The following is a 114,143-nucleotide window of genomic DNA, read 5'->3' as shown; positions in this document are numbered from 1 at the left end:
CCCACTCCTCGCGGTCCACGCCCGGCTCACCGACCAGGCCGAGCCATTCGCGAACTCGGTCAGGGGATCCGGCGATCTGCAGGCCGGTCAGCGCGGTGGTTGACGCACCCTCGGTGGACGGGTGGTCCTGACCCTCGGGCCATTCGATGAAGAACGGCACCTGCGGGTCGGCCATCAGGCCGCGTATGCCGATCTGCTTCCAGCAGATCTCCACACCATCGGGACGGTGCCGATTGCCAGGGACTGCGCTACGACCGAGCAGCCGCTCAGCAATCGACATGTCCTCGACCTCGACGACCCAACCGAGCCAGCCGCCACCGGCGGCGGAGCACGCACGAACGGCCTGGCCGAACGGCGCCTTGTCGGATGCCGGGTGGTCGAGCACCTCGACGACCTCGATGAATCGGCGATCGGTCAGCGGGATGATTGAGTTGCGGGTGCCGAAGCGCGGGTGCAACCCGCCGTCGACCGGCTCCACCCCCAGCAGTGCCCCGAGACGCTTGGCGGTCGCGATCATTCCGTCGGGCTCTGCGGCAAAAACCAGATGATCAACTCGCATGAACCGATGGTGCCACTGTGCGCTCGGCCGGTTGACAGCGGGTCCGCGCCGCAGCCGTCGCGCGCGCCATACCAGCCGGTATGACGAAACCCTCCCGACCACCAGTGATGTCAGCGCTGCCGAACGGCTTCGTAGAGAACGATGGCCGCCGACGTCGCGACGTTGAGCGAATTTGCCTTGCCACTCATAGGGATTCGGATGAGCATGTCCGCCGCTGCGAGCGCTTCGTCGGTCAGGCCTTCCTTTTCGGTGCCGACCGCGATCGCCACCGGACCGGTGAGATCCACGTCCGTGTGCAGGCTGGTCGCCGCCGGCGTCGCAGCGACCACCTTGATGCCGCGTTCGTTCGCCCAGGCGAAGGTCTCCGCAGTTGTCGCTGTCGCGACAGGCACCGAGAAGACGGTGCCCTTCGAGCTACGAACGACATTGGGATTGCCCCAATCGGTCACCGGGTTCGACGCGACGACCGCGTCCACGCCGGCTGCGTCCGCCGTCCGCAGCATCGCACCGAGATTGCCCGGCTTCTCGACACCTTCGGCGATCAGCACCAACGGCCGGTCCGGCAATGTCAGCTCCCGCGGCGTCACACCCACCGACGGCACCACGGCAAGGAACCCGTCGGCCCCCTCGCGGTAGGCGACCTTCTCGAATGCCTGGCGGCTCAACCGGATCACTTCGGCTCCCGCACCTCGCGCTTGCCGCACGACCTCGTGCTGCGCGCGCGGGTCGGCCATCAGGTCGTCGCAGATGTAGAGCTCGTCCGGCCGGACACCCGCGTCGAGGGCGAGAGCCAGCTCGTCATACCCCTCCAGCAGCGTGCGGCCGGTTTCCTCACGGCGACGGCGACGACGCAGGCCGACCAGCCCTTTCAGTCGCGGGTTGGCCGCCGAGGTGATCTTCTGCTCGGGCACGTCAGACCAGCTGCCGAAGTATGACGGCAGCGCCCGCCTCGTCGATGGACAGCGTCACCTCGTCGGCGACGGCCTTGACCTCGTCCGGCGCCTGCCCCATCGCGACACCGCGGGCCGCCCAGCGCAGCATCTCCAGGTCGTTGGTGTGGTCACCGATGGCCACGGTGTCGGCCGGCTCGATGTGCAGCTCCCGACGGACCTGTTCCAGCGCAGACGCCTTGGAGACGCCTTCGGGGTTGATGTCGAGCCAGGCGGTGTAACCGACGGCGTAGTTGACGCCGTGCAGGCCGAGCCGATCGACCAGCTCGACGAAGTCCTCGGCGGTGCCGCTGGGCGAGCGGAAGGTGAGCCGCGTGGTGGGCTCGGCGCCGAGCTCCTCCCAGGGCAGGACCTTCGTGGGTCCGACGATCTCGTCCTCGGGGAACGGTGCGCTGACCTTGGTGCCGACACCTGGCTCTTCGACACCCACCACGGCATCCGGCCAGGAATTCTTGAGGACTTGCAGCACGGGGGCCGCGTCGAACGTGACCGTGTCGATGATCTCCCAGCCGGTGCCGTGCAGCCGAGCGGTCACGGCGCCGTTGGAGGTCACCGCGAATCCGTCGGTGAGAGAAAGGGATTCGATCACCGAAACGGCGCCCAGGATGCTGCGGCCGGTCGCGATCACGACGTGGTGACCGGCATCCGCGACCGCGCGCACCGCATCACGCACCTCGTCGTCCAGCCGGCCGTCGTACTGCAACAACGTGCCGTCGATGTCCAGTGCCACCAGTTTCTTTCGCACGGCTTCAGCCTATGGGGCAGGGTTCCGATACGGGCTCGCACCTCGCCCTACCCAACCCGCATGTCGCGACCGTCACCGCGTCGCGGGACGGAGATCGTTTGTAGGCTCGCTCCCATGTCGACCGCCACCGCCATCACTGCAGAGGACGTGGACGGTTATCGGCAGGAGTTGATCGCCTACTGTTACCGCTTCTTCGGCACGTATGCCGATGCGGAGGACGCCGTGCAGGAGACGGTGCTTCGCGCGTGGCAGCACCGCGACCGATTCCGGGCCGAGGCGTCCCTGCGCACCTGGCTCTACTCGATCGCCACCAACGCCTGTCTCGACATGCGCAAGGCGCCGTCGCGCCGGGCGCTGCCGATGGATCTGAGTGCGCCCGGCGAGGTTCCCGGGAGTGGCGCGACCCTGCCGACGCTGCCGGCCGAATCGTGGATCGGCCCGTTGCCGGGGCAGCAGGTGGCGGCACCGGACGATCCGCAGCAGGCTGCGGAGCTGCGCGACTCGTTGCGACTTGCCTTCATCGCCACCCTGCAGACGTTGCCGCCGTTGCAACGTGTCGTCTTCATCCTGCGCGAGACGTTGTCGTGGTCGGCGGCGGAGTGCGCCGAGTTGCTGAACACCACTGTCGCCTCGGTCAATTCGGCACTGACCCGGGCTCGTCGGAGCATCGGCAGCCGCCATTCCGCCGCGCCGGTCCGCACCGAGGGCGATGTGCGGGTGGCGGAGGCCTACGTGTCGGCGTTCGAGCGGTATGACGTCGACGAACTCGTCCAATTGCTTTCTGCCGAGGCCGTTTTCAGCATGCCGCCGTTCGAGCTGTGGCTGCGTGGGCGCCCCGCCATACAGGAGTGGTGGTCGGGTCCCGGTGCGATCTGCCGCGGGTCCCGCGTCATACCGACGACCGCGAACGGGTGTCCTGCCGTCGCGGTCTTCCACCCACGCGACGACGGGACCTTCGGCGCGTTCGCCATACATGTGCTGGAGATCGTGGCGGGCGAAATCGCGGCCATCACGCACTTCATGGGTGCGGAAGTCTTCGCCGACTTCGGACTCCCGGCAGAACTTTCTTCGCACGGACCGCTCAGTTCCTGAGGGCCGCGTCGTCCAACCCTTCGACAACACACCACGAACGCAGGAGCACATCATGAGCCGCAAGGTCACCGCACACCTCTTCCACTCGGTCAACGGCGTGGTCGAGGCGCCCAACCTCTTCCAGTTCGATTCCTTCGGCGCGGAGGAGGGCGAAGCGATGGGCAAGTCGATCGCCCCGGTCACCGACATGGTCCTCGGGCGCGCATTGTGGGAGGAGTGGTCGCAGTACTGGCCGGGCAACGACGATCCGTTCGGCAGCTTCATCAACCCGCTGCGCAAGCACGTCGTGTCATCGACACTGTCGGGTGAGCTGCCCTGGAACAGCACGCTGATCGACGGCGACCCGGTCGACTACGTCAAGTCGTTGCGGGACAACGGCGCCGAGGGCGACATCTCTATCGGTGGCGGCATCAAGACCGTTCGGTCGCTCTTCACCGCCGGTGTCGTCGACGCGCTGACGCTCACCACGCACCCGGTCGTGACGCCGGACGGCGCGCGACTCTTCGACGAGACCGTGCCGCTCACCCGCCTGCAGCTGGTCGACTCACAGATCACGCCGGCGGGGAACGCCATACTGACCTACTCGCTGCGCGACTGATGGTGTGCGGAGCGGGTTTCGATACGCTCCTCCGCTGCGCTCCCCCGCTACTCAACCAGCTTGGGGCGGGCGTATGACGTCCGTGCCGAGGAACGGCTGCAGCGCGGCCGGCACGTGGATCGATCCGTCGGCCTGCTGGTGGTTCTCCAGCAGGGCGACGATCGGCCGGGTGTCGGTCAGCATGGTGCCGTTGAGCGTGGCGACAAATTCGGTCTTGCCGCCCTCACCGCGCTGGCGGATGTTGAGCCGACGGGCCTGGTACGTCGTGCAATTGGACGTCGATGTCAGCTCGCGGTACTTACCCTGCGTCGGCACCCACGCCTCACAGTCGTACTTGCGCGCGGCCGATCCGCCGAGGTCACCGGCGGCCACGTCGATCACCCGGTAGGGCAGCTCGAGGTCGTCCAGCAACCGGCGCTCGATGCGCAGCAGGTTCTGGTGCTCGGCAACCGCCTGCTCCGGGTCACACAGCACGAACATCTCGGTCTTGGTGAACTGGTGCACCCGGAAGATGCCCTTGGTGTCCTTGCCGTAGGACCCGGCCTCGCGGCGGTAACAGGTCGAGGTCGCGGTGTAACGCAGCGGACCGTTCGAGAGGTCGATGATCTCGTCGGTGTGGTAACCGGCGATCGCCACTTCGCTGGTGCCGGTCAGGTAGAGATCGGCCGACTCCAGGTGGTAGACGTCCTCGTGCGCGTCCAGGTAGCCGGTGCCACCCATCGTGGCCGGGCTGACCAGGGTCGGCACGATGAGCGGGGTGAAGCCCTCCTCGGCGGCGATGCTCTGGGCGTAGGCCATCAACGCGTTCGAGAGCCGCGCGCCGGCACCCTTGAGGAAGTAGAAGCGCGAGCCACTGACCTTTGCGCCGCGCTCCATGTCGATCGCGCCGAGTTTCTCGCCGAGTGCCAGGTGGTCCAGCGGCTCGAAATCGAACTCGCGAGGCTTCCCGACCGTCTCCAGGGTCTCGAAGTTGTCCTCCCCACCGGCCGGCACACCGTCGATGACGATGTTGTCCAGCTCGCGCAGGAGTGCGGTGAAGTCCTTGTCCTCCTGGTCCGCGGTCGCCTCGCGTTGCTTGACCTGCGCGGACAGCTCGGTCGCCTGGGCACGGGCGTCGTCGGCTTCCTTCGCGAGTATGTCGACATCCGCCGAACCGGCCTTGCGCGCAGCATTCAGCTTGCCCATCGCGGCACCGACCGACTTGCTGACGGTCTTCTGCTGGGAGCGCAGACTCTCGAACTCGTTGATCGAGGAGCGGCGCTTCTCGTCGGCTGCCAGGACCTGGTCGACCAGGGTCTCGTCGGCGCCGCGGGCACGTTGGCTCGCACGCACGAGGTCGGGGTTGTCGCGCACTAGCTTGATGTCGATCACGACAGGCAGGCTACGCGGCGCACCACCGGCGCGTGCAACCCGATAACGTCTCCCGGAGTTTCCAAGTACCCGGAAGTAACGAAAGGTGGCGTCGGTGCAACGAGCCGCTCTCGTCGTCAACCCGACGAAGGTGAAGAACCTGCGGCGCCTTCGTGGCGAGCTGACCGCCGTTTTCCAGGGCTATGGCTGGGCCGAGCCGCTCTGGTCGGAGACGACCGTCGAGGACCCTGGCGGCGGGCAGGCACGTGACGCGCTGGCGCATGGCGTCGATCTGGTCGTCGCGCTCGGCGGCGACGGGACGGTCCGGTCTGTCGCCTCCGCGCTACTGCGCACCGACACACCGCTGGCCGTGCTGGCCGGCGGCACCGGCAACCTTTTCGCCCGGCAGCTCCGGCTTCCGATCAATCGGTATGCCGACGCCCTGCGCATCGGGCTCTCCGGCGCCGACACCCCGGTCGACGCCATCCGCATCTCGCTGGATTCGCGCGGCACCAGCGAATTCGACTCCGAGCACATCGGTTTGGTGATGGGCGGCATCGGTCGTGACGCCGACATCATGGCGGACACGACCGAGAAGCTGAAGTCACGGATCGGCTGGACGGCATACCTGGTGGCGGGGCTGCGACAGGCGACCCACGAGCTCATCCCGGCGCGCATCAAGGTGCCCGGCCGGCCGGTGCTCGAGCGTGACGTGACCGCCGTGCTGGCGGGTAACTGCGGCATGTTGCAGGGCGGCATGCGGCTGATGCCGGATGCAGTCGTCGACGACGGCCTGCTCGACGTGGTGGTCGTCAAGGGCGGCGGACTGCGCTGGCTGCCGGTCTTCGGCAAGGTCCTCACCCGCTCGCACAAGGACTCCGAGCAGTTCACCCGCGCGCAGGTCAGCGAGCTGACCGTTGACGTCGCAACGCCGCAACGCGTCGAGGTGGACGGGGACGTCATCGGTATGGCGCGCACGGTGCGCTTCGCCGCCGCGCACGGTGCTCTCACGGTGCGCCTGCCGCGGTAATGTCCCGACTCTTCCGCTTCGCCAGCAGTCACGACATCGCCGCGCCCCGGGACGCTGTTTTCGAGGTACTGCGAGACGCCGAGCGCTGGCCGCAGTGGTGGCCGCAGATCCGCTCGGTCACGCCGTATGACGACACGCACGGCCGGGCCGAGATCCGCAGTGTCCTACCGCTCACTCTCCGAGTCGAACTCTCCACGGAGCTCGTTGACGCCGAATCCGGCGTGTTACGAGCGACATTGGCCGGAGATCTGGTCGGCTGGTCGCAGTTCGCGCTGCGCGCCAGCGGACCCGACCGCACGATCCTGGACTACACACAAGAAGTGCGGCTCGGTATGCCGGGCATGATCGGCCGGCTGGCGTCCTCGGCGATCGCCCGCCCGGTGCTCATCGCCAACCACGCGGCGATGATGCGCAGCGGCATGCGTGGCCTGGCGCGAGCGGCGTTGAATCTCTGACACCCGCGATCACTGCTCGGATCGCAGCACTACACCCGCGATCCACGCGATGCCGGTGGCCGTCTCGTCCGGCGTGCCGCTGGGCTGGATGATGTGGCTGAGCACGGTGCGCACGATGACGTCGACACCGACATCGAGCTGCTCCCGATTCAGCGGCAGTTGGAAGCGCAGCATGCCGTCGGTGACCACCTGCTTCGCCTTCTCCAGCAGTTGCCCACCGTCGGTGGTGAGCAACGGCAGCAGCTCGGAGTTCGCACCGTGCGAACCGGCGATCACTGCCCGCAGCAACGGGTTCTCCCGGCCCAGCCGCAGCACCGCAAGGGATGCGTCATGGATCGCGGCCACTGGATCGTCGCCACTGCGCTCGAAGGCGTCGACGACTTGGCCGAGAAAGACTGTCAACTCACCCATGACCAGGGCCTGCGCCAGGGCCGGCTTGTTGCCGAAGACGTTGTAGACAGACTGCCGGGACACACCCGCCTCGTCGGCCAGCCGGGCCATAGTGATCTTCGACCAGCCTTCGGCGATCGTCATCGCTGCAGCCACCCGAAGCAGGCGCGTGCGCAGGTCCTCGCCTGCCGCCGGTGCCGTGGTCACGAGCGCGATTCTAGGCACGCTCCCGGCATACCGGGCGGTGGTCAGCGAAATGGCGCCGAGCCGCTTGCTTTCAGACGGCGACGACGAAGTCGAGCTTCTCCCGCACGCCACAGTCGGGGCAGCACCAGGTGTCCGGGATCTGGTCCCACGGAGTGCCGGCCGGGAAGCCCTCGCGCGGTGCGCCGGTGCGCTCGTCATACTCGTAGCCGCAGCCGGGGCAGCGCCCTCCGTGACCACCGGACTGGTCGTGCACCGACGTGTCCTTGCCAACGATGTCGAGGGGAGCAGCGTCTGGGCGGGCGCCATACCGAGCGAGGATCTTCTCGCGTTTGCGCGGCGAGATGTTCGCCTGCGAGATGTCGCCGTCGAAGTGCGCGAGCACCCGTGGATCCATGACACGGCGCCATACGGCGGGGACGGCGGCCAGCACGATCATCCCGGCGTATCCCGTTGGCAGCACTGGGGATTCCTTGTAGTTGCGCAGCGCCTGGTAGCGGCGGGTCGGGTTCGCGTGATGGTCGCTGTGCCGCTGCAGGTGGTAGAGCAGCACGTTGGTCGCGATGTTGTTGGAGTTCCAGCTGTGGCTCGGGTTGACCCGCTCGTAGCGGACCTTGCCGGGCACGCCGACCTTCTGCCGGAGCATGCCGTAGTGCTCCATATAGTTGACGACCTCGAGCAGCGAGAAGCCGACGATCGCCTGAATCACCAAGTAGAGCAACACTTCCCAACCGAAGAGAGCGGCGATAACTCCCCACAGCACGAGCGACATCAGCCAGGCGTTGAGCACGTCGTTGCCGATCCTGAACGGTTGCTTGTCGTGTCGCGAGTAGCGGCGCTTCTCCAGCCGCCACGCGCTCTTCAGCGAGCCGATCACGGTGCGCGGCCAGAACTGGTAGAAGTTCTCGCCCACCCGGCTGCTCGCGGGATCGTCGGGTGTCGCGACCCGCACGTGGTGCCCGCGATTGTGCTCGATGTAGAAGTGGCCGTAAAAGCTCTGTGCCAGTGCGATTTTCGACAGCCAGCGCTCGTGACTCTCCCGCTTGTGACCCAGCTCGTGCGCGGTGTTGATGCCGATGCCGCCGACACAGCCGATCGAGACCGCGCCGGCGATCTTGCCGATCACGCTGAGGTTCCACGGCTGCACGAAGCGGTGCGGGAAGTGCGCGAGTGCCCAGTCGTAGCCGGCGGTGTGCTGCAGCACCCAGCCGACCGGATTGACGCCACCGATGATCGCCATGATCGCGAAGAGCCCGAGATATTGCAGCGGCAGGTACGCGTAAACGATCCACCGGTAGTACTTGTCCTTCTCCAGCGCGTCGATCACATCGTCCGGCGGGTTGCTGCGGTCCAGCCCGGCCAGCAGGTCGATCGCCGGGACGATGCCGAGGATCAGGATCGGCCCGGTCCACAGGAAGACCGACCAGGAGGTGAGCGAGTAGAGCACGTAGACGAAGACGAACGCCGAAGGTATGACGAGACCGATCAGCCACAGATAGCGCTTCTTGTCCTGCCACACCTGGGTCGAGCCGTCGGGAACCGTTCCGGATGCATCCAGCACCGCCATGTTGTGACTCCCATCACATGCGAAGTTTACAAAATCATGCTGTTTGTAAACCAGGCCTGTCAAGGCCTTCCTTACGCGGAGTTCAGTAGCTCGCTGCGAGCGCACAGCCTCGCCATACATAATCAAGGCGGCGGCCGAGCCGGTCGCGACGTATGACGAGGGGAAGATGCCCGGTGGGAAGACACTCCAGCCGACGCACGAAGGGGACGATCGCGATCGTCGCGGGGGCCGCTGTCGCGATCGCCGGTGGAGTCGTGCTGGTCAATGGCCTCAACCATGACGACAGCACCGACCCGCCCATCAGTGCGATCGGCACGTCGTCGCCCGGGGCCTCCACCTCTAGCCAGCACCCGTCCACCAGCCACAGCTCGAGTAAGGCAACCGGCAAGCACTCGGGCACGTCGAGCGGCAGCTCCGACAAGGCGACCACGGTGGCGAAGCCGACCAGCAACAGCACACCGGCCTCAGTCGCCAATCCGGCTGGCGCAGCGTGCATTCCGAAGAGCCTGACCGTTTCCTCGGTCGGCATCGGCGACGAGCAAGTGGTGCCGATGGGCACCAACTCACAGGGCCAGATCTACCCGCCCGCCCACACGACGATGTGGTACAACCGTTCCGCGCAGCCCGGCCAGAACGGCATCTCGGTCATCGCCGGTCACGTCACGTATGACGGCCCGGACAACTTCTACAACCTGCGCAACGTCCCGATCGGCGCGAAGGTGTCCGTAACCTGCACCAACAACAAGGTGGTCCGGCTGCAGGTGACCCACACGGCGTCCGTGCTGAAGACGAAATTGACCACCGACCAGCGGGTGTGGGGCGGCAGTGCGACCCCGGTCGTGACGCTGGTGACCTGCGACATCGACTCGCCGATGATCGCCGGACACCACCTGAACAACTACGTGGTCTGGACCAGGCCGGCCTGACGCGGGGCGCATCCGTAGGTATCCACTTCAGCGGATGACTTCCGTGTCGAAACGGTCGGGAGTCCCGACGCTTATCTTGTCGGCCGCTCCCGTTTGGTATGCGTCTTCGACGAGCTGCACGGGAAAGTGATCACCGAAGTGGCCCCCGGGCGGCCACACCTCGTGGACTCGCCGTCGGTGAAGAAGTCAGGCAGGGTGCCCCCGCACCGCCTCAGACCCACCGAGCCGCCAACCACGGCGTACGCACCCCTGCCGGCGCCACCACCCGCCGCGCTGAAAACATTCGCGCTGCACGGGAGGCAGCAACGCCGCGACCTTGCCCCCTGGCCATGCTCTTCATAAATTGCAGTGTGGTCGAGCCCTCAGCGATGGACCAGCAATGCGGGATATATCGCTGAGGGGCGCAGATCCTGCAAATACTTCTTCTTCAAACCTTGGCGGACCAGCTCGTTGGCGGTGGCCGACATACACGGTGGGGAGTGCGTCGCTACCCGATCAACGCCGCTCGGGCGCGGCGGGATAGACGCCGAGGATCTTGACGTCGGTGGTGAAGAAGCGCAACTCGTCCAACGCGCGCTTCAGCGCGGGGTCCTCGGGATGCCCGTCGACCTCGCTGAGGAACTGCGTCGCGGCGAATTTGCCTCCCACCATGTAGGACTCGAGCTTGGTCATGTTGATGCCGTTGGTCGCAAAACCGCCGAGTGCCTTGTAGAGCGCCGCGGGGATGTTGCGCACGTTGAAGATGAAACTGGTCACCATCGGGCCTGACCCCTGCGGCGGGACGACGAAGTCCCGGGAGAGCACCACGAAACGGGTGGTGTTGTGGTCTTCGTCCTCGATGTCGTCGCGCAGCACCTCCAGCCCGTAGATCTCCGCCGCGAGCGGCGGACTGATCGCGCCCATCGTCGGGTCGGCCGCCTCGGCGACCTCACGGGCGGCGCCCGCCGTGTCACCGGAGATCACCGGCTCCAGGCCCAGCTCTCGTATGACGTTGCGGCACTGCCCGAGCGCGTGCACGTGACTGTGCACGGTGCGCAGGTCACCTATGGACGCACCGGGGATCGCCATCAGCGAGAAGCGGATCCGGTGGAAGTGCTCCGCCACGATGTGCAGCCTGCTGCGCGGCAGGAAGTGATGTATGTCGGCGACTCGGCCCGCCAGTGAGTTGTCAATCGGGATCATCGCCAGATCGGCACTCGGAGCGCCGCCGTTACCGGGCTCGACCGCCGCAAAGACATCCTCGAACGACGCGCACGGCACGCTCTCCAGATCGGGATATTCGCGCTCGCACACCGAGTGCGAGTTGGAGCCGAGTTCGCCCTGATAGGCGATGCGTCGAGGTGGGATCACGTCCGAAGCTTACGAGCGATGCCGTCCGCGGGCATCGACGCTTCGTCATACGGACGCCGCGCGCCATACACCATCCAGCGTCGGAGTTTGATGGTTTTGTCACGTACGATTTGCCCGGTGTTGCGACGGTGGCTTGTGTGGGTGGTGTGCGTCGCCGTGGTCGCCGTCGGCGGTTCCTATCTGATCTCCTACCTGACCCGGTGGCCGGCGGCCGAAAGGATCAGCCAGCCCGGTCCGCTCATCGTGGTCAGCCAGCCGACGCTTTCCTGGGACCAGGTCAGCGCGACGAAGACCCCGACCCTGTGGAACCTCGCCCACGAGGGTGCCGTCGGGTCGCTGACCACCCGCAGCCTCAGCTCACACAGCTGTGACAACCAGTCATGGCTGACCATCGGAGCAGGCAAGCGCACGACGGAGGGGTTCCGGGTGCCGATGACTTCGCCGGGCAAGAAACCCCTGCCGTGCACCAAACCGAAGCCACCCACACCGATCACCACCGACTCCACGACCGGCAGCGGAGCACCAGCGGTCTATTCGAACTGGGAGGCGGTGCGAACACGCGCCAAGGCCAGGGCGGTGCCCGCCGACCCGTCGAACGTCACCACCCGGATGACCGCGGGCGGTCAGTGCATCACGGCGGCCGGCCCTTACGCGGCGCTCGCGGCCGCGAACGCCCAGGGGCGGATCGAGCATTACGTCGCCGACCCGGCCACCGTCGACGTCACCTCGTGCCCCATCACTTTCATCGGCCTGCAGACGATGGACGACAAGCTGCTCGGCTCGATCCTGGCGAACGCGCCGCCCAACGCCACGATCGTCGTGGGCGGCTTCGCCGACGACACCGGTCCGGAGCTGCTGCACACCGTCGTGATCAAGGGGCCTGGTGTCCCGCACGGCCTGCTCACGTCGGAATCCACCCAACAGCCCGGCGTGGTGCAGCTGACCGACCTGTCCGCGCTGGTCTTCGCCCGCCTGGGTAACAAGGCGCCGCATTTGCCGGAGGGCCGCGTCCCGGCCGTGCAGCCCCGTGTCAAGGGCACCAGCGCGATCGTCGACGCCGGCATGGTCGCGATGCAACTGCAGGTGGAGCACGCCCTGTCGGGTGATTTCCTGACGCGCTTCGTCGTGACGATGGCCGTGCTGCTCGGTGCCGGCTGCGTCTGGTGGTGGCTCCGCCGCCGCTCCGCCGCCCGAGCCGGAGTGCCCACGAAGTCGAGCAAGCCGCTGCGGTGGTGGCTCAGCAGCTGCGCAGCGATCACCGCGTCGATGCCGGTCAGCACCTGGCTCATCGGTCTGGTCCCGTGGTGGGATGCCGCGGATCCCACCTTCGCCCTGGGCTGGGGGGTCGTCGGCTTCTCGGTGCTCATCTCGGCGCTGGCGTTGCTCGGCCCGTGGCGGAAGTATCCGATCGGCGCACCGCTGTTCATCGCCGTCGTGACGTTGTCAGTGCTGCTGCTGGACGTCATACACGGAACGCCGTTGCAGTTCGTGTCGATGATGGGCCTGCAGCCGGTGTATGGCGGCCGGTTCTACGGCATGGGCAACGTCGGTGACGCCATGATCGCGACCGCGTCGCTGGTGATCTGTGCGCTGCTGGCCGGAGTGCTCGTGCGCGGTGGACACCGCAGGCTGGCAGCGGCAACCGTCATCCTCATCGGCCTGGTCACGCTGCTGGTCGACGGGACCCCCATCTGGGGCGCCGACGGCGGCGGGCCGCTGGCGATGTTCCCGGCCTTCGCCTACCTCGCACTCAACGCCGGCGGACTGGCGCTGACCTGGCGGCGGGCCGCCCTCATCGGCGGCGCGGCCGTCGGGATCGTCGGCACCATCGCGGTGCTGGACTACCTGCGTCCACCGCAATACCGCACGCACCTGGGCGATTTCGTCGCTCAGATCCGCTACCACGGAGACTTCTCCGGCATCCAGCGGATCCTGCGAGCCAACTGGGTCATGTTGAGCAGCAACGTACTGACAGCCGTTGTGCCACTGATCCTCATCCTGGCGATCGTGATCCTGCTGACGCCGTCGCGGTGGCCCGGTCGACTGCTGATGCCACTGGTCAACCGGGTCCCGATGCTCGGTGAGGGCATCGCCGCCATCGTCGTCTGCTGGATCCTCGGCTTCGTGTCCAACGACTCCGGGGTGTCGATCCCGCCGACCGGATTATTGCTGCTGGCACCACTGCTGATGTTGCTGGCCGCCGCCCCTCGGTCGGCCTGGAGCGCGAGCGCGTGCGTGGCACGCTCGCGCACCCCAAACGGATCAGTGACGACGCCCCGGTCAGCGAATCGTGATCTGACGCGACACCAGGCCCGCCCGTGCACGTCGCTCGGCATCGGTCAGCGGGTCGCCGCTGCGCACCGACTCCAGCGCCTCGGTGAAGCGAGTGCTCAGCTCCCCCATACCCCCGTCGTATGACGCAGGCTCCGCCGCCGCGTCGACCTCCCAGACGGGGACCAACAGACCGCAAGTGCGGAAGGCACCGAGCAACCGACCTGCTTCAGACACCCCACGAAGTTCTCCTCCGCTTCGCTCCTCCGATACTTCGCGGGGACCCCGCATGAGTGCATCGTTGCCAGCAGCGTGCAGGCGGGCCAGCGCAGCGGTGGCCTCGTCCTCGTCGTGCGGCAAAACCCAACGCACGTAAGTGCGTTCACCGATCCGGCACCAGTAGGCCGACTGCACGGACGGCAGGGGCACGGTCGGTGTGACCGCCGAATTGGCCTGCTCCAGCGACGCGGCAGTCGCCTCGTCGAGCTCGTCCTGCTCGATCCAGAAGTCGAAGCCGTCGTGCAACTCGATCTCGGGTGCGTCGCCGGTGAGCAGGTCCTGCAGGCGAGGTGTCTCCGCGGTCACCGGCGGCGTCTTGACCACCGGCTGTCCCGGCTCCGTGTCGACGGTGGCGATCAGCGCGGCCGCCAGGTCGCGGCTGAGGTCACCCGATCCCGCGCCGGACTGGGTGGCGATGAAGCGCTCGCCGTCGGTGCGGTGCAGGCCGGCCCAGGCCAACGGCAGGACGGTTGCGACTCTGGCGGTGTGCTCGCCGCCGTCATACGAGAAGGTGAGCCGGGCGGTGGCCGCCGGGAGGATCTCGCGCATCGCGACCCAGCCGGTCTCGCCCGGCAAACCTTCGAACGGCCTGGGCGCGAAAGGGACTCGCGCCGCACGTGCGGTCTTCTTGTCGGCGCCCTTGCGGCGCGATGCCTTACCCATGGGGCATCAGCGTAGGGCGCCGCCTCCGGCGGTGGTGCTGCGGATGGCGTCGGTGACCGCGGCGAGCGCGAGTAGGCGTATGACGTCAACGTGCGCATCGACCTCGCCGGTGGCGGCGGCCACCAGCGCGTCGCCGTCGAAGCGCGTGTGCGGCGGAGTGATCGCGCGGGCCAGACCATCGTGCGCGCCCTGCGCGACGATGCGGCAACCGACCTTGTCGAGCGTGGCGTTGGTGACGACCAGCCCGATGGTCGTGTGCGTGCGATCGAACCCGAAGTGCTGCTGCAATGCCTCGACGGACGTCGTGTCGACCGGCGCAGAGCCGTCGTCGATGTCGCCAAAAGCGTTGACCACCACCAGTGCCCAGACCACGACCTCGCCAAGACGACGAGTCGCAGTGCGTATGCCGCCGGGGCGTGCTCCCTCCGGTCCGCGCCAATGGCTGACCATCGCACCGGTCCCCGCGCCGACCTGGCCGGTCGCCGGGTCGTCAGTGGTGGCAGCGGCCGCTGCGGCATACCCTGCTCGGCGCCGGGGCGGACCGACCCGTCACCGACGGCCAGGTCGAAGAGCGCAAGCGCCGGCACGATCGGCACGGCTCCGGCGGGGTCGGCACGCCGGAGCCGAGCTCCTCCATGCGACGCATCACGCCGTCGGCGGCGGCCAGCCCGAAGGCCGATCCGCCGGTGAGCAGCAGCGCGTCGATGCTGGTGACGGACTTGTCCGGCTCCATCAGCAACAGCTCGCGCGAGGCGGGCGCACCGCCACGGCATTCGTATGACGCAACCGTTCCGGGTGGGAATTCGATTGCGGTGCAACCAGTTCGGGCATCCATGTCGGTCCAGTGACCGACCTTCAGTCCGTCGATCGGGATCGTCATACCCACTGCCTCAGATCCGACGCCGCGACGCGCCGCCGAGCGCCGCCCAGACCATCGTGTGACCGTCGTCGTCGTTGACGCCCCACTCGAAGGCCAGCGAGCGCACGATCCGCAGACCTCGCCCGCTCGGCGCCCAGTCCGACTGTGGCTTGGGCTTGGGTTGTTTTTCGGAGCCGCCGTCGGTGACCTCGATCTCGACCCGCGGCGGGCGAGCACGCCAGCGGACCCGCACCGTTCCGTCGGGCAACGGACGACCATGCAGGATCGCGTTGGCGACCAACTCCGCGACGACCGTCTCGGCCTCCTCGACCACCTTGGACGGCAGCTTGCCGTCGCCAAGGTCACCGACGATCTCCTCGCGGACGCGCGGCACGGAGTCGATGGTCCACGGCAGTCGCACCGTCCGCACCCAGGGCTCGGACTTGCGCTTCTCACTCACGTGGTGCCACCTCTCCTCGTCATAACCGGTCGCGCCGCCTGGTTGTGCGCGGGGCATCGAGGAGTCATCATGCCGGATCGGCCCGATTTCTGAGTCACTGCACTGGGTATGCCGCGTCGACCATCTCGCGCACCAGCGCCGGCCGGTTGGTGATGATCGCGTCGACACCGATGCGCAGGCACAGCTCGATGTCGGGCTCCTTGTCGGCGGTCCACACATGCACTTGGTGTCCGTAATGGTGTTGTCGCGCAACGAATTCGGGATTGCGACGGATCATCCCCATGCGGGGGCCGGCGATTGCGACATTCGACGGCAGCCCGTCGCGGAAGAACGGCGACGTGCCGACCTCGATGAGCTGCACCCGCTGAAGGTGCGGGGCGAGCTTGGCGACTCGCTGAATCGCCATGGAGGAGAACGACATCACCCGCACCACCGGCTTGTCGGGCGCTGCCCTCAGCAGGTCGAACTCGCCCAGCAGGTTCACCAGCCGGCGCTCGACCTCCCCGGCATACCGGGTCGGGTGCTTGGTCTCGATGACCAGGTCGGGTTTGCGGTCGCTCGCGAGGACGGATCGGATCAGCTGCCGCAGCGTGAGGATGTTGGCGTGATGCCGGTCCGGGACCTCGTTCTCGTCACCGTGCGCGTCCTTCCAACTCCCCCAGTCGAGGCCCTCCAGCTGCGCCAACTCCAAGGTCGAAACGGTGCCGTGCCCGTTGGAGGTCCGGTTGACGCGTCGGTCGTGGACGCAGACCAGGTGCCGGTCGGCCGTCAGTCGCACGTCGCACTCGAGGCCGTCGGCCCCCTGGGCGATCGCGCGCTCATAGGCGCCGAGAGTGTGTTCGGGGTTGTCGTGACTGGCCCCGCGGTGAGCAATCACCTTGGGCGGGCCGCCACCGAGCGGTGAGCCGACTGTGCGCACAGACCTATCGTTGCAAAGTCGATCCTCATCGCGCCAGCGACCCGCGGACACCGTGCACAACTCTCCCCAGGGGAGAGTCCAGTACGCCGCAAACGCCCACCCGTGGGCTGAGACTCTCGGTCAGCGGGAGGTGAGCAGTTCGGTGACGACCGTCGTGTCGTGGAACGGCACGTCGCCGGTCGCCAGGTGCTGCACCCGCTCGTGACCCTTGCCCGCCACGACGACGACGTCGCCGGATCGTGCCTCACGCAGCGCCTTGTCGATCGCATCCCGCCGGTCGATCACGATCGTGGTGTTGGCGGGGTCGGCGCCGGCCATCACTTCGTTGGCGATGTCCTGCGGGTCCTCGTGATAGGCGTCGTCGGTGGTGATGATCGCGACGTCGGCCAGCTCGGAAGCCACCGCGCCCATCTTCGGCCGCTTGTCGCGGTCGCGCGCACCGGCCGCGCCATACACACACAGCAGGCGGCCTGCGCCGGCGACTTCGCGGGCTACCTCGAGCACGGCGCGCAGCCCGATGTCGGTGTGCGCGTAGTCGACGACGACCTCGAAGCCGCGGTCGACGGCGGCCGGGACGCGCTCGAATCGTCCTGGCACCTGGCGCATTTCGCTGACAGCTCGGGTGAGGATGTCTGGCGACATACCCATTTCGAGGGCGATGCCGGCGGCACCGGCGACGTTGTGCACGTTGTAGTCACCCAGCAATGGGATGCGCAGCTTCAGCCTCCCGTGTCGCGGCGTCACCAGCTCGAAAACGGTGTGCACGCCGTCGCGGCGCTCGTGGTCGATGCGGTAGTCGGCATTCGACGCGGCCCCGAAGGTCAGCGTGCCAGGGATCTCCTGCGCGAGTCGCGCACCCCACTCGTCGTCGGCGTTGGCGAGCTTGGGCCCGTCGGTCCACTCGAAGAGCTTGCGCTTGGTCCGATAGTAAGCCTCCATAGTGCCGTGCAGGTCGAGGTGGTCGCGGGTGAGGTTGGTGAAAAGCGCTGCGGCATACCGGGTTCCGTCTACCCGATGCAGATGTATGCCGTGCGAGCTGGTCTCCAGGACGACGTGCTGCAGTCCGGCGTCACGCATCCGGGCGAGGTTGGCCTGCACCTCGGTGGCTTCGCCGGTGGTGCGAACCGCCATCTCGTGATGTGTGCCGACGATGATCTCGGCGGTGGTCATCAGGCCGGTGGTGGCTTCGCCATACGCAGCGGTGAGGATCGCGTGCAGCACGTAGGAGCTGGTGGTCTTGCCGTTGGTGCCGGTGATGCCGTAGACGGTCAGGTCGTGGGAAGGATGTCCGGCGAGTTCGGTCGCGAGCGCCGCGAGCGCGACGCGGTCGTCGGGCACCACGGCTGTCGGGATGCCGTCAATCGGCTCCTCGGCGATGACCAGTGCGGCACCGCGCTCCATCGCCTGCGGAACGAAGTCCGCCCCGCGGGTGGTGAAGCCGTTGATCGCGACGAACGCGCCTCCGGGCACGACCGCACGGGAGTCATGGGTGACCGCGACGATCGGCCCGGTGAGCGGGGGCACCTCCACTCCGAGCACGCGCGCAACGCTTTTCTGGTCCAACGGCACCGTGGGAGCGTACCCGTCGCGGCGCGCCCCGGGCCTGCGGGCCGGACTCGGCGAGCCGCGGCCCCGATATCACCGTCTAGCACTCTCTAGTGTTCTGCTTAGAACCTCCTACACATCTACATCGAGCGGAAGTCGGCGACGCGAGCAGGCTCCCGCCAAAGGTCACGAACAGATTTCGACCGCGGCGCGCCGTCGGAGGGCGGCGATCGCCGTGTCAGACTCGTTCGGACCGATCGTGAATCGCCTGGCGGGGTTGTCCCGACCCGCCGGTAACCTCCGGTCCCGCACACACCTCTCGCAGACGACTTGAAAGCGCCATGACTGAGCACGAACACGACGTTCCGCCGCGCCCGGCATTCGTCCTGCAAGTGCGAAACGACGCCAATGGCGCCCCGACGGCCTGGTTGGACGACGAACAGATCACCGTGCCGCCGGGTGTCGGCGTCCACCGCGCGCTGATCCGCGCCGCGCGTCGGCGCGCTGACCGCACCGAGCCCGGTCACACCATTCGCGTCGCCGGTATGACGCCGGACGGCGCCACTTTTCACCTGGGCATCGGACCCGACGGCGACGCATGGGAAGTGCCGCCGCCGGAAGCCGACGAGGAACCCGTCGCAGCGGGACCGGCCCCGCCGGACGGCGGACCCGTCCCGGACGACATCTCGCACGTCATCGAGTTGCAGGATCTCGACGGCCGGCTCGTCGGCCTGGTCGACGACGAGGAGGTCACGCTGATCCCCGGCGTGGATCCCTACGACCAGTTGCTGCGCCAAGCACGGCGCCGAGCGGACGAGCACGCTCCCGGAAAGACCGTCCGGGTGCTCGGTCGGACACCCGGCGCACGGGTCTGGCACATCGCTCTCACCCCGGACGGCACTCCACAGGTCGTTGCGCCGGTGCACAGCCAGCCTGCGCCGCGGGTCGAGCGGGTGGAGCCCGCCGCTCCGGTGAACGCCTTCCGCCCGGCGGCTCCCTCGACACCTGCGGAGGAGCCGGGGCCGCAACCGGCATACGCGCCCGAGGACGACGAGACCGAGAGTCGGACCCCGCCGACCGCGGCCCTCACCGACGACCGCGGACGGCCGATCCCGACCACGACAGCCCCGGCGACCGCACCTCATGGATTCGGCACCACTCCCCGGAAGACGAGCGGCACCACGCCTACGAGCCCGACGAGGAGCCGCCCCGGGAAGCACGCGGCGACGGGCCTTCACGGCGCACCCTTCTGCTCGGCGGTGCCGGTGCGGTGGCCTTGGTCGGCGCCGCGACTGCGGGGTTCTTCGCGTTCCGCTCCGATGACAACAGCGCGAACCAACCGACACCCACGATGTCCGGCACGCCGTTGCCGGACAGCATTCGACCGCCCGCGGGCCTGCCGGCCAGCTACCTGTGGTCGGTCGTGAAACTCTCGGACGTCGCGCCGCAGATGGTGGTGACCGCCAAGCAATTGGTCGTGACAGTCGACAACGACACGACCGGTGGCATCCAGCTGGTCTCGCTCGACCCACAGAGCGGCAAATCCCAGTGGAAGGCCGACCTGCCGGTCGACGCGGTCGTTGCCGACGGTCCCGCACTGGTCCCGATAGATGGCTCCGACTCGATCGTGTTGACCACGCAGACGCAGATCCTTGCCTATCCGCTCGGCGGCGGAGACCCCAAAACCTGGCCGCTGGAACAGAATTGGAGCGTCGCCCTGACGACGAGCGGGGTGATCGCCACCAAACCGGACAACACGAAGAGTGCGTTCGTCCTGTATGGCGACAAGCTGACGCAACGCGCACTGCCCAAGGGTGCAAACCCGGTCGCTGTGCTGGCCGACGGCACCTTGGTCGCAACCGACGCCCACGGCAAGGTCTGGTTCAGCAAGGACCCCACCACAGCCCCGAAACCCAAGACCCTCAAGGCTCCCCGCGACACGACCCCCGGCACCTTCGTCGCGGCCACCCGCGATCAGATCATCACGGCGTTCGTGCCCAAGAACGAACCCACGGCGTCGCGACTGTGTGCCTTCTCGTTGCCGGGGTTGCAGCCGCGGATCACCACTGCACCCGTGAATCCCGCTGTCTTTCCTACCAACTTCATGCTTGCACCCGACGAGAGCTGGGCGGTTGCTGGCAACGCCTGGGTCGACATGACCACTGGCAACAGCCACGTCATCACCTCGAAGTGGTCGCCGATCGCGATCTCCCAAAACAACTCGTGGAGCAAGTCCGGCGACAACGTGCTGACCGCGACCAATCAGGGAAAGTCGCTCGGGCCCGCCACGAAGGACAGCGGCCAGGTCGCCATCCCCAAGGGCGGCACCGCCAAGGTCGTCTACTGCGTTGCGTCCATCGGCAGCGACACCACGCTGTATGCCGTGCCACTGAAGGGCTGACCTCGAACCCCTTTCCTGGGCTGGGAGAATGACGCGGTGCTGACCACGGGACTGTTCGTGGTCGCGGTCCTGCTCACCTGGCCGGTCCCGCGACTGCTGCCGAGCCTGACCGACCTGGAGCGGGTGCCAGGGCCGGCTTTGCTGCTGTGGCAAGCGATTTCGCTGTCTGCGATCTTTGCGTCTGTGTGTCTGGCGCCACTGGCGATCCTGCAGCTCGTCCGTGACGGCAGGCAGATCCCGGCACCTGCTGCGAACGTTCCGCTGCTGCTCCTCGGGCTGGTGATCTCCAGCCTGATCGTCGCTCGACTGCTCCTGCAGGGACATCGGATCGGCCGCGACCTGCGCGTGGCACGACGCAAGCACGCCGAGCTCGTCGATCTGCTCGGTGATCCCCCGGAGGGGGCGTCATACGACTCCATCACGGTGCTGGCTCACCCGACACCGACCGCCTATTGCATCCCGGGCAAAAGACGCCGAGTCGTGTTGACCGACAGCACAATTCGCGCGCTCCCTGCCGAACAACTGGGCGGCGTCCTGGCGCACGAACGCGCACACCTGCGGCTGCGTCACGACCTGGTCCTGGAGTTCTTCACCGTGCTGCACACCGCGGTTCCGCGCGTCATACGCAGTGACCGCGGCATACAGGAGGTACGCCTGCTGATCGAGCTGCTGGCCGATCGGGCCGCGTGTCGTTCGGTCGGGCCGGTGGCCGTGGCGCGGGCGCTGGTTCAGCTGTCGGGCGGGGCGCATCCGGACGCCACGCTTGGCGTGACCGGCGCGTCGGCGGTGCGGCGGATGGAGTTGCTGGCCGACAACGGCCCGCACCGGATGCTGTCCGCTTCGGTGCTCGCGGCGGCTGCGTTCGTCGTGCTGGCGACCGGGATCATCGCCTGGGGTGCGCTGCTAATGGGGTGAATTAGAAATAGAGCAGGTACGGATGTGGACAAAGTTGCTGGTCAGGCGCGAAGCGACTGTCAGCCAACTTTGGACGCGCCGCACTCGGAGTCGGTTGAGTCAGCGACCGTGCTTGCGCTCGACCTCAGCGAGTCCGGCGCGCAACACGTCGATGTCGTCGGCCGATGCATTGTCGAGGAAGCTCAGCAGCGCCGCCTTGCGGTCGTCCGGCGCCAGCGGCTCCAGGCTGGACTGCAGCACCTCGGCGGTCAGCTGATCGCGGGTCGCCGCTGCGCGGTAGCGCCAGGCGCGCCCGGCTCGCTCGCGGCCGACCAGGTCCTTCTTGGCCAGCCGGTCGAGCACGGTCATTACGGTCGTGTAGGCCAGGTCGCGGTCGACAAGCCGCTCGTGGACCTCTCGGACCGACAACCAACCGTCCTCGGGGAGCGCCCACAGCTGCTCCATCACGGCGCTCTCCAGGTCGCCGAGCCCGGATCGTCCCTGCCTCATCACGACGCCACCGTATCCTCACCCAACGAAGTTCTCCGCTCGTGCCTCGCTCCGATACTTCGCCGGGGCCCGAGGTCCACGGATCGGTCGATCCCAAAGGGTAGCTGTATGGCGAACTCCCGATCCGGCGCCAGGTCCGCGACGCCCTGGTGGGACACGGCGACGACGGACGCACCGGCCGTCGCGGTGCGCAGGTCGTGCATGACGGCGCGTGCCGTGGGTGAGTCCAGGTGTGCGACCGGTTCGTCGAGGAGCAGCACCGGCCGGGCCGACAGGAGCGCGCGGCCTATCGCCAGCCGGGTGCGCTCCCCACCGCTCACGCTTCGGCCGTCGCCGAGCTCGGAGTCGAGGCCCTGTGGAAGCGCCGCCAGCCACCTGCCGAGTCCCGCGTCGACGAGTGCGCCGGCGATCGCAGGGTCTGTGGCGTCCGGGCGGGCCAGGAGCAGGTTGGCGCGCACCGTGCCGGCGAAGACGTGCGGTTCGTCGTCCACGATCGCCAGCCGTGAGCGCACGTCGATGATCCTGTTGTGTTGGACGTCCACTCCCGCGAATGTGTAATGGCCCGAGGCGATCTCGAGGTGCCGAGCCAGTACTGCGAGCAGGGTGGACTTGCCCGCCCCGTTGGGCCCGGTGACACTGACCCGTTCGCCGGGCGCGAGACGGAAGTCGTCGACGGAGAGGTCGGTAGCGGCGCCGGTCCAGGAGGCACTCACCTGGTGCAGCCGGAGGTGAGCGGCCCCGGTGGGTGTGCTGGTTGCGCGCTCCGGGTCCTGCACCGCCGGTGGCTGCTCGGTCAGGCGGCGCAGCCGATCATGTGCCCAACGTCCGCGAGCGGCTGCGCCGACCGCGTCGGGCACCGTTCCAAGCACGTCGGTCAGGGCGAGCGGCCCCAGCACGAGTAGCGCGGCGATCGGCGCGCTGAGTTGCCCGCTCGCCAAACCGCCCCGCGCGACGATCGCCGTCAGGACGGTCGCCACGCCGGCCAGCACGGTGGTCATGGCGACACCGGCGGCCCGGCCCCGAGCCTGCCCAACAGTGGCGCGAGTGCTCTCGTGTGCGGCATCGTCGAGTTTCCGGACCAGCGGTTGCGCGGCCGAGATCGCCTGCACCGCAGGGAGATTCGTGGCCAGGAGCTGCGCGGCGTCATTGACCGCCGCGCGCGCTCGGAGGGTATGGCGCTGGCCGTCACTCTCCAACCGGTAGTCCCACCAGGCGACCAGCCCAACAGCGACCAGGATCGCCGCGAGGACGAGGCCGCTCGCCGGATGCAGCGCTGTCACGACACCGAGGGTGAGCACGGCCGTCGCTACGCAGCCGATCAGCGGCACCAGCGCCCGGACCTGCACGTCGACCTCGTCGTCCAGGTCGCTCACCGCACCGGTCAGCACGTCCGCCCGGCGCTTGCGTCCCAGCGCTGCCGGCGTGAGCGGGATCAACCGAGTGAAGAGCGAAGCCCGGCGCTCGACCAGGTCTGCGAGCGCTGCGTCGTGCGACCTGATTCGCTCGACGTAACGGAACACCGGTCGGCCGATGCCGAAGGCCCGCACGCAGACGATCGCCACCAGCAAGGTCAGCACCGGCGGCCTGGTGCTCGCCTGCACGATCAGCCACCCCGACGTCGCCATCAGCGCTACGCCGCACACGGAGGCCAGCGCGCCGATCGTCGCCGCGCGCAGCACGCCAGGCGCCGGACGCCATACAGAGCGCCCCGAAAAGCCCCTTGAGGAGCTCGTGAGGAACGAGCGAGCGTCTCGAAAGGCGGCTTCCGGTGGCCGCGCACTACGGCGGGGGCGAGAGACCTCGAGACGCTCCTCGGCCACCTCAACGCCCCGCGCCAATTCGAGCCGTATCACGTTGTCCGCCAACGCCATCAGGCTCTCGCTGTGGGTGGCCACGACGACGGCGCGAGTCCGGGCGAGCGCACGGATCATCGTCTCCACCTGACCGCGCATGGCGGGATCGAGATGGGCGGTCGGCTCATCGAGCAGGACGACCGAGGCAGAGGACAACTGCGCCCGGGTGAGCGCAAGCAGCGCCCGCTGGCCGGCGGACAGGCCGAATCCGTCGTCGCCGATGACCGTGTCGAGACCGTCCGGCAGGCGCCGCAGCGGCTCCGGCAGCCAGTCGGTGCCCGACGGTAACTCCCCTGTCAGCGCTAGGTTTTCGGCAATGCTGCCCGGCACGAGGAACGGGCGCTGGGTCACGTAGTGCACGACCGATGGTGACTCGACAGACCCGGTCGTCGCGGCGCGCAAGCCCGCGAGGAGGTCCAGCACGGTGGTCTTCCCGCAGCCCGACGGTCCGGTCAGCGCGGTCAGCCCGGCACGGACATCCAGGTCCAAGTCACGGATGACGAGTTGCTGCGCGCCTGGATGGCGATAGCCGAGCACCCGCGCATGCAGGGCGCCGGCCCCGCTCGTCGCCGACACGACCGGCGCCGAGTCCTGCGCCAGCAATTCGTCGATGGCCTGTGCACCATCCGCAGCCGCGTGAAACTCCTGCCCGACCCTGCGGATCGGCCAATACGCCTCCGGCGCCAGGAGTATGGCGACCAGACCCACCTCGAGACTCATCCCGCCGCTGACCAGCCGCAGCCCCACTGCGACGGCGACGATCGCCACAGAGATGGTGGCGAGCAACTCCAGCGCAGCAGAGCTGAGGAAGGCCGTACGCAGGGTCCGAACCGTCGCGGCACGCCACCGTTGACCGACGGCGCGCACCAGACCGACCTGATGCTCTGCCCGCTGGTAGTTGACCAACGTCGGCAGCCCACGCATCACATCGAGGAAATGCCCTGTCAACCGGTCGGTTTCACGCCACCGCGCCGCTGTCTCATCTCGAGTGTGCAGCCCGATGAGCGCGGCGAAGAGCGGCAGCAACGGCAGGGTGAGCACCACGATGAGCGCACTGATCCAGTCGGTGCATGCCAGCGCCACCAACGCAAAGACAGGCACGACCGCCGCACTGATCAGGGCCGGCAGGTAACGGGCGACATACGGCTCGATCGCCTCGGCACCCTTGGTGGCACGAGTCAGCATGACCGTTTCACTGGGACGGGTGTCGATCGTGCTGCCCAGCCACCCGTCGACGGCGCGGTGGCGAAGGAGGTTGCCGACATACGAACCCGCCCACGCCGCAACACGTTCCGCAGCGCCGCCAGCGATCGCCCGCAAGCCGAACACAACCAGCACGAGCACCGTGGGGACGACCAGCGACTTCTCGCGAACCACCGCCACGATCAGTGCCGCCACCACCACCGCCTGGGCGATTGCGAGCGCACCTTGCACGACGCCGATCACGCCGAGCGCCGCCAGCGGACGGCGCACCCGTGGCTCGACGCGCAGTAGTCGCGAATCGAGCGGTCGCATCAGTGGCTCCCCACCGTGGCGAGCGGATCAGTTTGCGGCGCAATGTGATCGGTGCTGATGCGCTTCCGGAAGACCCAGTAGTTCCAGGCCGAGTAGAGCAGCATGATCGGGGTGAACACCACCGCGGCGCCCGTCATGATTTGCAGTGTCAGGTGCGAGCTTGCAGCGTTGTGCACTGTGAGGCCAAAGGCCGGGTTGATCGTGCTCGGCATGACGGCGGGGTATGACGCGAGGAAGTAGCACGCCACGGTCGCACCGATCGTGACGAAGGTGCCGGTGAAGGCCAACCCGTCCCGGCCGATCCGGTCCGCTGCGAGCGCCGCCACGAAGGCGATCACCCCGATCGCGGCCACCAGCCAGGACCAGACCGTGCCCGTGTGGAGGTTGACCCAGATGAGCAGCGCGATGGCGAGAAGTGCTGCCACCGGGGCAGATCGGCGTGCGACGGTCCGCGCTTCGTCGCGGATCGAGCCGGAGGTCTTGAGTGCAAGGAAGAACGCGCCGTGCACGAGGGAGACCGCCACCAGGGTGAGCCCGCCGAGCAGACTCATCGGATTCAGCAGGGTGAAGAAGGTGCCGCTGAAGTTGCCGCTGCGATCCACCGGCACGCCGTGAATCAGATTGGTCAGCGCAATGCCGACCAGCAGCGGAGGCAGCACCGATCCGCCGATGATCACGGCATCCCACCCGGCACGCCATCGGTCATTGTCCCGCTTGTAGCGGTATTCAAAGCCCATGTTGCGCAGGATCAGCGCGACCAGGAGCAGCAGCATGGCCAGGTAGAAGCCGCTGAACATCGTTGCGTACCAAGCCGGGAACGCTGCGAACATCGCACCGCCGGCAGTTATCAGCCACACCTCGTTGCCGTCCCAGAAGGGTCCGATCGTGGTGAGCATCAGGCGTCGTTTGTCGTTCGTCTCGGCCTTGGTCTCACCCCGGCCGATGATCGCGAGCAGCATGCCGACGCCGAAATCGAAGCCTTCGAGGATCAGGTAGCCCGCCCAGAGCAGGCCGATGAGGATGAACCAGAACGTTTCCAGAGACATCGCGAAATCCTCAGTAGGAGAACGCCAGCGGCTCGTCGTCCGCCGACTGCTTCGTGGGTGTGTAGGGGTCCGCGCCATGGCGGGTGTAGTCGAGCATCAACTTGACCTCGACGACGGCCAGCCCGGCATACAGGATCGTGAAGACGGTCATCGAGGTGATCACCGACGCGGCGCTCACACTCGGCGAGACCCCCGATGAGGTAGTCATGACGCCATACACCAGCCACGGTTGGCGGCCGGTCTCGGTGAAGATCCAGCCAAAGCTGTTGCCCAGCACGGGAAGTAGCGGCGAGACGATGCCGGCCAGCACCAGCCATCGCGGGACCTCCGAGCGGCCCTTGCGGGTGAGCCAGAGCACGGCCACCGAGATGGCCGACGCGAGCATTCCGATGCCGATCATCAACCGGAAGGACCAGTAGGCGAGCGGGATATTCGGGGTGAAGACGGCGTCGGCGGGCTGGACGTAACGGGCGGGCTCTCCTCGGGCGGCCGCGGCCTTGGCGATCTGCCCGGGCAGCTCACGTTTCAGTTCGTTGACGCCCTGAACCTTGCCGTTGAACGATCCGGTTGCCAGGAAGCTCAGGACGCACGGGACCGTGATCGCATACTTCTCGTGCTCACCGTCCAGCGAGCCGATGGTGAGGAGGAGAACTCCGCACAGCTGTCCCGAGTTTGGTAAAGCGCTTCTGCCGCAGCCATTTTCATCGGCTGCACCTCGGTCATCACCTTGCCCTGCGTGTCGCCGGTGATGGAGACGCCCATGCCGGCGATCAGGGTGACGACGGCACCGACGCGCGCTGCCTTGCGATACATCTTCTTGTCGTGATCGTGCTTACGCATGGACCACAGGCCGACGCCCATCACCATCGCACCGCCGCAGAGGTATGACGCCGCCAGCACGTGCGGGAAGGTAACCAGTTGCACTTTGTTCGTGAGCACGGCGACGAAGTCGGTCAGCTCGGCGCGGCCGGTGACCCTGTTGTACTTGTAGCCGACCGGGTGCTGCATGAAGGAGTTCGCGGCGAGGATGAAGTATGCCGACAGGACCGTTCCGATGTGCACGACCCAGATGCAGGCGACATGGACCTTCTCCGGGATGCGCCCCCACCCGAAGATCCACAGCCCGAGGAACGTCGACTCCATGAAGAACGCGAGCAGTGCCTCGAAGGCCAGCGGCGCCCCGAAGATGTCACCGACGAACTTGCTGTAGTCCGACCAGTTCATCCCGAACTGGAACTCCTGCACGATGCCGGTGACCAGTCCGAGCGCGAAGTTGATCGTGAAGAGTTTGCCGAAAAACTTTGCCAATCGGAGCAGCTCGGGCTGTCGACGGCGTAAGTACCAGGTGTGGAAGCCGGCGACCATGGCCGAGAGGCCGATCGTGATCGGCACGAACAGGAAGTGGTAGACCGTCGTGATGGCGAACTGCCACCGCGCCAGATCGAGGGCGTCCACGCCGTCTCCTCCGTCGACTACTACAAGATGTCGTAGTTAACGTTACTACTGCGCGTAGTAATACGTCCAGCGGCTGCCATCGCCTCGCCGCCCCCTCTCGCCGCGCCCCCTCGCTCGCCGCGCCCCCTCGCCGACAGGCTCACATGAACGCCGAGAGGCTCAGTAACACAGCCTGGATTGCTCAGTTTTACTGAGCCTCTCGAGACTCTTCTGAGCCTCTCGGCGGATGGGGGCCGGGGTGTCGGACCCGTCAGAGGACGTCGTGACCGGGGTGCGGTTCGGCGGGGATCGTGCCGAGCCGGCCGGCCTGGAAGTCCTCGAAGGCCGTCGCCAGTTCTTCGCGGGTGTTCATGACGAACGGACCGTATGCCGCGACGGGCTCCCCGATCGGTCGGCCGCCCATGATGTAGAGCTCCAGGCTCGGGCTACGGGACTCCTGGTTGTCGTCGGCCGCGACCTCGATGACATCGCCGGGACCGAAGACGGCAAGCTGCCCCATTTCGATCGGACGGCGTTCTGCGCCAACGGATCCCCGACCGGAGAGCACATAGACAAGAGCGTTGAAGTCCTTGCGCCACGGCAGCTGCACGCGCGCACCCGGAGCCACCGTCGCGTGTATGACGGAGATCGGTGTGTGCGTGATGCCGGGACCCTCGTGCCCGTCGAGCTCGCCCGCGATCACGCGCAGCAGTGCCCCACCGTCCGGACTGGACAGCAGCGACACCTCCTTGGCCCGAATGTCCTGGTAGCGCGGGTCGGTCATCTTCATCGTGCTCGGCAGGTTGACCCAGAGCTGCAGGCCGTGGAAGAGTCCGCCAGAGACGACGAGCGACTCCGGCGGCTTCTCGATGTGCAGCAGGCCCGACCCGGCGGTCATCCACTGCGTGTCGCCGTCGGTGATACGGCCGCCGCCGCCGGTGCTGTCCTGGTGCTCGAAGATGCCGTCGATGATGTAGGTGACGGTCTCGAACCCGCGGTGCGGGTGCCACGGCGTGCCCTTCGGCTCGCCGGGGGCGTATTCGACCTCGCCCATCTGATCCATGTGGATGAACGGATCGAGATCCGCCATCGAAACCCCGGCGAACGCGCGGCGCACCGGGAAACCTTCACCCTCGAACCCTTGCGGGGCGGTGGTGACCGACCGGACCGACCGAGGCTGCGCGCCCGGCTCAGGCACGGACACTCGCGGGAGGGTCAGGATGTTCGACACTGTGATGGCTGGCATGTCAGGTCCAACTTACTTCAGATTTGAATTATTCCAGGGTTGGTTCGCGCAGGCGCGCTTTCAGTCGGCCGAAGACAGCGTCGAGGGTGACAACGTCTTCTGCACTCAGGTCATCCAGGAAGAGTTCGCGCACCGCCGTCAGGTGTGAGCGACTGGAGCTGTCGAACGCGTCCCGACCGGCATCGGTCAGGCACGCATGTATGACGCGCGCGTCGCCCGCGTCGCGCTCCCGGCATACGAGGCCACGCTTCTCCAGCACGCCGATCTGATAGCTCAGCCGACTACTGGAGAAGACCATCGCGTGGGCGAGGTCACCCATCCGCAACCGGCCATCGGGCGCCTCGCTGAGCAGCAGTAGCAGGTTGTACTCGAATAATGTCAGGTCCGAGGTCGCTCGGAACCTGTCGTCGAGTGCCTGTTGCAGCAGGACGCTCGACTCGAAGTAGGAGCGCCACATGCGCACGCGGGAAGTTGCGGCCACAGCTCCAGCCTAACTTCAAATTTGAGCGGTTATGGTGTCTCGGATGACGACCTTGCAGCGCCTGGAGCCTCGCGAAGTGCCGCTCGGCGGCCTGCGGGCCATGCTGGTCCGGCGCACGATTCCGCACCGCGACCGCACGCTCGTCGGCGCCTGGTGCTTCGCCGACCACTTCGGGCCGTCCACCACGCCGATGGATGTCGCGCCGCACCCGCACTGCGGCCTGCAGACGGTGACCTGGCTCTTCGACGGCGAGGTCGAGCACCGTGACAGCGCGGGCAACGTGCAGTTGGTTCGCCCCGGAGAAGTCAACTTGATGACCGCCGGCAACGGCATCAGCCATTCCGAGGTGTCCCGCTCCGCGGACCTGCGCGGCGTGCAGTTGTGGGTCGCGCAGCCGGAGGCAAACCGCAATGGCACCAACGGTTTCGACCACTTCTCCACACCGATCACGCACTTGCCGGTGATGTCCGGCGAAGCCACCGCCCGAGTCTTCGTGGGTGAGCTGGAAGGCGCCTCGTCACCGGTTCGCACCTACAGCCCGTTGGTTGCCGCGCAGATCGAGCTCGCACCCGGCACCGCTGTCGACATCCGGGTCGACCCGACCTTTGAGCATGCCGTCTTGCTCGACGACGGTGACCTGACGATCGCCCCAGGCGACGCGATGGAGGAGGAAGCGCTCGTCCTGCAGCATGCCGAGCTGGGGCTGGTCGATCAGGGCCGCGAACTCATCCGCTTCATGTCCGGCGACGTGCCGGCGCGCGTCATACTCATCGGCGGTACGCCGCTGGATGAGGACATCGTCATGTGGTGGAATTTCGTCGCCCGCACTCACGAGGAGATCGTCGCCGCACGCGACGAATGGCAAGCGGACTCAGGGCGATTCGGTCACGTCGAGGGGTATGACGGCCCGATCGACCGCATCCCAGCTCCCGAGTTGCCGCCCGTGCGACTGAAGCCCCGCAAACCCCGCCCCTAGAGGCGGCCGAGGAGCGAGGAACGAGCGTCTCGAGGTCCCCGCACGGGAGGATGACCTCGAGACGTTCGCTCGTTCCCCTTCGTGACGCCCGCTCGTTCCTCGCGAGGCTCCTCAGGACGAAGCTCACGAACTCCTCGGCCACCTCTTGCGCCTCACGAACTCCTCGGCCACCTCTTACGCGACCCGGGCCTCGGGCGACTTCGTCAGTGACGGGTCACGCTGCGCCAGGCTGCCCAGCGCGTCGTCGATCTTGGCCAGCACGTCAGCTTCGAGCTTCACACCAGACGCCTTGACGTTCTCGGTGACCTGCTCGGGACGGGAAGCACCGATGAGCGCGCTGGCGACGTTGTCGTTCTGCAGCACCCACGCCACGGCGAGCTGCGCCATCGTCAGCCCGAGGTCCGCCGCGATCGGCGCGAGTTTCTGCACGCCCGTGAGGGTTTCGTCATTCAGGAAGTGCGAGATCATGTCCGCGCCGCCCTTCTCATCGGTGGCGCGACTGCCGGCAGGCGGCTGCTCGCCCGGCTTGTACTTGCCCGTCAGGATGCCTTGCGCCACGGGAGACCAGACGATCTGCGAGATGCCCAGCTCCTTCGAGGCCGGCACGACCTGATCCTCGATGACACGCCACAGCATCGAATACTGCGGCTGGTTCGAAATCAGTTGGAAACCAAGCTCTTTCGCCAAAGCATGACCGGCGCGCAACTGCTCCGCGGTCCACTCGCTGACCCCGACATACAGCACCTTGCCCTGGCGGACGAGGTCCGCGAACGCCTGCATGGTCTCTTCCAAGGGCGTCTCGTAGTCGTAGCGGTGCGCCTGGTAGAGGTCGACGTGGTCAGTGCCGAGTCGCTGCAGCGATCCGTTGATCGACTCGGTGATGTGCTTGCGCGACAGGCCGGTGTCGTTGTGCCCCTGCGGGCCGGTCGGCCAGTAGACCTTGGTGAAGATCTCCAGGCTCTCACGGCGCTGGCCCTTGAGCGCCTCGCCAAGCACGGTCTCAGCGGCGGTGTTGGCATAAACATCAGCGGTGTCGAAGGTGGTGATGCCGGCATCGAGCGCCGCGCGCACGCACGCGATCGCCGCGTCGTTCTCGACCTGCGATCCGTGGGTCAGCCAGTTGCCGTAAGTGATCTCGGAGATCTTCAAACCTGAGTTGCCGAGGTAGCGAAAGTCCATGTCCCCCACCGTACGGCCGGGGTCAGGACGCCGTGCGGACGACCTCCGGCAGCTCGCTGCGGTCACTCACCGTCAGCTTCGCCGGGAGGTTCTCCCAGCCGCGCAGGATGCGCGTCTGGCGGCGTTCGGCTCCCGGGAGCAGTTCGACCACGCCGAAACGGTCGTAGAACGCACGCAATCCGACCTCGCCCTCCATCCGGGCGAGCGCCGAGCCGAGGCAATAATGCCGGCCGGCCGAGAACGACAGATGGTCACGAGCATTCGCCCGCTGTATGTCGAAGCGGTTCGGTTCATCGAACACCTTGGGGTCACGGTTCGCACCCGCGAGGACGGTGATGACCAGCTCCGCCTCCTTGAGGGGGTGTCCGACGATCTCGGTTTCGTGGCTGACCTGTCGTCCGGTCAACAGGACCGGCGGGTCGTAGCGCAGGACCTCCTCGACCGCGTTGGCCCATCCGGCCGGCTCGTCCCGCAACATTTGCAACTGGTCCGGGTGCTCGTGGAGCAGCCGAATCCCGTTGCCCAGCAGGTTGACCGTGGTCTCGAACCCGGCGGCAAGCACCAGACCCGCCGTCGCCTTCAGCTCGCGTTCGGTCAGCTGCTCGCCGTCGTCGCTGGCGCGCACCAGCTGACTGAACAGGTCGTCACCGGGATGTTTGCGCAGGTAGCCGAGATGCTCGCCGAGCCAGGCATCGAACTCGTCGAGCGAGTCCTCGACGTCGCGGAAGTCGCGCCAGCCGAGACCCATGTCCAGGCTGGGCGCCGCGCCGCCGCCTAGCCTGAGGACCAGCCCGCGGTCCTTCTCCGGCACGCCGAGAATCTCCGAGATCACCTCGACCGGCAGCTTCGCGCAGTAGGACTCGACCAGGTCGACCGGACGGTCAGCCGGTATGGCGGCCAGCAGCTCCCCGGCAATCTCCTCGGTGCGCACCCGAAGCTTCTCCACGGCACGCGCGGTGAAGACGCGGGTCACCAGCTTGCGGTAGCGGGTGTGATCGGGCGGCTCGACCGCAAGCAGCGACGGAGCCTCAACCGGGTTGAGGCCGTCACGCTTGGCCCAGCGTCCGACCCGACCGAGCATCGTCCCTTCCTCGAAGACGAAGCCGGCGTGAACGTCGTTGCTGCTCAACGTTTCTCGCACTGCCTCGTGGTCGACCGTGATATGCCCGAGACGCCATTTAGCCATCGTGCCCGCGGCCCGGATCTCTTCGATCAGCGGCAACAGTTCCTGAGTGCTGACCCGTCCGGCCTCGGTCGTCATACGACCTTGGAAGTCGCCCTTGCGCGCGGCCATCCGCATCAGGCCGCCGGGCAGCCCGTGACCGAGGCTCCAGCGTACGCCGCGCTTCAAATGGTCTGCCGTGTTCATCACGCCTCCGCGTTTACAACAGGTGTAGTGATCCACTTCACAGTAGGCGCGAAATTGCTTCGGCGCCACCCGTTGCACACGAAAACTCGGCGGTCTCAGCTCGCAGTCCGCGCCCGACGCCGTCCGTATTCGACCAGGGCCGCGTCGAGGTCGGACTCGTCGAACGCCGGCCACATCTTGTCGCTGAAGACGATCTCCGCGTGCTCGCTCTGCCACGGGAAGAACCCTGAGATTCGCCGCTCTCCACTGGTGCGGATCACTAGATCGATGTCCTTGATCGGGCCGCCGGGCAACCGATCATCAATGGCCGCAACGAGATCGGTGCCCTCAAGCTCTGCACCGGCAACCAGCAGTCCTCGCACGGCGTTCAGGACGTCTCGTTTCGGGTCATAGCCAATCGCAAGCGTCAGATGACTGCGGCGCCCGGCCGTCTCGCGGATCGCGGCAGTCAGGGCAGCGGCGCAGGTCGCGGGCAGCAGGTCGAGGTCTCCCGCGATGTGCAGTTGCCACTCACCCGACTCGCGAACCCTGGTCGGCACCAACGTCTCAAGGAGCTCAAAGAGGTAGCCGACCTCGTCGCTGTCCCGCTTGCGAATGTTGTCCGCCGACAACACATACACGCTCGCGTGTCGTATGGCGCGAGCCTCCAACCAGCGCAACAGATCCGCGAGATGGTCCGCGCCGGCGCGATGCCCGGCGCTGGCACCCACCAGACCCGCCGCCTTCGCCCAGCGACGATTGCCGTCCATGATCACGCCGACATGTGTGGGCAGCGCACTGCTGATGCGAGCACTCGTAGACATCCGATGAAGTCCTTTGCGCGAGGGGAGGTCGCAACCATTGTCGCTCGCACGTGATTGAGAGGCGCACCACCGCATTGACAGGCGTAGCGAATACGTCCGAATCGATACGCCTGTCATGACATGCGTATGCCTCTCAATCTAGGGTGGAACCCATGTCCCACGACGGCGCTCGGGCTCGCGCGCTCGGACTGGCGCCGGGCACCGGCACACCCGGTCCGACCAACACGATCGTCGACGTTCCCGGTGTCCGCGTCGGGCAGGTGACGATCCACGAAGGCACCCGACTGCACACCGGGGTGACCGCGATCGTGCCCGTTGCGGTGGATGTCCCCGGCGGTCGTATGCCGGCTGGCCTCTTCGTCGGCAACGGATACGGAAAGCTGGTTGGGGCAACGCAATTGGTCGAGCTGGGCGAAATCGAAACACCCATCGTGCTGACCGGGACGCTGTCGGCCTTCCGCGCCGCGGACGCCCTGGTCTCCTACGTGCTCGACAAACCGGGCAACGAAGGTGTCGAGTCGCTCAACCCGGTCGTTGGAGAGACGAACGACGGGTATCTGTCCGACATACGCAGTCGGCCCATCACTGAGGCACACGTTTTGCAAGCACTCCGGACCGCGAGCACTGCGCCGGTTGAGCAAGGATGTGTCGGCGCTGGCACCGGCACTGTCGCGTTGGGCTTCAAGGGCGGCATCGGCAGCGCCTCGCGCGTCGTGGACCTCAGCGAGCACGGCTCCTGCACGGTCGGCGTGCTCACACAGACCAACTTCTCCGGCGTACTCACCGTGCGCGGCGTGCCGATCACTCCGGACGAGGCGCTGAGTGACGCAGCGGAAAGCCTGGCTCCCCAGGGAAATTCATGCATGTTGATCGTCGCGGTGGACGCCGGTCTCGACTCGCGGCAATTGACCCGAGTCGCGACCCGTGCGGTCTTCGGTATGGCGCGGGTCGGCTCAGACTTCGCGCAGGGCAGCGGCGACTACGCGATCGCCTTCGACGGCGGCGAGCGCCGCGGCATACCCGACGCGCACCTCAATCCGGTCTTCTTCGCCGTGCAGGAAGCCGTCGCCGAAGCGGTGCTGGATTCACTCTTCCTGGCGACAACCACCGAGGGCTTCAACGGACACACCAAGCACGCCGTCCCCTTGGGCTTCGTGCTCGAGAAGTGTGCCGCTGCAGGCGTTTTCGACCGATAGCTGCCGCTTCGCGGGACCTCGAGACGCTCGTACCTCGCTCCTCGGCCACCGTCTAAGAGGTGGCCGAGGAGCCAGTGAGGGACGAACTGGCGTCTCGAGGTCAGCTCGGTCAGCGTGCCGAGAACTTCAAGCGCAGGTCGTTCCCGAGGTGGCGGTAACCGAGCGCCCGGTAGATCTTGTTGGAGGTCGGATTGACCAGCTCGGTGTAGAGCATGCAGACATTCCCCTGGGCCTGCTGTCGCTGACTGGCCGCCGCCACGATCGCGCTCGCGTAGCCCTGGCCGCGCTCGGCGCGTGGCGTGAACACGCCCGACACGCGCACGACACCACCGAATGGCGCACTCGCCCAACACATCGCGACGGGTCGGCCATCGACCACCCACAGGCTGACGTTGCCGGCGGTGATCTGCCGTCGTGCCGTGGCCTCGGCATCGATCGTAGGGTTGCCGATCTCGTACATGAATGCTTTGACCCAAGAAGACACCAGCGACAAGTGCGACTCGTCCGCAGTGCGGTGTTCACCGGCCACTGGCCAGGGCAAGGCGGCCGGGACCGGCAGGTCGTAGACACCCATGCCTTCGCGGCCAGTGATCTGCTTGCCCGCCGCAGCCAAGTAGTGGTCCGCGAACTTCAGCGCGGCCTCCTCAGGCCCGTTGACACCGGTCAGGTCCACGCCGGCCGCGACGAGGTGTTCGGCGAGCGCGGCCACCGCACCCGGTACCGACGTCGGCACGTGCAACGGGTGTGGCGGAGTCTGCATCGCCACAAGCACGGGAGGACCGTCACCCTCAGAGATGACGAACCAAAGGGGTTCGACATACCTGCTCGGCTCGCGGATCAGCGAGTCGGTAACCGTCGAAAAGACCGAATAGGCAACGGGATTCGCAGCGATCAAGTCGCTCGCCGCTTGTTGCGCGTCGGCCGGCGCCGTCACCTTCCGTACCCGCCACTGCCCGTCATCCGTCATGACGTCGATGGTGGCAGACTGCGGGCAATCGTGGGTCCTCCTCAGGCCCGGGCTGTGGCGCGCTACTTCACGACAAAGTTTGCAGACACGAATTGCGCCAGCGAGCCGTCGTGCTCGCTCCAGGCTGACGGCAGTTGGTCGAGCGACTCCAGTCCGCCGATCAAACTCTTGGAAGTCTGGTCCTCGACCAAGAAGCCTTCGGTGTATGGCGCGAGCGTAGGTGCACCCTCTGGTACGACGGGCGACGGAGCCGTGAGCGGCCAGCCCATGTCCTCACTGTAGTCACCCAGGAAGAGGACAACCCTCTGGTTCACCGGCAGCGCGCGGTCCGCGGCCTCGATGGTTTGGTACTTGGACCGCGGGAGTTCGACGTATACAAAACCGTCGCGAACCAACGATGCATCTCCCGCCAGTACGCGGTCGACATGGACGGCGTAGGTCAAGTTCAGATTGACGGGCTCATCATCGCGCGTCGCGCCATGACCGAAGACACGGCCGTCGCCGACGGAGCGAATCGTGCCCAGAACGGTGAGGTCCGCTTCAGTGCTGAGCTCCGTGGGAGACTGGTGAATTTGGTATTGGTTTCCTTCGCCAATTGAACGGAGGAAAGGAACGAAGGAAGCAGGTTGGGCTACAGTCGGCTCAGAGCTGGCCACGGACCGCGATTCATTTTTGGCTCCGCACGCGGATAACACTCCCGCAGCCGCGATCCCCACGATCCCAGCCGCGACCGAACGTCGACTCGCTTTAAAACCACGCATTGATGTGCCCCTTGTGGTGGGTCGAATAACGCTGGTACCGAATGTCTGTGCTGGGCGAGGACCCGTAGGCATTCGCCATGCAGTCGTCGGTGGTTCCGTTGCCACCGCCCGAGCCATGTGTGAGGCCAACCGTATGCCCCAATTCGTGACAAGCGGTGAAGGTAGTGTCGATCTCATCGTTTGAACCGACGTTAATCTCGGCCTCGTCGAGCGTTACGTACGCCTGATCGCATTGTGGAGGGTTGTCGATATCGTTGCAGTAGGTCCGACCGCGCACCCCAACAGACAAGTTTCCAGAGAACCACACAACGTCAGTCTCGTACGAGCCGGAGTAGACACATGACGGCTTGTACTCGACGATGGCATCAGTCGGACCACCGAGCGAGTAATTCATTGCATTGGTTGCGTTATCTCGTGAGGCCGTTGAGAATCCTGATCCCCAACACCAATTATGAGTCGATCCGCGGATGTGGGCCGGTGCTAGTTGCATTGGTGCCCCATGCGTCGGCGTGGGCCATTGGAGCTTCTGCTCCAATCATGAAAGCCGCAGCAGCCAAACCGGCGAGCACCTTTGAACCGCCAAGCATAATTCCCCTCCATACAGTCGTGTGACGGTCAACTGCCATATCAGTGTGGGCTCGCGGACTCGGATGGTCAACGGGTTCTCGTAACGTTTCTGCGCCAGACCGCGTCGCCATGTTCGCCGCCGGAGTGCGTGAAGGTCCCGCTGACCGCCGAGGCGACTCAGGACCGACGGCTGAGCTGGAGGCTGCGGGTCGCAACGTCCCCCGAGCCACTGGTGGTGGAGTCGTAGAGCGTCACCGTCACCATTCGATCAGCGGCTTCGACGGCCGCCGAGTTACCGCACGGCTTCGATGAATTCGGCCCCCGTCGAATCGTTGCGACGCCGTCACGGGACAAGCAAGCTGATCCCGTTGCAAGCCGCCGGAGGGGAACGACGGGACGAGGCGCACGCTGTCCGCAGGGGGACAGCGTGCGCCTTTCGTTCGAGATCTCCGGCCCCGCGCCATACGTCTTGGCACCTCTGCGACGTTCCCACTTCGACACTGCCAGACTGGGAGATCATCGAGGAAGGCGAGAACCCAGTGTCGATCGAAGACGGCGAACGGCGGATCGAAGAGGGCGTGCGGACCGATTTCCGGTCGCGGATGGACTACGGCGGTTACCTCGACCTGGACAAGCTGCTCGACTCGCAGCACCCGGTCAGCACGCCGGTCCACCCTGACGAATTGCTCTTCATCATCCAGCATCAGACCACCGAGCTGTGGTTCAAACTTGTGCTGCACGAGCTGGAGTCGGTGCGCACCTACTTGCAGGCTGACGACGTGAGTCGGGGTCGCAAGGCACTGGCGCGGGTCAAGCACATCTTCCGCACCCTGGCCGAGCAATGGTCGGTCCTGGCGACCCTGACCCCGAGCGAATACGCAGAGTTTCGAGGCTTTCTCGGCTCCGCATCCGGTTTTCAGTCCTACCAGTACCGCGCGGTGGAGTTCATCCTCGGCAACAAGAACGCCGGCATGCTCCCGGTCTTCGCGGCCAAGCCCGAGCAGCAGGAGCGGCTGCGTGGGGTGCTCGACTCACCCACTGTGTATGACGCCTTCCTCCGCTTCCTCGTCGCGCACGGCCATGACGTCCCGCAGCAGATCTTGGACCGGGATGTGACGCATGCATGGGTCGAGCAGCCCGGACTGATCCCGGTCTTCCAGCGCATCTATGACGACCCAACTGCGCACTGGGCCGAATACGCCATGTGCGAGGACCTGGTCGACCTCGAGGACGCGTTCCAGTTCTGGCGGTTCCGGCACCTGCGCACCGTGCAACGCACGATCGGCTACAAGACCGGCACCGGAGGCAGCTCCGGTGTCGACTTCCTCAAACGGGCCCTCGACCTGACGTTCTTCCCGGAGCTCTACTCGGTGCGTACCGAGATCGGCAACTGAGATGCCTGACGCCATACTCACGCACCTGCCCGAGCACGTGGTCGCCGAAGCCAGGGCACTGGATGCGGCCGATCCCCTTGCGGCATACCGGGATCAGTTTGTTTTGCCCGAAGGCGTTGTCGCCTATCTGGATGGCAACTCGCTCGGTCGGCCGCTCAAGGTGACCCGGCGCCGGCTCGCGGAATTCGTCGATGACGAGTGGGGCGAGCGACTGATCCGCGCGTGGGACGAGTCGTGGATGGAACAGCCGCTACAGCTCGGTGACCAGATCGGCCGCATCGCGTTGGGTGCGGCCGCCGGACAGACCGCCGTCGCCGACTCCACGACGGTGTTGCTCTACAAGCTGGTGCGTGCCGCGGTCGGCGCTCGACCCGGCCGGAGCCGGATCGTCGCCGACACCGAGAACTTCCCCACCGACCGCTACGTCGTGCAGGGCATCGCCGCCGAGCTCGGTATGACGATCGACTGGATCGAACCGGACCCTGCGACCGGCGTGACCGTCGACGACGTGCGCGAAAAGGTCTCGGACGACACGGCATTGGTGTTGCTGAGCCACATCGCCTACAAGTCGGCCTACATCGCTGACGTGCCAGCCATCACCCAGGTGGCGCACGACGCGGGGGCGTTGGTGCTGTGGGACCTGTGCCACTCCGTAGGTCTCGTGCCCGTCGAGCTCGACGCCGCAGGTGTCGACCTGGCCGTGGGCTGCACGTACAAATATCTCAACGGCGGACCTGGCGCGCCCGCCTTCGGGTATGTCGCAAAGTTCTTGCAGGACAAGCTCGTTCAGCCCATCAGCGGCTGGATGGGGCACGCGGAGCCGTTCACGATGGGGCCGTCATACACGCCGGCGGACGGGATGCGGCGCTTCATCAGCGGCACTCCGCCGATCCTCGGGATGTTGCCGATGCAGGACATGCTCGACCTCGTCGAGCAGGCCGGCATCGAGGCGATCCGGGAGAAGTCGATCCGGTTGACCGAGTTCGTCGCCGATGTGGCCGACGAGGTCTTCGCGCCGCTCGGCGTCACTGTCGCGTCGCCGCGCGACCCAGCCACACGCGGCGGGCACGTCACGCTCGAGCATGAAGCGATGGAGTCGGCGATCGCGCAGTTGTGGCAGCGCGGCGTCATACCCGACTTCCGGCGGCCACGCGGCCTGCGGGCCGGAATGTCACCGCTGTCAACGAGTTTCGTGGAAGTCGCCACCGCGTTGGCGCACCTGCACGAGATCCTGACCGACCGTAGCTAGCGGCCCGGTCCTCAGTGACCGAAGGCCTCCGACAGCCACCACGATGGCTCGTCCGCGACCACCTTGGCATCGATCAGCAGCGGCCTGGACCGCTCGGCCAGCCAGTCGGCCACCGGTGCGAGGTCGTCGCGATTACGCACCGTGATCGCCTCGTAGCCGTATCCCCTTGCGATTGCTGCGAAGTCGGTGTCGGGAAAAGTCACACTGTCTAGTGACCGGCCACGGAAGTGGTGCACCTCCGCGCCATACGCCTGATCGTTGAAGATCACCACCACCATGGGTATGCCGAGCCTCGCCACCGTCTCGAACTCGGCGGCGGACATCAGCGCACCTCCGTCCCCGAGGGCAGCGATCGGCAATCGATCAGGGCGCGCGAGAGCTGCCCCGATGGTGGTGGCCAGTCCCAGCCCGATCGACTGGAACGCCTGCGTGAAGCAGAAGCCGAACTCGTCCGGCACCCGCAGGAACATGCTCGGATATCCCATGAAGTTGCCGGAGTCGACGCCAACGACTCGCTCGGTGGGCAGCAATTCGTCGAGTGCGAGGCACAGCGTGCGCGGATCGATGCGCTCGTCCGTGCCGGCATCGTCATACGGCACATCCCGCCAGGCGTTGCGTGCCGCGATGTCGTCGCGGAGTCGATCGGTCCGATAGCCGGGCAGCGTCTCGTCGCGCAGCTCACTCGACACTGCTTCGGCGGTCTGCCGGACGTCACCAACCACCCCGAACGCGATGTCGCGGTGAGCACCGAGCGCATCGATATCGAGGTCAACCTGCACGACCGTTGCGTCGTCGGCGATCAGTCGGCCGTGCCGCATGGTCCACATGTTGAGGGCGCAGCCCCAGCCCACGATGAGGTCGGCCCCCTTGATCAGGTCGGCCGCCAGCGGCGACGCGAATCCGCCTGAGACATCCAGGGACCACGGGTTGCCGTTGAAGAGGCCCTTGGTCACGGCGGAGGTCGCGAGCAAGGCGCCGCTCTGCTCGGCGAGCGCCTCGAGCACTTCCCGGCAGCCGGGACCGCGACCGCCACGTCCGGCGACGAAGACCGGTCGCCGCGCCGTCCGCAGCGCGTCCCCGAGTCGTCGCACGTCAGCCTCCGCCGGTGCGGGGGACTCTTGCGCTGGCTCCACGGGTGCGACCCGGAGCTCGACCTGGTCGGTCGCGTCGGCCTCCTGCACCTCCAGAGGCAAGTTGAGCAGCACGACCCGCCGGTCGGCGAGGGCGGTCTGCGCCGCGTTCCGAGCCGTATCCCGTGCGGTCGCCGGGTCGTCAACCCGCATCGGCACAGCACCCACTGATTCGGCAAGCGCGGTCTGGTCCACATGGAAGTTCGACAGCGGCTGGGTCGCCTCCGCGGCCAGCACCACCATTGGGGTGCGGCTCTTGGCAGCCTCGGTGATCCCGGTCATGGCGTTCGTGAGGCCGCACCCCTGATGCACGGTCAGGGCGGCGATGCCGCCGGTCATCCGGGCATACGCGTCGGCCATGGTGGCTGCACCGCTCTCGTGCCGTGCCGCGACATAGGTGGCACCAGCCCCGACCATCGCGTCGGTGACGTCGAAGTTGCCCGAGCCGACCACACCGAATACGTGGTCGACGCCGGCCTCGACCAGGGTCCGTCCGATCAGCTCCGCCGTCTTCATGACTTCTCGACGAGAGCGAAGACCCGCGCCGGACTGCCGGTGCCGCCCACGATCGGCAGGGGCGCGACGACGATCACCGCTCCGGTCGGCGGCAGCAGCGCGAGGTTCTGCAGCGAGGTCAGGCCGTATTTGTCGTTGCCGAGCAGGTGGTAGTGGGCCGCGAACGGCGGGTCCAGCTCGGCGCCGCGTCCGGCGTCGATGCCGACGGTCTCGACGCCGACGCCGGAGATCGGTCGCTGAGTGGCGAGCCACTCCGCCGCTTCCGCGGTGAGACCAGGGGTGTGCGAACCGGTCTCGTCTACGTTGAGGCAGGCCTCCTTGTCGTCGGCGAACCTGTCCCATCCAGTGCGCAGCAGCAGCCACCCGTTGTCCGGCAACGTGCCGTGCTCGTCCTCCCAGGCTTCGAGGTGCGAGACATCCAACAGGAAGTCGGGGTTCTCGGCGACCTGATCGCAGACGTCGATCACGACTGCCGGTCCGACCAGCCGAGCGGGCGGGATGGTCGAGACGTCGTGACCGTCCTTGCCGCTGATCCAGTGCACCGGCGCATCGAGGTGGGTACCGATGTGCTCTCCGGTGTGGATGTTGTGGTGCTTCCAGAAAGGTCCGGGTTCGTTGTAGGCGCTCACTTCCTCCAGGCTGAAGTCGATGAGATTGGCGAAGGGCTCCGGCAACCGGAGCGTCGGAGTGTCGGCGGAGAGCCTGTTGGTCAGGTCGACGACCTGGACGGATCCGTTGGCGAGCGCCGAGGCTAACCCTGGGAGGACTGACATGATCTGCTGCCTTTCGAAAGGCTGATTGGTCACACGACCTTTTCGCAGTCTGCACCAGTTGCGGTGTGCCCGCGGGAAACTAGCCGGAGTGCACGACGGACGGACGCACGAGGCGTTCGTCCGGCACCACCGCGACGCCGACGATCTCGATCACGGCCTCCGGCTGCCAGAGCCCGGTGGTGCCGATGCCGGCCATGGCGGGATAGACGGGGCCGGCGAGCTCGCGCCATACCTTGCCGATCTCCCGGCCGTGCGCCTGATAGTCGGGGATGTCGGTCAGGTAGATGGTGATGCTCACGAGGTCCTCGGGCACCCCGCCGACCGTCCGCAGGGTGGCGAGCACGTTGCCGAAGGCCTGGCGGAACTGCTCCACGATGCCGCCGGGAACGATCTGCATGTCTGCATCCAGCGCGGTCTGACCGCCGAGATACAGCGAGTTCCCGCTCAGCGTGCCGTGGGAGTAGCCGTGCGGCGTCGGCAATTCCGCCGGGTTCACCGGCGCGGGCGTCAGGTCGATCGACATCGGGTCTCCTTGGTTGCTGGTGCAGCTGTCAGGCTAATCAGCTATTGACATGTTCGCAACGATCATGAGAAAACTGAAATACGCAACGGTGGCAGGAGACGATTTCTGATGGACCCGAATTCGGACAACTACGAGCGGCTCGACCTGTCGATGTACCAGAACGAGGCCGGCCTGGTGGTGCCGTTCGTGACTCGCGGCGGGCACGAGCCCGATGCCGGCGCAACCGGCCAATCCGAAGGCGCGACAAGGGTTTCCGGGGTCAGCCCACAACACACTCCAGCCACGAGGATCTGGTTCGGCAAGGTGCACAACCTGGCCGGCTACCGGTCGGTGCCGCATCACCACGGCGATGCCGAGACCGGCGGCTACGTGTTGTCCGGACGGGCCCGCATCTACTTCGGCCAGAAGTTCGAGGACTACATCGACATGTCCGAGGGCGACTGGGTGTTCGTGCCGCCGCACATGCCGCACGTCGAGTGCAACCTGGACCGCAACAATCCGTTGACCTGGATGACGACACGCACTCCGGACAACATCGTCGTCAACCTGCCGCAGGTCCCGGAAAGCGAATTGCGCGACTGGATGAATCGTCCGTGATCGACACCTCTGCGATCTTCACCGACGCCGTCACACTCACCGAGACCGAGCCGGAGCACTTCGACCGCGCCTTCACCGCGGTCACCCAGCCGTGCCCGTGGCCCAAGGCGTATGGCGGGGACCTGGTCGCCCAAGCAGTGGTCGCGGCGATCCGCACGGTCGACGGCAAGCACCTGCACTCGACGCACTCCTACTTCATGCGGCCGGCCGAGATCGGCGCCGAGGTCCGCTACGAGGTCGAGGTCCTGCGCGACGGCCGCGGTTACAGCACCCGGCAGGTCCGCGGTTACCAGAGTGGCAAGCCGATCTTCGTCTGTCTGGCGAACTTCGCGGCAGGAGGCCCCGGTGGTGAGCTGCAGTCGAAAATGCCTGCGAATATTGCGGATCCGAAGTCGCTACCCAGCTCCGCCGACTACCTCACCGGGCAGTCCGGCGGCACCATGACCGAGACCTCGCGGGACTACTGGTCGCACGGTCGCAGCTTCGACATGCGCCACGTACCCGGCCCGGTCTACCTGACCGTGGACGGCGATCACGTTCCGCACCAAGCGGTTTGGGTCCGGCCCTTCGACACCTTGCGTGACGTCGCCGGTCTCGACGACCAGCAGCGTGACACCGCCGCGCTCAGTTACGTGTGTGACTACACGATCCTGGAGCCGACACTGCGCGCGCTCGGGCTCGCCTGGGCCGACGACGGCCTGGTCACCGCCAGCCTCGACCACTCGATGTGGCTCCACCGCAGCGCGACGGTTGACGGCTGGCTGCTCTACGCCCAGGAGGCGGTGTCGGCCAGCGACGGCCGCGGCCTCAACCTCGGGCGCTTCTTCACCCCCGAGGGGACCCACCTGGCCACTGTCGTCCAGGAGGGCATGATCCGCACCAGCACTGGAGCAGCACGATGACAGACCTCTCGCCCTCGGGCTATCAGGACAGTTTCGCCCGGGACCACCTTCCCCCACAGGATCAGTGGCCGACGCTGGAGTTCACCACCGATCTCCTGCAATACCCCGCGCGGCTCAACACAGCGGTCGAACTGCTCGACATACCAACGGAAAAGTTCGGTGCCGACCGGCCCGCGATCAAGACTCCTGACGGCGAGGTCTGGACGTATGGCGAGCTGCAGCAGCGCACCAACCAGCTCGCCGGTTACCTGACCGACGAGCTCGGCTTGGTCACCGGCAACCGGGTGCTGCTCCGCTCGCCGAACAACCCGTGGACGATGGCCGCCTGGCTGGCCGTGCTCAAGGCCGGCGGCGTCGTGGTCACCACGATGTCCGCGCTACGCGCGCGAGAGATCGCGCCAATCGTCGAAAAGACCTCTCCGGGCATCGCATTGGTGGACCACCGGTTCGCCGACGCCGTCCACGAGCTACGCGACACCTCCGCCCCCGACCTCAAAATCGCCACGTATGGCGGAGGCGGTGCCGACGACCTCATCCGGCTCATCGCCGACAAGCCGACCGACTTCACGGCAGTCGACACGGCGGCCGACGACGTTGCGCTCCTCGGACCCACGTCCGGCAGCACGGGTGTCCCGAAGATCACCATGCACTTCCACCGGGACATCCTGTCGATCGACAACACGTTCGGACGGACGACGCTGTGCCTGGAGCCGGACGATCTGGTCGCGTGCACCGCACCATTCGCCTTCACCTTCGGGCTCGGGATGCTCGTGGTGTTCCCGCTCCGAGCCGGAGCATGCGCGTTCCTCACCGAGAGCGCGACACCCGGCCAACTCGCAGAAATGGTTGAAACACACGCGATTACGTCGCTCGCGACGGCGCCCACGGCATACAAGCAGATCCTCAAGTCCGGTAACGCGGCCAAGCTGCGGACCCTGCGAACGGCTGTGAGTGCCGGCGAGCACATCCAGCTCGAGACCTGGCACGAGGTCCACGAGCAGCTCGGTCTGAAGATCATCGACGGCATCGGCGCGACCGAGATGCTGCACATCTTCATCACCTCCGCCGGCGACGACATCCGCGAAGGCGCAACCGGCACAGCGGTGCCCGGCTACCGCGCGACCATTCTGGACGCGGACGGCAACGAGGTCGGCCCTGACGTCACCGGTCGGCTGGCCGTCATCGGCCCGGTCGGCTGCCGCTACCTCGCCGACGACCGGCAACGAAACTACGTGGTCAACGGCTGGAACGTCACCGGCGACACCTTCAGCCGCGACGAGGACGGCTACTTCTGGTATCAAGCCAGGACCGACAACATGATCGTCTCCTCCGGCTACAACATCGGCGGTCCAGAGGTCGAGGCTGCACTCGAGGAGCACCCGGACGTCGTCGAGTCCGCGGTCGTTGCCAAGCCCGACACCCAGCGCGGCTCGATCGTCTGCGCATTCGTCGTGCTGCGCGAGGGAACGTCGCGGGATACGTTGAAGGTCAAGGAGATCCAGGACTTCGTCAAGGGCCACATCGCGCCGTACAAATACCCGCGCGAGATCCGTTTCGTCGACTCGCTGCCGCGCAACGCCAGCGGCAAGCTGCAGCACTTCCGGTTGCGCGACATCGTCAACCAGGAAGGCGCCCAGCCGTCCGTGGAGGCAGCCCCGTGAAGATCGCCATCGTCGGTGGGGGCCCGGGCGGCCTCTATCTCGCAACCTTGATGAAGAGCCTGGATGCCAGTCACGACGTCACCGTCTGGGAGCGCAACGCACCCGATGACACCTTCGGCTTCGGTGTGGTCTTCTCCGATGAGACCCTCGGCAGCATCGAGGGCGCCGACCCGGTGGTGCACGCCACCATGGAGGAATGCTTCGCCCGCTGGACCGACATCGACGTGACCGTCGACGGGCACGAATTCACTGTCGGCGGACAGGGATTCGCGGCGATGTCGCGCAAGGAGCTGTTGCAGATCCTGCAGCGACGGGTCGCCGAGCTGGGCGTCACCGTGCACTACCGGACTGCCGCGCCCGACGTCGACGAGTTGCGCCGCGACCACGACCTGGTGGTCGCGGCCGACGGGCTCAACTCGGCCGTGCGGACGAAGTACGCCGACGTGTTCAAACCCAATCTCGATCGCCGCGCCAACAAGTACATCTGGTTCGGCACCGACCTGGTCTTCGAGGCGTTCCAGTTCTTCGTCAAGCAGACCGAGTGGGGCACCATGCAGATCCATGGCTACCCCTTCTCCGATGCCGGGTCGACCTTCATCGTCGAGATGCACGAGAACGTATGGCGCCGTGCGGGTTTCGACCGCACGGAGCACGACGAGTTCCCGCCGGGTGTCTCCGACGACTACGCGGTCTCCCGGATCGGCGAGATCTTCGCCGGCGAATTGCAGGGTCATCGCATCCTGACCAACAACTCCAAATGGCTGAATTTCACCACCGTTCGCAATGATTCGTGGCACACCGGCAATGTCGTGCTGCTGGGAGATGCCGCCCACACCGCGCACTTCTCCATCGGGTCCGGCACCAAACTGGCCATGGAGGACGCCCTCGCGCTCACCGCCTGCCTGCACGAACACGACGGGATCGAGAAGGCGCTCGCGGCATACCAGGAGGAGCGCAAGCCGGTCGTCGAGTCGACCCAGCGCGCAGCGCAGGCCTCGCTGGAATGGTTCGAGAACATCGGGATGTATGCCGACCAGGCGCCGGCCCAGTTCGTCTTCAACCTGCTGACCCGGTCGCGGCGCATCACCTTCGACAACCTCAAGGAGCGAGACCACGACTTCGCCGCCCGGATGGAGACCGAATTCGCGCGCCATCAGGGCAGTTCCGAAGTCACGCCGGCGATGTTCCAGCCAGTCGCGATCGGCGACCTCCGACTGCGCAACCGCATCGTCGTCTCGTCGATGGACATGTATTCCGCGACCGACGGCCTGCCGAACGACTTCCATCTGGTCCACCTGGGCTCGAAAGCGCTCGGCGGCGCCGGACTGGTGATGACCGAGATGATCTGCACCTCCCCGGAGGGTCGGATCACCCCGGCTGCACCGGACTGTGGACCGCCGAACAGCGCGACGCCTGGCAGAAGATCACCCGATTCGTCCACGAGCGATCGACGGCAAAGATCGGTGCGCAGATCGGCCACTCGGGCCGCAAGGGCTCGACCAAGCTGATGTGGGAAGGCCTCGACGAGCCGTTGGACGAGGGCAATTGGGAGGTCGTCGGACCGTCACCGCTGCCGTATGGCGAGGGTTGCCACCTCCCGCGCGAAGCAACCAGGGCCGAACTCGACCGGATACGAGACGAATTCGTCTCTGCCGCACACCGCGCTGTCGATGCCGGGTTCGACCTGATCGAGGTGCACGCCGCGCACGGCTACCTGCTCAGCTCCTTCCTGTCACCGGTCTCCAACCAACGCACCGACGAGCTCGGTGGGCCGCTGCCGAGCCGGTTGCGCTACCCGCTGGAGGTGTTCGACGCGGTCCGCGCGGCGGTCCCGCCCGCCATACCCGTGACGGTCCGGATCTCCGCGACCGACTGGCTCCCGGACGGCAACACCGAAGACGACGCGGTCGAGATCGCCCGCGCATTTGTCGAGCACGGAGCTGCTGCCATCGATGTCTCATCCGGCCAGATCAGCAAGGACGAGAAGCCGGCCTTCGGGCGGTCCTACCAAACTCCGTTCGCGGACAAGATCCGTCATCTGGTCGCGAGTGGAGCGGATGCGAAAGTCATTGCGGTCGGGGCCATCTCGAGCTACGACGACGTCAACTCGATCCTGCTCGCCGGCCGCGCCGACCTGTGCGCGCTCGCCCGCCCACACCTCTACGACCCGCAGTGGACGCTGCACGCCGCAGCGGAGCAGGAGTATGCCGGGGCCGCCGCGCCCTGGCCGGACCAGTTCGATGCCGGCAAACGACGGCCGCCGACCTCGCGCACCGACAAGATCCCGCCACGGCTGCAGCTGCTGCGCGACGGCGAGCCCGACGATGTGCACCTGCGCTGGAGGCCGGAGCCAGGTGGACAATGATCGACGATGACTGCTGCTGACGGATCCGACGCGACGCAACGCACCCGCCGCACCCGCACCTTGATCGTGACGTTCCTGGGATCAGTGGTCCGGCAACAGGGCGGTTGGCTGCCGATCGCGGGAACCATCGACCTGATGGGCCAGCTCGGAGTCGACGCACCGAGTGTGCGGACCGCCGTCTTCCGGCTCAAGAAGCGCGGCTGGCTCGAAGCCCAGAGCCGCAATGGCGCACGCGGCTACGCCCTGACCGCTCACGCTGACACCGTGCTCGCCCAGGGCGACGAAGTGATCTGGCACGCACGCCGGCCGGCCGATCTCGCCGACGGCTGGTGCATCGTCAATTTCAGTGTGCCGGAGTCGGATCGAAGCAAGCGCTACAAGCTGCGCACCCACTTGAGTCATCTCGGCTTCGGCAACGTGGGCACCGCTATGTGGCTCGCGCCGGCGCGCATGCGGACCGCCGCCGAGGAAGCGATCGCAGAGCTCGGGCTCGACAAATACGCAGCAGTGTTTGTGGGCAGCTACCTGGGAACCCAGGACCTGACCACGCTTCTGTACGACAGTTGGGACCTGGCCGGGATCGATCAGAGCTACCGGGACTTCGTCGAGCACCATCGGCCGATGATCGCCCGGTTGGAATCACGCACGGCGATCGAGCCGGTAGAAGCGTTCACGATCTACCTCGACGTGATCGACTCCTGGCGGCGGCTGCCCTTCCGCGACCCGGGGCTCCCCGCGAGGTGCTCGCCGAGGGGTGGAGTGCCCCCGAGGCGATCACCGTTTTCGAGCGGCTGGTGGAGCTGCTGGAGGAACGGGCGCTGGCGCATGCAGCGCAGTTTTGGAATACCGCGAGCACGAACAACTGACAGAACACCGGCGAGGTAACGTTCCCACCAGCAGCCACGAGGAGGAGAAGCTATGCAGCAGGTGAAAGCCGTTGTCGCCAAAGCAAAGGGCGAGCCGGTCAGCATCGAGACCATCAACGTCCCCGACCCCGGGCCGGGCGAGGCAGTGGTCAAGATCCAGGCGTGCGGGGTGTGCCACACCGATCTGCACTACCGCGAAGGCGGCATCAGCGACGACTTCCCGTTCCTGCTCGGCCACGAAGCCTCCGGTCTCGTCGAGTCGGTCGGCGAGGGCGTCACCGACGTCGCGCCCGGCGACTTCGTCATCCTCAACTGGCGCGCGGTCTGCGGCGAGTGCCGGGCCTGCAAGCGTGGCGAGCCGAAGTACTGCTTCGCCACCCACAACGCCACGCAGAAGATGACGCTCGAGGACGGCACCGAGCTGAGCCCCGCGCTCGGCATCGGCGCCTTCGCCGAGAAGACGCTCGTCGCTGCCGGCCAGTGCACCAAGGTCGACCCCACGGCGCGACCGGCCGCCGCCGGCCTGCTCGGCTGCGGCGTGATGGCCGGCCTCGGTGCCGCGATCAACACCGGCGGCGCAACCCGCGGTCGTTCAGTCGCGGTCATCGGCTGCGGCGGTGTCGGCGTCGCGGCGGTTGCCGGCGCGGCCCTTGCAGGCGCCTCCCCCGTCATCGCCGTCGACATCGACTCGCGCAAACTGGACGCCGCCAAGAAGGCCGGCGCGACCCACACCGTCGACTCGTCGCAAGGGGACCCTGTCGAGCAGATCAAGGAGATCTGCGCGCAGACCTACCCGGGAGCCGAGGGTGCCGACATCGTCGTCGAAGCCGTCGGCCGCCCGGAGACCTGGAAACAGGCGTTCTACGCCCGCGATCTCGCCGGCACTCTGGTGCTCGTCGGCGTCCCGACCCCCGACCTGAAGCTGCCCGACATCCCGCTCATCGACGTCTTCGGACGCGGCGGCGCCCTGAAGTCCAGTTGGTATGGCGACTGTCTGCCCAGCCGCGACTTCCCGATGCTGATCGACCTCTACCAACAGGAACGCCTCGACCTCGACGCGTTCGTCAGCGAAGAGATCACGCTGGACGACGTGGAGCAGGCGTTCACCAAGATGCACGATGGCAACGTCCTGCGCTCGGTGGTCGTTTTCTAAAGGGCAGGCCGAGCAGCTGCCAGGCGTGCAGTACCTGCCGGATCTGCACGCTGCAACAACGTCACCTCGCCGGCACTGCTGAACGGTTTGCCGTTTGTTGACGACAGTGCGGTCAGCCGGACGTATCGAGCTTTGGTCGGCGCGAAGGTCACGGTCTTTTGCGTCTGATCGTCATCGAACGTACCGGTGGCGATGGCACCCCAGTGCGTTCCGTCGACGCTGGTCTCGATGCGATAGTCGGCGATCCGGCCGTTGACGCCACCATCCTGTCGCGGCAGGTACTGCAGCCCGGCGACGTCGCGAGAACCGTGCAGATCGAGCGTGATTCGGTGCGGCAACGGCGCATCGCCGCCGGTGTATGCCGTGTGCCAGATCGTGTAGGGGTTGTCGTCGATCGCGTTCTTCACGGGTGCCGACTCCGCCGACGTCTCCTCGCTGTCCGCACTGGCAGTCATGCCGGCGTTTGCGAGCGCGGTGTAGTCACCCAGCGGTGTTCCCGGCGCGTCTCCGATGGCGTCCGCACGCGCGAGGAACTGCCACACGGTCGCCGAGCGCGGGCCGCCCCAGGTCCGTTCGGCGGTCACTTGCAGCGGTCGTTCGGCGAAGAAGTCGAGGAAGTGGACCGACTGCGTCTCGGCGCGGTCGGCCCATCGAGCGACTTCGTAGGCGTCGAGATTCTGCGAGGTCGCGAACGGGTAGTGCTCGTAGACGTTCTGTATGTCGACATACCCGTACTCACCCAGTTTCTGCCCGAAGCCTGCACTGACATAGAGCACCGGCTCGGGTGATGCCACGACGCGATAGCCCTGCTCGGCGAAGTCCGTCGGGTCGGCGTCGACGTAGTCCTGCATCACGATGTCCTTGTTCGGCGCGATGCTGGACTGCTGTCCGTATTGGTTCCACCACTCCCAGGTCTCGGTGGTCTTGCCCATGCCACGCAGTTGCTCGTCGAGCGAGTTCTGAAAATCGACGAAGACGTCCTCTGGAAACTGAAAACCCTTGTCCTTGGTGAACTTCACCAGCTCCGGGCAGGCGTTCTTCGCCGGATCCAGGCCGACCTCGTCACCACCGATGTGGAAAACCTTGTCGTCGAACATCGGCGCGATGTCGGCGATCAGGTCGTGCACGAACTGCTGTGTGTGCGGCTTGGTGATGTCGAGCGTCCAACCACCGTTCTCCCCGCCCGGCCAATTCGCCTTGTCCATCGACGGGCACGAGAAGCGCAGCGACGGGTCGTATGTCGTGATCGGCGTCGCGTGGCCAGGCAGGTCGACCTCCGGGATGATCCGGACGTGATAGCGCTTCGCGTAGTCCTGCAGCTCCCGCAGGTCCGCCGGTGAATACGACTGTGCCGACGCAAGGCCCGGGAACTGCGGCACCTGGATTCGGAAGCCTTCCCAGTCGGTGAAGTGGATGTGGAAGACGTTCAGCTTCTGCCAGGCCATTCGCCGGATCTGGACCTTGAGCTGGTCGACAGTGAAGAACTTGCGACCGACATCGAGCATCTGCCCGCGCTCGGAGATGGTCGGCCAGTCGGTGCCGTGGCCTTGAGGGATCGTTGCCCGGCTCGGGTTCGACTTCAGGGCCTGCTCCACCGTCTGCGTTCCATAAAAGACGCCGTCGCCGGCGCGCGCGGTGATCTGCACCGATGCGCCGATATCGATGCGATACCCCTGACTGCTGCTCGGAACTCCGGCCGTGCCGAGTCGCAGCACGATGTCCCCGGGCCGGGCATCGCCGACAACCACGGCAGGAGTCCGGCCGGTTTCGGTGCCGAGGTCCTGTGCGAAGGTCTGTGCAGCCGGCCGCAGGTCGCGAGCTTGACCTGGTTGCAGCACGATTCGCGTGCTCGGTGTGCGATGCCACGTGCCGCGGCCGCCTTCCCAGGTCCGCAGGCTCGGCAACACGACCGGTGCCGGGTTCCCCAGCGCACCGCCGGGGGCGGTGGTGGCGACCGCACCGGCCGGACCACTGGGCACCGCGGTGAGCGATGCGCTGATGAGCGTGGCCAGGACGGCCTTTCCTGCCAGGCGAATACGCACAGCTGCCTCCTCGGCGTCATCCAACCAGTCGTCCGTGGCGTGACGGTCGACCCTCGATGCGTATCGACGCTAGTGGCAGATCGTGGCCGATAGGGAGAATTCATGCACTAAATTGCGTGAATGAATCACTTTTGATCATGTTCATGCATAGTGCTGGCCACATCGGTTGTATGGCTACCGCTGCCATGTGAGCCGCTAGCGTTGGCCCCAAACAACTCGGTCCGGCAGGAGGATGCGCCCAGATGCAGCAAGGTGACCTGTCGGAACTGTTCCGCGTCCTCGACCTGACGGGCGTCTTCGCCAACGCAATCCTCGGCGGCCTCGTCGCACGTCAGGAGCGCCTGGACCCAATCGGCTTCCTGACCTTCGCCGTGCTGTCCGGACTGGGCGGCGGCATCATCCGCGACGTGCTGTTGCAGCACGGGCCGCCGGTCGCGCTGACCGACTATGCCTACCTGCTCACCGCGTTCGCCGGCGCCGCGATCACCTACGTCGCCAATGTGCAGGGGCCCGTGTGGGATCGCGTGTGGCCGGTGATCGACGCCATCGCACTCGGCACCTGGGCCGCAGCGGGCGCGCAGAAAAGCCTCAGCGTCGGCATCGGCTGGCTGCCTGCGATCCTGCTCGGCACGATCACCGCGGTGGGCGGTGGCGCCATACGCGACATCGTGACGCGGCGCGTCCCGACGGTGCTCGGCGGCAACACCCTCTACGCGACGAGCGCGATTGCGGCAAGCGGCGTGCTGGTCGTGTGCAGCGAAAACGGCCACCCGACAGCGGGATTGGTCGCATCGACGATCACCGGAGCCGGCTTGTGCCTGGTCGCGCGCTGGCGGGGCTGGATCCTGCCGGAGGCCGACGCATGGACGGTCACGCCAGGTCGGGTCGCTGCCAAAGCCGGCCTGGACCGCGCTCGCCGGGAGAAGATCGCCCGCGCCCTGCAGACCAGGCGACGTTCAGCCGACCGCGCCACCGTTGAGCAGGAACCGTCCGGTCCCGAGGAGGAATCATGAGCACCGATTCGACCCACGCCGTTCTCGCCGGACTCGACGATGCTCGCAAGGACCTCGAGAGCTTCTACCGCGACCTGCACGCGCACCCCGAGCTGTCGCACCAGGAGACAAAGACCGCCGGCAAGGTCGCCGAGCGCCTCCGCTCGGCAGGGTATGACGTCACCACCGGCGTCGGCGGGACAGGCGTCGTCGGCATCCTCGGCAATGGCACCGGCCCGCGGGTGCTGCTGCGTGCGGACATGGACGCCCTGCCGGTGCAGGAAGCGACCGGTCTCGACTACGCGAGCACCGTCACCACGACCGACGCCGACGGCGAGTCCGTGCCGGTGATGCACGCCTGCGGGCACGACGTGCACGTCTCGTGCCTCGCCACGGCAGCCGGTTTGCTGGCGGCCAAGAAGGATCAGTGGTCTGGCACGCTCATCGCCCTCTTCCAACCCGCCGAGGAAGTAGGAGACGGCGCTCGCGGCATGCTGGATGACGGCGCGCGCGACGTCATCGGCACGGTCGACGTGGCCCTTGCCCAGCACGTGCTGCCGATGCCGGCCGGGGTCGTGGGCACCCGCGTCGGGCCGGTGCTGTCGGCAGCCAACAGCATGCGCGTCACCGTGCACGGACGCGGTGCGCACGGTTCGATGCCGCAGGCCGCGATCGACCCGATCGTGCTGGCCGCGATGATCGTCATCCGACTGCAGACCATCGTGTCCCGCGAAGTGGCCCCGACCGAGCCCGCCGTCCTCACGGTCGGCAGCATCCACTCCGGCACCAAGAGCAACGTGATCGGCGACCGCGCGGTCATCGATCTCAACGTGCGCACCTACAACAACGACACCCGCGAGCACGTGCTCGACGCGATCCGGCGGATCGTCAAGGCCGAATGCGAGGCATCGGGCTCGCCGAAGGACCCGGAGTTCGAGCTGTATGACGAATTCCCGCTGACGGTGAACGACGAGGCCGTCACCCAGCGGCTGACTGACGCGTTCGCCGAATTCTTCGGCAACGACGCGCAGGAGTTGCCGCTGCAGAGCGCGAGCGAGGACTTCAGTGACATACCCTCAGCCATCGGAACGCCCTACTCCTACTGGGGAATCGGCGGCATCGACCCCAACACGTATGCCGAGGCGGTCAAGGCCGGCCGGGTCTCCTCCGACATCCCGGTCAACCACTCGCCATACTTCGCGCCGGTCATCCAGCCGACACTCGACGTCGGCACGCGGACGCTCGTGGTCGCTGCGCTCGCCTACTTGGACCCCGACGCAGACTCCAACGCATCGAGGTCGCGCACGGCGTAGCGGTGGTGCTCCCACTCCTCGTCGAGGATCGTGTGCACACAGGAGAGCACCGTCTCGTCATACTCCGGCGCGTGCGGGTTGTCGCGCTGCTCGGCGAGCACTTCGGCCGTGACCGTGGCGAGGAAGTCTGCGACCATCGCGACCCGGCTCGCGCGCGCCTCCAGCACGTCAGCGTATGACGGTGAGGTCGCCGAGAAGACCGAAGTGTCCTCGTATGCCGCGGTCCCGCCGCCGTCGTCGTCGTTGGGTAGGCCTGCCGGGTGGTAGGGCTGCTCCTTGCGCTGTATGGCGCGTCCCAGCCACACGTCGGTCGCCATCACGAGGTGTCGCAGCGTCTGCGCGAACGACCACTCGCCATCGACCGACTCGTCGAGCGCGCCCGCCGGCAGCGCCGCCGCCCGCTCCAGGGTCTGCGCCCAAGTGCGTTGCACCGCCTCCCACGCGGCGCGCAGCCCTTCGGGTGTCTTGGCGCCGCGCAGCTCACGACCCGGGAAACGACGGTTGAGCTCGGCATCGACGAAGGGTCGTACGTCGACGCCATTGACCCGTAGGAAGTGGTCGCCGTCGAAGAGCCACGGGCCGTCGATCTCGACATCCTGCACGTCGACACCGCGCAACACGGCTCGGGACAGATCAGCGCCGGCGAAGCGTGCCTCGCTCAGGTCGACGTCCTTGAAGGTCGCACCATGCAGGTCATCAGAACCGGTGAAGTTGGCCATCCCGCAACGCTACTCGCGTACCACGACATACCCGTTCGACTGAGTTACGCGGGTGAGCGGCGACCCATCGTCATCAGCACCAGGCCGATGAGCAGCGCGCCGAGGGCGAGCGTGACAGGTATGTCGCCAACGCCCAGACCGTGCCCGAAGGACGGCGGCTTGGCGATGCCATCCGCGATCGACGCACCGAGCGGCCGGGTCAGCACATAGGCGCACCAGAACAAGCCGACCTCATGCCGTCCGGTGACCCGCCAGGCGATGGCCGGCACCAGCATGAGGACCGCGAAAAGCAGTGCGGACGGCCCGAATCCGAGACCCAGCGTTGCCGCGGTGAGGTCGCCCACGGCGGTGCCGAGCGCGAAGGTGCACATCACCGCGGCCCAGTAGAAGCGCTCGCGGCGTGGATTGTTGATGTCGTGGATCGAGATCGTCCCCTCGGACCGCCGCCACGCCACGAACACGGCTGCGGTGGCAGCGGCATACAAGACGCTCGTGACGGGGTAGGGCAACCCGAGCGCCACGTGCACCCCGTCCGCGAGCATCGTCCCGAAGACTGCAACCGCTGCAACCATCGACCAATAGCGTTCGGAGACGAATCCGTGCGTGCGCGTCTGCCAGCGGAAAGCGAGGACCAGACCGACGACGCCGACGAGGACCGCCAGCACCGGGCTGATGCCCGCCAGCCCGTCGGACGCGGCTTCACCGAATGCCGTGGTCGTCAGCTTGAGGATCCAGAAGAACACGCCGACCGGCGCGACCCAGGAGGTGGCCGTCGCAGCGCGTTCTGCGCGAGAGGAAACAGTAGTCACGAGCGTAGGGTGCCCAGACGCCGCTGAGGAAACGCTGAGTCCGACCTGTCGCGTTGCAGCCCGTGGCTGGCGCAGTATGGCGGGGTGATCCAACTGACCGCGCGAAACGCACGCGGGCTCCGACCCCGCCTCGCGGCGGTCACCGCCGTCGCGGTCATCGTGCCGTTGCTGGTCGGGGTCTTCGTGCTGGCGACCCTGCTGCAGCGTTCGCTCACCGGCAGCCTGACCTCCAGGGTCGAGCAGCAGGCGGACGCCGTGGCAGCGATCGTGCATCAGAGTGGCGTGCGGCCCGCCGTCCTGACCGACACCGACACCGACCCGCCGATGAAGACCGTGATCATCGACGACAAGGGGGATGTCCTGCTCTCGTCGCGAACCGGTCAGCTCCTCCCCTGAGCGACCGGCGCCCCGACGGCAACGAGCGGACCGTCCAGAACGCGCGGCACTGGTGGCGGCCGGGAGACGTCGACACCCCGTTGATCGTCAGCCGGGGAGTGCGCACGCCCTCCGGCCAGCACGTCATCGTGCAGGTTGCCGCCTCACAGCAGCCGCAGCACGAGGCGATCAGCACCGACGCGAAGTTCTTGTTGCTCGGCACCCCGATCCTGACCGCGCTGGCTGCCGCGCTCGCCTGGTGGGTGGCGGGACGAGCCCTCGCGCCGGTGGATCGAATGCGGACCGAGGTGGACGCAATCGAGAGCGGCCACCTCGACGCACGTGTGGTGGTGCCGGCCCAGAACGACGAGATCTCAGCATTGGCAGTGACTTTGAACAGAATGCTGAACCGCCTGGAGTCGTCGCAGGCGCGCCAGCAGCGGTTCGTCGCCGACGCCAGTCATGAGCTCCGCTCCCCCTCGCAACCTTGCAGGCGGCAACAGACCTGGCCGCGTTGGACCCGGCCGAGGAGTGGCCGGTCGTCGCGCCCACGGTGCGCCTCGAGCTGGACCGAATGGGCGCCCTCATCGACGACCTACTGCTGCTCGCGCGGCTGGACGAACGTCGCGACTCCGCGCCGGAGCGCGCAGTCGATCTGGACGACATCGCCCAGGCCGAGGTCGGACGCTGGCGCAGCGAACAGCGCGTGACGGTGCGGTATGCCGGAACCCCGAGCCGGGCGCAGTCCCCGGAACCCACGGCCCAGCGCATCGTCCGCAACCTGGTGGACAACGCCATCCGACATGCCGAGCGAGAGGTGCTCGTGACAACGACCACTGACTCCGCAGGCGCCGCTCTGCTGACCGTCGACGACGACGGGCGCGGGATCGATCCAGCCGATCGGGAGCGTGTTTTCGACCGATTCGTCCGGCTCGACGAAGGACGCAGCCGGGGTGAGGGCGGCTTCGGCCTCGGCCTGGCGATCGTGCGCGAGCTCGCGCGCAGCAGCGGTGGTGACGTGCGTGTCGAGGACTCTCCGCTCGGCGGTGCCCGCTTCGCGGTGTCGCTCCCGAGGCCTCAGGAGTCTTCGAGCCGGTAGCCGACTCCACGCACCGTCGTGATCGTGTCGGTGCCGAAGGGTCGGTCGATCTTCCGCCGCAGATAGCCGACGTAGACCTCGACCACGTTGTCGTCACCCTCGAACGCCGGGTCCCAGACGTGCTGCAAGATCTCCGACTTGCTGATCGTCGTGTCAGGTCGTCGCATCAGGAAGTGCAGGAGGTTGAATTCCCTTGGCGTCAGGTCGATCTCGGTGTCGCCACGATGGACTCGAGCGGCTGCCGGGTCCAACTGCAACCCACCTGCCCGAATCGCGATGGGTCGGGACACCGGCGTACGGCGGGTCAGCGCGCGCAATCGCGCGACGAGCACCGGGAAGCTGAAGGGTTTGGTCAGGTAGTCGTCTGCACCGAGGTCGAGCGCGTCGACCTGGTCGAACTCGCCGTCCTTGGCGGTCAGCATCAGCACCGGCGCCCACACCTCACGTTCGCGAAGCCGGCGCAGGACGTCATACCCGTGCATCCCGGGCAGCATGATGTCGAGCACGATCGCGTCGAAGGCCTCTTCCGAGGCGAGCCACAGGCCATCAACGCCGTTGTGCACGACTTCGACGACGAAGCCGTTCTTGCTCAGCCCACGCTGGACGAGCTGAGCCAGAGGCACTTCGTCCTCGATCACCAACACCCGCATACCTCCAGGGATACCACCGCCTGGGTTGCGCAGAGGTCACTGCCCGGCGCGGCGGGTGACGAGTTGGTGCCACCACTGCGGCAGAAAGGTCGGACTGCCGCGGTCGGCGAGACCGCAGGCGACTGCGATCGCGATGGTGCCCCAGGCCAGCAACGGTGCCGCCACGACGTCCGCCAGGTAATGGGCGCCGAGGACCAGTCGGCTGCCGGCGACGATCACCACGAGCGGCAGCCCCACCAGCAGGATGATCCGCTGCAGCTTGCGATGACCGGCCACCGCCAGGAAGAAGCCGGCGACCAGTGCTGCAGTGAATGCGGTGTGTCCGCTGGGGAAGCTGTCCGCTTGTGTCTCCACGACGAGGGCGTGCACGCCGGAGGTCGGCGGACGATGCCGGTGGAAGAGCATCTTGAAGACCTCGATCGACAACCACCCACCGAGCGTCAGAGCCCCCGCGCGCAGCGCGACGATCCGGCCCACGGTCCGCCAGAGCACGATGCAGAGCAGGACCATCAACACGGGTCCGACCGCCGGGCCGAGGACGACGTTGATCACCCGACTGACGTCGGAGACCAGGGTGCCCCGATCGGCCGCGATGGTGCGGTCCAGCTGGAACTCACCCGTGCCGCGAGCGCCGATCGACATCGCCGCTATGCCGATGCCGATCCCGAGGGCCCAGAGCACCACGGTCACAACGAGCGCTTGCGGATGCGGCACCGGACGCGCGTGCGGCACGGGCCGGTCCGTGCTTTCTGAGACCTGCGGATCGTGCTGCAGCATGGAACCTCTCAAAGGAGATGTTGGTGGTCGAACCCTCATGCTGACAGCAAGGTGCTGAGACGACGCTGAGAAGCAGCGGCGGTCAGGGATGCGACCCGTGTCGATAGATGACATTCGGCCCGATCTGCGCGAGGACACCGTCCTGCCGGAGGCCGGCGCGCACGCCCGGGTAGTAGTCGTTCGGCCACATCACGGCCGCGTCCCCGGAGCGCAGATACCGCAGCAGCGCGAGTGTCCAGTTGCTGTGTGCGGACTTCAGCGCGGCCGGGCTGTCCGGGCCCATGTCCCGGCCCGACACGTCGATCCAGTTCGGACAACCATCGGCCAGGCCGCGGCTCAGCGCGTCCAAGCGAAGCAGAACGGTCTGGTTGTTGGACATCACGCAACGATCTCCGCTCACGACTCGCGTGAGTTTCGCCGCGCCGTCATACGTCGTGGGCGCAGTGGTGCCGGCGACCGTCACCAACGCAGTGATCGCGAGCAGGCCAACCGTGATCAGCCGTGCAGGGGAGCTCACCAGCGACGGACGACGGACCGCGACCACGGCTGCTCCGACGGTGACCGCGAGACCCACTGCGAGGTAGTCGCAGTAGTACCCGAACCAGGACGGCGACAGGAGCAGCACGCCGAGTTGCACGACGCTGACCACGCTGAGGAACCGTGCGCGCCGACTACCCCTCCAGCCGAGAGCGAGGAGCGTCGCCAAACCGACGACGACTGCCGTGGCGATCAGCTGGAGCTCGCTGGTTGTCAGGTGGCGCATCAGATCAGGGATCGTGCTCAGGTCGGCCAGCCGCTTGGTGATCGGCTTGGTTCGCGGGCGTCCGAGTTGACCGGTGATGACCGATCGCCACATGCCTGACGGGTCAGCGACGAAGAACGGTAGACAGACTGCCGTGACGCTCGCGGCTGCGCCTAGCAGGACCTCACCGCCCGCTCGCACGCTGCCCCTGCGCATGCCGTGCCAGCCGATGACGAGCAGCACGGGCACGATCCACCAGATCTTGACCGCCACCGGCAGCCCGACGACCGCCCCGGCCAAGAACGCGGACCAGCGCGTCGAGCGTCGTTCGTCGCGTAGCAGCGCGAGCAGTCCGCAGAGGAACAGCAGGTTGCCCAGCGGCTCGAGTTTCACCTGGAACTCGGCGCCGATCGAGCCGTACCAGACGGCGTAGAACAATCCGGCAACGACGGCACCTCGGGTCGCGATGCCAAGACGTCGGCAGACCAGGCTGACCAGGACGGCGTCCGTGGCGCCGATGAGGCAGAAGGCCAACGTCGCGACCTCGAACGCGTGCCAGTCGGTCATGACCTTCGTCAGTGCTGCGAACGGCGTCAGCGCGAGGGTGATGCCAGGCGGATGCACCATCGTGAAGTCGCGATAGGGCAGCCTGCCGTGCAGCAGGGCGTCAGCGCCCGCGAAGTAGACACCGCAGTCGTAGCCCATGATGCCGTGAATGCCGCCCTTGCGGAGAATGACGCCGAGCCGGAAGAACAGCGCGACCGCGAAGACCAGCGCCGCGGCGACTCTCGGCCGGTGGCGCTCGAGCGCTGCGAGGCGTGCAGGGGTCGGTCGGACGGCGCCGGGGGCGGCTGGCTCGATGACCGATCCTGGGGGTTGCATGAGATCACAGTGGGCCGCCGATCATGAGAAATCGATGTACGCCGACGCCATACCAGTTACGTCCAGGACACTCCCGGAGACAGCACAGCTTGAGAGGCGACAGTGTCGGAACCATGCATGTGTTGATCGTCGAGGACGAGGAACGACTCGCGGCGCTGCTGCAGCGCGGCCTGACGGCGCAGAACTACGCAGTCACGGTGGCACACAACGGAATCGACGGCCTGTGGCACGCGCAGGAGACAGCCTTCGACGTCATCGTGCTCGACGTGATGCTGCCAGGGCTGAACGGCCTCGAAGTCTGCCGCCGGATGCGCGAGGAATCGATCTGGAGCCCGGTGCTGCTGCTGACGGCCCGCGGCAGCGTCGAGGACCGGGTTGACGGCCTGGACGCCGGTGCCGACGACTATCTGATGAAGCCATTCGCGTTCGATGAGCTCACCGCCCGCCTGCGGGCCTTGCTACGACGTGGCGCATGCGAACGGCCCACGTCGCTGACCGTCGGAAATCTTGTCGTCGACCCCGCATCGCGTGACGTGACAACGCCTTTCGGCCGTGCAGACCTCACCGCCCGTGAGTTCGCACTGGTCGAATTGTTCGCCAGGCGGTCTGGTGAGGTGCTGCGTCGCGACCAGATGTTCGAGCACGCGTGGGACTTCGCCAGCCTGCCCGCGAGCAACGTCATCGACCAGCACGTCGCGAGCCTGCGACGCAAGCTCGACGACGTGCGGTCGACTGCTGAGATCGTGACCGTGCGTGGCGTGGGCTACCGGATGGTCGCCGCGAGCTGAGTTGCCAAAGCTGGTCGAGTGGCGGAGGAGCGGGCGGGGTCCCCGCGAAGTATTCGGAGGAGCGCAGCAGGGGAGAAACTTCGTGGGGTGCCGGAGCGGGGGAGGCGTATCGAGGCCCCGGCATACATCGGCGCTACACACATCTCGGCGCACTGTGATCGGATGATGCCTCCGTCCGGTCTTGAGAACATCCAGGTCGTCGTGATCGTGCCGACCTACAACGAGCGGGACAATCTGCGCCGCCTCCTGTGCGGGCTGCTCGCGTTGCCGTCCGAACGGCTCGGGGTTCTCGTCGTGGACGACAACTCCCCGGACGGCACCGGCGACTTGGCTGACGAGTTCGCGCAAGCCACCGAGGGCCGAGTGCAGGTGCTGCACCGCCCCGGGAAAGAGGGCCTGGGCCGGGCGTATGCCGCGGGTATGGCGTGGGCACTGTCCACCTGTGCCGAGGTCGTGGTGCAGATGGACGCCGACGGCTCACACCCGATCGAGGCGATCCAGCCGATGGTGACTGCGCTGACCGCGAATCATGCTGCGGTTGCGGTCGGTTCGAGGTATGTCGCGGGCGGTGGCGTCGATGCGGACTGGCCGTGGCACCGCCGGATGTTGTCGGCCGGGGCGAACAGCTACGTCCGAAGCGTCCTCGGCCTGTCGGTCCGGGATGCAACAGCGGGCTTCAAGGCGTGGGACGCGGCCGCACTGCGCGTCCTCCAGCCGGAGACGGTGCTGAGCAACGGCTACAGCTTCCAGGTGGAGCTGGCCCATCGCGTCACGCTCGCCGGGATGCGCAGCGTCGAAGTGCCCATCCATTTCACCGACCGCACCGAGGGGACCTCGAAGATGTCGCTCGGCGTGCAAGCCGAGTCGCTGATGATGCCGTGGCGGTTGCGCAAGTCGCAGTGGCGTCCCGCGGTCGCGGCGAGCCAGGTGCCCGCCCGCGGCTGAGCCCTTCCCCGCCGGGTCGTTGCGCGGGACGCTGGATGCATGGCTACCGGACTGAACACTGTCGAACACATCGTCGTGCTGATGCTGGAGAACCGCTCACTGGATCACCTGCTCGGTTGGCTGTATGCCGACTCGGGCAACGTCTCACCGACCGGCCAGCCCTTCGAGGGGCTCACCGGGCGGGAGGTCTGTCCCGGCAGCGACGGGACGCCGGTGCCGGCATACCGGCTCACACCGGACACTCCGCACCTCTACTTCATGCCGGGCGCGGACCCCGGCGAAGGCTACGCGGCGACCAACAACCAACTCTGGGGCAGCACGGCCCCGCCGGCCGCCGGCTCGACGGCACCGATGCAAGGGTTCGTCACCGACTACGCCCAGGCGATCAAGGACAACTCCAGCAAGGGTTGGTATGTCGTCCCAGGGACCACCGAGTCGATGATCATGGGCTGCCACACCCCCGCGACACTGCCGGTGATCTCAGCATTGGCAACGGGATTCGCGGTCTGCGATCACTGGTTCGGTGCGGCACCGACGATGACCATGCCGAACCGCGCGTTTGCCTGCGCCGGCACCAGCCAGGGTCGGTTGGACGATCGGATCAAGAAGTTCACGGTTCCGAGCATCTTCGGCGCACTCAGCGACAAGGGCGTGCCGTGGAAGATCTACGGCGACACCAAAGCTCCGCTGACCAAGCTGGACTTTCCTGACACCAGCGCCGCGCCGGCGTCGAATTTCGGACTGCTCCGGGACTTTCAGGCCGACGCAGCGGGCGGGAAGCTCCCGGCATACGCCTTCCTGGAGCCGTCGTGGGGATCGACCGGCAACAGCCAACACCCCAACTACGACGTGGCCCTGGGCGAGCAGCTCATCCTCGACGTCTACCGAGCCCTGTATGACGGACCCGACTGGGAATCAACCCTTTTCATCCTCACGTATGACGAGCACGGCGGCTGCTACGACCACGTCTCGCCGCCGTGGGGCGCGGTGCCGCCGGACAGCTCGGTGGGACAGTTCGGCTTCGACTTCACCCGGCTCGGCCCACGCGTGCCCACGGTGCTCGTCAGCCCGTTGATTCCGGCCGGGACAATCTTCCGGGTGCCAGCCGACGGCACGCCATTGGACCATACGAGCCTGCTCGCGACCGTCGAGAAGCGTTGGGGTATCACGCCGTTGACCAAGCGGGACGCTGCTGCCCCGGACGTGAGTGCCGTCCTGTCGCTGGCGACGCCGCGAACCGACGACCCGCTCGCCACCGTCTCGGCACCCACAGCCCCGCCGACCCCTGCCGCTCTCGCCGCTCAGCCGTCGCACCTGCAGCAGGTGACCGCCGGGCTGATCGCGGACGAGCAGCACCGCCCGGTTGACGAACTGGCCGAACTCGCCACGGGCGACGATTACCGGCGCTGGATCGAGTCGCACGCCTGATCGGACGCAGGGGCGAAGACCAATGTTCCTGGACACGTGGTTGGTGTCACGCATGATGCGGCAAAGTCACCGTCGCCGCGTTGAGCAACACCGGCCCCACTGCCACCGCCGGCATCTCGGCGATCGAGGCTCGTTTCCCATTCGGCGAATACTTCCGGCTCCCGGAGTTACGTTGGAAGCTCCAGCTCACGACACAAGGCCGTGATCGATTGAGATTGGAGCGCAACCCATGACTGGAAATCGCGTCGTGGTTTACAAGGGTGCGGGCAAGGTCGCCGTCGAATCGATCGACTACCCGAAACTCGAATTGCCAGAGGACGTTTCGTCCGGACTGAAGCTGAAGAAGAAGGCGCCGCACGCGGCGATCCTCAAGCTCGTCACGACCAACATCTGCGGCAGTGACCAGCACATGGTCCGCGGTCGGACGACCGCGCCGATCGGGCAGAGCCTCGGGCACGAGATCACCGGCGAAGTCATCGAGACCGGTGACGACGTGCTCTTCGTCAACAAAGGCGACATCTGCTCCGTGCCGTTCAACATCGCCTGCGGTCGATGCCGGATGTGCAACGAAGGAAAGACCGGAATCTGCTTGAACGTCAACCCTGCTCGCGCCGGCGCGGCATACGGCTACGTCGACATGGGCGGCTGGATCGGGGGTCAGGCCGAGTACGTCATGATCCCGTATGCCGACTTCAACCTGCTGCGCTTCCCCGACCGGGACCAGGCGTTGGAGAAGATCCTCGACCTCACCATGCTGTCCGACATCTTCCCCACCGGCTATCACGGTGCGTACACCGCGGGCGTGACCACCGGATCCACCGTGTATGTCGCCGGTGCCGGGCCTGTTGGTCTTGCGGCCGCACATGCCGCGCAGGTGCTGGGCGCGTCTGTGGTGATCGTGGGCGACATGAACGCGGACCGGCTCAAGCAGGCGCAGAGCTTCGGCTGCGAGACGATCGACCTGTCCACCGATGCGTCGATCGAGGACCAGATCGAGCAGATCGTCGGCGAACCCGAGGTCGATGCGGCGGTCGATGCCGTCGGCTTCGAAGCTCGCGGTCACGGGTCCGGTGCGGGCGAGGCCCCGGCGACGGTGCTCAACGACATCATGAGCATCTCCAGGGCCGGTGCGTCGCTCGGCATACCCGGTCTCTACGTGACGGGTGACCCGGGCGCCGTCGACGACAACGCGAAGGTCGGCCAGCTCGGCGTACGCCTCGGGCTCGGTTGGGCGAAGTCGCACTCGTTCACGACCGGTCAGTGTCCGGTGAAGAAGTACAACCGGCAGCTGATGAACCTGATCCTCAATGACAAGGCGCAGATCGCGAAGGCGGTCAACGCAACGAAGATCAGCCTCGACGACGCACCACAGGGCTACGCCGATTTCGACAAGGGCGCGGCCAAGAAGTACGTCATCGATCCGCACGGCATGGTCGCCTGACGGCTACGCAGCGGCATTTCACTCGCGCGAGGGATGCCGCTGCGCCCTTCGGGGAGGCGACGGCGGCAGCCGCGCGGCACTGTCGAAGGTATGACGGATTCCATTGCTGTTGCTGCAGATCGCGGCCGAGCACGTATGGCATGGGCTCGTGCGCACGAGCCGGTGGCAGGCGTGCCCCGCTGGGCGCGGAAGGCCGCGCTACTGGTGCCTCTTTCGGTGCTGCCGGCAAGCCTCTGGCGGGTCGCCGCGTTCGCGCTGCACCTACCGATCATCAAGAGTCGCCCGGTGAACGCGGGCGGGAACCTGTCCTCGTGGATCCCGCTCGAGCTGTATGTCGTGCTGCTGTCCATCGCCTCGGAAGTGTTGGCGTTCACCGCTATTGGGCTCGTCTCGACCTGGGGTGAGGTCTTCCCGCGGTGGGTGCCGTTCCTGGGAGGGCGACGGGTGCCGACACTTGCCGCCGTCATTCCCGGAGCGATCGGCGCGACCATCCTCACCGTCCTGTGGACCGAATCGCTGGTGATGCTTGCACTCGGGCGGACGCTGACCGGCGGCGCCATACCGGCGGACGGGTTTCTCAACCTGCACACCTGGCAGGGGGTCCTGGCGATCCTGATGTATGCGCCACTCATCGCCTGGGGGCCGTTGCTCGGAGCCGTGACGTTCGCCTACTACCGACGGCGCCATGCCCGAGACGCGTCAGGCGGTTCGTCCGCCTAGCCGCGCACGGCCCACACCGAGCGCGGCACAAGAGCGCTCGACCACTTCGTCGAAATCGACCTTCTCGTGGAGGACGCCCTGCTCGAACGCGTATGTAGCGGCACGCGTGAAGGGTCCACGCAACGCGTCGAACCCGCACGGAGTGAAGTCCACGGGGCCGGGTTGGCGTGCGGCGTCAATCGCACTCTTGAGCCCGTCGTATGCCGCAAGGACCGTGCCTGCAGACTCCTTCGCCGACGACTCGGTCACCGCGATGACGTGGTTGATCGGTGCGAAACCGTTACGGACGGACCACTCTTCGGCTGCCTGCGCAGGGTTCGGGATCACCGTTCGAACGCGTTGGTCATCGGGAAGTTCGTTGCCCATGATCCCGAAATCGACGTTGCCTGCTAGGAATTCGACTGGAAGCTTCACTCCTTCTGGCGCGCGAGTGACCCACTTCGGATCGGTGAATGCCGCGACGTGCGCGGGCTCATACACAGTCCAGCTCACGTCGCGCAGATCGACTCCATAGTCCTCGGAAAGAAATCCACGCATCCACACGCCGGTGGTCTGGCTCCAGGAACGAACGCCAACTGTCGATCCGGCCAGGTCTTCAACCGTGGCGTCCTTCATGGCTACCAGGGTCTGGTGCTGATACCGACCAAGCGTGGTGATCGGGAGCAGGATTACGGGCAACCCATAGGCGGTCGCCTGGAGCAGAGTCACGATGGCCATTTCGCACATGCCATTGATGTCACTGCGCAGGAACGGCGCGGACGCTTTATGTAACGGTGCGATGTCCTTCCGTATCAACTCGTCCCTGGAGCCAGCCGACGCCTCGATTGCGGCTGCTGCCAGTCGGTCTGATCCGATCACGATGTCCATGTGGATGCCCTTTCGTGGGGTTGATGACTACCCGCCGCTCGCTGTTGCGAGCGGTAGGTCTGGGGAAACGCGAGGAGGTCCTCAGTCAGCGATCGAGGTAGAGGCAGTCGCCGGGTCGGATCAGGACGGCAACCTCGTCGCCAGGCTGCACTCGCAACGGCCCGGGCATGGAGGACGAGAGCGTCAAGCCGCCGACTGCGACGTCGATCGCCACGCGATCGCCGAGGAACTCCGCCGCGGTGACCTTCGCGTGGATGCCGCCTTCGGCCAGCGCCCTCTCGTCGTGGACCGGCAGCACCATGACGTTCTCCGGTCGAGCGCACACGAAGCCGCTGGTCAACTCACCAGGGGTCGTGGTCGAGACCGTCTCGCATCGGAACTGGCCGACGGATGTCTTGGCGACCACGACACCGGATGCCTCAGCGGTCCCCTCTTCGATCGGGATGAGGTTTGCGCTGCCGATGAAGTCCGCGACGAACGACGTACGTGGTGAGTTGTACAACGCCTCCGGGCTGTCGATCTGCTCGACCTTTCCCTGGTTCATCACGATGACTGTGTCTGACATGGCCAGCGCCTCGGCCTGATCGTGGGTCACATACAGCGAGGTGACACCGAACTGTTGCTGGAACTGGCGCAATTCGCCGCGCAACCGGACTCGCAGCTTTGCGTCCAGGTTCGACAGTGGCTCGTCGAGCAGCAGCACGTCGGGATCGCAGAGCAAGGCCCTGGCCAGGGCAAGTCGCTGCTGCTGACCTCCGCTCAGCCGTGTCGACCAGCGATCCGCGAAGTCCGCGAGTCCGACTTGTTCGAGCACGTTCATCGCCCGGGTCCGGATGTCGCCCTTCTCCTTCACGCGCTTCCGCCCATATTTCATCGGGAAGGCGGCATTCTCGAGCACGGTCATGTGCGGCCAGATGCCGTATGACTGCGGGACCATCGCGATCGGACGATCCTCGGTCTTGACGTCGCGTTTCGACGACGCGTCGAAGACCACGTCGCCGCCCATCTCGATCCGACCGCGAGTCGCGCGCTCCAAGCCGGCGATGCACCGCAACGTCGTGGTCTTGCCACACCCACTGGGCCCGAGAAGCGTGAGGAACTGGCCTTGTGGAACTTCGAAGGTGATGTCCTCGATTGCGAACGCGTCGCTCCCGCCATACGCCTTGGCCAGGTCGGTGACGACGACGGCTTCGCGATCTGCGGGCACGGTGAATTCGTGCGCTACAGCTGCCATGTGAATTCTCCTATGCCTCGCGTGGCGCGCCACGCCTGTTGACGACCCACACCGCAACCGTCGATATGAGCATGATGATGACTGCCAGTGCGCTTGCCTCGGGATAGTCCACACTCGAGGTGTAGGTGTCCCAGAGCATGACGATCAGGGTTTTGTTGTCTGCACCGGTGAGCAGCAGGGCAATGGGCAACTCGCCCAGTGCGTGCGCGAACACCCACAACCAGAGCCGCCACAGCGCGGGGCTCAACAACGGCAGCAGGATCTTGCGGGTCACTGTCGCCGATGACGCGCCGGTTGCTCGGCCTGCTTCCAGCAGCCCCTCATCGATCTGTAAGAGCGCCGTTTGCACGACCCGTGCCCCTCGGGCGAGGAATCGCGTCGTCAGTGCGACAACAATGATCCAGATGGTCCCGTAGATGGGGATGGGTAGGAACAAGTAGAGGAAGAGAACCGCCGACCCCAGCACGACACTGGGAATGCCCATGACTAAGAACGTCGATTCGAAGAGGAACCCACTCCCCCAGAATCGGCGCTGGGCGGCTGCCATGGCGATCCACACAGAGAGCGCCGTCGTCAGGGTCGCGGTGATCAACACGACCTCTGCAGTATTCGTCAGAACATGGGTCAGGTCCGGCGCCGAGAAGACTCGTGTGTATGGCGCGAACGTCATCGTTCGAAGCCCGGACATCGTGAACGGTCGGGAGTATGGCGACAGGCTTGTCCAGATGAGGGCCAGGATCGGCAGCACCACTCCGACGAACAGTACGACCGAGACGATCACCGCCATCGGAACGCGCCACTTACCCAACGGGGTCGGCCGCTGCCGATACCCCTTGCCGGTGACGACCTTGTACCGATCGGCATCTCGCACGCGCCGCCGGTAGACCAGGAGCATCGCCAGCGACAACACCAGGATCAGCACGCCATACGTGCTTGCCTGCCCGTAGTCAGGCAGCCCGCTAGGCGGCTGCAACGAATACTGAATCAGGTTGCTGTAGACGAAGATCTGGTGCGGCAGGCCGAGGATCGCCGGAATCGCGAACCCCTCCAGCGCGATGACGACCAGCAACATGCCAGCGGCGGACACGGCCGGCCCGATCAACGGAAAGACGATGAGCCTGAGCCGCCGGTGCAGCGGCGCTCCCGTCGCGGCGGCCGCCTCCTCCAGCTCCGGGTTCAGTTGTGCGAATGCCGGCGCGATCATGAGATACATGCTGGGTATCCCGAAGATGCCCATCACGGTGATCATTCCCGCCAGCGAGTAGATGTCGAGATGAAATCCGATCGTGTTGCGCAGGACGATGGCAAGCGGTCCGTTCGCGGGATTGGCGACCAGCGCCCACGCGATCGCCATGACCGTCACCGGCACGGCGAGAGGTGCCAACGCGAGCGGGGCCAGAAAGCGCCTGCCGGGCATGTCGGTCCGCTCGAACAGGTAGGCGAATGCCACCGACAGCACCAGGGCGACCACAAGGGAGCCGACCACGTAGATGCCGGTATTGAGGCTGACGGTCCCGAGGCGACCCGACGAGAACACATCGCGATAGTTGGAGAGCCCGAAGCCAGGAACTTCGAACGGAAGATCGGTCGTGGTCGGCTTGAGACTCGAATAGACCAGGATGCCCAGGGGCACCAGGACCAGGTAGGCGATTAGCGCGACCATGACCAGGTTGACCACGATCCCGAAACCGTGCAGCCGTACGCCGTTCCATGGCCGCGTTCCGCGCAGCGGGGCGGGCGATGCGCGGTCTCCGAGTCGGCCCGATCGCGCGTCTCGGTCGACCCGACCTGGTCGCCTGGTACGACTTTCATCAGCAGATCCTCTGCGTCTTGGGGTGCATGGGACACGGTCGTGAATCAGCCCACACTGGTGCCGAGGGCCTTCTCAGCCTTCGGGAAGAACGCGCTGAGGCTCTGGTACTGCGCCAGGGACTTGGTGGGATACCACTTCAGACCGGCGGCACAGATCGCCTTCAGCACGGGAGTCTGGCCGGCGTTGGAACAATCGGTGCTGACCGGAATGCGGGAGTTGTAGGACTTCGACAGTGCTGCTTGCGCGGCAGCCGAAGACAGGAACGACGTGAGAAGCACCGCAGCCGCTGGGTGAGGGGCGTACTTGGGGACATACAAATACGCTTCGTTGGCGTTGGTCGGCGACAGTGGTGCGACGGCGACGGGCGCGCCCTTCTTCTGGGCGGACAGCACCAGGTTGATCAGGCTGGTGCCCATGTCGACTTGACCTGATTCAATCGGTGCCTCGGACTGCGTCGTGTTATCGGTGTAGTGCGGCTTCAGCGCGTTGAGCTTCTTCGCCCACGGCAGAGCCTTTCCCTCGCCGCCCATTCCGGAGTCAAGATCCCAGACGGTCATGAAGGAGGCCCGGGACTCAATCGAGACCTTCCCACCGGACCAGCGCGAGTTGAGCAGGTCGTTCCAGGTCTTGGGCACCTCGGACGCCTTCACCTTGGTGGTGTTGTAGGCCCACACCTTCGGCACGGCCCAGATGTAGACCATGTTCTTCTCAAAGATGTTGTCACTGGCGATCCCGTACTTCGCCCAGTCGACATTGTCAGCGAGCTTCATCGAAGGCACAACGGTCAGTCCACCGGCGTTTCCGACGTCGACGGTCACCTTCTTGGCCGCCTGCTCCAACTTGATCTGACTCACCTGGTCGGGCGCCTTGGTGTTCGTGTACTTGACCTGCACACCCGGGTACTTCTTCGTGAACAGGTCGATCGCGCTCTGCATCTGGGCCTGCGGCTTCGGCGCCGACCAGTAGACGACACCTTCCTTCTTCGCCTGCGTGTAGAGACCGCTCATGGACGTCGGAAGGTCTGTCGCCTTCGAGGACCCGGACCCGCCACACGCACTCGTGCTCGCAAGGACCGCGATAGCCAAGACCACTGATCCCCGGCGCAGTCGCACCTTCGATGACTTCGCTCCAGGAGCGGTCAAACCGGTCATCGTGAATCTCCTTCAAGAGGTGGCTCTTTCGAGCCAATACTGTGATGTGTTGCGATCAGCCGGCGGCTGACGCTGTGTAGACGCGTGCTGCGTTCGCACCGAGCACGCCGGTCAATTGCGCGTCGGTGAGCCCGACGAAGTGACTGTGGATGCTGTCGCGCAAACTGGCGAGCGTCCCATCGGATGCGGGAAAGTTGGACCCCCACATGAGGTGATCGGCACCGAACCGGTGAACCAGTTCGCCCACCACTTCGATGGCGTCGACGCCGGGCTCCTCACCGAGCCGGCGCAGCATCGGTGGCGTGATCTTCAGGTGGACGCCGTCGTACTTCGACAGCGTTGCCAGCTCGTCGAGCCCGTTGTATGGCGGGCCTCCGGCGGCGTTCGGACGCCCGCCGTGATCGAGCAGAACAGTGAGTCGCGGATGCCGCTCCAGCACCGAAACCAGCTTGTTCGTGTCCTTGGAGTGCATCTGGATACACACCGGGATGTGTTGTGTATCAAGGTAATCCCAGACCGCTGCCATGCCTTCGTCGGAGACTCCAGACCCCTGGGCGGGCACCGCCGTGGTTCCGTCGGACACACGGATCCGGACGCCGCTGAACCCCCGCTCGCCGATCCAATGGCGTAAGTCGTCGATCGCCGTGGGCGACAGGAAGTCCACGGCACACACACCGACGAGGCGATCAGGGTGCCGATCGAGGGCGTCGGCGGCGTAACTGTTGTCGAAGCCGTAAACCGTCGACGCGTGCACCAAGGCTGCGCGCTCGACGCCGGCGGCGTCCAACGACCTGAGGAGTCCGTCGATGTCGACTGCACGGGTCTGCGACCACTCGGAGCGGGTTCCGCCCAGTGGTTGCACCGGATATCGATCGGTGTCCGGCGAGATCGCGTGGGTATGGGTGTCGAACTGGGTCATCGCTAATTGCTCCTGTCTGAGAGGGTGAGGTCGTCGTCCAGGGGAAGCGGCGACGGGCAGTCGGTCACTCGCCGGCGTACTTCTCGAAGTCGTGGAACAAGTCCGCTGCGCTCAGGTCCGAACTGATGAGCTCCTGCTCTCGAGCGTGACGCAGGGCCGCGTCAAGAGTCGCCAACAACGTGTCAGTGATGCCGTGCTGGACGACAATCTCGCGCACTGAACCGGTTGGCTCGTCCGGTCGCGCCGCGTCGATCGCTGCCGCGAACCCGCTGTAGAGCGCTCGCACGGCCGTCGGGTTGTCCTCCAGCAAGTCCTTCCGGACGACCAGAAGGTGGTTGATCGGAATCCAGCCGTTCGCGTCGTAGAACTGGCTCTGCTGCGATTCGGAGTCGGCGATCAGCGGCGCGAGCTCCTGCACATGGTCGGCGGAGCGGGCTCCGATGAGGACCGCATCGACGTCGCCCTCCCTCAGGAGCGGCAGCAGCTCCTTGTCGGTACGTTCGACATTCGACGGCTCGTGGTAGGACGCGACGTGCGGGCCTTCATTGGTCACCCAGGTGACGTCCTGCGCGGCGACCCCGTAGGTGTCGGCAAGTATTCCGCGAACCCACAGGCCGGTGGTCTGTGTGTAGGAACGCACGCCGACGCGTCGGCCGCGAAGGTCCCCTGGGAAGAGAGCGGCTCCATCGAGGGCAGAGAGCGACCGGTGGTGGAAGTTGCCGTGCAGCACGATCGGCAAAGCGGCGATCGGTACGCCGGCTTCGACGGCTTGGAACAGTGTTGCGATGGCCAGCTCCGACGCGTCATACCGCAGCTCACGAACCATCGGCGCGAACGCCCGGTGGATCGGTTCGACATTTGCGAAGTGCAGCTCAAGTCCGTCCGCCGTCACCTGCCCGTCCAACAATGCTCCGGTGTGCGGATACCGCCGCACCGCCACATCCATCCGAGTCACGCTCGACATCTCGCCTCGCTTCTGATTGTTTAACAACTTAGTGTGATCACGCTAACACTGGACCGCACGACGCACAACGAGTTTGCCGAATTTTCTGCACTCTGAACGAAATTGGTCACCGAGACGCCCATGCCGAAGTTACTTATTGTTCGACAAGTGAGATGTACTCGGAGGATGAGTCAGCCACACCCGCATGACGGCGCCACACAGAACGGGCCGGCAATCGCCGGCCCGTTTCGAGTTCAAGAGATCAGTGCTGCGGGCGGTCGTCCACGTCACCGACACCGATCTGAAGCGCTCTTCCGGCCGCAGAGACGTGGTGACGCATTGCGGCTTCCGCGGCGCTCGCGTTGTGGGTGATGATCGCGCTGAGGATGGCCTGCTGTTCGGCCAGCGACTCCGGCCGTGGATGAGAGCTGTCGATCGGCCGGTACTGCCGCAGGACCAGCGGATACATCAACTGGCCGACATACCGGGTGAGCGTTGCCTGTCGCGCGGCTTGGCGGATTCGCTCGTGGAACCGGCGGATCAGCCCGGCATACTCCTCACGACCGCCGGTGCGGTTGGCCTCCGCCATCAGCTCCACGAGGTTCGTCAGGTCGGCGATGTCCTCGTCCGTGGCGCGCTCGGCGGCCCGCGCCGCGAGCGCCGACTCCAGCAACTCCCGGGTGTCGAGAATCTCGATAGCTTCCTCGACCGAGAACGAACGCGTGCGCGCTCCCCGGTTGGCCTCGCTGACGAGGTAACCCTCCTGGACCAACCGAGCCAGCACCGACCGGAGAGTCCCCCGGGAGACAGCGAAGCGCGAAGTGAGATCCGCTTCCGTCAGGCGACTGTCCGGAGGAAACACACCGGCCAGAATGGCCGTGCGCAGCTCCTCGTAGACCCGCGCACTCGTCGTCGCCAGCCGGGAGTCGCCCGAGCCGTTGCTCTCCGAGTTCGTGATCTCGCCAGCATCTCGGGATGCGGCTCTCCCCGCGTTCTCTACGGACGACATCAGCGGGTTCCAACTTCCAGTGACGGGTACAGCACACGAGCGGTTCGGCTCAAGATACCTTCCCGCTCGTCGTCGGAGAGGACATCGAGAACGTCGTTCGCCAACCCGACAAGTTCCTCCATCGGCTGCTCGGCCGCCGGGCAGTTCGACCCCCAGGCGATGCGGTCGGCGGTGAACGCATCGATGACCGGGCGCAGGAAGTTGATCGCCGACTCACCCAACCTGTCCAGTGGTTCGAGCGTGCGATGGGTGAGCTTGAGGAACAGGCGCGGATATCTTGCGAGTTCGACCACGGTCTGAGCAGCTGCAGCAGGGTCGGCCTCAACATCTGGGTAACCACAATGGTCGAGCAGCACGGTGACCTCGGGGTAGCTCGCCAGCACCGTGTGCAGTTCGTCGAGAGCGGAGTCCAGCTTGAGCTGCAGGCACACGGGGACGCCGAGTTTGCCTGCGGTCAGCCAGAATTCATCGGACTCTGCACTCACGAACGAGTTGCTCTGGCCGGTGAGCGTGCTCCCGGCGGTGAAGAGTCGTACGCCGGCCAGGCCCTCCTCGTGCGCCTTCGGCAGCCAGCTGGCTGCGCCGGGCTTGACGGGGTCAACGGTGCCGACCACCGTGAATCGGTCCGGCCAACGACGCGCGCTGTCCACGACATAACTGTTGTCGTAGCCGTAGTTCGTCGTCGCCTGCACCAGCACGGCCTGGTCGATTCCGTTGCTGTCCATGCGGTCCAACAGACCCTCCGCAGTGACCGGCCGGGCAGCCGCCCACTTGGACTGCTTGCCGCCAAGCGGGTTCTGTGGGTAGGTCTCGAGGTTGTTGGAGATGATGTGGCAATGGGCGTCGACGCGCATCGAGGTTTCCTTCACTGGGTTCAGCCCACCGGGTAGTCGCCGGGAGCGAACAGGGCTGTCGGACGGTTTGAGATGAGCCCCTGCTCCGCGCTGTATCGGACGAGCGCGTCGATGCTGGGCTGGTTGGGCTCCGCGCCATACGGCACGGGATCGCCGCCGACCTGCGCAGCCTGTCGGGCCAGGCGCGGTTGCTGTGCCCAGGTCGGGTCCTCCGCGAGGTACTTCTGTTTGCTGCGCACGAGTGCGGCATACAGCTCGGTCGGCAGCTCGGGTGCCCGCTCCGCCAGCTCGCTGCGTATGACGATGACGGAGTGCAGGGGGTAGACGCCGGTGCGTAGGAACCAGTCGCGCTCGAGGACCTTCGCGTCCGGGAAGAGCGGGTATGACGCCGCTTCTTCGGTGTCGGCCGGCGCGGTCTCGGTCCAGCCTTCCCGGGGCGCTCCCGCGCGACCCGTACCTGCGTTGCCGGAGAAAGCTGCGCCGAGTTCATCGGCGAGTAATAAGGACTCGAGCGATCGGTCGTCGGTCACTCGGCGTTGGTTCGCGGGTTCTTTGCCCTGGATGTGGTCGTCGTCGTCGACCACCCAGGTGATGGACTCGATGTCCACGCCATACTGCTCGGCCAGTAGACCACGGCCCCAGACGCCGGTGCTCACCGAAAACGCGCGCACCCCGACTTCCTTGCCTTCCAGGTCCTTCGGCGCCCGAATGCCTGACTTCGGACCGCACACGATGTCGCTGTGGTGGAACTTGCGGTTGATGAAGACGGGGATCGCGATCAGCGGGATGCCGGCCTCGCGCGCCATGACATAGGTGACGGGCGCCAGCTCGGCAACGTCGAATTCGAGATCCCGGATCATCCGGCGGTACGCACTGATGATGGGCTTGACGGTCACCGGCTCGATCTCGTGACCGGCAACTCGCTCTCCCCCTCGAGGAAGGGGCGAACATGCGGATAGTCGCCGAAGGCGACGGATAGTGATGACACAATCACTCCAATCTTGTTGAACAATTAGAACTCAATCATAGACGGGCTCGTTGCACAACCTCTTGCCGCAGAGTACTTACGTCAATCGTTCCGACCTGCTAGCCTCGGATTTTGTTACACAATCTACGAGGAGACTTGATGATCGAGGTCAAGGAGCGCGTCGTCGTGGACGGCCGCCCGCAGCGGGTCTGGGAGATCGTTTCCGATCCCCAGGCGGTCGCATCGTGCATCGGCGGTTGCCAGCTGGGCGAACAACACGACGACGGAAGCTATGACGCAACCATCGGCGTGAAGTTCGGCGGCATCCGGGTGAAGTTCCGGACGAAGGTGGATCTTGAGGTCGACCACAGCACGATGACCGGGCAACTCCGGATCACCGGGGCCGACCAGCAGGGTGCGACCCGCGTCGGTGGCTCGGCGAACTTCGAGGTTCGTGCAACAGACCCGGACCGATCCGCGGTCGAGTTCAATGGAGCGCTCGACATCAACGGCAAGCTGGCGACCCTGATCGCGTCGGGCGCGAGCGTCGTCGTCGGTCGGATGACGCGCGAGTTCACCGAGTGCCTGTCGACGAAGCTCGCGCTCAGCACGGTTCCGGCGCAGCCAGCGGTCCTCGCACCTGCCACTGGCTCCGCCGTGTTCACCGACACAGCACCGACCGTCGCCACTCAGGCCGACTGCCGGCCACATCTCACGTTCATGGCACGCGTCCGACAGGCCTGGACGAAACTGGTGGATCGGCTGCGTGGCACGAAAGGGCAACACTAATGGCAGAACTCAACGGAGTCGCGCGGCGGCTGGAACGCGGTGAGCGGGTCTTCGCCAGCTTCTGTGCGCCGAACGCCAATGCCGCACTGGACCTGTCGACCACGTCGTATGACGCCGTTCTGTTCGAGGCCGAGCACAAGCCGTGGGACGTCCCCGAGCTACGAAACGCGTTCCAGTACCTACTGAATCGCCGCACCATCCTGGAAGCTGGCGGGCCGGCACCGGCCATCACGCCGCTGGTACGCATCCCACCCAACGGCAGCGAGCGCGCCCAGTGGCACGCCAAACAAGCTCTCGACCTGGGTGCCTACGGCATCGTCTGGCCGCACATCACGTCCGTCGAGGAAGCCGCGAATGCCGTTGCGGCGTGCCGGTATCCGGGAGTTGACCAGCACGGACCGGCCGGCCAGCGCGGCGACAGCCCGGTCGCGGCGGCCCGCTATTGGGGCGTGCCTCTCGACGAGTACTACCGACGGGCCGGAGTCTGGTCGCTCGACGACGACGGCGAGATCCTGGTCGTCATCATGATCGAGGACCGCGCCGGCATCGAGAACCTCGACGACATACTCGAGCAGGTCCCGGGTATCGGGCTCGTCCTGATCGGCGAGGGCGACCTCAGCCAAGAGCTCGGTGTGCCCCGTCAGTTCGAGCATCCGACAGTCCTGGCTCACAAGGAGCGCGTGCTCACCGCCTGCGCGAAACACGGTGTCGCCGTTGGGCATCCCCACGTCACTGCCGCCAACGCCGAACGCGCCCTGGCCGACGGATATCGCTTCCTAATGACCGCACCGGTCGTCACGTACCCCGGTCTCGAGGTCGCTCGGCAACTGTCCGAACGCGACCGGCCGAACATCGACGTCAACTAACTGCCAATCACGGAGACTGCATGTACATCGACTGTCACGGTCACTTCACCACTGTGCCCGCTGCGATCAAGGACTGGCGCGATCGGCAGATAGCCGAAATCTCGGAGGGACGTCATCTGTCCGCCGCCGGCCTGACCGTCAGTGACGACGAACTACGCGAGGCGCTAGAGGGCAGCCAGCTCAAACTGCAGCGCGAACGCGACATCGACGTCACCCTCTTCTCGCCCATCGCCGGCAAGATGGCGCACCACTACGGCGATCAGGAGACCAGCCTGACCTGGAGCCAGCTGGCGAACGACACGATCAAACGCGTTTGCGACCTCTACCCCACCAACTTCATCGGTGTCTGCCAGCTGCCGCAGTCGCCGGGCGCGACGATCGATGCGAGCGTGGCCGAATTGGAGCGCTGCGTCGCCGAATTGGGCTTCGTGGGCTGCAACCTCAACCCCGACACGTCCGACGGCTACTGGCAGGCGCCGCCCATCACCGATCCGCTCTACTTCCCTTTGTACGAGAAGATGATCGAGCTCGGCGTGCCCGCCATGATCCACTCCTCGATGTCCTGCAACCCTGCCGTGCACGGCACCTGCGCGCACTACCTCAACGGCGATACCACGGCGTTCATGCAGCTGATCCAATCGGATCTGTTCGAGCGGTTCCCCGAATTGCGCGTCATCATCCCGCACGGCGGCGGCGCGGTGCCCTATCACTGGGGCCGGTATCGCGGCGCCATGCAGGACCAGGGTCGACGCCCCCTCGAGGAGATCGTCGGGAACAACATCTTCTTCGACACCTGCGTCTATTGGCAGCCGGGCATGGATCTGCTGACCCACACCGTGCCCACCTCCAACATCCTCTTCGCGTCGGAGATGGTGGGCGCCATACGCAGTCGAAACCCGGAGACCGGGCGGCACTACGACGACACCGGATTCCTGCTCGAAGCGACGAATCTGCCTGCGGTTGAACGAAACAAGATCACCCACGAAAACGCGCTGCGCGTCTTCAGCCGCCTCCCGGAGGCGCTGTCCCGAGCCGGACTCACGGCCGCATCAACCGAACGGAGCAACGCATGAAGGTCTACGAAGCGCTCGCCGACGCATTCATCGCCGAAGGCACCACCGATGTCTTCGGCATGATGGGCGACGCCAACATGCACTGGATGAACGCCATGGCGGAGCGCGGTGCCCGGTTGTACGAGGTGCGCCACGAAGGCTGCGGACTCGGTATGGCGGACGGTTGGTCCCGCGCGGCCGGCCGACCGGGAGTCGTGACTGCGACCAGCGGACCGGGCGTCTCCCAGCTCGCCACGTCCCTGCTTGCCGCGAGCCGGGCCGGCTCCTCGGTCGTCGCGTTCTGCGGAGAGGTCCCGCTCGGGGACGAGTCGGCCGTTCAATACTTGGATCAGCGTCGCTTCGCGCACGCCACGGAGAGCGAGTTCATCCGCGTCGCCAAGGGCGAGAGCGCCCAGTCCGCGGTCAGCCGCGCGTTCTACGTGGCACGCACCCGGCATACGCCGGTGCTCCTCAGCGCTCCGATGGACACCCAGAAGGAGGAGTTCACGGGCGGAGACGAATACGTCCCGTCCAGCGAATTGATAGACACCACAAGACTTTCCGCTCCTGCTGACCTCGTGACGAAGGCCGCGCGGATGATCGCCGGCAGCCGCAAGGTCGTCGTGATCGCCGGTCGCGGAGCGCGGGACGCCGATGCCGGTGAGGCCGTTCTCCAGCTTCTTGATCTCAGTGGCGGCATCCTCGCCACGACACTGCAGACGAAATTGTGGCTGCGCGGCGCGACGGATTTCCACGCCGGCATCTCCGGCCTCTACGGATCCAAGACCGCGCAGGAGCTGATGCAGGAAGCAGATTGTGTCATCGCTGTCGGCGCCAGCCTCAACCACTACACGACCGAATACGGCTACCTCTACCCGGAGGCGAAGTACATCCACCTCGACAATGCGCCGAGCGTCGTCATGGGTACCGGTCGGCTCGCCGACTGCTACCTGCAGGGTGATGCGCGCGTCACCCTGCAGGCACTGAACGAAGAACTGTCCGCGATCGGCCGACCCGACGAGGTCTTCCAGAGCGCCGAGGTCGCACGCACACTCGGTGCGGTCGGCACAGAACCGATCGACTACGTCCAGGAGCCCGGGCGTCTCGATCCCCGGCAGGCGATCCGCACGATCGATGCGGCACTGCCCACCGACATACCGATCGTGCTCGGCAGCGGACATCAGACCGACTTCGGCACGATGCTCTTCGACCGCCCGCGCCGAATCGTCAGCAACTACGGGATGTTCGGTGCGATCGGTCAGGCGCCGCTCATCACCATGGGCTGGGTGGTCGGCACCGGAAACCGCCCGACGGCGGTCGTCGAGGGCGACGCCAGCTTCATCATGCATCTGGCCGAGTTCGAGACCGCTTGTCGCTACGGCTGGCCGATGCTCGTGGTGGTGATGAATGACGAAGGCCTCGGCGCCGAGTTCCACAAGTCCAAGGTTTCGGGCCTGCGCGAGGACTTGTCCTTGATCCCCTCACGCGACCTCGGCAACGTCGCTCGAGCGCTCGGCGGCGAGGGTGCGCTGGCGACCACGACCGAGGAACTCTCGCAAGCGATCGCCGCGTATGCCGCACACCCGCGGCCAACCGTGATCGACGCGCGGATCACCCGCCAGGTGCTGAGCACGCCATACCGACGGCTCTGGTACGCCGAAGAGGTCTGAGTCAAACCTCTTCTGTCAGGGCTGGATGTTCTCCAGATCAGCGAGCAGGCTCGCGTGCGCCGGTTCCCAGCCGAGCTTCTCGCGGGTGAGCGCACTGGATGCCGGTTGGTCGGTTGCAAAGACCTGACCGAGCGGACCGTAGGTCGCTTCGGGCACGGTCTCGACCGGCAGGTTCAGCCGACGGCCGATGACGGCCGCGATGTCCCGCACAGCATCGCCTTCGTCGGCCACGGCGTGCCACGCGGCGCCCGCAGGTGCCTTCTCCAGCACGAGACGGAAGAGCACGGCTGCGTCGAGTGCATGGACGGCGGGCCAGCGCTGGGTGCCGTCGCCTGGGTAACCGGACACTCCGCTTTGCCGGGCGATGTTGGTCAACAGTCCGGCGAAACCACCGGTGCCGTTGTTGTGAACGGTCCGGGGTAGCCGGACACTTGCGGTACGAACGCCCTGTGCTGCGAGATCGAGAACCGCCGCGACAGAGCGGCTTCGGCCGGCCACCGGACCGTCCGTCGGGAGCGGGTCTGCCTCGGTCGAGGCGCGGCCGGGTGCGGCGGGAGTGCCGGACACGGTGACGAGCGGCCGATCGCTGCCGACGAGTGTCTCGCCGAGCGCGGCGAGCGCGGCGCCCTCTTCGGCGATGTTCGCCGCAAGTGCTTCTTGGCTGCTGAAGTCGTTGCCGAACGCGAGATGTATGACGCCATCCGTCGTGTCCGCGCCGGCGCGCAGCGTGTCCAGATCGGCGAGCCCGCCGCGCCGGACCTCGGCGCCGGCCCCTTCGAGGGCCGCCGCGGATGCGTCGGATCGGGCGAGCCCGAGGACGGTGTGGCCGCCCGCGAGCAGTTCGGCGACGACTGCGCTACCGATCAGGCCGGTGCCGCCGGTGATGAAAACGTGCATTGATGCTCCCTCGATGGTGATGAGACCTTTGTCCCATCGCCGTAGCAAAGTGATGAGACTCTTGTCCCATCACCTAGGATGGCGGGATGGCACGTTGGGAACCGGGAGCACGCGAGAGGCTCGTGCTGGCAGCCGTCGACCTCTTCACCGAGCAGGGGTATGACGCCACGACCGTCACACAGATCGCCGAGCGCGCCGGGGTCGCCAAGAGCACGTTCTTCCGCCACTTCCCCGACAAGCGCGAGCTGCTGGTCGCGGGTCAGGCAGCGCTCGGCGAACTCCTCACCGAGGGCATTGCCGACGCTCCCGCCACGGCGACACCACTCGAGGCGGTGGCTGCCGGACTGCAGCGTGCCGCCTCGATGATGGGGCCGATGAACCGCGAGATCGGTCCGCGCATCAAGGCAGCCGTTGCGGCCAATGCCGAGTTGCAGGAACGCGATTCGCTCAAAAGCGTCGGCCTGGCCGCGGCGATGACCGATGCCTTGGTCGTACGTGGTGCGCCGGACCTGCACGCCCAGCTCGCCGCCGAGCTCGGTGTCCTCGCCTTCAAGCGCGGGTTCGACGAGTGGCTGAACGCCGAGGGTGAGCCGGAGCTGACGCCATACATCTCGAGGGCTCTGGAGGCGTTGCGCGCGGCGAGCGCCGCACTCGGTTAGAAACCGCTACGCCCCAGCCGCTGCGCAATCCAGGCCAGCACGTCGGTGGTGACCTCGTCCCGATTGCTCTCGTTGAGCAACTCGTGCCTGGCTTCGGGGTAGAGCTTCACCGTCAGGTCGGCCACCCCGGACCACCGCAGCTGATCTGCGACCGCGTTCACGCCCGACGCCTGCTTGCCGGCCACCGGATCCTGCGTGCCCGAGATGACCAGCATCGGCAGCTCGGCTGGGAGTCCGGCCACCACGTCGTCACTGTTGACCATCGCCAGGCCGCCCAGCAGATCACCGTAAAACCCTGAGGTGCATACGAATCCGCACAGTGGATCGGCGATGTACTTGTCGACTTCGGCGTTATCGCGCGAGAGCCAGTCGAAGTCGGTGCGCGTCGGCTTGAAGGCGGCGTTGTAGGACCCGAAGGTGAGCTTGTTCATCAACGCGCTCGGATGGCGACGTCCACGCACGCGCGACTCGACGCCGGCAATCATCGCGCCGGCCTTCCCCAGCATGCCCGGATCACCTGCCGTGCCGCAGACGACGACCGCGCTCAGGTCGCCGCCGTGACGCACCGCGTAATCGCGCGTCAGGAACGAGCCCATGCTGTGGCCGAACAACACGACGGGCAGCCCCGGGTGTGCGGCGACGGCGTGCTGGGTCACCGCGTCCATGTCCTCGACGACCTTGCTCCAGCCATCGTCATCGGCGAAGTAGCCGAGCGTTGCCGCTTCGCCGGTGCGGCCATGACCCCGATGGTCCTCGGCATACACTGCGTACCCGGCGCCAGTCAGCGCTTGCGCGAATCGTTCGTATCGGCCGGCGTGTTCGGCCATGCCGTGCGCGATCTGCACGATCGCGGTCGGCTCACCGTCGGGCATCCAGCGGTAGGCGTGAATCGTCGCGCCGTCGGGGCGGCTCAGGGTGAAGGTGTCAGCGTTCATGATGCCGCTCATTGTGTATGACGGAACGGCGCTGCGAGCGCCGACTCTTCAGTTCTTTTCGGCCCGACGGCGCAGGATGGCCCGCTCGCTCTCGTTCTTGGTGAGCGCCGCCGCCTCGGTGAACGCAGCTCGCGCTTGGGTATGGCGCCCCGCCCGTTCGAGCAGATCGCCGCGAACGCTTGGTACGAGCGGTGATTCGCTCAGCGCGCCCGCTGGCAGCGCGTCCAGCACGGCCAGACCGGCGTCCGGTCCGAACGCACGCCCGTGCGCGACAGCACGATTCACCTCGACGACCGGGCCTGGCGCCACTTCGGCGAGGACGTCATACATCGCCGCGATCCGCTGCCAGTCCGTGTCCTCGGCGCGGGCAGCACGGGCGTGCTGCGCGGCGATCGACGCCTGCAGGAAGTACCGCCCCACCGGTTTTCCGCGCGCGGCGAGGCGCTCGGCCTGCTGCAGGGCCGCCGCGCCCCGCCGAATCAGCAACTGGTCCCAGCGCTTCCGGTCCTGGGCCTCCAACAGGACTGGTGTGCCGTCATTTTCGAGCCGGGCGGGCATCCGCGAACCCTGCAGCTCCAGCAGCGCCTGGAGGCCAAGGACCTCGGGCTCTTCGGGCGCAAGGTCGGCCAGCATGCGGGCGAGCCGCATCGCCTCGTTCGCCAGATCGGGCCGCATCCAGTCCTTGCCCGCCGTGGCGGCATACCCCTCGTTGAAGATCAGGTAGATCACGGCCATAACGTCGTCGAGGCGGTCGATCCGGTCCTGCCCGGTCGGCAGCTCGAACTCGGCGTGCGCCTGCGCCAACGTCTTCTTGGCTCGCGAAATACGTTGTCCCATAGTGGATTCGGTGGTCAGGAAGCCGCGGGCGATCTCGGCCGTGGTGAGCCCGCCGACCAGTCGGAGGGTGAGCGCCGCCCGCGATTCGGCAGTGAGGGACGGGTGGCAGGACAGGAAGATGAGGCGCAGGACGTCGTCCTCGATGTGATCGAGCTGAGCTTCGATGTCGGGCATCTGCGGCTCCTCTCTCCCACCGGCGTGCTCGAGCTCGGCGACCTTGCGACGCAGGACGTCGGCGCGCCGAAAATGATCGATGGCGCGCCGCTTCGCGGTCGTCATCAGCCAGGCACCCGGGTTGTCCGGTATGCCGGCAGTGGGCCACTGTTCGAGCGCGGCCACGAGCGCATCCTGCGCGAGGTCTTCGGCCAGCGCGACGTCTCGCGTCATACGGGTGAGGGCGCCGACGAGGCGGGCCGATTCGGCCCGCCACGCGGCGACGATTGCCTCGTTCGGATCTTTCGCCCTTGTCTGCGCCGGCACCAGAGCAGTGAATCAGAAATAGAACAGGTACGGATGTGAGCAAAGTTGCTGGTCAGGCGCCAAGCGCCTGCCCAGCAGCTTTGCTCACGCCGCAGCAGGCCAGCGTAATGACCGGGCTGCTCAGGCCTCCGGGACCTCCGGGCCGTCCGAGATCTGCCGCATGGTCGAGATCACGGTCACCTCGGGCCAGTACTTCGCGTGGAGCTCGGCGAACTCCTGCTGCTCGGCGATGGCCTCCTCCAGGCTGTCGTACTGCGTGATCGCCCACCCGCCGACGACCTCCTTGGCTTCGGCATACGGGCCGTCGACCCGGCTGACCTCACCCTTGCGGGAGATGAAGTTCACCGCGTCCTCGCTGCCGAAAAGGCCTCCGCCGTCAAGGAATGCGCCCTTGGCGGTCTGCTTACCGATGTATTCGTCCATCGCATCGAACAGTACCTTCGGCGGCATACCGACGTTCTCTTCCATCCGGACGAATCCCATGAAACGTGGCATCTCGATCTCTCCTACTGGTTGCTTCGGACTTGCTTGTCACACGTACGTCGAATGCATACCAGCGTCTTCGACATCGAGTTGGAGAATTTTTCCGAGCCGGCTGCTCAGCCCTCTCGAGGCGGGCCGTCGAGCAGTGCGTGCACGCCGGCGAGATACCTGCGCGGCGGCAGATCGCGCACGTTCAGCCGCATCAGCATGTAGCCCGGAACCATCGAATGCAGCACCCAGCCGACGTCCGCCGGGCGTGCCGCCGGGTCGATGAACCCGGCCGCCTGGCGACGGCGGACCACCTCGGTCCATCCATCGAGTAGTTTGCCGATCCGATCGGCCACCAGATCCCGCATCGGGCCTCCGAAGATCGCCTCACCCCACGCTTGGACGATGACGACCGTCAGATCGCCGTCCGGACCGGACGCCCGCTTGCGCACATGATCGGTGAGCCTGCCCAGGATGTCCGCAGGATCGGGCACCGCGCCGTCGGCGAGCGCCTCGGCCATCACTTCGTCGATGACGCCGAGTTGCGAATCGGCCACGGCGGCAAGGAGTTCCGCCTTGCTGGCGAAGTATCCGTAGACCGCGCCGGCGGACAACCCCGACTCCTCGATGATGTCCGCCATCGTCACGCCCTGATAGCCCGAGCGGACCACACAGCGCACAGCGGCTCGCAGGACCTCGTCACGGCGCGCCAGCCGTCTGGCTTCGGAAATTCGTGGCATGCCGCCAGCTTAGAAGAACGGATCTTCTGTTTGACAGACATCAACGAACCGGGCAGGCTCAGTTCTGCAAAAAGAACGAGTGTTCGTTTTAAGGAGATAGTCGATGTCGGGTCCCACCGCATACGTCACCCGCCCCGAGACCAAGCGAGTCCTCGGGCTCGTCGTGAGCCTGACCGCCTTGATCTGCGCGATGCTCGCTCTCTTCGCCTGGCCGGCCGCCAACAGCGCACCGCGCGACCTGCCGATCGTCATCGCCGGACCACCTGCGTCGACCGGTCCGCTGACCGAGCGGCTCGTCATACAGCAGCCCAGCGCGTACGCCATACAGCTGGCGCCGACGCGCGCCGATGCGGTGCGTTCCATCACCGAGCACAAGGCGTATGGCGCCCTGGTCGCCTCGTCGAACGGCGTCGAGGTGCTGACCGCAAGTGCCCGGTCCAGCAGCGTCGCGCAGTTGCTCGACCAGGTCGGCGCTCAGCTTGCGGGCGCGACACACAAGCAGCTGCACACGACGGACGTGGTGCCTGCGCCGGCCGACGACCCGCACGGGACCGGCATCACGTCGGCAGTGCTGCCGTCGGTCCTGGGCGGCCTGGCCTGCGCGTCGCTGAGCACGGTGCTGATCCGCCGCCGCGGTGACCGCACACTCGTCGCGGCCGGCTTCTCGATCGTCGGTGGTCTCGCGATGACGGCCGTCCTGCAGGGCTGGATCGGCTCTTTGGACGGCCCGTTCGTCGCCAACTCGGCGGTGCTGGCGCTGACCCTCGGAGCGATCTCGATGACCGTGCTCGGCATGGAAAGCCTTTTAGGGACAAGAGGATTGGCGCTCGGAGCCGTGCTGACGATGCTCGTGGGCAATGCACTCTCGGCCGCGTCGTCGGCACCCGAGATGCTTCCGATCGGCTGGGGCGCGCTGGGCCAGTTGCTGCCGGCGGGCGCAGCCAACACGGCGCTCCGGTCGGTCGCGTTCTTCGACGGCAACGGCTCCGCGCGGTCGCTCGTCGTGCTCGGGTGCTGGCTCTTCTTCGGACTCGCGCTGCAGGTCGGTGCCGCACAACGCCGACGCCGGCCGACCGAGAGCGCACCCTCCGCAAGCGACATCGAGGTGACCGAGTTGCACCCTGCGCATGCGGCGGGCTGAAGCGTAGGGTCGTGGCATGGCTGACAACGAGAAGTCGATCACCGTCACCCGCAGCATTCCGGCTCCTGCCAAGGCCGTCTTCGAGCAGTTGACGCTCCCGGCGAACCATGTCCAGCTCGACGGGTCCGGATTCGTCCGAAGTGACGAGCACGCGGACCGGATCACGGCAGTGGGGCAGACCTTCCGGATGAACATGTCCGGTCCCCACATGGGCGGCGACTACCAGACGGACAACCAAGTGACCGGATTCGTCCCGGACAAGCTGGTGTCCTGGAAGACCGCGCCTGCCGGCACCGAACCGCCGGGATGGGAGTGGGTGTGGGAGCTCCAGCAGCAGGGCGCGGATGCCACCGACGTGAGCCTGACCTATGACTGGTCGAAGGTCACCGACAAGGACATCCTGAGCAAGGTCACCTTCCCGTTGATCTCCCAGTCGCAGCTCGAGGACTCCTTGAGCAAGCTCGCCGAGTCCGTCGATTGACGTGGAGTGACGCGCTGTTCCGGGGAGTGGAGGTCCACTCCCCGGATCCGTCGTGATCGGGTGCAGCGGCTGGGGTGGGTTCAGGGCAGTCGGAGCTGGAAGATGGCATTCCCCCAGTTCGCGTTGCCGTCACCACTGTTCGGGATGTACTGGGTGGCCAGCCAGACCCGGTTGGTGCCGGGGATGATTTCACCGTTGGAATAGTCGCCCCAGCGTCCCGCACCGCCATACTGCGCAGTGCCGGTGAAGCCGTTGTCCGGACCGGTGCCCGCCGCCGCGAGCTGGATCGGGCCGAAGTCGCGACCCGGTCGGGCGGTCGCGTACCCGGCGGACAGATAGGTGCCGGAGCCCCCGACCCCGAACACCAAGGCCATCGAACCGCTCCCGATCATGTTGAGGTGCGGATAGAGCAGGTACTGGCCGCTGGTGGACAGGTAGCCCTGGCGGGCGACATGGGTCCGGGCGCCGACGGTGGCGCCGTTGACGGTCGGCTTCACCACGAACCACGCGACACCGGACCGGTCGGCGGTGTCGCCGGCCACGGTGAGCCGGGTGTTCAGCGCGCCGACCAGCTGCCCGTTGATGTACTGGGTCTCCTGCATCGCGTCGAAATCGGTCTGCACGACGCCGGTTGTGGAGTCACCGGCTCCGCCGAGGCACAGGCTGCCGCTGCAGAAGCCGGGAGGGGTCTGGGCGTTCGGCGGGAAGGCGTAGCCCTCCGAGCCGATGACCCGCACCGACAGCGACGGCATACCGCGCCCGGTGGTGACCGAGGCCTCGTTGGTGACGGCCCAGACCGCCAACCGGTTGTCGAAGGTGCCGTTGGGGTCCAGCGAGCTCATCAGGTACTCCGCCGGTGCCTTTTGAAAGGTGTTCGCGGGCTGGACGTGGTAACCCGGCGCCCCTCCGGCGGCAAGGTCCTCGAATGTCGCGACGTTGACCGAGGGCCGGCCGGCGACGAGCTGGGACTTTGACAGGGCATACAGCTGGGCACCGTTGAAACTCTGCTCGTCGGAGGTGAATTCGTTCGTCGACACATAGACGTTGGCGCGGCTGACCCCCAGGATCGGGTAGTCCGCCAGGCAGGGGCACCCGGCGTGGTTCAGATTGCTGGTGGGGATGCGGTAGACCCGCCAGGTACCCGCCGGGTTTGCGGTGGCGCTGACCGCGAGATCCACGTGGGACTCGGTGATGGTGATGCCGTCGCTGGCGATGACGTACTCGAGGACGGTGGCGAACCAGGTGTGGCTGGACGGGTCGTAGTAGACCCGCGGGTCCGACGTGTTCGCGTTGGCCGGTTCGGCGAAGAACGAGTTGAGGTAGAACGGGGCGGTGACCGCGCTGCCGTTGGTGCGGTAGATCGCGCCGGTCACATTGACAAAGTTGGCGACATACCCGTTGCCCGCCCCGAGTCCCTCGTCCGGCGGCTCGAGGTCGAACCCGGCAGCGGCCTTGTTCTGGATCGCGCTGACCCCGTCGAAAGTGGTCACCGGCGCTTGCGCGGCCCGGGTCGGCCGAGCGTGCCCGCTGACCCGCGGAGCCGCCGACACGGCCCGGGTAGCCGCACCCTTCGGACGCGGTGGGCGCAGCAGCGGCATGACGTGTGCGCGCTGGACGTTGCCTTTCGCTGCGGCGGCTGCGAGCCGGGTCGGGCTCGTCGTACCCACCATCCGCACCTGGCCACGGACGGCGACCTGGGTGGCGGACACCGCGGGAGTCGCCGACGACGGGGCGGCCGCGGACGACCCCCACACGCCGGTGGCGAGCACCATCGGTGCGCACGCGGCGAGGGCAGTCAGTCGCAGGGTGTGCCGGGGCGTCTTAGTACTGAGAGTTCTCATTGCTCTTCCTCTGACCAGAACGGCGTTCCAAGGAGTGAGCCCGGGTCAGCAACCCCGGGCCGCAGCGTCGGTCAGCGAAGGCGATTGCCTTGAGTTGTTGTCCGTCCGGGCCGGCACGAAACGTCTCAACCCAGTTGGTCTACTCCCCAGCTGATCGCCCGTCAAGAGCTGGTGGCAGAACGGCACATGTCAAGCCCCGACTCAGCGGCGGTAGAGCAGGTACTGCCTCCTGGTGCGGTCGAAAGCGTTCAGCTCCGGCTGCCAGGCGGCGACGATCTGCGCTGCGCTGTCGCCGGCCGTGAACATCTTCAGGAAGCGGTCCGACCCGGTCAGCAGGTTGATCCACCGGCCGGCATCGCCGCGCCAGTCGAACTCGTCATACAGGTCGCGCAGTGCGGTCATCATCGTGGTCGCTGTGCGGATCGCGTCGACCCGGCTCGCGTCGATGATGTGCACCTGGACGCCGCCGCAGACCTTCCCGGCGTTCTTGGAGAACGTCGGGTTGAAGTAGGCCTCGCGGAACTCCACGCCGGGCAGGTGCTCGCCCGCCAACCGACCGGCGCGGCGGGTGGGCCTTGCGAGGACAATTGTTTTCAGCGAAGTACGCGGTAGCGGTAATGAGCCACCGACGCGGCACGGCGATCCGAAGTGATGCGATCGACGGTGCTCAGGCGAGTGGGGTCAGCGGATGGATGGCCGGTGGGACGGCAAGGTGCTCGCCTGCCGTGTCGAGGGCGGTCTTGACGTGTTCGGTTTCCAGGTGGGCCTCCACATCGGACGACGTGCGCCATCTTTCGGTGGTGATGAAGACGGCGGGGTCGACGCTCGAGACCGCCAGCTGGTAGTCGACACATCCGGGCTCGGCGCGCGTCGGTTCGACGAGCGCAGTGAGCGCGGCCTGCACGGCTGACTCCGAACCGGGTTTGGCGGTGATGATCGCGGTGACGGCGATGTCTGTCATGGTGCCCCTTCAGCGGTCGGCGACCGACGTATCCGTTCGGTCATGTCCACCGTATGCGGGTGCGTCCGGCCGCACCCGCATAAACCTGAATGCGGCACCTCCGATCAGGATCTGAGCGGTCGCTCAGCGTCGCGGCAGCAGACCCAGCCGGACGGTGCGGTCGAGTATGCCGAGCGTCGCCCGCAGCCCGACCTCGGGGATCACTGGAAACACCGAAGATTCAATCCTCTCAGGATCGACCTGCGACCAGTCGTAATAGCTGGTCACGCGTGTGGCGTCTCCGTCAGGCTCGAGCGTGTAGCCGTAGATGTGCCGCAGCGGCGGTTGCACCGTCCCGTCTATGGTCCAGGCAATCTGCCGATCGCGTTCGTATTCGGTGATCACGACCGTCACGTCATACCGACCCATCTGGGGTATGTCGTTCAGCGGCTCGCGGTCCATGTGCACCAGGAACCGATCCCCCACTGCGCCAACGGGATCGCCCTCGACGTCCTGCAGCATGCCCGACGCGTCGATCGCCAGGTGCCCGCGCGGGTCGCGCAAGACGGCGAAGACTTCCTCCGGCGGGGCCGGGATCGTGCGGGTGACATTGAATCGCTTCGGCTCGCTCATGCGGGTCAGCCTTGCACGCGGGCGCACAGCGGCTCGGCTCAGCGGTTGTATGGCGCCTACTGTCGACGACATGGACGTTCCTCAGGTCACCCTCGGAGCCATCAACATCGAAGCTGCCGACCCGCACGCGTTGGGAGCGTTCTGGGCAGCGGTCACCGGCGGAACACCAGCACCTTCAGGCGATTTCGTTTATATCCCACCGGCGGCACCCGGCGGTTTCGCGATGTTCTTCCAGCCCTTGACCGGGCCGCGCCCGGACCGCCTGACGATCCACCTCGACCTGACGGTGCCGTGGGGAACACGCAGTGCAGAAGTCGACCGGTTGGTGTCGGCCGGTGCGACCTGGCGCTGGGACGTGTTGGACGAGCACCCGCACGTGCAATGGACGACGCTGGCTGACCCCGAGGGCAACCTTTTCTGCGTGGCCGAGCACCCGCCGCAGGCCTGACCGGCGGGTCTTCTCACCGGAGCGCTCCGGTCAGTCCGCGCTGCCACACCGGTGCCGCGCCGGGCTCGAGCACTCGGTAGTCCGGAGCGCCCTCCAACGCCGCCTCGTATAAAACACACGAAATTGCTTGATAACGCTCGTTGCTCAACCGAGTCGCGGGCATTGACCCGCCGCCCTAACGCGCCTTTGTTTCGTCAGTCCATCCCGATCCGTCCCAGCGCCTCCAGAGGGCCTGATCATCTGGCGATACGTACCATGCAGCCTTGGCCTCGGGGTCCCCGTCTGGTGACGGGCCAACAAACCGGCTGGCGACCGCCACCTTGTCCGGTTCGGCAGTAGGAGTCGCGATTGGTTCGCCTGTAGTGACGGGAACGGGCTGCTCGGACCTTGGTGGCGTTGTGCGCTGGACGCTGCCTGAGCCGTGCCATTCCAGTGCGTCCGGGGCCTCCTTGTATTCGAGCAAGAAGGAGCCGGCGTACTTCTCGAGCAAGGTGCGGACCTCACTCGGCTTGGCGTAGAAGAATTCGCGCCTCATGTTGATCTGGTTGACCTTGCGATGCTCGAGCGCCTGGTGCAAATGCGTTTCCAGCGCGACTGCGTCCTCGTGGAAGACCAGCGCGTGGACGTCGAATCGGAAGGGCACACTGGCATCACCGAGCTCGATCACTCTGTCCATGGGCTCAAGGCGTCTCGTCATACCGATCTTGACCATGTCTGGTCCGAACGCCCCGATGTTGGAGATCACGTACACATGGCCCGCACGTGTGTTGGCAGCACGAGCTTCCACGCCCTCGATCGACTGTCCGATCTCGGCGAGCTTCTCGCGGGCCACGGCAAGACCGCCTTCGTCGGAAGGGTCAAGACGCTGGATCAGCTGCTGGTAGTGCTGCTGTTCCTTCCGCAATTTCACGAGCGCAGCTTCCATCTCCGCGCGCGCCTTCGCTTCGTCGCGCAGCTGCGCCCGACGATCGCGTTCGGCTTCCTTTTCCTGCTGCTTCTTGACCAAATAGTCTGCGGTCAGCTCCAGCTCGCGGAACCTCAACCGGTGGTACGCGGGCGAGATCCGGATCCTCATCGTCTTGCCCAGCCGTTCGATCGCTGACGCAGCTTTGTCCAGGCGGCCCTTCGCGGACGTCAGGGTGTGAGGTCGCAACGCGCGCACCAAGGCATCGGCCTCGCTGTTATAAGCACGCAAGAGAAGTTTCGAGAAGTCGCGGACCATCGCGGCGCCCTTGGTCGTCGAGCCATCCACCGTCCAGTTGGTCGTTGCCTCGACCGCGTCCTTCGCCCGGATGAGTCGCTTCATCTGGGCCTGCGTCTGTGTGAGTGCATCTTTGTAGGCGACAGCGTCTTGCAGTGGATGGTTGAACGTGTAGAAGCCAGCCTCTTGTACCTCGGCGGCCCCGAGGTCTTCTACCAACTGTGCCCGAGCCGCACGATCCTCTGCCTGGGCAGCTACGACCGCTTGTTTCGTGGCGGCCGCCTGCGCCTGGAGTCCGGCGACCTCACTTCGCATCTGTTCGATCTGCGATGCCAACGTCATCGCATCCGTCCCCTGCAGATGCTCGACCCATTGCCGAAGCTTCGCCACCTCAGCTTCGAGTTCAGCAACACGCTTGCCGTCACCCCACGCCATTTCCAGCTCCTCCCCCGTCACACAGCCTTCAACGGAAGGTATAGCCGCGAAAGCCATTGACTGTCAGGCGCTTCACAGATTCATTGGAGCGGACGAATTGGCGACGGACCAAGTCAACGCACGCGTCGCGCTCTCTGGCGAGTCTGACGACTTGGTGCCTCGAGGGGGTGAACGGCCCAGGATCGCCGTGCGTCAAACCGCCCAAGAATGATGCAATGACTGATCCGAGCCGGCCGCCACCGGCGGAAGAGTTGCAGGCACGAACGGGACGTGGAGCGCCATCAGTGCGTCACTCGAGGTGGCGCCCGGGGGCATGAGCTACTACAAACGCTGGCCTTCACGTTTACGCACGCATCAGTCTGCGTGTGATTCTTGACCACACGCAGTGAGCAGCGTATGATCGAACTATGTACGAAGAACTGGGTAGGGCGATTCGCGCCGGACGTGAAGGCAACGGGCTTGAACAGGCTGAACTCGCAGGCAAGCTCGGTGTTGGACAGCAGGCAGTGAGCAGGTGGGAGCGTGGGGGCTCGCGACCTCGCCGCACCATGCTGCCCGCCCTCGCCGAAGCTCTCGGCGTTCAGGAGGGTGGACTCCTGAAGGCAGGTGGCTACCTGGCTAGCCGCAGCCCGGCCCCGCCACAGAGACCGCTCTCCCGTGTGCTGCCATTCGACGAACTGCCTCCGGAGCGGTTCGAAGATCTCGTTGCAGACTTGATGGCAGCGATGTATCCCGAAGGGCACGCGAGTCGGTACGGCGGGCCTGGGGAGAAGCAGTTCGGAATCGACGTCCTGGTGACCGGGAGCAAGAAGCGCCACCTCGCCACTGCACAATGCAAACGGCATCTCACCTTTGGTCCTGCAGCCGTGAAGGAGGCCGTTGCGGAAGTCACGATCGATGCGGACGCGCATCACCTGTTCTTGTCGCGGCAGGCAGCAACACCAGCTACCCGCAACGCCATGGCGTCGTTTTCAGGATGGACCTTGCACGACGGTGAAGACATCTCGCGTTACATCCGCAATTTGCAGCCGCTAGACCGAGCAGTGCGACTGGTCGATACCTACTTCCCGATGCATCGCGAGGCATTTCTGGGGGTGCCGCAGCCCGGCCCCTGGCTTCTCGCTGAAGAGGCGTTCGATCTGGGCTCGAGCCAGTTGTTTAATCACAACTGGAGGCTGGTCGGTCGCGATGACGAACTGCGTGCGCTCATCGGATTACTTCATGAGCAACAGTGCAGTCTCGCCGGTCTGGTCGGCCCCGGCGGTATCGGTAAGTCGAGGATGTTGCGTGCGATCGCCGAGGCGACGCCAGACGACGCTGAGGTGCGCGTGCTGTTACCTGGAACCGGCGTGACTGGTGCGGACTTGGAACTCTTACCAGCCGCTGGGCGGCTGGTCGTGCTGATAGAGGACGCTCACGATCGCGACGACATAGCGGAGATTGTTTCGGGGATTCAACGTCGCAACGGTGACGCCGGCATCTTGCTGGTCTCGCGACCGTACGGATGGGACCGGCTGAAGACCGACCTGACACGCTCTGCGCTGTGGCCGGACGATGTACGCATTGTGTCGCTGGCCGACCTGCCCGCGGAAGCCGCGGAAGCGTTGGCACTGGAGGCGCTCAGCGACGACTTCGGAGCGCTCAGTCGGCGTCTCGCCAGCGCGACACTCGACTGCCCCTTGGTGACAGTGCTTGGCGGCTCGCTCATCCAGCGTGGACAGCTCGATCCATCTCAACTTGAGCAGGCCGACTCGGTGCGTGACGCGATCCTCGGACGATTCAGCGAGGCTCTGGTGGCCGACCCTCTGGTCACCGATCCTGAGACGCGACAAGGCGTCCTCTACGCCATCGCTGCCTTCCAGCCGTTCCGGACCAACGAAGAAGCCTTCCGGAACGCGCTCAGCGCGGTGGTCGGCAAACCCTTCGACGTGCTGCAACCCCATCTGCGGAGCCTCGAAGACGCTGGTGTCCTGCGGCGACGGGGCGCAGCGCTAAGGATTGTGCCCGATCTCCTCGGAGACGTCCTGTTGGCAAGGGCCTCGTTCGACAAACGAAGCACCTCCGAGACCGGCTACTTGCGGCGCGTGCAAGATGCCGCAGATGGACAGGTGGCGCAGCACTTGTTCATCAACGCCAGCCGCGTCGACTGGCAGGTGCGACGCCAAGTTGAGGGCACTCTCTCACTCATCGATCAGCTGTGGTCCCAATTTGAAGCGGAGATGCGCGAAGGCGACATCGTTGACCGCGAGAACCTCTTGAAACTGCTGAAGAGAATCGCCTACTTCCAGGCGGACCGCGCCTTAGCGCTGTGTCGCTGGCTCATTGATAACCCGACGGACCGCCTAGAGGACGAGCACGCTGCCCGCTCCTTCTACAGGGCGCCGACGTATTTCGACGTCCTGCGAGAAATTCCGCCAGTTCTGAAGCTTGCAGCGTTCAACTTCGAAGCACTCGAAGGTGCGATCGATCAGCTGTGGGAACTCGCTCAGATCGATGACAGACCAGCCAAACAGTACCCGAACCACGCATTAAGAGTGCTACGCGATTTGGCCGAGTTCGGTGTCGGGAAGCCGCTGGCTTACCTCGATGCGGTCGTCGACATCATGCAGCGAAACTTCACAAACGACCAGCGGGTGTCGCCCTTCGAGGTGCTCGAACCCATGTTGGCTACCGAAGGTAGTGACTCCTCATACTCGAGGCACACCATCAGCTTCCGGCCCTTCCCATTGAATACTGCTGTGGTTGGGCCCCTGCGGGAGCGGCTTATCGACCTCGCGTTCACCGAAGCACGCTCCGACAATTTGGCCCGGGCCGTAGCGGCCGTGGACTTCCTCGAATCTGCTCTGCGCTACCCGCACGGTATGTACGGCCGGCCTGTCACGGATGAGGAAATCGCGCGCTGGACGCCAGAGTTTGTTCGGACGATAGAGCGCTTGAGCGAGTTAGCCGGCGACATCGCGCTAGACCCAGTCGTGGGCGTCTGGATCCGTGGCGCCCTTCACTGGCACGCAAGTTACTGCACGACCGCAACGAACGCACCAGCCAATGCGGCGATCGACGCGCTGCCCAACACAATCGAGCATCGCCTGGCGCTTGCGATGCATGACGGCTGGGGGCGCCTGGTCCGCGACCGGGGCGATGACTACGCGGCCATGGAGTCAAAGCGTGAGCGTGTGGTCAATGAGATTGTGACCGAGCTGAGCAGTCGATCTGACGAGGAGGTGCTGCGGCTGGTCCAGATTCGTCTTGCCGCAGAACGAGCCGGGTTCGGTGCGGAAAAGGGACACCCAGGCACGGTCGTCGCGGCCTTGGTGAATGCCCGCCCGACGCTGGCCAAAGGGCTTCTGGACCAGATCAGTTCGCACAAGGCTCCGTCTCTGGAACCACTGCTACCGGTCGTGCTTTCGGCATATGCGGAACACGATCCGTCGGCCGCTCTCGACGTGGCCCGCGTGCTACTCGCCAATGGGCCGTCCGACCTCGCGGCTGGAGTGACCCAGGCACTGAGTTGGAACCGCGGACGGCGATCGTTGGCGGAAGGCGAACTGGACCTCTTGATGCGGCTGGCTCAGAGCGCAGACGCTACTCAGCGCGATGCTGCCGTGAGGGCCGCGCAGATATTCGCTCGTGACAACACGGCAGCGGCCGTCCGGATATTGGCCGGGGTGCGGTTTGCCGACAACCCGCGCTTAGCCGACGACGTATTCATGTGTATCGGGCGAGATCAGTTCGATGTGTCGTGGGAACACTTCAGTACTGCAGAGCTAAAGAGGATCCGGGAGGACTTGGTTGCCCTCCCCGACCTGGGCGGGTACTCGGTTACCCATGCACTTGCCGAGCGCTCGCGAACGAATCCGGGCTGGGTGATCGAGCTCCTACAGGATCGAGTCACTTACGCCGAATCTGCCACGGAGATCGCCGACTACCGCGCCATGCCGTTCTCCTGGGACAACGCCTTACACATCCGCGAATCTGCAGAGTTCCAATCCCATCTCCGGAAGATCCTGGCCTGGATAGGTGATGGAGCCGATTCTTACGCCCGCAATGAAGGCGGAGGAGAGGTGTTCAAGGTCGTCGCAGGTACCTATGACGACACCGTTCTGGAGGTACTCGCGGAACCCTTCGGCTCCGGCACGCGGAGAGACCTGGAAGCGGTTGCTGCAGTCCTTCGCAAGGCGGAGTCCGACTTCATCTGGAAGCATTCTGATTTCGTGGTACAGGCATTGCACGCCGCCGAAGTACATGACGAGGAACTACTGCGAACGATGTCGAGCACTTTGTACGGCGCGACAATATCCGGCACACGCGTGGGCACCCCGGGCAAGCCGTATCAGGAAGATATTGACCAGCGCGACGAGTGCCTGGCGATAGCAAACCGGCTGCCCAGAAACTCGACTGCAGAGCGATTCTTCCGTGACATGGTCGCTTCAGCCGAAGCTGGCATAGCCCGTTCCTCGGAAAGGGACCTGGGCGGTGACAACCGCGAGTGGTGAGCGGCCCCTCACGCACATGCCACGAGCTACGACCGCTTATCGGCCAGATTCGCGCACGATGATAGATGCGACGTCGCGTCAAGGGGCCGGTCTGGTGATGGGGAGCTACTGAAATGCGCTCGATCCGGCCGCTGCGCAACGGCGCTTGAACGTGTCCATCCCCGCCGTCACGTCTGCTGTGGGTCCGGTCGGATAGTACCGATCGACGGCCGCAATCAAGTCCGATAGCGCGTTTCGGGTCTCCTGATCGCCCTGTCTGCTCAAGCGCCTCAGGATGTTCTCGAGAGCGGCGACGTTGGGGATACGCGATGGGTCGCGAAGGGAAGACTCCGCCTTGATGCACGTTTGACTCAACGTCCGCGTTTTCGGGTGCTGCGCAGCACCGCATGCATTGAGCAGGAGGACGAGCACCATGACCGAGACCATGGACGCACGGCAACACGCTAGGACTGACAAGGCTAGGTAGGCCTCAGAACCACCGAATCCACCGCGTCTTACCGCCGCGATCACTGCGACCCGCGCCATCACTCGCGGCGGTATCCCCCAACGCCGCGCCGCCTTCGGACCATACTCCGTGCACCATTGGCTCGTGGATGCGGCCAGCGCACACGCAAAGCTGCACAACGGCGGGCATCATCTCGCGCGAGTCGAGGACCTCATTGAGACAACGCTCGGCGCTCCGGACAACCAAGCGACTCTGGCTTCTCGTTTCGATGCGGCACGTGGGCGACATTCAGTCTTCGTCGCCGCTGCACCCGACCTTAGTGAGTTCTCACAAGCAGTCGAACTCGGCGTGGGTGACGTAGTGAACAACCTTCGCGGCGCCCTCGATCACGTGGCTCGGCAACTCGCGTTGCGCTATCGGAGGGCACCTCCAAGGCCAAGAGACGTTCAGTTCCCGATCTGCCGAAGAGGGGACACATGTCGTAGTCCTGCGTTTCTAGATCCTGCCGACTGGACCCTGCTCCATGAGTGGCAACCCTGTAAGGGAGCGAACGGTCGGCCCGACAACTTCAGCGGCAACTATGTTCATCAACGTGAGCTGCTCGCAGAGCTGAAGAATGCCGACAAACACCAAGACCTCACGGAGATCGTCCTCACTTCGCATCAGATGTCGATCACGCCCCCGATCTCGTTTGGATTTGGTGACCTTGAACGTCCTGACTTCATCGATCGGTGTGGCCTCGGCACTGAGGTCCTACGGGTCAGAGCTCCGACCTGGCCCCGCGAAGGCCAAGCAAGTGTGGGGTCGGCAAGGCCCACCGAATTGCTCGGCTCTCACCGGGCGGCGGTGCCGACGTTGCGCCGGCTTGAGCAGTACGTCGCCGATGTACTCGGCGTGATTGACACCCTTTGAGGGTTGGCCACAACCGATCCGATTGTGGTCCTCGATGTCCCGGTCGAGAACTCGGGATGTGCGTCATACCGCCGCATGCGCGGCGACGTTGCGCAGCCCGACTGTTGGCATAGTGATCCATGTGACCGACATTGACCTGCTTGAGACCGCGGTCAGTGACGACCTCGGGGACCACACCCGGTGGTTCGAACCCGGCGGGTACTCCAGCGTGGCGCTCTGCCTCATTGACTCGATCTACTCGACGGGAAACCACTACACCGGCGTGATCGACGCCGTGCGGAAGTATCGAGAGCGCCGCGGCATCAATGCCTCGGCGGACGACACCGCCTCCGACCTCGCGTCTGCGGTCAAGAACTGGGGCGGTGCCGATGCACTCGCGAACACCACAAAGCGTTGGCGCTGCTGGCCCAGCACGAAGGCACCGTACAAGGCGGACGCAGTCCTACGTGCAGCCGAGATTCTGGCGGCGCACCGCATCGAAACCATCGATGATGTCCGGGAACGGCTGGGCACCCCTGAGCAGCAAGACGAGTCCCCTGCCAAGAAGGAGTGGCTGAGACTCCCCGGTCAACGGAGCGGACTCACTTGGACGTACTTTCTCATGCTGGCGGGGGTTCCGGGCGTCAAAGCTGATCGCATGGTCGTGCGACACGTGTCTCGCGTCCTCAGACGCGACGTTGATCCGCGGGAGGCGGCTCGCATCGTCAGCGAGGTGGCGACTCGGCGCAACGTTTCCAGGACGAAACTCGACCACGCGATCTGGAGGTTCGAGTCGGGACGCGCGGTTTACATCGAGGCAGAGCGGCCCGATCACCTGCCCGGTCAGGCGCATACCCGATAGCCGCGCCCCTCACGTCTGATCTTCCGGGCTCCGTCTGATAGCTGACGGTATGAGCCGTAGGTCCATGTCAACGCGGACTGCGATGGTCCCCATGACCTCCAGCACCGCGCCCTCGCGCCAAACCTCTGAAGGGGTGGTGGCGAACGTCTCGCTGAACACTAAGCACGTGACCGCTGTGCCCGATTCCTCGATGACGGGCGAGGCCCAAAGGTCGCCGGCGATCGTTTGCTTGAGCTGCATGTGCCGCAAAGTCGCGCGCACCGACACTGGGCTGCGATCTGGAAGATCGGCCAACTCGGCCAGCGGCGTGAAATCGATCATGCAGCGCACGCTATCCGCAGGTGCCGAACACATGCCCCGCTCGTTGCGCTCATAGGACCAAGTGTGCGTCATGCCGCCACAATGACACCCAACCCGCGTCGAGCATGGAAACGTTCTTCGGGCGTGCCGAAGATGCACGTCAGCTCCAGCCGCCGTCGGCTCCGATGGTCGCGCCGGTGATGAACGACGAATCCGGTGAGACGAGAAACGTTACGACAGAAGCGATTTCGTCTGGTTGGCCCAGCCGACCAAGGGCGCTCATGGAACGCATCAGCGACTCGAACGGGACGTCGACCAATGCCGGGTGGATGTAGTTCGGGGCGTATGCCGCCATCCGTGTCTGAGTGGCGCCGGGTGCGATGGCGTTGATGGTGATGTTTCGCTCGGCGAGCTCGGGCGCCAGGTTGCGAACCATGGCCGGGATCGCGGCCTTGCTTGCGGCATACAGGGCGTGGTGATGGACAGCCAGCCGCGCGCTGACCGACGAGCTGAGCACGATCCGGCCGCCGTCGGTCATGGCGGCCGCCGCGGCCTGGGTGACGAAGAGTTGTCCGGCGACGTTGGTCTGGAAGAGCAGATCGAAGTCGGCCTGGGTGATGGTCTCCAGCGCTCCAAAGTGCTCGACGCCGGCGTTGCTGACCAAGATGTCCAGCCCGCCGAACTCGGCGACCACCGCGTCCACCAGCTCGTGGGCCGGCGCCGCGCCACTGACGTCGCCGCGGAACACCGACGCGGTGAATCCCGCTCCGGTCAGTTCGCCGACCAGTGCTTCAGCCGTCTCCTGATCGGATCGATAGTTCACCGCAACGGCGGCTCCTTGGGAGGCGAGGCGTCGCGCAATCGCGGCTCCGATGCCGCGGCTGCCGCCGGTGATCAGCGCCCGCTTGCCCGCCAGGATTTGTGTTGTTGTCGTGGGTTCCATAAGTTCCTCTGTTCGTTTCGTTGAGTCGATTGGCGGGACCTCGAGACGCTCGCCCCTCGCTCCCCTTCGTGACGCCGGCTCGTACCTCACCGGCTCCTCAGGGCGACGCTCGGCCACCTTTTGGTTTTGGGTGCTCGTTCCTCGCTCCTCGGCCACCTTTGTTGGCGGGACCTCGAGACGCTCGTTCCTCGCTCCTCCGCCACCTTTTGGAGGTGCTCGTTCCTCGCTCCCCTTCGTGACGCCGGCTCGTACCTCACCGGCTCCTCAGGGCGACGCTCGGCCACCTTTTGTCGCTCGGTCACTGCCAAACGTGATCTCTTTTAGTCAGTTACATTGACCATGTTGTCATCGAAAGGCGAGGATGACAACAGGCCGATCCGTCACCGACGGGCGCGGTAGTGCCGTAGGGTGCGGGCCATGAGTGGAGTGACCGGTGGACCCGATGACGTCGTCGACGACGCACAGCAAGTAGATCTGGGGTTGTCGATGTTCATCTCGTACCGATACATGGAGGACCGGATCTTCCGCACTATCCAGGAGGCCGGGTTCGCCGACTGGACACTGGCTCAGCTTCGGGTTTTCCAGCGCGTCGCACCGGACGGCTCCCGCCTCACCGACCTCGCCGCACAGGCGCAGATGAGTAAGCAGAGCGCCAGCGTATTCGTTGACCAGTTGGTCAATTTGGGCTATGTCAAGCGCATCCCGGACCCCAGCGACGGCCGCGCCAGGTTGATCGTGATCGAAAAGCGCGGGCGCCGCGCCGCCGAGTTGGCCCGCGCCACCTCGGCCGAGATCCTCGCCGAGTGGTCGGCATACCTGGGCACGCGCAACTTCGACCTCCTGAAGCAGATCCTCGACCAGCTCCGCGAGATCACCGACCCCTACGCGAAGTAGAGCCGCCGCAGCGGCGGCCTCCCGATCACCACCTCCTTCACCCCGAGACGCCAGCACCGGCAGCGCCGCCTCACGTTTTGACATTGGTCAATATCGTTGACTATCTTGGTCAAGAGCGTTGACGAGATCGCCACGCCCTACCTCTCCTGAAGGAAGTCACCATGTCCATCGTCATCACCGGCGCATCCGGTCATCTGGGTCGCCTCGTCGTCGATCAACTCCTCGCCGCCGGAACCCCGCCGGCGCAGATCGTGGCGACCGGCCGCGACCTCGACAAGCTCGCCGACCTCGCTGGGAAGGGCGTCACGGTCCGCCGCGCGGACTTCGCCGACCCGGCAACGCTCGACGACGCATTCGCCGGCGCCGACGCCCTGCTGCTGGTGTCCACCACGACCGTCGGCGACAGATTCGACAACGCCCGCACCGCGATCGATGCGGCCGTGCGCGTCGGCGTCTCCCGCATCGTCTACACCAGCATGGTCAACGCCTCGACCGCGAAAATGACTCTCGCTGAAGCACATAACCGCACCGAGGACCACCTGAAGCAGAGCGGCGCGGCATACACGATCCTGCGCAACGGCTGGTACCTCGAGAACTACACCGACCAGCTCCCGATCATCCGTCAGTACCACGCGCTGATGGGTAGCGCGGGAGACGGACGCGTCAGCGCGGCCAGCCGAGAAGATCTGGCCGCAGCGGCCGTCGTGGTGCTGACTCAGGACGGACACGTCGGTGCGACATACGAACTCGGCGGCACGCCGTTCACCATGACCGAGTTGGCCGCGACGGTCAGCGACGTCCTCGGCACCCCGATCGCCTACCGGGATCTGCCGATCCCTGACTACACCGGCGCTCTCGCTGGCGCGGGGCTGCCGTCGGAGATGGCTGCGGCCGTCGCGGACGCCGATGCCGGCCTGGCGCGCGGGGAGTTGTTCACCGACAGCGAGGACCTCGCGAAGCTCATCGGTCGGCCGGCGATCACGCCGCGCGCGGCCTTCGAGAACGCAGCTGCGGCCGTCGAGGAGTCACGATGACCAACGTCGACACCCACGAGATGGTGCTGATCCACCGCGTCATACGACGTGAGATCGGCCAGCTGCCAACGCTTTTCCGCTCTGCGGCGAATGACCGGGCACGGTCCAAGGTGGTCGGCGCGCACGCGCACGAGATGCTGGACTTCTTGCACACGCATCACTCCGGCGAGGACGAGCTGCTCTTCCCAAAGCTGCGCGAGCGAGCGACGCTCGACCCGGAGCTGATGGACCGGATGGACGCCCAGCACGCACTGGTCGACCACGCGGTCACGGCCGTCAGTGCCGAGCTGCCCGCGTGGACCGCGAGCGCGGACCCCGCGGCCGGCGAGCGTATGGCGACCCTCGTCGAGGACGCGATGCCGTCACTGATCGAGCACCTGGCGGAGGAAGAGGAGAAGATCCTGCCCATCGTGTCGGTGACGATCACCCAGAAGGAATGGAACGCACTCGGCAAGCACGGCATGACCGCGATCCCGATCCCGCGGCGACTGGTCATGCTCGGCCACATCACCGAGGAGACCGACGCTGCTGAACGAAGGACGTTCATGCAGGTCATTCCGGCCCCAGTTCGGTTGGTATACAAGCTGATCGGCCAGCGTCAGTTCCGTCGGGACACCGCTGCGATCCGGGGCTGAACCGGGAGGGCTGTCCGCCATACGAGGCACACAGACGGCTCACAAGGTGACCAGGGGCGTGCGAGAGGAAGAGGGGTCAACCTGTTCTGCAACCAAGAGAGGTTGACTTCCATGAACAACGAAGATGCGGGCCGCACATCGCCCATCCGGCGCTTTTTCTCGCGCAGACGGAACATCGCTCTCGTTGCCGCGGCTGCGGTGATCGTCGTCGGAGGCGGCACCGGCATCGCCGTCGCGGCCGGATCGGGGTCGCAGTCGACTGCCGTTTCCAGCCCGAGCGCGAGCTCGTCGAGCGGTCACTTCCCGGCCGCGGGCAGCGGCTCGAACGCACGCTCCACCAATGAGCCCGGCGGCACCTCGGGCGTCGTCAGCGGCACGTCATCCAGCGGGTTCACGGTGACGACCCCGGTCGGAGCACAGATCACCGTGAACACGACGTCGGCGACCACCTACCGCGACGCCACCAACGGCAGCGCCACGACGACGAGTGCAACGGCGATCAAGTCCGGGGCCGGCGTGCTGGTCCTCGGCACCGTGAACGGAAAGGCGATCGCCGCAACCCAGGTGACCGTCGAGCCGGCCGGCAGTTCCTACACGACCGCCGCGCCGGAGGTTGCGGCCATGCAACCCGGCCAACAGAACACCTCGAAGTCCTACGGGACGATCCCGTCATACACCGAGGGCCAGGGCACGATCGTCGATGCGCAGACGGCCGACAAAGCCGTCGCAACCGCGCTCGCGAAGTATCCGGGCGGCATCGTCGACCGGGTCGTCAAACTCGTCAGCGGCGACTACGAAGTCCACAGCATCGGCACGAATATGCATCACATCTTTGAGGATTCGAGCTTCACAGTGATCGGCGCCAACTGAGGCGAGGTGTGTATGGCGGGTGACTCAGGACGAGCGACCGATGAGATCGATCACGGCATCAAGGCCCGCCTCCAGGGCCTTGGTGTCGCGCTCGATCTGAGTCAGCAGCAAGCCGCCCTGCAGCGCAGCCAGCAATGCCAGCGCAAGGCGGTCGGGGTCGGCATCCGGTGCGAGCCGGCCCTGTGCAGACATCTCGCGTAGACCGCTCTGGATGGCGGCCGCCCAGCGCTGGAACCCGGCGGCGACCAAATCCCTTCCGTCGGAGTCGGTTTCGGCCAGTTCACTGCCGAGAGAACCGATGGGGCAGCCACCGGTGCAGTCGATCTCGAGCTGGTGCTGCACGACCCAGTCCCGCCATACGCGCATGCCGTCCAGCGTGCTGAGGTCGAACGTCTCCTGTCCCTCGACGATGGTGTCGGTCTGGTGCTCGATGACCGCCCGCACCAGGGCCGGCTTGTCCTCGAAGTAGTGGTAGAGCTGCGAACTCGACACTCCCGCCGCCGCCCGCACGTCCTCGATCGTCGTATGGGCGACGCCCTGCTCGAAGATCAGGTCGGCCGCCGCGGTGACGATCCGCTGACGGGTCTCCTCCCCTTGCGCGTGAGTCGACGCGGAGCCGTGGTGGTCATGGACACAGTCTAGCCAAAATGGAGTGCGCGATCCATTTGCATGTAGAGTGGATCGCGTAATCCATTTTCGCAGCACTTCTGATCGGACGAGACTCATGACCTTGCACGGCAAGACAGCACTCATCACCGGCGCGACCTCGGGCATCGGCCAGGCCGTCGCACAACGCCTCGCGAGCGAGGGTGCCGCGGTGATCATCACCGGTCGCAACCATGCGCGCGGTGACTCGGTCGTCGCGGGCATCGAATCAGCAGGCGGCACAGCCAAATTCATCGCCGCTGACCTGGGCAGCTTCGCGGACGTCCAGCGGCTCGCCGAAGTCGCAAGCGACGTCGACGTGCTGGTGAACAACGCGGGGATCTTCCCGGGCGGACCGACCGCGCAGATGACCGAGGAGGCCTTCGACGCGACCTTCGACATCAACGTCAAGGCGCCGTTCTTCCTCACCGCAGCGATCGCACCCCGTATGGCGGCCAGGGGCGGCGGCTCGATCATCAACATCTCCACCATGGCCGCGGCAGTCGGCATGAACGGCCTGGCGGCCTACGGCGCATCCAAGGCTGCGCTCGAGACGCTGACGAAATCCTGGACCGCGGAGTACGCACCGCACGTCCGGATCAACGCCGTCGCCCCCGGGCCGACGCGCACTCCGGCGAGTGCGGCCATGGGCGACACGTTCGATGCGCTCGCCGCCAGCACGCCGGCCGGGCAGAGCGCCATACCCGAGGAGATCGCCGCCGCCGTCGTCTTCCTCGCTTCAGACGACGCCAGCTTCATCTATGGCGCGATTCTGCCGGCCGACGGCGGACGCGTCGCCGTCTGACCCGTCTCAGAAGCCCGGGAAGACCGCACGCAGTTCGTCGAGCGTGACGTTGCCGGTGACCGCCACGTCGGCCGGTGTGTATGCCGCGCCGAGCCGCCCGAAGACCAGACGCAGGGCGGCTTCCGGCGCACCGGCGAACGTGGCCGTCACCCCGTCGACCTTGGGTGCCAGGCTCACACTGTCGTCGATCAGCACGCCATACCCGCTGTCCCCCACGGCGAGGACGACGCGCTGGTCGACGCGGTCGGCCTTGCCGGCGAACCCCACCAGGACTGCTAGATCTCCCGAGAGCTGCTCGAGGAGAGCGGTCACGCTGGCGTCGACGAGACGCGCGCTCCCATCGGTGGCGACCCGGACGTCCCAGCTGTGAAGTGCGACCTCATTGAGTCGCAGGCCGGCAAACGTCGCGACCGTCGCGGGCGCGGGAAGGAACCCGATCGGCAACGTGAGCGACGCGTGCTGCTCCGGTGTCAGAGCCTCCAGCGCCTCGACCAAGCGGGCGTCGTGCTCGACGAACCAGGCGCGTTGGTCCGCCGGCCCTGCCGCGTCCCACCGATCCCACACCGAACGGTTGAAGTCCTCGCCGGCGGCATCGCCCTCGCCGAGCTCGGCACGCAGGAGCGCGAGCGTGATCTCGGCGCCGCTGCCCAGGTGCGAAAGCACTTGGGCGGCGGACCATTCGCTCGCCCCCGAAGGTCCGGACAATTGGTCGTCGGTCAAGGCTGCGGCGACACCCGCAAGCGCGTCGTGTTCCTGGCGAAGGGCGTCAATGGTGCGTACGGCGAGTGTGGTCATGACGGTCCCAACCGTCACTGCGTGCTCGATGTTCCGCGCACGTGGCTCTTGCCCCACGGCCCACCTGGATCTACTCTTTAACTATGACCATAGATAAACAAGTAAACGGCGTCGGTCGGGAGGCGCCGATCGCGTTCGTTCTTGATCCCGGATCGGGCGTGCCGACATACCTGCAGCTTGTGCAACAGGTCGAGCAGGCGCTGCGGCTGGGCTACCTCAAGCCGGGCGACCAACTCCCGAAAGTGCGTGAGGTCGTTGCCGATCTGGCGATCAACCCGAACACAGTGCTGAAGGCATACCGAGACCTGGAGAGCAAGGGCCTGACCGCCGGGCGACCCGGCCAGGGGACTTTCATCGAGCAGACCCTGGACCCGGTCGACCTCGCTGGGCTCAACGGCTTGCGCAAGTCGCTGCTCAGGTGGCTGGCCGACGCCGACGCGTCGGGCCTCGACCTGGACGGCGTCAACGCACTCTTCTCGAGCACCCTCCGGGATTTTGCTGAGCGCCGCGGGTCGGCCGCCCGCGGCGACGGGCAAGGCGGGCGGCGGGCAGGCGGGGTGGCATGAGCGAGCGAAGCGAGCGACCAATAGAGCTCAGGGTGAATGCCGGAGCCCGACGGAGGAGGGCAACGGCATGAACGTCATCGAAACCTCGGGCCTGGGCCGTCGGTACGGCCACTCGTGGGCTTTGCGCGACTGCACGATCGCCGTTCCTGAAGGTCATCTGGTGGCGCTGGTCGGTCCCAACGGCGCCGGCAAGTCGACGTTCCTGCACCTTGTCGTCGGGCTCGCCTCTCCCAGCGAGGGCGAGGTGCGAGTGCTTAGCGGTGAGCCGGCCGGGTCACCTGCCTCCCGGGACGGCATCGCGTTCGTTGCTCAGGACATGCCCTTGTACCGCCGGTACTCCGTGGCCGACATGTTGCATCTGACGCGCAATCTCAACCAGTCCCTCGACATGCCCTACGCCATACAGCGGCTGGCGGACCTGGGGATCAACCCCAAGCAACGGACGGGCAGCCTCTCCGGCGGCCAGCACGCCCAACTGGCGCTGACCCTGGCGATCGCCCGCCATCCCCGGCTGCTCGTCCTCGACGAGCCGACGGCGTCTCTGGACCCGTTGGCCAGACACGACTTCATGGCGACCGTCATGACAGCGATGGCCGAGGACGGCGTGTCCGTCGTGCTGTCCTCCCATGTTCTCGCCGAACTCGAGCGGGTGGCCGACTTCCTGATCCTGTTGACACACGGCCAGATTCGCCTCACCGGCACGGTCGACTCGCTGCTTGCCGACCACCGGTTCGTCACCTGTCCGGCCGACGCCGACCTCTCCGACAGCGAGATTATCGAGTCACGGACGAGCGGTCCTCGGATGCACTGCGTCGCGAAGGTCTCAGCTGCCCACGGTCTCCCACCCGGGTGCGAGACGCGACCGGTCGGCATCGAGGAACTCTCGATGGCCTACCTGCGCGAGAGCACCCATCCCCAACCCTCATCCTTGCTCGGAGTCGCCCGATGACAACGCTCGCAGCCGTCCCCTCCGCCTCGACCCGCGCTGTGCCCTGGCGCCGGCTGGTGTGGGTCGCGTGGCGTCATTACCGATTCGCCCTCGTGGCCACGGTCGGCGTCCTGGGCCTGGTCGCCGTCTACTTCCTCGTCAGCGGGCTGCAGATCCATCAGGCGTATGACGCGTGGCGTTCCTGCACCTCGCGCAACTCGGCCAGCTGCACCTTCCAGCTGAACAACTTCCAGAACAAGTACGGCAGCACCGGCCTGCTCGGTTTCGTCCAGGTGCTGGCACCCGGTGTGGTCGGGGCATTCGTCGGGGCGCCGTTGTTGGCCCGCGAGCTGGAGACCGGCACCTACCGATACGCCTGGACCCAAGGCGTCGGCCGGGTGCGCTGGACCCTGGCACTCCTGGCCCCGGGCATCGTGGGAACCGCGATCCTCATGACCGCCTTCGGCGAGTTGATCGCCTGGCGCAACCGTCCTCTCGTCTCAGCGGGCGTCGCCCAGCAGATGGACGGCTCGCTGTTCCCGGCCGTCGCACCGGCGGTCACCGGTTGGGCGCTCCTCGCCTTCTCCATCGGTGTCCTGGCCGGACTCGTATGGCGCCGGATCGTCCCCGCCATCGTCACCACGATCCTGCTCTGGTTCGGCGTCGCGGCAGCAGTCTCATTGGGGCTTCGCCAGCACTACGCGACGCCGCTGACCACGACCAAACTGCAGATCAAAAGCGCCGACCTCACCGTCGGGCAATGGTGGACCAAAGGCGGACATCGAGTCGCCGTCGGGCAGCTCAACCAGGTGCTGCAGGCTGCCGGTATTCAGCAGCTCCCGAGCGGGAACTCCCGCGCCCAGGCGTCGCCCGGCAGCGGAGTCGTCGACCCGGTCCACTATCTCGTCCAACACGGCTACCGCCAGGTCACCAGCTACCAGCCCGCCGGCCGCTACCACGCTTTCCAGTGGATCGAATTCGGCTGGCTGACCGTCATCGCCGCTCTGCTGCTCGCGGTGACCGTGCTGCTGCTGCGGCGTCGCCAAGCCTGACCGCCGGTCAGCCGAACGCCGTGACGCCCTGCGTGGTGCCGACGATGACCAGCCCGGCGCCGGTGCTGGGTGAGGTGAAGACCGGCACCGACGTGCCGACAGGCACGCTCTGGATCTTCCTGAGCGTCTTGACGTCGTATGTCGTGAGCCGCCCGCTTCCGGTGTCCAGCGCCCACACCTGTGTGCCGATCACGATCGGCGCGCTGTCCGCACCGGCCAACAGTGGCCCGAGCCGGTGCGTCGCCACGTCGATCACCTGGATGCCGCCGCCGCGGCACGGGACGAACAGTCGGCGGGTGCTGGCGTCATACGCCGGCCCTCCGTCCGGGTCGCTCCCGCAGACGTCTGGCACGGCCGCGACCTGGCCAAGATCGGATTGGCGCAGGAAGTAGCCGATGTCGGTCTTGCCGACGGCGAACACTTCGCCGTTCGGCAGCAGGACCGGGTTGCCGGTGCCGAGGTCGGCGTCGCCGCTCGACTTCCGGTCCTTGAACTGCGCCTCCACACGAAGGGTCGGGCTGAGCTTGAGCACGCTTTCGGCGTACCTCGCCGGGTCAGGGGTCGCGGACGGGAACGGGTTGGCGTTGCCGGTCGAGACGAACACGTTGCCGCGTCCGTCGATGGCCGGCGCGCCGCCGCTCGACCAGATGGCGCCGCCCTGGCTGCCCGGCGCCACTTCGAACACCGAATTCGGTTTATTTGCAACGGTGTTCACCCCGACGACCCAACCGTGATAGGTGCCGCAGTCGCCGGCGTTCCCGCCATACGGGACATAGACGACGCCGTCCCGCATTGCGAGGCCCGCCCGCTGCAAGAGGTGTACCGCGCGCTCACCCGCCGGTAGCGGCGGGTCGGCCGAGACGCTGAGCCGGATGCGACCCGTCGACACGTCGAGACCCACGAGCTGGTGGTGGACGACGCCGCGCACATCGATCTCGCCGACCACGTAGACGGTGTTCGTCGTGGGGTCCGCGACGGCGGTGCTCGTGATGCCCAAGGGATCGATGTTGCCGCAGCCTGCGGCCTGCGCGACATTTCGCAGCGGCGCGCCAATTGTCCGCGACCACAACACTTTTCCGTTGACTGGGTTGAGGGCGACGACCCGATTCGACTCGGTCGCGGCGATGATGCGACGGCCGACCACCAGTGGCTGGCCGCGGACGGCTCCGCCGAGGTTTGCCGCCCAAGCGATGTGGCTCGATGTGAGCGGCGGCGAGGTGGCTGCCACAGCTCCCGTGCGCGCGTCGTTCGCGTGGTATGACGTCCAGGACGTGTTCGGATCCCCTGCCCGCGCCGGTGTGGCGCCGGATGACGCGGTGCCCGGCGCGCGCGACTCGGCGCTGCCGGACGAGGGACCGGAGCACGACGCCGCCGCGCAGACACCGATCGCCAGCATCAGCGCGATCGGCACTCGAGTTGCCGTAGCCCGCCTCACTCACTCATCGTCGCACCGACGGGCTCGCAGTGGTTCGAGTCCATCACCGCGCGGAGCTGGATGAGGCCTTGCCGAATCCTCGTCTTGGCGGTGCCGAGGGGGTCCGCATCAAGCGTGAGACCTCGGAGTGGGTATGGCCACCGAAGTAGGCGAGCTCGAGGGCTTGGCGCTGCGCCGGGGACAGTGTGGCAAGGCCCGCGCGCACCAGGTGAGCGTCGTGCGCGGTCTCCACGGACTCGACCGTGACATCTCTTGGCGTCTGCGTCGACCTCTCGAAATCGCTCTGATCCCGACGTCTCGAGGCTGCCGAGCAACGCACATGGTCCACCGCGCGACGATGCGCCAGCATCAGGACCCACGAGAGCGCCGAGCTGCGTTGGGGATCGAAGCGATCGGCGTTCTGCCAGATCTGCAGGAAGACTTCCTGAGTGACTTCTTCGGCCCGGTGTTCATCGCGCAGAACGCGCAACACAAGGCCGTGGACGCGTGGGGCCATCGCGTCGTAGAGCCGAGTGAAGGCCACAGTGTCGCCGCGACCAGTTGCTGTCAGTTGACGCGCCAGGAATTCAGCGAAAGATCCGGGATCTGCTGACGGGCGCAGGTGTTGCCGAGAAGCCGATGGGCAGCCGTCGTCATTCGGCACTGGTGGGCCACCACTTCCACAGCGTGCATCCACCCCGAGGGTCCGAATCAAAGAGGTGAGCTGCCACCGGGACTCCAGGGTTTCTAGAAGGGACGAGAACCAAGTATCTTGTGCGCAAGGTACTCGGTCAAGCTAGCAGAAGGTGCAAGGATGTGACGCGTGGCCGAAACTCACGTCCCACCCTTCAGCGAGCAGATCTGTTTCGATCTCTACGCCGCGTCCCGAGCGGTGACCGCGGCATATCGCCCTATCTTGGCCAAGCTCGGAGTCACCTACCCGCAGTATCTGGTACTGCTCGCGCTCTGGGAGAAGGACTCCCGCGCCGTCAAGGAGATCGCGGACCTCTTGCAGTTGGATCACGGCACGCTGACTCCCTTGCTTCGCCGTATGGAGCGTTCGGGCCTCATCACCCGGACCCGGGTAGCCACCGACGCCCGCGTCGTCAAGGTCGCATTGTCTCCCCGCGGGGACGAGCTGCGCGTCCACGCCAACAAGATCCACTGCGCCATGAAGGAATCCATGGCCATCGACGACGCGGGACTGGCCGCGCTGCAGGCCACGCTTCGACACCTCACGAAAAGTGTTCACGGTCGGCCCCTCCGCAACTGCGACTGACTCCGACTCGATCTCGGGTCCCGCCCAGGAGCGAATAGACCCTGAAGGGTGCCTTCACCACCGATCACGTCAGCCCTTAGCCCAACGACATCACCTACGGCCACGGGGCTACGCACTCTGGCCGACACTTACCAGCCCGGTTAAGGACACGCACCAACAGCATCTGGAGGGCGCCCAAACCAGCGTCCTACAGCCGCATATGAGGTCGGGTCTGGTGGTGGCGGCGCGGCTCGAACGCCGGGCCTGGCGGGTGCGGCGAACCATTGCCGGGCGGGGAGGCGGTTGCTACGTTGAGCAACGGGCACCGAAGGTGCCTCCTGGCCCGGGGCGAGCGGTCAGCACTTGGACTGTTCACGAACACCGGAGTTCATGATGCGTCGCATTACCAGCGTTGTTGCTGCAACCCTTTTCGCCGCGGCTATTGGTATCGGTGCCGCCGGCCCTGCCACGGCGAAGGTGACTCCACCGACTGCGAACCCACACGCGATCAAGACCTCGCCCTACGTGGCGCTGGGTGACAGCTACTCCTCCGCCGCCGGGGAGGCACCGTTCGTCGCGACCGCTCCTCCCACGTGCAGCCGCTCGACGCTCAACTATGCGCACGACATCGCTGCCTGGACGAAGCCGTCGTCGTTCACCGACGTAACCTGCAGCGGCGCCAAGACGTCCGACTTCTTCTCCTCGCAGGCACCGGGCGTCGCCCCGCAGCTCGACGCGGTCACCAAACACACCCGCTTGGTCACCATGACCATCGGCGGAAATGACGAGAACGTCTTCGTCGACTCGTTCTTCGGCTGCGCCACCATCTCGTCCTCCGACATCATGGGCAACCCTTGCGAGCAGAAGTACGGCACCACGTTCACCGACGAGATCACCACCCAGACCTACCCCCATCTGGTCGCCGCGCTGACCGCGGTGCGTCAGAAGGCTCCCGTCGCGACCGTCGTCATCTTGGGCTACCCACACATCCTGCCGCCCGTCGGGGAGCTGTCGTGCTACCCATCGATGCCGATCGCGATGGGCGACGTCCCGTGGCTGGACCACGAAGAGAACGTGCTCAACGCCGCGGTCCAGCGGGCTGCCCAGCGGACCGGCGCGCGGTACATCGACATGTCCTCGAGCTCGGTCGGCCACGATGCGTGCGAGCCGGCGGGGACGCGGTGGATCGAGCCGGCAGTCGGACCGATCAACGCATTCCCGGTGCACCCGAACGCAACCGGCGAGGCGGCCATGGCCACCCAGACCCTGCGTCAGCTCCACCGCTGACGCGTGCGTCCACCCGGGCTCGGTCGGGCCAGCGGGCGGAGCACGAGTATGGCTCGAGGCGCGTCATACCGCGGCCAATACCCCGTCACCATCGAGGTGTCCGGCTAGTCGGCCGACGTCGCCGCGAGGTACCCGGCGAGCAGGGCGTCCGCCACGGTGCCGACTGTGTCGTCACCCGGCAGATAGCGGGCGTCGTGCAGACCGTGGTCGCCGCCGGTGCCGACGAACATCATCAGCGCCGGCACGTGGTGTCCGTAGAAGGAGAAGTCGTCGGCGCCGAAGGATCGGAAGTCGTCGGTCGTGGGGTGTCCCAGTTCCTTGAGCCACCCGGTCGTCGCCGTCGCAAGGCCAGGGTCATTGACGAGCACCGGCTCGCCCAGCACGACATTCAACTCTCCGACACACCCGTGTGCGGCCGCGGTGTGCTCGACGATCCGGCGCATCCGCTCAACCGTCGGCTCGCGGTCCTCCAGGCGCATCAACCGCAGCGAGCCGTAGGCCGACGCTTGCTCGGGTATGACGTTGTTGGTCGTGCCCGACTGGACGCACCCGACCATGCACACGGCACCGTGCATCGGGTCCACGCCTGCGGGAGTGAGGGATTGGAGGTTCAGCACCGTCTGACACAGGGCGGTGATCGGACTCTGCACCGTGTGCGGATAGCCGACGTGCCCGCCGGATCCGCTTACGGTTACTTCGAATTCGTCAGCGGAGGCGTTCACCACACCCGGTGTGACCGCGATGACACCGGCCTGAACCCGTGGCTGCACGTGTGCCGCGACAATCGCGCGCGGTTGGATGCGGGACAGCACGCGCTCCTCGACGACGTCCCGGGCACCTGATGGTGCCCGCTCCTCGCGAGGCTGCAGCAGCACCGCGAGCGCCGAGTCCTCACCACGCACCCGGTGGACGGCCCGCGCGACCGCGGTCAGTGCGGCCAGGTGCACGTCGTGGCCGCAGGCGTGCATGACGCCGCCGTCGGCGGCCCAGTCGGCTCCGGTCTGCTCGACGATCGGCAGCGCGTCGAGCTCGGCACGCAGCACCACGCATGGGTCGTCGCCGACGTGGATGAGGCGTCCCGTGTCGGCCACGGTGGCTCCGTCGCCGGTACCAATGGCGGCCGCGACCAGTTCCGCGGTAGGGCCTTCCTCTCCGGACAGGTGTGGGTCCGCATGGATCGTATGACGCAAGGCGATCGCCCCGGAAAGCTCCTCGGCGAGCGCCGCGCGTAACCGTCGCACGAGGTCGCCCGGGATGTCGAAACTCATGAATCCTCAAGGCGATAGGCGCGGCGGGCGTTCCCTCTGCAGATGCCGGTCGCGAACCGTCGGGCGTCCTCCGACGTCCAGGCTTCGTCGGCGACTCCGGCCTCCAGATAGCCGGCCAGGCTCCGCTGGAAGACGGTGGTCCCGACGACATACAGCTCGGGCAGCCCGAAGGCATCGGAGGAGAAGAGCACCGAGCCGAAGGGCGCCAGCTCCAGCAACTCGGC

105 protein-coding genes and 4 pseudogenes (2 of these 109 cut by a window edge) are annotated in these 114,143 nt (G+C 66.2%); 49 read left to right on the top strand and 60 right to left on the bottom strand.

Annotation, left to right across the window (positions count from 1 at the left end; all coding sequences use genetic code 11):
- From ACFQDH_RS06620 to ACFQDH_RS06610, 3 genes are all read right to left on the bottom strand, one after another.
- Positions 1-559 carry the 5' portion of a VOC family protein gene (locus tag ACFQDH_RS06620; RefSeq protein WP_382399646.1) on the bottom strand. Its footprint begins 95 nt before the window's first position, so the window shows 559 of its 654 coding nt (coding positions 1-559); its start codon is at positions 557-559; its stop codon lies beyond the left edge, outside the window.
- 110 nt (positions 560-669) lie between these two features.
- Positions 670-1,470 carry a TrmH family RNA methyltransferase gene (locus ACFQDH_RS06615; protein ID WP_382399644.1) on the bottom strand — a complete coding sequence of 267 codons (801 nt, stop codon included), beginning with the start codon at positions 1,468-1,470 and terminating at the stop codon, positions 670-672.
- A 1-nt stretch (position 1,471) separates the two neighbouring features.
- Positions 1,472-2,254 carry an HAD family hydrolase gene (locus ACFQDH_RS06610; RefSeq protein WP_382399642.1) on the bottom strand — a complete coding sequence of 261 codons (783 nt, stop codon included), beginning with the start codon at positions 2,252-2,254 and terminating at the stop codon, positions 1,472-1,474.
- 114 nt (positions 2,255-2,368) lie between these two features.
- On the opposite strand from ACFQDH_RS06610, the gene ACFQDH_RS06605 reads away from it, so the two are divergent.
- On the top strand, positions 2,369-3,346 hold the full coding sequence (locus ACFQDH_RS06605) for an RNA polymerase subunit sigma-70 (RefSeq protein ID WP_382399640.1): 978 nt from the start codon (positions 2,369-2,371) through the stop codon (positions 3,344-3,346).
- A gap of 52 nt (positions 3,347-3,398) precedes the next feature.
- Entirely contained in the window at positions 3,399-3,944 is a 546-nt protein-coding gene (locus ACFQDH_RS06600) for a dihydrofolate reductase family protein (RefSeq protein ID WP_382399638.1), read from the top strand.
- Positions 3,945-3,995: 51 nt separating this feature from the next.
- Here the strand turns inward: ACFQDH_RS06600 and serS are convergent, their stop codons facing one another.
- Positions 3,996-5,315, bottom strand: coding sequence for a serine--tRNA ligase (gene serS, locus ACFQDH_RS06595; RefSeq protein ID WP_382399636.1), 1,320 nt, complete (start codon positions 5,313-5,315; stop codon positions 3,996-3,998).
- A 94-nt stretch (positions 5,316-5,409) separates the two neighbouring features.
- On the opposite strand from serS, the gene ACFQDH_RS06590 reads away from it, so the two are divergent.
- Positions 5,410-6,324 (top strand): diacylglycerol/lipid kinase family protein, encoded by a 915-nt coding sequence (locus ACFQDH_RS06590; protein ID WP_382399634.1) that lies wholly within the window; start codon positions 5,410-5,412, stop codon positions 6,322-6,324.
- Positions 6,324-6,779 carry an SRPBCC family protein gene (locus ACFQDH_RS06585; RefSeq protein WP_382399632.1) on the top strand — a complete coding sequence of 152 codons (456 nt, stop codon included), beginning with the start codon at positions 6,324-6,326 and terminating at the stop codon, positions 6,777-6,779. Before ACFQDH_RS06590 ends, ACFQDH_RS06585 begins: the two co-directional genes overlap by 1 nt.
- Positions 6,780-6,788: 9 nt before the next feature.
- On the opposite strand, the gene ACFQDH_RS06580 is transcribed toward ACFQDH_RS06585, so the two are convergent.
- A complete protein-coding gene (locus ACFQDH_RS06580; protein ID WP_382399630.1) occupies positions 6,789-7,376 on the bottom strand; it encodes a TetR/AcrR family transcriptional regulator in 588 nt (195 codons plus the stop codon).
- Between the two features lie 70 nt (positions 7,377-7,446).
- Positions 7,447-8,940, bottom strand: a complete 1,494-nt coding sequence (locus ACFQDH_RS06575; protein WP_382399628.1) for a fatty acid desaturase — start codon at positions 8,938-8,940, stop codon at positions 7,447-7,449.
- A gap of 173 nt (positions 8,941-9,113) precedes the next feature.
- Here ACFQDH_RS06575 and ACFQDH_RS06570 point away from each other — a divergent pair, with 173 nt between their 5' ends.
- The gene (locus ACFQDH_RS06570) at positions 9,114-9,866 is read left to right on the top strand and encodes a class F sortase (RefSeq protein WP_382399626.1); all 753 of its coding nucleotides are present in this window, start codon (positions 9,114-9,116) and stop codon (positions 9,864-9,866) included.
- A 495-nt stretch (positions 9,867-10,361) separates the two neighbouring features.
- Here ACFQDH_RS06570 and ACFQDH_RS06565 read toward each other — a convergent pair whose 3' ends face one another.
- The 7 genes and pseudogenes from ACFQDH_RS06565 to ACFQDH_RS06535 all read right to left on the bottom strand — a co-directional run bounded on the left by ACFQDH_RS06565 (position 10,362) and on the right by ACFQDH_RS06535 (position 18,236).
- Positions 10,362-11,216: a prephenate dehydratase gene (locus ACFQDH_RS06565; RefSeq protein ID WP_382399624.1), complete on the bottom strand. Its 855-nt coding sequence runs from the start codon at positions 11,214-11,216 to the stop codon at positions 10,362-10,364.
- A 2,280-nt stretch (positions 11,217-13,496) separates the two neighbouring features.
- On the bottom strand, positions 13,497-14,429 hold the full coding sequence (locus tag ACFQDH_RS06560; RefSeq protein WP_382399622.1) for a DUF5926 family protein: 933 nt from the start codon (positions 14,427-14,429) through the stop codon (positions 13,497-13,499).
- Between the two features lie 6 nt (positions 14,430-14,435).
- A pseudogene (locus tag ACFQDH_RS06555) lies at positions 14,436-14,888 on the bottom strand (P1 family peptidase); the annotation flags it as partial.
- A 31-nt stretch (positions 14,889-14,919) separates the two neighbouring features.
- Positions 14,920-15,309 (bottom strand): P1 family peptidase, encoded by a 390-nt coding sequence (locus ACFQDH_RS06550; protein WP_382399620.1) that lies wholly within the window; start codon positions 15,307-15,309, stop codon positions 14,920-14,922.
- Positions 15,310-15,319: 10 nt separating this feature from the next.
- On the bottom strand, positions 15,320-15,748 hold the full coding sequence (locus tag ACFQDH_RS06545) for an ATP-binding protein (RefSeq protein WP_382399618.1): 429 nt from the start codon (positions 15,746-15,748) through the stop codon (positions 15,320-15,322).
- Between the two features lie 94 nt (positions 15,749-15,842).
- Positions 15,843-16,667 carry a glycerophosphodiester phosphodiesterase gene (locus ACFQDH_RS06540; protein WP_382399616.1) on the bottom strand — a complete coding sequence of 275 codons (825 nt, stop codon included), beginning with the start codon at positions 16,665-16,667 and terminating at the stop codon, positions 15,843-15,845.
- Between the two features lie 120 nt (positions 16,668-16,787).
- On the bottom strand, positions 16,788-18,236 hold the full coding sequence (locus ACFQDH_RS06535) for a UDP-N-acetylmuramoyl-L-alanyl-D-glutamate--2,6-diaminopimelate ligase (protein ID WP_382399614.1): 1,449 nt from the start codon (positions 18,234-18,236) through the stop codon (positions 16,788-16,790).
- 317 nt (positions 18,237-18,553) lie between these two features.
- On the opposite strand from ACFQDH_RS06535, the gene ACFQDH_RS06530 reads away from it, so the two are divergent.
- From ACFQDH_RS06530 to ACFQDH_RS06520, 3 genes are read left to right on the top strand one after another with little or no spacing between them, the layout of a single operon-like run.
- A complete protein-coding gene (locus tag ACFQDH_RS06530) occupies positions 18,554-19,639 on the top strand; it encodes a hypothetical protein (RefSeq protein WP_382399612.1) in 1,086 nt (361 codons plus the stop codon).
- Entirely contained in the window at positions 19,636-20,613 is a 978-nt protein-coding gene (locus ACFQDH_RS06525; RefSeq protein WP_382399610.1) for a hypothetical protein, read from the top strand. Before ACFQDH_RS06530 ends, ACFQDH_RS06525 begins: the two co-directional genes overlap by 4 nt.
- Before the next feature lie 36 nt (positions 20,614-20,649).
- Complete coding sequence (locus tag ACFQDH_RS06520) at positions 20,650-21,528, top strand: M56 family metallopeptidase (RefSeq protein WP_382399608.1); 879 nt, start codon at positions 20,650-20,652, stop codon at positions 21,526-21,528.
- A 99-nt stretch (positions 21,529-21,627) separates the two neighbouring features.
- On the opposite strand, the gene ACFQDH_RS06515 is transcribed toward ACFQDH_RS06520, so the two are convergent.
- The 6 genes and pseudogenes from ACFQDH_RS06515 to ACFQDH_RS06490 form a co-directional block, all read right to left on the bottom strand.
- Positions 21,628-22,017 carry a BlaI/MecI/CopY family transcriptional regulator gene (locus tag ACFQDH_RS06515; protein WP_382399606.1) on the bottom strand — a complete coding sequence of 130 codons (390 nt, stop codon included), beginning with the start codon at positions 22,015-22,017 and terminating at the stop codon, positions 21,628-21,630.
- The gene (cydC, locus tag ACFQDH_RS06510; RefSeq protein ID WP_382399604.1) at positions 22,017-25,385 is read right to left on the bottom strand and encodes a thiol reductant ABC exporter subunit CydC; all 3,369 of its coding nucleotides are present in this window, start codon (positions 25,383-25,385) and stop codon (positions 22,017-22,019) included. Before cydC ends, ACFQDH_RS06515 begins: the two co-directional genes overlap by 1 nt.
- Positions 25,385-26,431 carry a cytochrome d ubiquinol oxidase subunit II gene (gene cydB, locus ACFQDH_RS06505; protein ID WP_382399602.1) on the bottom strand — a complete coding sequence of 349 codons (1,047 nt, stop codon included), beginning with the start codon at positions 26,429-26,431 and terminating at the stop codon, positions 25,385-25,387. Before cydB ends, cydC begins: the two co-directional genes overlap by 1 nt.
- A 10-nt stretch (positions 26,432-26,441) precedes the next feature.
- Positions 26,442-27,886: pseudogene (locus ACFQDH_RS06500) on the bottom strand (cytochrome ubiquinol oxidase subunit I).
- A 250-nt stretch (positions 27,887-28,136) separates the two neighbouring features.
- Positions 28,137-29,111: a pirin family protein gene (locus ACFQDH_RS06495; RefSeq protein ID WP_382399600.1), complete on the bottom strand. Its 975-nt coding sequence runs from the start codon at positions 29,109-29,111 to the stop codon at positions 28,137-28,139.
- 28 nt (positions 29,112-29,139) lie between these two features.
- The gene (locus ACFQDH_RS06490; RefSeq protein ID WP_382399598.1) at positions 29,140-29,592 is read right to left on the bottom strand and encodes a MarR family winged helix-turn-helix transcriptional regulator; all 453 of its coding nucleotides are present in this window, start codon (positions 29,590-29,592) and stop codon (positions 29,140-29,142) included.
- Positions 29,593-29,635: 43 nt separating this feature from the next.
- Here ACFQDH_RS06490 and ACFQDH_RS06485 point away from each other — a divergent pair, with 43 nt between their 5' ends.
- Positions 29,636-30,568, top strand: a complete 933-nt coding sequence (locus ACFQDH_RS06485) for a pirin family protein (protein ID WP_382399596.1) — start codon at positions 29,636-29,638, stop codon at positions 30,566-30,568.
- A 174-nt stretch (positions 30,569-30,742) separates the two neighbouring features.
- Here the strand turns inward: ACFQDH_RS06485 and ACFQDH_RS06480 are convergent, their stop codons facing one another.
- From ACFQDH_RS06480 to uppS, 3 genes are all read right to left on the bottom strand, one after another.
- A complete protein-coding gene (locus ACFQDH_RS06480) occupies positions 30,743-31,747 on the bottom strand; it encodes an aldo/keto reductase family protein (RefSeq protein WP_382399594.1) in 1,005 nt (334 codons plus the stop codon).
- A 22-nt stretch (positions 31,748-31,769) separates the two neighbouring features.
- On the bottom strand, positions 31,770-33,116 hold the full coding sequence (locus ACFQDH_RS06475) for a cytochrome P450 (RefSeq protein WP_382399592.1): 1,347 nt from the start codon (positions 33,114-33,116) through the stop codon (positions 31,770-31,772).
- A gap of 95 nt (positions 33,117-33,211) precedes the next feature.
- Positions 33,212-33,919, bottom strand: a complete 708-nt coding sequence (uppS, locus tag ACFQDH_RS06470; protein WP_382399590.1) for a polyprenyl diphosphate synthase — start codon at positions 33,917-33,919, stop codon at positions 33,212-33,214.
- 152 nt (positions 33,920-34,071) lie between these two features.
- Between uppS and ACFQDH_RS06465 the strand changes: the two genes are divergently transcribed.
- Entirely contained in the window at positions 34,072-35,115 is a 1,044-nt protein-coding gene (locus ACFQDH_RS06465; RefSeq protein ID WP_382399588.1) for a P1 family peptidase, read from the top strand.
- 109 nt (positions 35,116-35,224) lie between these two features.
- Here the strand turns inward: ACFQDH_RS06465 and ACFQDH_RS06460 are convergent, their stop codons facing one another.
- Complete coding sequence (locus ACFQDH_RS06460) at positions 35,225-36,082, bottom strand: GNAT family N-acetyltransferase (RefSeq protein WP_382399586.1); 858 nt, start codon at positions 36,080-36,082, stop codon at positions 35,225-35,227.
- A gap of 62 nt (positions 36,083-36,144) precedes the next feature.
- Positions 36,145-36,738 (bottom strand): hypothetical protein, encoded by a 594-nt coding sequence (locus tag ACFQDH_RS06455; protein ID WP_382399584.1) that lies wholly within the window; start codon positions 36,736-36,738, stop codon positions 36,145-36,147.
- A 1,211-nt stretch (positions 36,739-37,949) separates the two neighbouring features.
- Between ACFQDH_RS06455 and ACFQDH_RS06450 the strand changes: the two genes are divergently transcribed.
- Both ACFQDH_RS06450 and kynU read left to right on the top strand, forming a co-directional pair.
- Positions 37,950-38,804, top strand: coding sequence for a tryptophan 2,3-dioxygenase (locus ACFQDH_RS06450; RefSeq protein ID WP_382399582.1), 855 nt, complete (start codon positions 37,950-37,952; stop codon positions 38,802-38,804).
- A 1-nt stretch (position 38,805) separates the two neighbouring features.
- Complete coding sequence (kynU, locus tag ACFQDH_RS06445; protein ID WP_382399580.1) at positions 38,806-40,053, top strand: kynureninase; 1,248 nt, start codon at positions 38,806-38,808, stop codon at positions 40,051-40,053.
- Between the two features lie 11 nt (positions 40,054-40,064).
- On the opposite strand, the gene ACFQDH_RS06440 is transcribed toward kynU, so the two are convergent.
- The 3 genes from ACFQDH_RS06440 to ACFQDH_RS06430 all read right to left on the bottom strand — a co-directional run bounded on the left by ACFQDH_RS06440 (position 40,065) and on the right by ACFQDH_RS06430 (position 42,995).
- Entirely contained in the window at positions 40,065-41,699 is a 1,635-nt protein-coding gene (locus ACFQDH_RS06440) for a thiamine pyrophosphate-binding protein (protein WP_382399578.1), read from the bottom strand.
- Positions 41,696-42,472 (bottom strand): cyclase family protein, encoded by a 777-nt coding sequence (locus ACFQDH_RS06435; RefSeq protein WP_382399576.1) that lies wholly within the window; start codon positions 42,470-42,472, stop codon positions 41,696-41,698. The genes ACFQDH_RS06440 and ACFQDH_RS06435 overlap by 4 nt, the downstream gene beginning before the upstream one ends.
- A gap of 79 nt (positions 42,473-42,551) precedes the next feature.
- Positions 42,552-42,995 (bottom strand): RidA family protein, encoded by a 444-nt coding sequence (locus ACFQDH_RS06430; RefSeq protein ID WP_382399574.1) that lies wholly within the window; start codon positions 42,993-42,995, stop codon positions 42,552-42,554.
- A 108-nt stretch (positions 42,996-43,103) separates the two neighbouring features.
- On the opposite strand from ACFQDH_RS06430, the gene ACFQDH_RS06425 reads away from it, so the two are divergent.
- The 6 genes and pseudogenes from ACFQDH_RS06425 to ACFQDH_RS06400 all read left to right on the top strand — a co-directional run bounded on the left by ACFQDH_RS06425 (position 43,104) and on the right by ACFQDH_RS06400 (position 50,539).
- On the top strand, positions 43,104-43,592 hold the full coding sequence (locus ACFQDH_RS06425; RefSeq protein ID WP_382399572.1) for a cupin domain-containing protein: 489 nt from the start codon (positions 43,104-43,106) through the stop codon (positions 43,590-43,592).
- Complete coding sequence (locus ACFQDH_RS06420; RefSeq protein WP_382399570.1) at positions 43,589-44,494, top strand: acyl-CoA thioesterase; 906 nt, start codon at positions 43,589-43,591, stop codon at positions 44,492-44,494. The genes ACFQDH_RS06425 and ACFQDH_RS06420 overlap by 4 nt, the downstream gene beginning before the upstream one ends.
- Positions 44,491-46,155 (top strand): AMP-binding protein, encoded by a 1,665-nt coding sequence (locus ACFQDH_RS06415; RefSeq protein WP_382399568.1) that lies wholly within the window; start codon positions 44,491-44,493, stop codon positions 46,153-46,155. Before ACFQDH_RS06420 ends, ACFQDH_RS06415 begins: the two co-directional genes overlap by 4 nt.
- A gap of 50 nt (positions 46,156-46,205) precedes the next feature.
- Positions 46,206-48,520, top strand: a pseudogene (locus ACFQDH_RS06410) (bifunctional salicylyl-CoA 5-hydroxylase/oxidoreductase).
- 6 nt (positions 48,521-48,526) lie between these two features.
- Positions 48,527-49,405, top strand: coding sequence for a PaaX family transcriptional regulator (locus ACFQDH_RS06405; protein WP_382399566.1), 879 nt, complete (start codon positions 48,527-48,529; stop codon positions 49,403-49,405).
- Positions 49,406-49,438: 33 nt separating this feature from the next.
- Positions 49,439-50,539: an S-(hydroxymethyl)mycothiol dehydrogenase gene (locus ACFQDH_RS06400; RefSeq protein ID WP_382399564.1), complete on the top strand. Its 1,101-nt coding sequence runs from the start codon at positions 49,439-49,441 to the stop codon at positions 50,537-50,539.
- Here ACFQDH_RS06400 and ACFQDH_RS06395 read toward each other — a convergent pair.
- Positions 50,536-52,605: a family 20 glycosylhydrolase gene (locus ACFQDH_RS06395; protein WP_382399563.1), complete on the bottom strand. Its 2,070-nt coding sequence runs from the start codon at positions 52,603-52,605 to the stop codon at positions 50,536-50,538. The two genes, ACFQDH_RS06400 and ACFQDH_RS06395, sit on opposite strands and share 4 nt — an antisense overlap.
- Before the next feature lie 218 nt (positions 52,606-52,823).
- Between ACFQDH_RS06395 and ACFQDH_RS06390 the strand changes: the two genes are divergently transcribed.
- A complete protein-coding gene (locus ACFQDH_RS06390) occupies positions 52,824-53,594 on the top strand; it encodes a trimeric intracellular cation channel family protein (RefSeq protein ID WP_382399561.1) in 771 nt (256 codons plus the stop codon).
- Entirely contained in the window at positions 53,591-54,886 is a 1,296-nt protein-coding gene (locus tag ACFQDH_RS06385; RefSeq protein WP_382399559.1) for an amidohydrolase, read from the top strand. The genes ACFQDH_RS06390 and ACFQDH_RS06385 overlap by 4 nt, the downstream gene beginning before the upstream one ends.
- On the opposite strand, the gene ACFQDH_RS06380 is transcribed toward ACFQDH_RS06385, so the two are convergent.
- Together ACFQDH_RS06380 and ACFQDH_RS06375 are read right to left on the bottom strand one after the other, a co-directional pair.
- Positions 54,835-55,605, bottom strand: a complete 771-nt coding sequence (locus ACFQDH_RS06380) for a DinB family protein (RefSeq protein WP_382399557.1) — start codon at positions 55,603-55,605, stop codon at positions 54,835-54,837. The genes ACFQDH_RS06385 and ACFQDH_RS06380 overlap by 52 nt on opposite strands.
- A gap of 44 nt (positions 55,606-55,649) precedes the next feature.
- Positions 55,650-56,414 carry a COG4705 family protein gene (locus tag ACFQDH_RS06375; RefSeq protein WP_382399555.1) on the bottom strand — a complete coding sequence of 255 codons (765 nt, stop codon included), beginning with the start codon at positions 56,412-56,414 and terminating at the stop codon, positions 55,650-55,652.
- Between the two features lie 84 nt (positions 56,415-56,498).
- On the opposite strand from ACFQDH_RS06375, the gene ACFQDH_RS06370 reads away from it, so the two are divergent.
- The 3 genes and pseudogenes from ACFQDH_RS06370 (at position 56,499) to ACFQDH_RS06360 (ending at position 57,888) form a co-directional block, all read left to right on the top strand.
- The gene (locus ACFQDH_RS06370; RefSeq protein ID WP_382399553.1) at positions 56,499-56,810 is read left to right on the top strand and encodes a hypothetical protein; all 312 of its coding nucleotides are present in this window, start codon (positions 56,499-56,501) and stop codon (positions 56,808-56,810) included.
- A 98-nt stretch (positions 56,811-56,908) separates the two neighbouring features.
- Positions 56,909-57,196: pseudogene (locus tag ACFQDH_RS06365) on the top strand (HAMP domain-containing protein); the annotation flags it as partial.
- An 80-nt stretch (positions 57,197-57,276) separates the two neighbouring features.
- Positions 57,277-57,888 (top strand): ATP-binding protein, encoded by a 612-nt coding sequence (locus ACFQDH_RS06360; protein ID WP_382399551.1) that lies wholly within the window; start codon positions 57,277-57,279, stop codon positions 57,886-57,888.
- On the opposite strand, the gene ACFQDH_RS06355 is transcribed toward ACFQDH_RS06360, so the two are convergent.
- The 3 genes from ACFQDH_RS06355 to ACFQDH_RS06345 form a co-directional block, all read right to left on the bottom strand.
- On the bottom strand, positions 57,867-58,538 hold the full coding sequence (locus tag ACFQDH_RS06355; RefSeq protein WP_382399549.1) for a response regulator transcription factor: 672 nt from the start codon (positions 58,536-58,538) through the stop codon (positions 57,867-57,869). The two genes, ACFQDH_RS06360 and ACFQDH_RS06355, sit on opposite strands and share 22 nt — an antisense overlap.
- A gap of 36 nt (positions 58,539-58,574) precedes the next feature.
- Complete coding sequence (locus ACFQDH_RS06350) at positions 58,575-59,315, bottom strand: phosphatase PAP2 family protein (protein ID WP_382399547.1); 741 nt, start codon at positions 59,313-59,315, stop codon at positions 58,575-58,577.
- An 82-nt stretch (positions 59,316-59,397) separates the two neighbouring features.
- Entirely contained in the window at positions 59,398-60,939 is a 1,542-nt protein-coding gene (locus ACFQDH_RS06345) for a glycosyltransferase 87 family protein (RefSeq protein ID WP_382399545.1), read from the bottom strand.
- Between the two features lie 113 nt (positions 60,940-61,052).
- Here ACFQDH_RS06345 and ACFQDH_RS06340 point away from each other — a divergent pair, with 113 nt between their 5' ends.
- The 5 genes from ACFQDH_RS06340 (at position 61,053) to ACFQDH_RS06320 (ending at position 66,261) form a co-directional block, all read left to right on the top strand.
- On the top strand, positions 61,053-61,727 hold the full coding sequence (locus ACFQDH_RS06340; protein WP_382399543.1) for a response regulator transcription factor: 675 nt from the start codon (positions 61,053-61,055) through the stop codon (positions 61,725-61,727).
- A gap of 162 nt (positions 61,728-61,889) precedes the next feature.
- A complete protein-coding gene (locus tag ACFQDH_RS06335; protein WP_382399541.1) occupies positions 61,890-62,672 on the top strand; it encodes a polyprenol monophosphomannose synthase in 783 nt (260 codons plus the stop codon).
- Positions 62,673-62,711: 39 nt separating this feature from the next.
- A complete protein-coding gene (locus ACFQDH_RS06330) occupies positions 62,712-64,100 on the top strand; it encodes an alkaline phosphatase family protein (RefSeq protein WP_382399539.1) in 1,389 nt (462 codons plus the stop codon).
- A gap of 229 nt (positions 64,101-64,329) precedes the next feature.
- Positions 64,330-65,541: a formaldehyde dehydrogenase, glutathione-independent gene (gene fdhA, locus ACFQDH_RS06325; RefSeq protein WP_382399537.1), complete on the top strand. Its 1,212-nt coding sequence runs from the start codon at positions 64,330-64,332 to the stop codon at positions 65,539-65,541.
- A 90-nt stretch (positions 65,542-65,631) separates the two neighbouring features.
- The gene (locus ACFQDH_RS06320; RefSeq protein WP_382399535.1) at positions 65,632-66,261 is read left to right on the top strand and encodes a hypothetical protein; all 630 of its coding nucleotides are present in this window, start codon (positions 65,632-65,634) and stop codon (positions 66,259-66,261) included.
- Here ACFQDH_RS06320 and ACFQDH_RS06315 read toward each other — a convergent pair.
- From ACFQDH_RS06315 to ACFQDH_RS06275, 9 genes are all read right to left on the bottom strand, one after another.
- A complete protein-coding gene (locus ACFQDH_RS06315) occupies positions 66,241-67,128 on the bottom strand; it encodes a substrate-binding domain-containing protein (RefSeq protein WP_382399533.1) in 888 nt (295 codons plus the stop codon). The two genes, ACFQDH_RS06320 and ACFQDH_RS06315, sit on opposite strands and share 21 nt — an antisense overlap.
- Positions 67,129-67,213: 85 nt before the next feature.
- The gene (locus ACFQDH_RS06310; protein ID WP_382399531.1) at positions 67,214-68,362 is read right to left on the bottom strand and encodes an ABC transporter ATP-binding protein; all 1,149 of its coding nucleotides are present in this window, start codon (positions 68,360-68,362) and stop codon (positions 67,214-67,216) included.
- A 10-nt stretch (positions 68,363-68,372) separates the two neighbouring features.
- Positions 68,373-70,040: an ABC transporter permease gene (locus tag ACFQDH_RS06305; RefSeq protein WP_382399529.1), complete on the bottom strand. Its 1,668-nt coding sequence runs from the start codon at positions 70,038-70,040 to the stop codon at positions 68,373-68,375.
- Positions 70,041-70,219: 179 nt separating this feature from the next.
- The gene (locus ACFQDH_RS06300) at positions 70,220-71,182 is read right to left on the bottom strand and encodes an ABC transporter substrate-binding protein (RefSeq protein WP_382399527.1); all 963 of its coding nucleotides are present in this window, start codon (positions 71,180-71,182) and stop codon (positions 70,220-70,222) included.
- A gap of 199 nt (positions 71,183-71,381) precedes the next feature.
- A complete protein-coding gene (locus ACFQDH_RS06295) occupies positions 71,382-72,245 on the bottom strand; it encodes an amidohydrolase family protein (RefSeq protein ID WP_382399525.1) in 864 nt (287 codons plus the stop codon).
- A gap of 64 nt (positions 72,246-72,309) precedes the next feature.
- Positions 72,310-73,209, bottom strand: coding sequence for a substrate-binding domain-containing protein (locus tag ACFQDH_RS06290; protein ID WP_382399523.1), 900 nt, complete (start codon positions 73,207-73,209; stop codon positions 72,310-72,312).
- Between the two features lie 241 nt (positions 73,210-73,450).
- On the bottom strand, positions 73,451-74,197 hold the full coding sequence (locus tag ACFQDH_RS06285; protein WP_382399521.1) for a GntR family transcriptional regulator: 747 nt from the start codon (positions 74,195-74,197) through the stop codon (positions 73,451-73,453).
- Positions 74,197-75,051 (bottom strand): amidohydrolase family protein, encoded by an 855-nt coding sequence (locus ACFQDH_RS06280; protein WP_382399519.1) that lies wholly within the window; start codon positions 75,049-75,051, stop codon positions 74,197-74,199. The genes ACFQDH_RS06285 and ACFQDH_RS06280 overlap by 1 nt, the downstream gene beginning before the upstream one ends.
- A gap of 20 nt (positions 75,052-75,071) precedes the next feature.
- Positions 75,072-75,947 (bottom strand): PhnD/SsuA/transferrin family substrate-binding protein, encoded by an 876-nt coding sequence (locus ACFQDH_RS06275; protein WP_382399517.1) that lies wholly within the window; start codon positions 75,945-75,947, stop codon positions 75,072-75,074.
- Positions 75,948-76,177: 230 nt separating this feature from the next.
- Between ACFQDH_RS06275 and ACFQDH_RS06270 the strand changes: the two genes are divergently transcribed.
- The 4 genes from ACFQDH_RS06270 to ACFQDH_RS06255 are packed head-to-tail and all read left to right on the top strand — an operon-like array spanning position 76,178 to position 80,395.
- Positions 76,178-76,807 carry a CoxG family protein gene (locus tag ACFQDH_RS06270; protein ID WP_382399515.1) on the top strand — a complete coding sequence of 210 codons (630 nt, stop codon included), beginning with the start codon at positions 76,178-76,180 and terminating at the stop codon, positions 76,805-76,807.
- Positions 76,807-77,673: an HpcH/HpaI aldolase family protein gene (locus ACFQDH_RS06265; protein WP_382399513.1), complete on the top strand. Its 867-nt coding sequence runs from the start codon at positions 76,807-76,809 to the stop codon at positions 77,671-77,673. Before ACFQDH_RS06270 ends, ACFQDH_RS06265 begins: the two co-directional genes overlap by 1 nt.
- A 20-nt stretch (positions 77,674-77,693) precedes the next feature.
- Positions 77,694-78,746 (top strand): amidohydrolase family protein, encoded by a 1,053-nt coding sequence (locus ACFQDH_RS06260; protein ID WP_382399511.1) that lies wholly within the window; start codon positions 77,694-77,696, stop codon positions 78,744-78,746.
- Entirely contained in the window at positions 78,743-80,395 is a 1,653-nt protein-coding gene (locus ACFQDH_RS06255; protein WP_382399509.1) for a thiamine pyrophosphate-binding protein, read from the top strand. The genes ACFQDH_RS06260 and ACFQDH_RS06255 overlap by 4 nt, the downstream gene beginning before the upstream one ends.
- Positions 80,396-80,410: 15 nt before the next feature.
- Here ACFQDH_RS06255 and ACFQDH_RS06250 read toward each other — a convergent pair whose 3' ends face one another.
- Positions 80,411-81,292, bottom strand: coding sequence for an SDR family oxidoreductase (locus tag ACFQDH_RS06250; protein WP_382399507.1), 882 nt, complete (start codon positions 81,290-81,292; stop codon positions 80,411-80,413).
- Between the two features lie 86 nt (positions 81,293-81,378).
- Here ACFQDH_RS06250 and ACFQDH_RS06245 point away from each other — a divergent pair, with 86 nt between their 5' ends.
- Positions 81,379-81,951, top strand: a complete 573-nt coding sequence (locus ACFQDH_RS06245) for a TetR/AcrR family transcriptional regulator (protein ID WP_382399505.1) — start codon at positions 81,379-81,381, stop codon at positions 81,949-81,951.
- On the opposite strand, the gene ACFQDH_RS06240 is transcribed toward ACFQDH_RS06245, so the two are convergent.
- The 4 genes from ACFQDH_RS06240 to ACFQDH_RS06225 all read right to left on the bottom strand — a co-directional run bounded on the left by ACFQDH_RS06240 (position 81,948) and on the right by ACFQDH_RS06225 (position 85,414).
- On the bottom strand, positions 81,948-82,886 hold the full coding sequence (locus tag ACFQDH_RS06240) for an alpha/beta hydrolase (protein ID WP_382399503.1): 939 nt from the start codon (positions 82,884-82,886) through the stop codon (positions 81,948-81,950). The genes ACFQDH_RS06245 and ACFQDH_RS06240 overlap by 4 nt on opposite strands.
- A 48-nt stretch (positions 82,887-82,934) precedes the next feature.
- Positions 82,935-84,203, bottom strand: coding sequence for an RNA polymerase sigma factor (locus ACFQDH_RS06235; RefSeq protein ID WP_382399501.1), 1,269 nt, complete (start codon positions 84,201-84,203; stop codon positions 82,935-82,937).
- Positions 84,204-84,323: 120 nt separating this feature from the next.
- Complete coding sequence (locus ACFQDH_RS06230; RefSeq protein ID WP_382399499.1) at positions 84,324-84,698, bottom strand: YciI family protein; 375 nt, start codon at positions 84,696-84,698, stop codon at positions 84,324-84,326.
- Positions 84,699-84,802: 104 nt separating this feature from the next.
- Positions 84,803-85,414, bottom strand: a complete 612-nt coding sequence (locus ACFQDH_RS06225) for a TetR/AcrR family transcriptional regulator (protein WP_382399497.1) — start codon at positions 85,412-85,414, stop codon at positions 84,803-84,805.
- A 103-nt stretch (positions 85,415-85,517) separates the two neighbouring features.
- Between ACFQDH_RS06225 and ACFQDH_RS06220 the strand changes: the two genes are divergently transcribed.
- Positions 85,518-86,555, top strand: a complete 1,038-nt coding sequence (locus tag ACFQDH_RS06220; RefSeq protein WP_382399495.1) for a hypothetical protein — start codon at positions 85,518-85,520, stop codon at positions 86,553-86,555.
- A gap of 16 nt (positions 86,556-86,571) precedes the next feature.
- Positions 86,572-87,036: an SRPBCC family protein gene (locus tag ACFQDH_RS06215; RefSeq protein WP_382399493.1), complete on the top strand. Its 465-nt coding sequence runs from the start codon at positions 86,572-86,574 to the stop codon at positions 87,034-87,036.
- A gap of 80 nt (positions 87,037-87,116) precedes the next feature.
- On the opposite strand, the gene ACFQDH_RS06210 is transcribed toward ACFQDH_RS06215, so the two are convergent.
- From ACFQDH_RS06210 to ACFQDH_RS06195, 4 genes are all read right to left on the bottom strand, one after another.
- Positions 87,117-88,877: a hypothetical protein gene (locus tag ACFQDH_RS06210; RefSeq protein WP_382399491.1), complete on the bottom strand. Its 1,761-nt coding sequence runs from the start codon at positions 88,875-88,877 to the stop codon at positions 87,117-87,119.
- Between the two features lie 201 nt (positions 88,878-89,078).
- The gene (locus tag ACFQDH_RS06205; protein ID WP_382404819.1) at positions 89,079-89,465 is read right to left on the bottom strand and encodes a DUF1343 domain-containing protein; all 387 of its coding nucleotides are present in this window, start codon (positions 89,463-89,465) and stop codon (positions 89,079-89,081) included.
- Between the two features lie 79 nt (positions 89,466-89,544).
- On the bottom strand, positions 89,545-89,838 hold the full coding sequence (locus tag ACFQDH_RS06200) for a putative quinol monooxygenase (protein WP_382399489.1): 294 nt from the start codon (positions 89,836-89,838) through the stop codon (positions 89,545-89,547).
- 123 nt (positions 89,839-89,961) lie between these two features.
- Positions 89,962-90,450 carry an SRPBCC family protein gene (locus ACFQDH_RS06195; protein ID WP_382399487.1) on the bottom strand — a complete coding sequence of 163 codons (489 nt, stop codon included), beginning with the start codon at positions 90,448-90,450 and terminating at the stop codon, positions 89,962-89,964.
- Between the two features lie 70 nt (positions 90,451-90,520).
- On the opposite strand from ACFQDH_RS06195, the gene ACFQDH_RS06190 reads away from it, so the two are divergent.
- On the top strand, positions 90,521-90,898 hold the full coding sequence (locus tag ACFQDH_RS06190) for a VOC family protein (RefSeq protein ID WP_382399485.1): 378 nt from the start codon (positions 90,521-90,523) through the stop codon (positions 90,896-90,898).
- A gap of 175 nt (positions 90,899-91,073) precedes the next feature.
- Here the strand turns inward: ACFQDH_RS06190 and ACFQDH_RS06185 are convergent, their stop codons facing one another.
- The gene (locus ACFQDH_RS06185; protein ID WP_382399483.1) at positions 91,074-92,534 is read right to left on the bottom strand and encodes an SNIPE associated domain-containing protein; all 1,461 of its coding nucleotides are present in this window, start codon (positions 92,532-92,534) and stop codon (positions 91,074-91,076) included.
- Positions 92,535-92,941: 407 nt separating this feature from the next.
- On the opposite strand from ACFQDH_RS06185, the gene ACFQDH_RS06180 reads away from it, so the two are divergent.
- From ACFQDH_RS06180 to ACFQDH_RS06170, 3 genes are all read left to right on the top strand, one after another.
- Positions 92,942-97,027 carry a helix-turn-helix domain-containing protein gene (locus ACFQDH_RS06180; protein ID WP_382399481.1) on the top strand — a complete coding sequence of 1,362 codons (4,086 nt, stop codon included), beginning with the start codon at positions 92,942-92,944 and terminating at the stop codon, positions 97,025-97,027.
- 589 nt (positions 97,028-97,616) lie between these two features.
- The gene (locus ACFQDH_RS06175; RefSeq protein WP_382399479.1) at positions 97,617-98,384 is read left to right on the top strand and encodes a hypothetical protein; all 768 of its coding nucleotides are present in this window, start codon (positions 97,617-97,619) and stop codon (positions 98,382-98,384) included.
- 121 nt (positions 98,385-98,505) lie between these two features.
- Positions 98,506-99,225, top strand: coding sequence for a hypothetical protein (locus ACFQDH_RS06170; protein WP_382399477.1), 720 nt, complete (start codon positions 98,506-98,508; stop codon positions 99,223-99,225).
- Positions 99,226-99,234: 9 nt separating this feature from the next.
- Here ACFQDH_RS06170 and ACFQDH_RS06165 read toward each other — a convergent pair whose 3' ends face one another.
- Together ACFQDH_RS06165 and ACFQDH_RS06160 are read right to left on the bottom strand one after the other, a co-directional pair.
- Positions 99,235-99,546 (bottom strand): hypothetical protein, encoded by a 312-nt coding sequence (locus tag ACFQDH_RS06165; RefSeq protein WP_382399475.1) that lies wholly within the window; start codon positions 99,544-99,546, stop codon positions 99,235-99,237.
- 139 nt (positions 99,547-99,685) lie between these two features.
- Positions 99,686-100,468 carry an SDR family NAD(P)-dependent oxidoreductase gene (locus ACFQDH_RS06160; protein WP_382399473.1) on the bottom strand — a complete coding sequence of 261 codons (783 nt, stop codon included), beginning with the start codon at positions 100,466-100,468 and terminating at the stop codon, positions 99,686-99,688.
- A 417-nt stretch (positions 100,469-100,885) separates the two neighbouring features.
- On the opposite strand from ACFQDH_RS06160, the gene ACFQDH_RS06155 reads away from it, so the two are divergent.
- From ACFQDH_RS06155 to ACFQDH_RS06140, 4 genes are all read left to right on the top strand, one after another.
- Complete coding sequence (locus ACFQDH_RS06155; RefSeq protein ID WP_382399471.1) at positions 100,886-101,362, top strand: MarR family winged helix-turn-helix transcriptional regulator; 477 nt, start codon at positions 100,886-100,888, stop codon at positions 101,360-101,362.
- A gap of 161 nt (positions 101,363-101,523) precedes the next feature.
- Positions 101,524-102,396, top strand: coding sequence for an SDR family oxidoreductase (locus ACFQDH_RS06150; RefSeq protein WP_382399469.1), 873 nt, complete (start codon positions 101,524-101,526; stop codon positions 102,394-102,396).
- Positions 102,393-103,031, top strand: coding sequence for a hemerythrin domain-containing protein (locus tag ACFQDH_RS06145; protein ID WP_382399467.1), 639 nt, complete (start codon positions 102,393-102,395; stop codon positions 103,029-103,031). Before ACFQDH_RS06150 ends, ACFQDH_RS06145 begins: the two co-directional genes overlap by 4 nt.
- Before the next feature lie 111 nt (positions 103,032-103,142).
- The gene (locus ACFQDH_RS06140) at positions 103,143-103,901 is read left to right on the top strand and encodes a hypothetical protein (protein ID WP_382399465.1); all 759 of its coding nucleotides are present in this window, start codon (positions 103,143-103,145) and stop codon (positions 103,899-103,901) included.
- Positions 103,902-103,925: 24 nt separating this feature from the next.
- On the opposite strand, the gene ACFQDH_RS06135 is transcribed toward ACFQDH_RS06140, so the two are convergent.
- Positions 103,926-104,474 (bottom strand): TetR/AcrR family transcriptional regulator, encoded by a 549-nt coding sequence (locus ACFQDH_RS06135; RefSeq protein ID WP_382404818.1) that lies wholly within the window; start codon positions 104,472-104,474, stop codon positions 103,926-103,928.
- Positions 104,475-104,625: 151 nt separating this feature from the next.
- Between ACFQDH_RS06135 and ACFQDH_RS06130 the strand changes: the two genes are divergently transcribed.
- Positions 104,626-105,351 (top strand): SDR family NAD(P)-dependent oxidoreductase, encoded by a 726-nt coding sequence (locus ACFQDH_RS06130; protein WP_382399463.1) that lies wholly within the window; start codon positions 104,626-104,628, stop codon positions 105,349-105,351.
- A 6-nt stretch (positions 105,352-105,357) separates the two neighbouring features.
- Here ACFQDH_RS06130 and ACFQDH_RS06125 read toward each other — a convergent pair whose 3' ends face one another.
- On the bottom strand, positions 105,358-106,146 hold the full coding sequence (locus tag ACFQDH_RS06125) for a maleylpyruvate isomerase N-terminal domain-containing protein (RefSeq protein WP_382399461.1): 789 nt from the start codon (positions 106,144-106,146) through the stop codon (positions 105,358-105,360).
- Between the two features lie 83 nt (positions 106,147-106,229).
- On the opposite strand from ACFQDH_RS06125, the gene ACFQDH_RS06120 reads away from it, so the two are divergent.
- The 3 genes from ACFQDH_RS06120 to ACFQDH_RS06110 all read left to right on the top strand — a co-directional run bounded on the left by ACFQDH_RS06120 (position 106,230) and on the right by ACFQDH_RS06110 (position 108,692).
- Positions 106,230-106,712, top strand: coding sequence for a GntR family transcriptional regulator (locus ACFQDH_RS06120; protein ID WP_382399459.1), 483 nt, complete (start codon positions 106,230-106,232; stop codon positions 106,710-106,712).
- Between the two features lie 67 nt (positions 106,713-106,779).
- Entirely contained in the window at positions 106,780-107,661 is an 882-nt protein-coding gene (locus ACFQDH_RS06115; protein WP_382399457.1) for an ABC transporter ATP-binding protein, read from the top strand.
- Entirely contained in the window at positions 107,658-108,692 is a 1,035-nt protein-coding gene (locus ACFQDH_RS06110) for a hypothetical protein (RefSeq protein WP_382399455.1), read from the top strand. Before ACFQDH_RS06115 ends, ACFQDH_RS06110 begins: the two co-directional genes overlap by 4 nt.
- Before the next feature lie 7 nt (positions 108,693-108,699).
- Here ACFQDH_RS06110 and ACFQDH_RS06105 read toward each other — a convergent pair whose 3' ends face one another.
- Complete coding sequence (locus ACFQDH_RS06105; protein ID WP_382399453.1) at positions 108,700-110,127, bottom strand: outer membrane protein assembly factor BamB family protein; 1,428 nt, start codon at positions 110,125-110,127, stop codon at positions 108,700-108,702.
- Positions 110,128-110,170: 43 nt separating this feature from the next.
- On the bottom strand, positions 110,171-110,623 hold the full coding sequence (locus ACFQDH_RS06100; RefSeq protein ID WP_382404817.1) for a sigma-70 family RNA polymerase sigma factor: 453 nt from the start codon (positions 110,621-110,623) through the stop codon (positions 110,171-110,173).
- A 306-nt stretch (positions 110,624-110,929) separates the two neighbouring features.
- Here ACFQDH_RS06100 and ACFQDH_RS06095 point away from each other — a divergent pair, with 306 nt between their 5' ends.
- Both ACFQDH_RS06095 and ACFQDH_RS06090 read left to right on the top strand, forming a co-directional pair.
- A complete protein-coding gene (locus tag ACFQDH_RS06095; protein ID WP_382399451.1) occupies positions 110,930-111,385 on the top strand; it encodes a MarR family winged helix-turn-helix transcriptional regulator in 456 nt (151 codons plus the stop codon).
- Positions 111,386-111,754: 369 nt separating this feature from the next.
- On the top strand, positions 111,755-112,651 hold the full coding sequence (locus ACFQDH_RS06090; protein ID WP_382399449.1) for an SGNH/GDSL hydrolase family protein: 897 nt from the start codon (positions 111,755-111,757) through the stop codon (positions 112,649-112,651).
- A gap of 104 nt (positions 112,652-112,755) precedes the next feature.
- On the opposite strand, the gene ACFQDH_RS06085 is transcribed toward ACFQDH_RS06090, so the two are convergent.
- Together ACFQDH_RS06085 and ACFQDH_RS06080 are read right to left on the bottom strand one after the other, a co-directional pair.
- Entirely contained in the window at positions 112,756-113,919 is a 1,164-nt protein-coding gene (locus ACFQDH_RS06085) for a M20 metallopeptidase family protein (RefSeq protein ID WP_382399447.1), read from the bottom strand.
- Positions 113,916-114,143 carry the final stretch of an amidohydrolase family protein gene (locus ACFQDH_RS06080; RefSeq protein WP_382399445.1) on the bottom strand. It continues 897 nt past the right edge of the window, so 228 of the gene's 1,125 nt are visible here — the last part of the coding sequence; the start codon falls outside the window, past its right edge; the stop codon is at positions 113,916-113,918. Before ACFQDH_RS06080 ends, ACFQDH_RS06085 begins: the two co-directional genes overlap by 4 nt.

The organism is Flexivirga alba (genome assembly GCF_042661025.1).
In the GTDB taxonomy this organism is placed as follows: domain Bacteria; phylum Actinomycetota; class Actinomycetes; order Actinomycetales; family Dermatophilaceae; genus Flexivirga; species Flexivirga alba.
Note: the sequence above shows the minus strand (reverse complement) of the source record. Positions and strands in the feature narration are given on the sequence as shown.

Coding starts and splice junctions, on each gene's coding strand:
- ACFQDH_RS06100 (WP_382404817.1), bottom strand. CDS start 110,623: ATGGCCCCACGCGTCCACGGCCTTGTGTTGCGCGTTCTGCGCGATGAA.
- fdhA (WP_382399537.1), top strand. CDS start 64,330: ATGACTGGAAATCGCGTCGTGGTTTACAAGGGTGCGGGCAAGGTCGCC.
- ACFQDH_RS06115 (WP_382399457.1), top strand. CDS start 106,780: ATGAACGTCATCGAAACCTCGGGCCTGGGCCGTCGGTACGGCCACTCG.
- ACFQDH_RS06285 (WP_382399521.1), bottom strand. CDS start 74,197: ATGTCGTCCGTAGAGAACGCGGGGAGAGCCGCATCCCGAGATGCTGGC.
- ACFQDH_RS06435 (WP_382399576.1), bottom strand. CDS start 42,472: ATGTCAGTCCTCCCAGGGTTAGCCTCGGCGCTCGCCAACGGATCCGTC.
- ACFQDH_RS06585 (WP_382399632.1), top strand. CDS start 6,324: ATGTCCCGACTCTTCCGCTTCGCCAGCAGTCACGACATCGCCGCGCCC.
- ACFQDH_RS06130 (WP_382399463.1), top strand. CDS start 104,626: ATGACCTTGCACGGCAAGACAGCACTCATCACCGGCGCGACCTCGGGC.
- ACFQDH_RS06295 (WP_382399525.1), bottom strand. CDS start 72,245: ATGACCCAGTTCGACACCCATACCCACGCGATCTCGCCGGACACCGAT.
- ACFQDH_RS06440 (WP_382399578.1), bottom strand. CDS start 41,699: ATGAAGACGGCGGAGCTGATCGGACGGACCCTGGTCGAGGCCGGCGTC.
- ACFQDH_RS06250 (WP_382399507.1), bottom strand. CDS start 81,292: ATGCACGTTTTCATCACCGGCGGCACCGGCCTGATCGGTAGCGCAGTC.
- ACFQDH_RS06210 (WP_382399491.1), bottom strand. CDS start 88,877: ATGAGAACTCTCAGTACTAAGACGCCCCGGCACACCCTGCGACTGACT.
- ACFQDH_RS06300 (WP_382399527.1), bottom strand. CDS start 71,182: ATGAGCGGTCTCTACACGCAGGCGAAGAAGGAAGGTGTCGTCTACTGG.
- ACFQDH_RS06350 (WP_382399547.1), bottom strand. CDS start 59,315: ATGCTGCAGCACGATCCGCAGGTCTCAGAAAGCACGGACCGGCCCGTG.
- ACFQDH_RS06280 (WP_382399519.1), bottom strand. CDS start 75,051: ATGCGCGTCGACGCCCATTGCCACATCATCTCCAACAACCTCGAGACC.
- ACFQDH_RS06515 (WP_382399606.1), bottom strand. CDS start 22,017: ATGAGGCAGGGACGATCCGGGCTCGGCGACCTGGAGAGCGCCGTGATG.
- ACFQDH_RS06185 (WP_382399483.1), bottom strand. CDS start 92,534: ATGGCGTGGGGTGACGGCAAGCGTGTTGCTGAACTCGAAGCTGAGGTG.
- ACFQDH_RS06255 (WP_382399509.1), top strand. CDS start 78,743: ATGAAGGTCTACGAAGCGCTCGCCGACGCATTCATCGCCGAAGGCACC.
- ACFQDH_RS06150 (WP_382399469.1), top strand. CDS start 101,524: ATGTCCATCGTCATCACCGGCGCATCCGGTCATCTGGGTCGCCTCGTC.
- uppS (WP_382399590.1), bottom strand. CDS start 33,919: ATGTCTACGAGTGCTCGCATCAGCAGTGCGCTGCCCACACATGTCGGC.
- ACFQDH_RS06240 (WP_382399503.1), bottom strand. CDS start 82,886: ATGAACGCTGACACCTTCACCCTGAGCCGCCCCGACGGCGCGACGATT.
- ACFQDH_RS06245 (WP_382399505.1), top strand. CDS start 81,379: ATGGCACGTTGGGAACCGGGAGCACGCGAGAGGCTCGTGCTGGCAGCC.
- ACFQDH_RS06195 (WP_382399487.1), bottom strand. CDS start 90,450: ATGAGCGAGCCGAAGCGATTCAATGTCACCCGCACGATCCCGGCCCCG.
- ACFQDH_RS06140 (WP_382399465.1), top strand. CDS start 103,143: ATGAACAACGAAGATGCGGGCCGCACATCGCCCATCCGGCGCTTTTTC.
- ACFQDH_RS06315 (WP_382399533.1), bottom strand. CDS start 67,128: ATGGACATCGTGATCGGATCAGACCGACTGGCAGCAGCCGCAATCGAG.
- ACFQDH_RS06390 (WP_382399561.1), top strand. CDS start 52,824: ATGCAGCAAGGTGACCTGTCGGAACTGTTCCGCGTCCTCGACCTGACG.
- ACFQDH_RS06485 (WP_382399596.1), top strand. CDS start 29,636: ATGACGACCTTGCAGCGCCTGGAGCCTCGCGAAGTGCCGCTCGGCGGC.
- ACFQDH_RS06575 (WP_382399628.1), bottom strand. CDS start 8,940: ATGGCGGTGCTGGATGCATCCGGAACGGTTCCCGACGGCTCGACCCAG.
- ACFQDH_RS06405 (WP_382399566.1), top strand. CDS start 48,527: ATGACTGCTGCTGACGGATCCGACGCGACGCAACGCACCCGCCGCACC.
- ACFQDH_RS06190 (WP_382399485.1), top strand. CDS start 90,521: ATGGACGTTCCTCAGGTCACCCTCGGAGCCATCAACATCGAAGCTGCC.
- ACFQDH_RS06265 (WP_382399513.1), top strand. CDS start 76,807: ATGGCAGAACTCAACGGAGTCGCGCGGCGGCTGGAACGCGGTGAGCGG.
- ACFQDH_RS06560 (WP_382399622.1), bottom strand. CDS start 14,429: ATGGGTAAGGCATCGCGCCGCAAGGGCGCCGACAAGAAGACCGCACGT.
- ACFQDH_RS06085 (WP_382399447.1), bottom strand. CDS start 113,919: ATGAGTTTCGACATCCCGGGCGACCTCGTGCGACGGTTACGCGCGGCG.
- ACFQDH_RS06225 (WP_382399497.1), bottom strand. CDS start 85,414: ATGCCACGAATTTCCGAAGCCAGACGGCTGGCGCGCCGTGACGAGGTC.
- ACFQDH_RS06400 (WP_382399564.1), top strand. CDS start 49,439: ATGCAGCAGGTGAAAGCCGTTGTCGCCAAAGCAAAGGGCGAGCCGGTC.
- ACFQDH_RS06330 (WP_382399539.1), top strand. CDS start 62,712: ATGGCTACCGGACTGAACACTGTCGAACACATCGTCGTGCTGATGCTG.
- ACFQDH_RS06310 (WP_382399531.1), bottom strand. CDS start 68,362: ATGGCAGCTGTAGCGCACGAATTCACCGTGCCCGCAGATCGCGAAGCC.
- ACFQDH_RS06605 (WP_382399640.1), top strand. CDS start 2,369: ATGTCGACCGCCACCGCCATCACTGCAGAGGACGTGGACGGTTATCGG.
- ACFQDH_RS06270 (WP_382399515.1), top strand. CDS start 76,178: ATGATCGAGGTCAAGGAGCGCGTCGTCGTGGACGGCCGCCCGCAGCGG.
- ACFQDH_RS06385 (WP_382399559.1), top strand. CDS start 53,591: ATGAGCACCGATTCGACCCACGCCGTTCTCGCCGGACTCGACGATGCT.
- ACFQDH_RS06335 (WP_382399541.1), top strand. CDS start 61,890: ATGATGCCTCCGTCCGGTCTTGAGAACATCCAGGTCGTCGTGATCGTG.
- ACFQDH_RS06425 (WP_382399572.1), top strand. CDS start 43,104: ATGGACCCGAATTCGGACAACTACGAGCGGCTCGACCTGTCGATGTAC.
- ACFQDH_RS06120 (WP_382399459.1), top strand. CDS start 106,230: ATGACCATAGATAAACAAGTAAACGGCGTCGGTCGGGAGGCGCCGATC.
- ACFQDH_RS06110 (WP_382399455.1), top strand. CDS start 107,658: ATGACAACGCTCGCAGCCGTCCCCTCCGCCTCGACCCGCGCTGTGCCC.
- ACFQDH_RS06465 (WP_382399588.1), top strand. CDS start 34,072: ATGTCCCACGACGGCGCTCGGGCTCGCGCGCTCGGACTGGCGCCGGGC.
- ACFQDH_RS06475 (WP_382399592.1), bottom strand. CDS start 33,116: ATGAACACGGCAGACCATTTGAAGCGCGGCGTACGCTGGAGCCTCGGT.
- ACFQDH_RS06530 (WP_382399612.1), top strand. CDS start 18,554: ATGACTGAGCACGAACACGACGTTCCGCCGCGCCCGGCATTCGTCCTG.
- cydB (WP_382399602.1), bottom strand. CDS start 26,431: ATGTCTCTGGAAACGTTCTGGTTCATCCTCATCGGCCTGCTCTGGGCG.
- cydC (WP_382399604.1), bottom strand. CDS start 25,385: ATGCGACCGCTCGATTCGCGACTACTGCGCGTCGAGCCACGGGTGCGC.
- ACFQDH_RS06340 (WP_382399543.1), top strand. CDS start 61,053: ATGCATGTGTTGATCGTCGAGGACGAGGAACGACTCGCGGCGCTGCTG.
- ACFQDH_RS06160 (WP_382399473.1), bottom strand. CDS start 100,468: ATGGAACCCACGACAACAACACAAATCCTGGCGGGCAAGCGGGCGCTG.
- kynU (WP_382399580.1), top strand. CDS start 38,806: ATGCCTGACGCCATACTCACGCACCTGCCCGAGCACGTGGTCGCCGAA.
- ACFQDH_RS06480 (WP_382399594.1), bottom strand. CDS start 31,747: ATGGACTTTCGCTACCTCGGCAACTCAGGTTTGAAGATCTCCGAGATC.
- ACFQDH_RS06430 (WP_382399574.1), bottom strand. CDS start 42,995: ATGTCGATCGACCTGACGCCCGCGCCGGTGAACCCGGCGGAATTGCCG.
- ACFQDH_RS06600 (WP_382399638.1), top strand. CDS start 3,399: ATGAGCCGCAAGGTCACCGCACACCTCTTCCACTCGGTCAACGGCGTG.
- ACFQDH_RS06155 (WP_382399471.1), top strand. CDS start 100,886: ATGAGTGGAGTGACCGGTGGACCCGATGACGTCGTCGACGACGCACAG.
- ACFQDH_RS06345 (WP_382399545.1), bottom strand. CDS start 60,939: ATGCAACCCCCAGGATCGGTCATCGAGCCAGCCGCCCCCGGCGCCGTC.
- ACFQDH_RS06180 (WP_382399481.1), top strand. CDS start 92,942: ATGTACGAAGAACTGGGTAGGGCGATTCGCGCCGGACGTGAAGGCAAC.
- ACFQDH_RS06355 (WP_382399549.1), bottom strand. CDS start 58,538: ATGCGGGTGTTGGTGATCGAGGACGAAGTGCCTCTGGCTCAGCTCGTC.
- ACFQDH_RS06090 (WP_382399449.1), top strand. CDS start 111,755: ATGATGCGTCGCATTACCAGCGTTGTTGCTGCAACCCTTTTCGCCGCG.
- ACFQDH_RS06145 (WP_382399467.1), top strand. CDS start 102,393: ATGACCAACGTCGACACCCACGAGATGGTGCTGATCCACCGCGTCATA.
- ACFQDH_RS06550 (WP_382399620.1), bottom strand. CDS start 15,309: ATGACGATCCCGATCGACGGACTGAAGGTCGGTCACTGGACCGACATG.
- ACFQDH_RS06200 (WP_382399489.1), bottom strand. CDS start 89,838: ATGACAGACATCGCCGTCACCGCGATCATCACCGCCAAACCCGGTTCG.
- ACFQDH_RS06220 (WP_382399495.1), top strand. CDS start 85,518: ATGTCGGGTCCCACCGCATACGTCACCCGCCCCGAGACCAAGCGAGTC.
- ACFQDH_RS06215 (WP_382399493.1), top strand. CDS start 86,572: ATGGCTGACAACGAGAAGTCGATCACCGTCACCCGCAGCATTCCGGCT.
- ACFQDH_RS06230 (WP_382399499.1), bottom strand. CDS start 84,698: ATGCCACGTTTCATGGGATTCGTCCGGATGGAAGAGAACGTCGGTATG.
- ACFQDH_RS06415 (WP_382399568.1), top strand. CDS start 44,491: ATGACAGACCTCTCGCCCTCGGGCTATCAGGACAGTTTCGCCCGGGAC.
- ACFQDH_RS06165 (WP_382399475.1), bottom strand. CDS start 99,546: ATGATCGATTTCACGCCGCTGGCCGAGTTGGCCGATCTTCCAGATCGC.
- ACFQDH_RS06260 (WP_382399511.1), top strand. CDS start 77,694: ATGTACATCGACTGTCACGGTCACTTCACCACTGTGCCCGCTGCGATC.
- ACFQDH_RS06495 (WP_382399600.1), bottom strand. CDS start 29,111: ATGCCAGCCATCACAGTGTCGAACATCCTGACCCTCCCGCGAGTGTCC.
- ACFQDH_RS06320 (WP_382399535.1), top strand. CDS start 65,632: ATGACGGATTCCATTGCTGTTGCTGCAGATCGCGGCCGAGCACGTATG.
- ACFQDH_RS06125 (WP_382399461.1), bottom strand. CDS start 106,146: ATGACCACACTCGCCGTACGCACCATTGACGCCCTTCGCCAGGAACAC.
- ACFQDH_RS06290 (WP_382399523.1), bottom strand. CDS start 73,209: ATGTCGAGCGTGACTCGGATGGATGTGGCGGTGCGGCGGTATCCGCAC.
- ACFQDH_RS06380 (WP_382399557.1), bottom strand. CDS start 55,605: ATGGCCAACTTCACCGGTTCTGATGACCTGCATGGTGCGACCTTCAAG.
- ACFQDH_RS06460 (WP_382399586.1), bottom strand. CDS start 36,082: ATGACGGATGACGGGCAGTGGCGGGTACGGAAGGTGACGGCGCCGGCC.